Origin of the sequence: Haloferax gibbonsii ATCC 33959 (assembly GCF_000336775.1) — an archaeon.
GTDB classification, from domain to species: domain Archaea; phylum Halobacteriota; class Halobacteria; order Halobacteriales; family Haloferacaceae; genus Haloferax; species Haloferax gibbonsii.
On sequence record NZ_AOLJ01000014.1, the window covers coordinates 1 to 107854 of the forward strand.

The 107854-nt window shown below is 67.9% G+C and carries 120 protein-coding genes and 3 tRNA genes (1 of these 123 cut by a window edge); 67 read left to right on the forward strand and 56 right to left on the reverse strand.

Annotated elements, in window-relative coordinates; translation table 11 throughout:
• Window positions 1–58 precede the first annotated feature (58 nt).
• The 14 genes from C454_RS08360 to C454_RS08425 all read left to right on the forward strand — a co-directional run bounded on the left by C454_RS08360 (window position 59) and on the right by C454_RS08425 (window position 7608).
• A tRNA-Ser gene (locus tag C454_RS08360) sits at window positions 59–143 on the forward strand.
• Between the two features lie 23 nt (window positions 144–166).
• On the forward strand, window positions 167–670 hold the full coding sequence (locus C454_RS08365) for a 30S ribosomal protein S13 (protein WP_004969358.1): 504 nt from the start codon (window positions 167–169) through the stop codon (window positions 668–670).
• The gene (locus tag C454_RS08370) at window positions 667–1194 is read left to right on the forward strand and encodes a 30S ribosomal protein S4 (protein WP_004974516.1); all 528 of its coding nucleotides are present in this window, start codon (window positions 667–669) and stop codon (window positions 1192–1194) included. The genes C454_RS08365 and C454_RS08370 overlap by 4 nt, the downstream gene beginning before the upstream one ends.
• Window positions 1191–1583, forward strand: a complete 393-nt coding sequence (locus tag C454_RS08375) for a 30S ribosomal protein S11 (protein ID WP_004043027.1) — start codon at window positions 1191–1193, stop codon at window positions 1581–1583. The genes C454_RS08370 and C454_RS08375 overlap by 4 nt, the downstream gene beginning before the upstream one ends.
• 6 nt (window positions 1584–1589) lie before the next feature.
• Window positions 1590–2369: a DNA-directed RNA polymerase subunit D gene (locus tag C454_RS08380; RefSeq protein ID WP_004974519.1), complete on the forward strand. Its 780-nt coding sequence runs from the start codon at window positions 1590–1592 to the stop codon at window positions 2367–2369.
• A 253-nt stretch (window positions 2370–2622) separates the two neighbouring features.
• Window positions 2623–2707, forward strand: a tRNA-Leu gene (locus tag C454_RS08385).
• A gap of 26 nt (window positions 2708–2733) precedes the next feature.
• A complete protein-coding gene (locus C454_RS08390; RefSeq protein WP_004043025.1) occupies window positions 2734–3084 on the forward strand; it encodes a 50S ribosomal protein L18e in 351 nt (116 codons plus the stop codon).
• Complete coding sequence (locus C454_RS08395) at window positions 3081–3518, forward strand: 50S ribosomal protein L13 (protein ID WP_004974520.1); 438 nt, start codon at window positions 3081–3083, stop codon at window positions 3516–3518. The genes C454_RS08390 and C454_RS08395 overlap by 4 nt, the downstream gene beginning before the upstream one ends.
• A complete protein-coding gene (locus C454_RS08400) occupies window positions 3512–3910 on the forward strand; it encodes a 30S ribosomal protein S9 (protein ID WP_004043023.1) in 399 nt (132 codons plus the stop codon). Before C454_RS08395 ends, C454_RS08400 begins: the two co-directional genes overlap by 7 nt.
• A gap of 12 nt (window positions 3911–3922) precedes the next feature.
• Window positions 3923–4117 carry a DNA-directed RNA polymerase subunit N gene (locus C454_RS08405; RefSeq protein WP_004061330.1) on the forward strand — a complete coding sequence of 65 codons (195 nt, stop codon included), beginning with the start codon at window positions 3923–3925 and terminating at the stop codon, window positions 4115–4117.
• Window positions 4114–4290 carry a DNA-directed RNA polymerase subunit K gene (locus tag C454_RS08410; protein WP_004043021.1) on the forward strand — a complete coding sequence of 59 codons (177 nt, stop codon included), beginning with the start codon at window positions 4114–4116 and terminating at the stop codon, window positions 4288–4290. The genes C454_RS08405 and C454_RS08410 overlap by 4 nt, the downstream gene beginning before the upstream one ends.
• 4 nt (window positions 4291–4294) lie before the next feature.
• Complete coding sequence (gene eno, locus C454_RS08415; RefSeq protein ID WP_004974537.1) at window positions 4295–5494, forward strand: phosphopyruvate hydratase; 1200 nt, start codon at window positions 4295–4297, stop codon at window positions 5492–5494.
• The gene (gene rpsB, locus C454_RS08420; protein WP_004974538.1) at window positions 5491–6273 is read left to right on the forward strand and encodes a 30S ribosomal protein S2; all 783 of its coding nucleotides are present in this window, start codon (window positions 5491–5493) and stop codon (window positions 6271–6273) included. The genes eno and rpsB overlap by 4 nt, the downstream gene beginning before the upstream one ends.
• 174 nt (window positions 6274–6447) lie before the next feature.
• A complete protein-coding gene (locus C454_RS08425; RefSeq protein ID WP_049905051.1) occupies window positions 6448–7608 on the forward strand; it encodes an MBL fold metallo-hydrolase in 1161 nt (386 codons plus the stop codon).
• Window positions 7609–7665: 57 nt separating this feature from the next.
• On the opposite strand, the gene C454_RS08430 is transcribed toward C454_RS08425, so the two are convergent.
• Window positions 7666–8484: a VOC family protein gene (locus C454_RS08430; protein ID WP_004974542.1), complete on the reverse strand. Its 819-nt coding sequence runs from the start codon at window positions 8482–8484 to the stop codon at window positions 7666–7668.
• Between the two features lie 110 nt (window positions 8485–8594).
• On the opposite strand from C454_RS08430, the gene C454_RS08435 reads away from it, so the two are divergent.
• Window positions 8595–9557 (forward strand): zinc-dependent metalloprotease, encoded by a 963-nt coding sequence (locus C454_RS08435; protein ID WP_004974543.1) that lies wholly within the window; start codon window positions 8595–8597, stop codon window positions 9555–9557.
• Window positions 9558–9821: 264 nt separating this feature from the next.
• Here C454_RS08435 and C454_RS08440 read toward each other — a convergent pair whose 3' ends face one another.
• On the reverse strand, window positions 9822–10049 hold the full coding sequence (locus C454_RS08440; protein WP_004974550.1) for a hypothetical protein: 228 nt from the start codon (window positions 10047–10049) through the stop codon (window positions 9822–9824).
• A 100-nt stretch (window positions 10050–10149) separates the two neighbouring features.
• The gene (locus C454_RS08445) at window positions 10150–10725 is read right to left on the reverse strand and encodes a hypothetical protein (protein ID WP_004974552.1); all 576 of its coding nucleotides are present in this window, start codon (window positions 10723–10725) and stop codon (window positions 10150–10152) included.
• A 121-nt stretch (window positions 10726–10846) separates the two neighbouring features.
• Between C454_RS08445 and C454_RS08450 the strand changes: the two genes are divergently transcribed.
• Complete coding sequence (locus tag C454_RS08450; protein WP_004974555.1) at window positions 10847–13501, forward strand: AAA domain-containing protein; 2655 nt, start codon at window positions 10847–10849, stop codon at window positions 13499–13501.
• Between the two features lie 63 nt (window positions 13502–13564).
• On the opposite strand, the gene C454_RS08455 is transcribed toward C454_RS08450, so the two are convergent.
• Complete coding sequence (locus C454_RS08455) at window positions 13565–16411, reverse strand: ATP-dependent helicase (RefSeq protein ID WP_004974556.1); 2847 nt, start codon at window positions 16409–16411, stop codon at window positions 13565–13567.
• Window positions 16412–16505: 94 nt separating this feature from the next.
• Here C454_RS08455 and C454_RS08460 point away from each other — a divergent pair, with 94 nt between their 5' ends.
• Window positions 16506–17252, forward strand: a complete 747-nt coding sequence (locus C454_RS08460; protein WP_004974559.1) for an MBL fold metallo-hydrolase — start codon at window positions 16506–16508, stop codon at window positions 17250–17252.
• Between the two features lie 12 nt (window positions 17253–17264).
• On the opposite strand, the gene C454_RS08465 is transcribed toward C454_RS08460, so the two are convergent.
• From C454_RS08465 to C454_RS08475, 3 genes are all read right to left on the reverse strand, one after another.
• Window positions 17265–18011, reverse strand: a complete 747-nt coding sequence (locus C454_RS08465; RefSeq protein ID WP_004974562.1) for an isopentenyl phosphate kinase — start codon at window positions 18009–18011, stop codon at window positions 17265–17267.
• Window positions 18008–19096: a mevalonate kinase gene (gene mvk, locus C454_RS08470; protein ID WP_004974564.1), complete on the reverse strand. Its 1089-nt coding sequence runs from the start codon at window positions 19094–19096 to the stop codon at window positions 18008–18010. Before mvk ends, C454_RS08465 begins: the two co-directional genes overlap by 4 nt.
• A gap of 108 nt (window positions 19097–19204) precedes the next feature.
• Complete coding sequence (locus C454_RS08475) at window positions 19205–19540, reverse strand: hypothetical protein (RefSeq protein WP_004974567.1); 336 nt, start codon at window positions 19538–19540, stop codon at window positions 19205–19207.
• A 150-nt stretch (window positions 19541–19690) separates the two neighbouring features.
• On the opposite strand from C454_RS08475, the gene C454_RS08480 reads away from it, so the two are divergent.
• The 8 genes from C454_RS08480 (at window position 19691) to C454_RS08515 (ending at window position 25676) form a co-directional block, all read left to right on the forward strand.
• Window positions 19691–20755 carry a zinc-binding metallopeptidase family protein gene (locus C454_RS08480; RefSeq protein WP_004974569.1) on the forward strand — a complete coding sequence of 355 codons (1065 nt, stop codon included), beginning with the start codon at window positions 19691–19693 and terminating at the stop codon, window positions 20753–20755.
• A gap of 94 nt (window positions 20756–20849) precedes the next feature.
• Window positions 20850–21329, forward strand: a complete 480-nt coding sequence (locus C454_RS08485) for a 50S ribosomal protein L11 (RefSeq protein ID WP_004974570.1) — start codon at window positions 20850–20852, stop codon at window positions 21327–21329.
• Window positions 21330–21634: 305 nt separating this feature from the next.
• Window positions 21635–22273, forward strand: a complete 639-nt coding sequence (locus C454_RS08490) for a 50S ribosomal protein L1 (protein ID WP_004969375.1) — start codon at window positions 21635–21637, stop codon at window positions 22271–22273.
• Complete coding sequence (locus C454_RS08495; protein WP_004974571.1) at window positions 22270–23319, forward strand: 50S ribosomal protein L10; 1050 nt, start codon at window positions 22270–22272, stop codon at window positions 23317–23319. The genes C454_RS08490 and C454_RS08495 overlap by 4 nt, the downstream gene beginning before the upstream one ends.
• 21 nt (window positions 23320–23340) lie before the next feature.
• A complete protein-coding gene (gene rpl12p, locus C454_RS08500) occupies window positions 23341–23679 on the forward strand; it encodes a 50S ribosomal protein P1 (RefSeq protein ID WP_004974573.1) in 339 nt (112 codons plus the stop codon).
• Between the two features lie 181 nt (window positions 23680–23860).
• Entirely contained in the window at window positions 23861–25144 is a 1284-nt protein-coding gene (locus C454_RS08505) for a tripartite tricarboxylate transporter permease (protein WP_004974575.1), read from the forward strand.
• A gap of 83 nt (window positions 25145–25227) precedes the next feature.
• Window positions 25228–25407 (forward strand): HVO_2753 family zinc finger protein, encoded by a 180-nt coding sequence (locus C454_RS08510; RefSeq protein ID WP_004042997.1) that lies wholly within the window; start codon window positions 25228–25230, stop codon window positions 25405–25407.
• A gap of 2 nt (window positions 25408–25409) precedes the next feature.
• A complete protein-coding gene (locus C454_RS08515) occupies window positions 25410–25676 on the forward strand; it encodes an elongation factor 1-beta (protein WP_004969379.1) in 267 nt (88 codons plus the stop codon).
• 57 nt (window positions 25677–25733) lie between these two features.
• Here C454_RS08515 and C454_RS08520 read toward each other — a convergent pair whose 3' ends face one another.
• Together C454_RS08520 and C454_RS08525 are read right to left on the reverse strand one after the other, a co-directional pair.
• Entirely contained in the window at window positions 25734–25991 is a 258-nt protein-coding gene (locus tag C454_RS08520; RefSeq protein WP_004974577.1) for a hypothetical protein, read from the reverse strand.
• Between the two features lie 116 nt (window positions 25992–26107).
• Window positions 26108–27268 carry a cystathionine gamma-synthase gene (locus tag C454_RS08525; protein ID WP_004974578.1) on the reverse strand — a complete coding sequence of 387 codons (1161 nt, stop codon included), beginning with the start codon at window positions 27266–27268 and terminating at the stop codon, window positions 26108–26110.
• A gap of 123 nt (window positions 27269–27391) precedes the next feature.
• On the opposite strand from C454_RS08525, the gene C454_RS08530 reads away from it, so the two are divergent.
• The 9 genes from C454_RS08530 (at window position 27392) to C454_RS08570 (ending at window position 34227) form a co-directional block, all read left to right on the forward strand.
• Window positions 27392–27682, forward strand: a complete 291-nt coding sequence (locus C454_RS08530) for a 50S ribosomal protein L21e (protein ID WP_004974579.1) — start codon at window positions 27392–27394, stop codon at window positions 27680–27682.
• Between the two features lie 3 nt (window positions 27683–27685).
• Entirely contained in the window at window positions 27686–28042 is a 357-nt protein-coding gene (locus C454_RS08535) for an RNA polymerase Rpb4 family protein (RefSeq protein ID WP_004042989.1), read from the forward strand.
• A gap of 53 nt (window positions 28043–28095) precedes the next feature.
• Window positions 28096–28689, forward strand: coding sequence for a DUF655 domain-containing protein (locus C454_RS08540; RefSeq protein ID WP_004974581.1), 594 nt, complete (start codon window positions 28096–28098; stop codon window positions 28687–28689).
• A gap of 42 nt (window positions 28690–28731) precedes the next feature.
• Window positions 28732–29595 carry a 16S ribosomal RNA methyltransferase A gene (locus tag C454_RS08545; RefSeq protein ID WP_004974583.1) on the forward strand — a complete coding sequence of 288 codons (864 nt, stop codon included), beginning with the start codon at window positions 28732–28734 and terminating at the stop codon, window positions 29593–29595.
• A gap of 9 nt (window positions 29596–29604) precedes the next feature.
• Complete coding sequence (locus C454_RS08550) at window positions 29605–30837, forward strand: mechanosensitive ion channel family protein (RefSeq protein WP_004974585.1); 1233 nt, start codon at window positions 29605–29607, stop codon at window positions 30835–30837.
• The gene (locus tag C454_RS08555; RefSeq protein WP_004974586.1) at window positions 30834–31430 is read left to right on the forward strand and encodes a HemK2/MTQ2 family protein methyltransferase; all 597 of its coding nucleotides are present in this window, start codon (window positions 30834–30836) and stop codon (window positions 31428–31430) included. Before C454_RS08550 ends, C454_RS08555 begins: the two co-directional genes overlap by 4 nt.
• A 59-nt stretch (window positions 31431–31489) precedes the next feature.
• On the forward strand, window positions 31490–32497 hold the full coding sequence (locus C454_RS08560) for a vitamin-B12 independent methionine synthase (protein ID WP_004974587.1): 1008 nt from the start codon (window positions 31490–31492) through the stop codon (window positions 32495–32497).
• Window positions 32494–33567, forward strand: a complete 1074-nt coding sequence (locus tag C454_RS08565; protein WP_004974588.1) for a methionine synthase — start codon at window positions 32494–32496, stop codon at window positions 33565–33567. Before C454_RS08560 ends, C454_RS08565 begins: the two co-directional genes overlap by 4 nt.
• A 159-nt stretch (window positions 33568–33726) precedes the next feature.
• Complete coding sequence (locus tag C454_RS08570) at window positions 33727–34227, forward strand: ester cyclase (protein WP_004974589.1); 501 nt, start codon at window positions 33727–33729, stop codon at window positions 34225–34227.
• Window positions 34228–34250: 23 nt separating this feature from the next.
• On the opposite strand, the gene C454_RS08575 is transcribed toward C454_RS08570, so the two are convergent.
• The 5 genes from C454_RS08575 to rpl7ae all read right to left on the reverse strand — a co-directional run bounded on the left by C454_RS08575 (window position 34251) and on the right by rpl7ae (window position 36304).
• The gene (locus C454_RS08575) at window positions 34251–34823 is read right to left on the reverse strand and encodes a hypothetical protein (protein WP_004974590.1); all 573 of its coding nucleotides are present in this window, start codon (window positions 34821–34823) and stop codon (window positions 34251–34253) included.
• Window positions 34824–35043: 220 nt separating this feature from the next.
• Entirely contained in the window at window positions 35044–35508 is a 465-nt protein-coding gene (ndk, locus tag C454_RS08580; protein ID WP_004974592.1) for a nucleoside-diphosphate kinase, read from the reverse strand.
• A complete protein-coding gene (locus C454_RS08585) occupies window positions 35508–35708 on the reverse strand; it encodes a 50S ribosomal protein L24e (RefSeq protein WP_004974594.1) in 201 nt (66 codons plus the stop codon). The genes ndk and C454_RS08585 overlap by 1 nt, the downstream gene beginning before the upstream one ends.
• Before the next feature lie 2 nt (window positions 35709–35710).
• On the reverse strand, window positions 35711–35935 hold the full coding sequence (locus tag C454_RS08590) for a 30S ribosomal protein S28e (RefSeq protein WP_004042966.1): 225 nt from the start codon (window positions 35933–35935) through the stop codon (window positions 35711–35713).
• Between the two features lie 6 nt (window positions 35936–35941).
• The gene (gene rpl7ae, locus C454_RS08595; protein ID WP_004042964.1) at window positions 35942–36304 is read right to left on the reverse strand and encodes a 50S ribosomal protein L7Ae; all 363 of its coding nucleotides are present in this window, start codon (window positions 36302–36304) and stop codon (window positions 35942–35944) included.
• A 374-nt stretch (window positions 36305–36678) separates the two neighbouring features.
• Between rpl7ae and tmcA the strand changes: the two genes are divergently transcribed.
• Together tmcA and C454_RS20720 are read left to right on the forward strand one after the other, a co-directional pair.
• Window positions 36679–38967, forward strand: a complete 2289-nt coding sequence (tmcA, locus tag C454_RS08600) for a tRNA(Met) cytidine acetyltransferase TmcA (protein ID WP_004974595.1) — start codon at window positions 36679–36681, stop codon at window positions 38965–38967.
• Between the two features lie 99 nt (window positions 38968–39066).
• Window positions 39067–39231: a hypothetical protein gene (locus C454_RS20720; protein WP_004974596.1), complete on the forward strand. Its 165-nt coding sequence runs from the start codon at window positions 39067–39069 to the stop codon at window positions 39229–39231.
• Between the two features lie 100 nt (window positions 39232–39331).
• Here the strand turns inward: C454_RS20720 and C454_RS08605 are convergent, their stop codons facing one another.
• The 6 genes from C454_RS08605 to C454_RS08630 form a co-directional block, all read right to left on the reverse strand.
• Window positions 39332–40066: a GNAT family N-acetyltransferase gene (locus C454_RS08605; RefSeq protein ID WP_004974597.1), complete on the reverse strand. Its 735-nt coding sequence runs from the start codon at window positions 40064–40066 to the stop codon at window positions 39332–39334.
• 97 nt (window positions 40067–40163) lie between these two features.
• Window positions 40164–40604 carry a hypothetical protein gene (locus C454_RS08610; protein WP_004974598.1) on the reverse strand — a complete coding sequence of 147 codons (441 nt, stop codon included), beginning with the start codon at window positions 40602–40604 and terminating at the stop codon, window positions 40164–40166.
• Between the two features lie 13 nt (window positions 40605–40617).
• Complete coding sequence (locus C454_RS08615) at window positions 40618–42282, reverse strand: FAD-dependent monooxygenase (RefSeq protein ID WP_004974604.1); 1665 nt, start codon at window positions 42280–42282, stop codon at window positions 40618–40620.
• Window positions 42279–44006, reverse strand: a complete 1728-nt coding sequence (locus C454_RS08620; RefSeq protein WP_004974606.1) for an electron transfer flavoprotein subunit alpha/FixB family protein — start codon at window positions 44004–44006, stop codon at window positions 42279–42281. Before C454_RS08620 ends, C454_RS08615 begins: the two co-directional genes overlap by 4 nt.
• 2 nt (window positions 44007–44008) lie before the next feature.
• Window positions 44009–44890: an electron transfer flavoprotein subunit beta/FixA family protein gene (locus C454_RS08625; protein ID WP_049905054.1), complete on the reverse strand. Its 882-nt coding sequence runs from the start codon at window positions 44888–44890 to the stop codon at window positions 44009–44011.
• A gap of 130 nt (window positions 44891–45020) precedes the next feature.
• Window positions 45021–45350, reverse strand: coding sequence for a 4Fe-4S dicluster domain-containing protein (locus C454_RS08630; RefSeq protein WP_004974610.1), 330 nt, complete (start codon window positions 45348–45350; stop codon window positions 45021–45023).
• A 169-nt stretch (window positions 45351–45519) separates the two neighbouring features.
• Here C454_RS08630 and C454_RS08635 point away from each other — a divergent pair, with 169 nt between their 5' ends.
• Window positions 45520–45999: a DUF456 domain-containing protein gene (locus tag C454_RS08635; RefSeq protein WP_004974612.1), complete on the forward strand. Its 480-nt coding sequence runs from the start codon at window positions 45520–45522 to the stop codon at window positions 45997–45999.
• Window positions 46000–46027: 28 nt separating this feature from the next.
• Here the strand turns inward: C454_RS08635 and C454_RS08640 are convergent, their stop codons facing one another.
• The 4 genes from C454_RS08640 to C454_RS08655 form a co-directional block, all read right to left on the reverse strand.
• A complete protein-coding gene (locus tag C454_RS08640) occupies window positions 46028–46687 on the reverse strand; it encodes a cyclase family protein (protein WP_004974614.1) in 660 nt (219 codons plus the stop codon).
• Window positions 46688–46753: 66 nt separating this feature from the next.
• Window positions 46754–48466: a glutamate--tRNA ligase gene (locus C454_RS08645; protein ID WP_004974615.1), complete on the reverse strand. Its 1713-nt coding sequence runs from the start codon at window positions 48464–48466 to the stop codon at window positions 46754–46756.
• 183 nt (window positions 48467–48649) lie between these two features.
• Complete coding sequence (idsA3, locus tag C454_RS08650) at window positions 48650–49696, reverse strand: geranylfarnesyl diphosphate synthase (RefSeq protein WP_004974617.1); 1047 nt, start codon at window positions 49694–49696, stop codon at window positions 48650–48652.
• Window positions 49696–51048, reverse strand: a complete 1353-nt coding sequence (locus C454_RS08655) for a ribonuclease J (protein ID WP_004974618.1) — start codon at window positions 51046–51048, stop codon at window positions 49696–49698. Before C454_RS08655 ends, idsA3 begins: the two co-directional genes overlap by 1 nt.
• Before the next feature lie 380 nt (window positions 51049–51428).
• Between C454_RS08655 and C454_RS08660 the strand changes: the two genes are divergently transcribed.
• From C454_RS08660 to purF, 3 genes are all read left to right on the forward strand, one after another.
• On the forward strand, window positions 51429–51659 hold the full coding sequence (locus tag C454_RS08660; protein ID WP_004042938.1) for an LSM domain-containing protein: 231 nt from the start codon (window positions 51429–51431) through the stop codon (window positions 51657–51659).
• Window positions 51656–51832, forward strand: coding sequence for a 50S ribosomal protein L37e (locus C454_RS19795; protein ID WP_004042936.1), 177 nt, complete (start codon window positions 51656–51658; stop codon window positions 51830–51832). Before C454_RS08660 ends, C454_RS19795 begins: the two co-directional genes overlap by 4 nt.
• Window positions 51833–52236: 404 nt before the next feature.
• Window positions 52237–53718, forward strand: a complete 1482-nt coding sequence (purF, locus tag C454_RS08665; RefSeq protein WP_004974620.1) for an amidophosphoribosyltransferase — start codon at window positions 52237–52239, stop codon at window positions 53716–53718.
• 366 nt (window positions 53719–54084) lie between these two features.
• Here purF and C454_RS08670 read toward each other — a convergent pair whose 3' ends face one another.
• On the reverse strand, window positions 54085–54645 hold the full coding sequence (locus C454_RS08670; protein WP_004974622.1) for a DUF420 domain-containing protein: 561 nt from the start codon (window positions 54643–54645) through the stop codon (window positions 54085–54087).
• A 143-nt stretch (window positions 54646–54788) separates the two neighbouring features.
• On the opposite strand from C454_RS08670, the gene C454_RS08675 reads away from it, so the two are divergent.
• The 4 genes from C454_RS08675 (at window position 54789) to C454_RS08690 (ending at window position 58358) form a co-directional block, all read left to right on the forward strand.
• A tRNA-Leu gene (locus tag C454_RS08675) sits at window positions 54789–54873 on the forward strand.
• 497 nt (window positions 54874–55370) lie between these two features.
• Window positions 55371–55892 (forward strand): helix-turn-helix domain-containing protein, encoded by a 522-nt coding sequence (locus tag C454_RS08680; RefSeq protein ID WP_004974624.1) that lies wholly within the window; start codon window positions 55371–55373, stop codon window positions 55890–55892.
• Window positions 55893–55927: 35 nt separating this feature from the next.
• Window positions 55928–57118, forward strand: a complete 1191-nt coding sequence (locus tag C454_RS08685) for an alanyl-tRNA editing protein (protein ID WP_004974626.1) — start codon at window positions 55928–55930, stop codon at window positions 57116–57118.
• A 94-nt stretch (window positions 57119–57212) separates the two neighbouring features.
• Complete coding sequence (locus C454_RS08690) at window positions 57213–58358, forward strand: acyl-CoA dehydrogenase family protein (RefSeq protein ID WP_004974628.1); 1146 nt, start codon at window positions 57213–57215, stop codon at window positions 58356–58358.
• A gap of 39 nt (window positions 58359–58397) precedes the next feature.
• On the opposite strand, the gene C454_RS08695 is transcribed toward C454_RS08690, so the two are convergent.
• On the reverse strand, window positions 58398–58811 hold the full coding sequence (locus C454_RS08695; RefSeq protein WP_004974630.1) for a hypothetical protein: 414 nt from the start codon (window positions 58809–58811) through the stop codon (window positions 58398–58400).
• Window positions 58812–58886: 75 nt separating this feature from the next.
• Between C454_RS08695 and C454_RS08700 the strand changes: the two genes are divergently transcribed.
• The 3 genes from C454_RS08700 (at window position 58887) to C454_RS08710 (ending at window position 60489) form a co-directional block, all read left to right on the forward strand.
• Complete coding sequence (locus C454_RS08700) at window positions 58887–59441, forward strand: HAD family hydrolase (RefSeq protein WP_004974632.1); 555 nt, start codon at window positions 58887–58889, stop codon at window positions 59439–59441.
• Window positions 59442–59635: 194 nt separating this feature from the next.
• Window positions 59636–60049: a hypothetical protein gene (locus C454_RS08705; RefSeq protein WP_004974634.1), complete on the forward strand. Its 414-nt coding sequence runs from the start codon at window positions 59636–59638 to the stop codon at window positions 60047–60049.
• Between the two features lie 92 nt (window positions 60050–60141).
• The gene (locus C454_RS08710) at window positions 60142–60489 is read left to right on the forward strand and encodes a hypothetical protein (RefSeq protein ID WP_004974636.1); all 348 of its coding nucleotides are present in this window, start codon (window positions 60142–60144) and stop codon (window positions 60487–60489) included.
• Window positions 60490–60511: 22 nt separating this feature from the next.
• On the opposite strand, the gene C454_RS08715 is transcribed toward C454_RS08710, so the two are convergent.
• The 3 genes from C454_RS08715 to C454_RS08725 form a co-directional block, all read right to left on the reverse strand.
• Window positions 60512–61972, reverse strand: coding sequence for an RtcB family protein (locus C454_RS08715; protein WP_004974639.1), 1461 nt, complete (start codon window positions 61970–61972; stop codon window positions 60512–60514).
• A 37-nt stretch (window positions 61973–62009) separates the two neighbouring features.
• Entirely contained in the window at window positions 62010–63122 is a 1113-nt protein-coding gene (locus tag C454_RS08720) for a DoxX family protein (RefSeq protein ID WP_004974641.1), read from the reverse strand.
• A gap of 91 nt (window positions 63123–63213) precedes the next feature.
• Window positions 63214–63624 carry an archease gene (locus C454_RS08725; RefSeq protein ID WP_004974644.1) on the reverse strand — a complete coding sequence of 137 codons (411 nt, stop codon included), beginning with the start codon at window positions 63622–63624 and terminating at the stop codon, window positions 63214–63216.
• A gap of 176 nt (window positions 63625–63800) precedes the next feature.
• Here C454_RS08725 and C454_RS08730 point away from each other — a divergent pair, with 176 nt between their 5' ends.
• The 3 genes from C454_RS08730 (at window position 63801) to C454_RS08740 (ending at window position 66647) form a co-directional block, all read left to right on the forward strand.
• The gene (locus tag C454_RS08730; protein ID WP_004974645.1) at window positions 63801–64277 is read left to right on the forward strand and encodes a GNAT family N-acetyltransferase; all 477 of its coding nucleotides are present in this window, start codon (window positions 63801–63803) and stop codon (window positions 64275–64277) included.
• 109 nt (window positions 64278–64386) lie between these two features.
• The gene (locus C454_RS08735; protein ID WP_004974649.1) at window positions 64387–65355 is read left to right on the forward strand and encodes a sugar phosphate isomerase/epimerase family protein; all 969 of its coding nucleotides are present in this window, start codon (window positions 64387–64389) and stop codon (window positions 65353–65355) included.
• 173 nt (window positions 65356–65528) lie between these two features.
• Window positions 65529–66647 carry a Gfo/Idh/MocA family protein gene (locus C454_RS08740; protein WP_004974652.1) on the forward strand — a complete coding sequence of 373 codons (1119 nt, stop codon included), beginning with the start codon at window positions 65529–65531 and terminating at the stop codon, window positions 66645–66647.
• 51 nt (window positions 66648–66698) lie between these two features.
• Here the strand turns inward: C454_RS08740 and C454_RS08745 are convergent, their stop codons facing one another.
• The 3 genes from C454_RS08745 to C454_RS08755 all read right to left on the reverse strand — a co-directional run bounded on the left by C454_RS08745 (window position 66699) and on the right by C454_RS08755 (window position 68515).
• Window positions 66699–67547 carry a translation initiation factor eIF-2B gene (locus tag C454_RS08745; protein WP_004974654.1) on the reverse strand — a complete coding sequence of 283 codons (849 nt, stop codon included), beginning with the start codon at window positions 67545–67547 and terminating at the stop codon, window positions 66699–66701.
• A 91-nt stretch (window positions 67548–67638) separates the two neighbouring features.
• Window positions 67639–67875, reverse strand: a complete 237-nt coding sequence (locus C454_RS08750; RefSeq protein WP_004974655.1) for a DUF5822 domain-containing protein — start codon at window positions 67873–67875, stop codon at window positions 67639–67641.
• 133 nt (window positions 67876–68008) lie between these two features.
• A complete protein-coding gene (locus tag C454_RS08755; protein WP_004974656.1) occupies window positions 68009–68515 on the reverse strand; it encodes a type IV pilin in 507 nt (168 codons plus the stop codon).
• Window positions 68516–68657: 142 nt separating this feature from the next.
• Between C454_RS08755 and panB the strand changes: the two genes are divergently transcribed.
• The gene (gene panB / locus C454_RS08760; protein WP_004974657.1) at window positions 68658–69467 is read left to right on the forward strand and encodes a 3-methyl-2-oxobutanoate hydroxymethyltransferase; all 810 of its coding nucleotides are present in this window, start codon (window positions 68658–68660) and stop codon (window positions 69465–69467) included.
• A 33-nt stretch (window positions 69468–69500) separates the two neighbouring features.
• Here the strand turns inward: panB and C454_RS08765 are convergent, their stop codons facing one another.
• Complete coding sequence (locus C454_RS08765) at window positions 69501–70283, reverse strand: alpha/beta fold hydrolase (protein ID WP_004974658.1); 783 nt, start codon at window positions 70281–70283, stop codon at window positions 69501–69503.
• 251 nt (window positions 70284–70534) lie between these two features.
• Between C454_RS08765 and C454_RS08770 the strand changes: the two genes are divergently transcribed.
• Both C454_RS08770 and C454_RS08775 read left to right on the forward strand, forming a co-directional pair.
• Window positions 70535–70786, forward strand: coding sequence for an Hsp20/alpha crystallin family protein (locus tag C454_RS08770; protein WP_049905056.1), 252 nt, complete (start codon window positions 70535–70537; stop codon window positions 70784–70786).
• Window positions 70787–73051 carry a CDC48 family AAA ATPase gene (locus tag C454_RS08775; RefSeq protein WP_004974660.1) on the forward strand — a complete coding sequence of 755 codons (2265 nt, stop codon included), beginning with the start codon at window positions 70787–70789 and terminating at the stop codon, window positions 73049–73051.
• Window positions 73052–73368: 317 nt separating this feature from the next.
• Here the strand turns inward: C454_RS08775 and bcp are convergent, their stop codons facing one another.
• Genes bcp through priS form a run of 3 tightly spaced genes read right to left on the reverse strand, consistent with a single transcriptional unit; the run spans window position 73369 to window position 76001 of the window.
• Window positions 73369–73836, reverse strand: coding sequence for a thioredoxin-dependent thiol peroxidase (gene bcp, locus C454_RS08780; RefSeq protein WP_004974661.1), 468 nt, complete (start codon window positions 73834–73836; stop codon window positions 73369–73371).
• Between the two features lie 36 nt (window positions 73837–73872).
• Window positions 73873–74847: a DNA replication complex subunit Gins51 gene (locus C454_RS08785; protein WP_004974666.1), complete on the reverse strand. Its 975-nt coding sequence runs from the start codon at window positions 74845–74847 to the stop codon at window positions 73873–73875.
• The gene (gene priS / locus C454_RS08790) at window positions 74844–76001 is read right to left on the reverse strand and encodes a DNA primase small subunit PriS (RefSeq protein WP_004974668.1); all 1158 of its coding nucleotides are present in this window, start codon (window positions 75999–76001) and stop codon (window positions 74844–74846) included. The genes C454_RS08785 and priS overlap by 4 nt, the downstream gene beginning before the upstream one ends.
• Window positions 76002–76126: 125 nt before the next feature.
• On the opposite strand from priS, the gene C454_RS08795 reads away from it, so the two are divergent.
• The 8 genes from C454_RS08795 to C454_RS08830 all read left to right on the forward strand — a co-directional run bounded on the left by C454_RS08795 (window position 76127) and on the right by C454_RS08830 (window position 84702).
• A complete protein-coding gene (locus tag C454_RS08795; RefSeq protein WP_193363456.1) occupies window positions 76127–77104 on the forward strand; it encodes an aldo/keto reductase in 978 nt (325 codons plus the stop codon).
• A gap of 155 nt (window positions 77105–77259) precedes the next feature.
• On the forward strand, window positions 77260–78810 hold the full coding sequence (locus C454_RS08800; protein WP_081605194.1) for a substrate-binding domain-containing protein: 1551 nt from the start codon (window positions 77260–77262) through the stop codon (window positions 78808–78810).
• Window positions 78811–78936: 126 nt separating this feature from the next.
• The gene (locus C454_RS08805; RefSeq protein WP_004974676.1) at window positions 78937–79974 is read left to right on the forward strand and encodes a carbohydrate ABC transporter permease; all 1038 of its coding nucleotides are present in this window, start codon (window positions 78937–78939) and stop codon (window positions 79972–79974) included.
• Between the two features lies 1 nt (window position 79975).
• The gene (locus C454_RS08810; RefSeq protein WP_004974678.1) at window positions 79976–80935 is read left to right on the forward strand and encodes a carbohydrate ABC transporter permease; all 960 of its coding nucleotides are present in this window, start codon (window positions 79976–79978) and stop codon (window positions 80933–80935) included.
• A 2-nt stretch (window positions 80936–80937) separates the two neighbouring features.
• Entirely contained in the window at window positions 80938–82305 is a 1368-nt protein-coding gene (locus tag C454_RS08815) for an ABC transporter ATP-binding protein (RefSeq protein ID WP_004974679.1), read from the forward strand.
• Between the two features lie 99 nt (window positions 82306–82404).
• Window positions 82405–82608 (forward strand): hypothetical protein, encoded by a 204-nt coding sequence (locus C454_RS08820; protein ID WP_004042869.1) that lies wholly within the window; start codon window positions 82405–82407, stop codon window positions 82606–82608.
• Between the two features lie 156 nt (window positions 82609–82764).
• Entirely contained in the window at window positions 82765–83859 is a 1095-nt protein-coding gene (locus C454_RS08825) for a Gfo/Idh/MocA family protein (RefSeq protein ID WP_004974682.1), read from the forward strand.
• A gap of 42 nt (window positions 83860–83901) precedes the next feature.
• Complete coding sequence (locus C454_RS08830) at window positions 83902–84702, forward strand: hypothetical protein (protein WP_004974688.1); 801 nt, start codon at window positions 83902–83904, stop codon at window positions 84700–84702.
• 60 nt (window positions 84703–84762) lie between these two features.
• Here the strand turns inward: C454_RS08830 and trmB are convergent, their stop codons facing one another.
• Together trmB and C454_RS08840 are read right to left on the reverse strand one after the other, a co-directional pair.
• Window positions 84763–85824, reverse strand: a complete 1062-nt coding sequence (gene trmB, locus C454_RS08835) for an HTH-type sugar sensing transcriptional regulator TrmB (RefSeq protein ID WP_004974690.1) — start codon at window positions 85822–85824, stop codon at window positions 84763–84765.
• A gap of 129 nt (window positions 85825–85953) precedes the next feature.
• Entirely contained in the window at window positions 85954–86694 is a 741-nt protein-coding gene (locus C454_RS08840) for a proteasome assembly chaperone family protein (RefSeq protein WP_004974692.1), read from the reverse strand.
• 93 nt (window positions 86695–86787) lie between these two features.
• Between C454_RS08840 and C454_RS08845 the strand changes: the two genes are divergently transcribed.
• Window positions 86788–87942, forward strand: coding sequence for a mechanosensitive ion channel family protein (locus tag C454_RS08845; RefSeq protein ID WP_004974694.1), 1155 nt, complete (start codon window positions 86788–86790; stop codon window positions 87940–87942).
• An 83-nt stretch (window positions 87943–88025) separates the two neighbouring features.
• On the opposite strand, the gene C454_RS08850 is transcribed toward C454_RS08845, so the two are convergent.
• From C454_RS08850 to C454_RS08910, 13 genes are all read right to left on the reverse strand, one after another.
• Window positions 88026–88433: a universal stress protein gene (locus C454_RS08850; protein ID WP_004974696.1), complete on the reverse strand. Its 408-nt coding sequence runs from the start codon at window positions 88431–88433 to the stop codon at window positions 88026–88028.
• Between the two features lie 93 nt (window positions 88434–88526).
• Complete coding sequence (locus C454_RS08855; RefSeq protein WP_049905057.1) at window positions 88527–89906, reverse strand: bifunctional metallophosphatase/5'-nucleotidase; 1380 nt, start codon at window positions 89904–89906, stop codon at window positions 88527–88529.
• A 120-nt stretch (window positions 89907–90026) separates the two neighbouring features.
• Window positions 90027–90239, reverse strand: coding sequence for a dodecin (locus C454_RS08860; RefSeq protein WP_004969446.1), 213 nt, complete (start codon window positions 90237–90239; stop codon window positions 90027–90029).
• A 109-nt stretch (window positions 90240–90348) separates the two neighbouring features.
• A complete protein-coding gene (locus C454_RS08865) occupies window positions 90349–91158 on the reverse strand; it encodes a helix-turn-helix transcriptional regulator (protein WP_004974701.1) in 810 nt (269 codons plus the stop codon).
• 99 nt (window positions 91159–91257) lie between these two features.
• Entirely contained in the window at window positions 91258–91917 is a 660-nt protein-coding gene (locus C454_RS08870; protein WP_004974704.1) for a hypothetical protein, read from the reverse strand.
• The gene (locus C454_RS08875; RefSeq protein ID WP_004974705.1) at window positions 91914–92627 is read right to left on the reverse strand and encodes a hypothetical protein; all 714 of its coding nucleotides are present in this window, start codon (window positions 92625–92627) and stop codon (window positions 91914–91916) included. Before C454_RS08875 ends, C454_RS08870 begins: the two co-directional genes overlap by 4 nt.
• Window positions 92628–92683: 56 nt before the next feature.
• Window positions 92684–93028: a DUF7116 family protein gene (locus tag C454_RS08880; protein WP_004974708.1), complete on the reverse strand. Its 345-nt coding sequence runs from the start codon at window positions 93026–93028 to the stop codon at window positions 92684–92686.
• Between the two features lie 87 nt (window positions 93029–93115).
• Entirely contained in the window at window positions 93116–93364 is a 249-nt protein-coding gene (locus C454_RS08885) for a DUF5816 domain-containing protein (protein ID WP_004974710.1), read from the reverse strand.
• A 39-nt stretch (window positions 93365–93403) separates the two neighbouring features.
• Window positions 93404–93769 carry a HesB/IscA family protein gene (locus C454_RS08890; protein ID WP_004062279.1) on the reverse strand — a complete coding sequence of 122 codons (366 nt, stop codon included), beginning with the start codon at window positions 93767–93769 and terminating at the stop codon, window positions 93404–93406.
• A gap of 120 nt (window positions 93770–93889) precedes the next feature.
• Entirely contained in the window at window positions 93890–95170 is a 1281-nt protein-coding gene (gene hisD, locus C454_RS08895) for a histidinol dehydrogenase (protein WP_193363458.1), read from the reverse strand.
• A gap of 88 nt (window positions 95171–95258) precedes the next feature.
• Complete coding sequence (locus C454_RS08900; protein ID WP_004974713.1) at window positions 95259–95864, reverse strand: hypothetical protein; 606 nt, start codon at window positions 95862–95864, stop codon at window positions 95259–95261.
• A 72-nt stretch (window positions 95865–95936) separates the two neighbouring features.
• The gene (locus C454_RS08905) at window positions 95937–96209 is read right to left on the reverse strand and encodes a hypothetical protein (RefSeq protein WP_004974715.1); all 273 of its coding nucleotides are present in this window, start codon (window positions 96207–96209) and stop codon (window positions 95937–95939) included.
• A gap of 127 nt (window positions 96210–96336) precedes the next feature.
• On the reverse strand, window positions 96337–97473 hold the full coding sequence (locus C454_RS08910) for a pyridoxal-phosphate-dependent aminotransferase family protein (RefSeq protein WP_004974718.1): 1137 nt from the start codon (window positions 97471–97473) through the stop codon (window positions 96337–96339).
• Window positions 97474–97647: 174 nt separating this feature from the next.
• Between C454_RS08910 and C454_RS08915 the strand changes: the two genes are divergently transcribed.
• Window positions 97648–98304, forward strand: a complete 657-nt coding sequence (locus C454_RS08915; protein ID WP_049905058.1) for a hypothetical protein — start codon at window positions 97648–97650, stop codon at window positions 98302–98304.
• 5 nt (window positions 98305–98309) lie between these two features.
• On the opposite strand, the gene C454_RS08920 is transcribed toward C454_RS08915, so the two are convergent.
• The 3 genes from C454_RS08920 to C454_RS08930 form a co-directional block, all read right to left on the reverse strand.
• Window positions 98310–101462, reverse strand: coding sequence for an FAD-binding and (Fe-S)-binding domain-containing protein (locus C454_RS08920; protein WP_004974723.1), 3153 nt, complete (start codon window positions 101460–101462; stop codon window positions 98310–98312).
• 132 nt (window positions 101463–101594) lie between these two features.
• Window positions 101595–102407 (reverse strand): hypothetical protein, encoded by an 813-nt coding sequence (locus C454_RS08925; protein ID WP_004974724.1) that lies wholly within the window; start codon window positions 102405–102407, stop codon window positions 101595–101597.
• Window positions 102408–102437: 30 nt separating this feature from the next.
• Window positions 102438–103013 (reverse strand): flavodoxin domain-containing protein, encoded by a 576-nt coding sequence (locus C454_RS08930; RefSeq protein WP_004974726.1) that lies wholly within the window; start codon window positions 103011–103013, stop codon window positions 102438–102440.
• A gap of 180 nt (window positions 103014–103193) precedes the next feature.
• Here C454_RS08930 and thiE point away from each other — a divergent pair, with 180 nt between their 5' ends.
• From thiE to C454_RS08950, 4 genes are all read left to right on the forward strand, one after another.
• Entirely contained in the window at window positions 103194–103826 is a 633-nt protein-coding gene (gene thiE, locus C454_RS08935) for a thiamine phosphate synthase (protein WP_193363457.1), read from the forward strand.
• Window positions 103823–104719 (forward strand): hydroxyethylthiazole kinase, encoded by an 897-nt coding sequence (gene thiM, locus C454_RS08940; protein ID WP_004974729.1) that lies wholly within the window; start codon window positions 103823–103825, stop codon window positions 104717–104719. The genes thiE and thiM overlap by 4 nt, the downstream gene beginning before the upstream one ends.
• Complete coding sequence (gene thiD / locus C454_RS08945) at window positions 104720–105577, forward strand: bifunctional hydroxymethylpyrimidine kinase/phosphomethylpyrimidine kinase (protein WP_004974732.1); 858 nt, start codon at window positions 104720–104722, stop codon at window positions 105575–105577.
• 75 nt (window positions 105578–105652) lie between these two features.
• Window positions 105653–106450, forward strand: coding sequence for an HpcH/HpaI aldolase family protein (locus tag C454_RS08950; RefSeq protein WP_004974733.1), 798 nt, complete (start codon window positions 105653–105655; stop codon window positions 106448–106450).
• A 9-nt stretch (window positions 106451–106459) separates the two neighbouring features.
• Here C454_RS08950 and C454_RS08955 read toward each other — a convergent pair whose 3' ends face one another.
• Entirely contained in the window at window positions 106460–107206 is a 747-nt protein-coding gene (locus C454_RS08955; RefSeq protein WP_004974735.1) for a class I SAM-dependent methyltransferase, read from the reverse strand.
• Window positions 107207–107237: 31 nt separating this feature from the next.
• Window positions 107238–107854 carry the 3' portion of an aldo/keto reductase gene (locus tag C454_RS08960; protein WP_004974736.1) on the reverse strand. Its footprint extends 268 nt past the window's final position, so 617 of the gene's 885 nt are visible here — the last part of the coding sequence; its start codon lies beyond the right edge, outside the window; it ends in the stop codon at window positions 107238–107240.

The following is a 107854-nucleotide window of genomic DNA, read 5'->3' on the forward strand; positions in this document are numbered from 1 at the left end:
TCGATGTAGGGGAATGTCGTCCCCGAGTCCGGAAGGGCGAAACTAACACGAACGAAGTGTTGCGGTAGCCAAGCCTGGCCCAAGGCGCTGGGTTGCTAACTCAGTGGCGTCAAGCCCCCGGGGTTCGAATCCCCGCCGCAACGCTCACAACACGACTTCCAAAGTCATGAGTGCAGAAGAACCACAGGACGGCTCTCCGGAGGAGGAAGAGGACCTCCGTTACTTCATCCGAATTGGTCAGACCGACCTTGACGGAACGAAGACGGTAGAGCGCAGTCTGACGGACATGAAGGGTATCGGCAAGCGCACAGCGCGCATCATCGCCGACGCCGCGGAAGTGAACCGAACGGCGCTGTTCGGTAAGCTCCCCGAAGACGAGATCGACTCCGTTGTCGATGTCGTCGAGAACTTCGAGGACCACGCCCCCGAGTGGATGGCAAACCGACGGAAGGACTTCTTCTCCGGTGAGACCGACCACATCACGGGTTCGGACCTCGAAGAAAAGCGGCGGCATGATATCAACCGCATGAAGATGATCAGCTCCTACAAGGGCGTTCGACACCAGCGCGGCCAGAAGGTTCGCGGCCAGCGGACGAAGTCCACTGGACGTACCGAAGGCACCATCGGTGTCAACGTCGAGGAGATCAAGGAGGCGCAGGCTGAAGAATGACGACGGGTAACAACACCAAGTTCTACGAGACCCCGAACCACCCGTTCCAGGGCGAGCGTATCGCGCAGGAATCGGACCTCCTCTCTCGGTACGGTCTCAAGAACAAGGAAGAACTCTGGCGCGCGCAGTCCGAACTGCGCAACCTCCGCCGCGAGGCGCGACGCCTCCTCGGCGAGGCCCAGGGTGACGTCGAAGAGGCCGAGTCGCTCGGTGCCGAGTTCATGGCGCGCATGCGCCGCTACGGCATCCTCTCTGCGGAGGACGACATCTCCCAGACGCTGCGTCTCGACGTGACCGACATCCTCGAACGTCGGTTCCAGACGGTCGCCTACCGCAAGGGGCTCGCACAGACGCCCCAGCAGGCCCGTCAGTTCATCGTCCACGGTCACGTGGCCGTCGGCGGTGCTCGGACGACCGTCCCCTCCCGCAAGGTCGAGGTCGACGAAGAGGACACCGTGGCGTTCGACGAGACGTCGAAGCTCGCGGACGAACTGCACCCTGAGCGCGCGGAGGCCCAAGAATGAGCGAATCCGAAACCGGTGACAAGTGGGGCATCGCCCACGTTCACGCATCGTTCAACAACACGCTCATCACGGTGACTGACATCACGGGCGCCGAGACGATCGTCAAGTCGTCCGGCGGTTCCGTCGTCAAGCAGAACCGTGACGAGGCATCTCCGTACGCGGCCATGCAGATGGCAGAGAGCGTCGCCGACCAGATTAAGGCGGCCGGTATCGCCGGTCTGCACGTCCGCGTCCGCGGTCCCGGTGGCAACGGTAACAAGAGCCCCGGACCCGGCGCACAGGCAACGATTCGCGCCCTCGCTCGCGCCGGTCTCGAGATCGGTCGCATCGAGGACGTGACGCCGATTCCGCACGACGGAACTCGCGCGCCGAAAAACAGCCGACTCTAACACACCATGGTAAACGACTTCCAGGTCGAGTTCATCGAACGCGAAGACCGACGCGCCCGTTTCGTCGCGCGCGGTCTGACCCCGGCGCTAGCCAACGGCATTCGCCGGGCGATGGTCGCCGACGTGCCGACGTTCTCCATCGAAACCGTTCGGTTCGTGGAGAACACCTCGGTCATGTTCGACGAGATGATCGGGCTTCGTCTCGGTCTGGTTCCGTTGACCACGCCTCTCGACGACTTCGAGCCCGGTGACACCGTCACCGTCGCGCTCGAAGTCGACGGGCCGGCAACCGCCTACTCCGGGGACATCGAATCCGCGGACGACATGGTCGTCCCGGCGGACGAGAACATCCCCATCATCGAGCTGAAGGAGGGCCAGCGCCTCGAGTTCGAGGCCGACGCCGTCCTCGGCTACGGAAAGGACCACGCCAAGAACCAAGGCGGGGTCGCCGTCGGCTACCGACACCTCCAGCGCGTGGAGGTCGTCGGCGACGCCGGCGAGTTCGATGAACAGGAACCGAACATCCTCCGCGGCGTCATCGAAGAGGCCGCGGCGGAGCACGCCGAGGGGGACGCCGAAGACGGCGACCTCGTCGCGACGGAGACGTTCGGGAACGACCTGACGGAGCGGTACCCCGGTAAAGAGGTCGAAGTACACGACGTGCCCGGAGCGTTCGTCTTCAGTGTGGAGACGGACGGTTCGTTCGACGTCGACGAGCTCGTGACCCGCGCAGTCGCCTCCTTGGGTGACCGCGCGGCCGAGCTCGAAGAGAAGGTCGCACTGTAAGAATGAACACTGCCCCGTCTCAACACCGACGTTCGCCCGCCCCGCGAGGGGTCACGACCACCGATAGCGTGGCGTGTGACTCCCTCACGGCGGCGGGTCGGACCGAAGGNAATGAACACTGCCCCGTCTCAACACCGACGTTCGCCCGCCCCGCGAGGGGTCACGACCACCGATAGCGTGGCGTGTGACTCCCTCACGGCGGCGGGTCGGACCGAAGGTGTTTTTACGGGGCATGAAGTACAGCGGAATGCTTGCAGGGATAGCCAAGTCTGGCCAACGGCGCAGCGTTCAGGGCGCTGTCTCATAGGAGTCCGCAGGTTCAAATCCTGCTCCCTGCACTCCGCTTTCTCTCTGGAGGTAGACAATGAGTAAGACGAACCCGAGACTCAACAGTCTCATCGCCGAGCTGAAGGCGGTCTCGCGTGAGTCCGGTGCCAACGTCTGGCAGGATGTCGCGGACCGTCTCGAAAAGCCACGGCGCACCCACGCGGAAGTCAACCTTGGTCGTATCGAACGATACGCTCAGGAAGACGAGACCGTCGTCGTGCCCGGCAAGGTGCTGGGTAGCGGTGTGCTGCAGAAGAACGTCACAGTCGCGGCCGTGGACTTCTCGTCCACCGCTCGAAAGAAGATCGAGCAGGTCGGCGACACCGTGACGCTAGAACAACTCGCTGAACAGAACCCCGACGGGTCCAACGTACGGGTGATCCGATGAGCCTCGCAGAATTCGACGCAGACGTCGTTGTCGACGCTCGAAACTGCATCGTCGGCCGCGTCGCCTCGGAGGTCGCACAGCGCGCCCTCGCAGGGGAGACGGTCGCCGTCGTCAACGCTGAAGACGCCGTCATCACGGGCTCGGAACAGGACGTGATGGCCAAGTACAGAAAGCGCGTCGAAGTCGGTTCGGACCAGGGTCCGTACTACCCGAAGCGTCCCGACCGCATCTTCAAGCGTGCCATCCGCGGCATGCTTCCGTACAAGAAGCCCCGCGGCCGCGAGGCGCTCTCGAACGTCCGCGTCTACGTCGGCAATCCGTACGACGAAGACGGCGAGATGCTCGAAGACACCTCGCTGGACCGACTTTCGAACATCAAGTTCATCTCGCTCGGAGAGGTCTCCGAGAAGCTGGGTGCTAACGTCACATGGTAACGAACACGTCCGGTAAGAAGAAGACCGCAATCGCCCGCGCCACCGTGCGCGAGGGCGAAGGTCGAGTCCGAATCAACTCCCAGCCGGTCGAGCTGGTCGAGCCGGAGATGGCCCGCCTCAAGATGCTGGAACCGTTCCGCATCGCAGGCGAGGACCTCCGCTCGCAGGTCGACATCGACGTGCGCGTCAACGGCGGCGGCGTGGCCGGTCAGGCCGACGCAGTCCGCACCGCGCTCGCTCGTGGCCTGGTGCAGTACCTGAACGACGCGGAGCTTCGCGACGCGTACATGGAGTTCGACCGCTCGCTTCTGGTCAACGACGTCCGCCAGTCCGAACCCAAGAAGTGGGGCGGACCGGGCGCGCGCGCTCGTTACCAGAAGTCCTACCGCTGAGGTGATCTAACCATGATGATTCCCGTCCGGTGTTTCACCTGCGGCACAGTGATCGGCGAACACTGGGACGAGTTCAAAGCCCGTGCTCGCGAGGGAGACGAGGACCCCGCTGACGTCCTCGACGACCTCGGGGTCACCCGTGCTTGCTGCCGGCGGATGATGGTGTCGCACAAGGACCTCGTGGACGTCGTATCTCCCTACCAATGATGCAACGGTACAACCGATACGAGAAGGCACGCATCCTCGGCGCGCGAGCGCTGCAGGTCTCCTACGGTGCACCCGTACTCGTCGATTCGGAACAGACCGAACCGATATTAATCGCCGCTGAGGAGTACGACGCAGGTGTACTTCCGTTCACCGTCAAACGAGAGGGTAAGTGACAACATGACTCGAATCACATCCGTAGCTCTGCGCCGCGTGCTCGACTCCCGTGGAAACCCGACGGTCGAAGCCGACGTGCTCACCGAATCCGGTGGGTTCGGTCGCGCTGCGGCCCCGAGCGGGGCGTCCACCGGCGAGTACGAGGCAATCGAACTGCCGCCGACTGAAGCCATCGCCGCCGCGCGGCGACACGCCGTTCCCCGACTCGTGGACGAGGTCCACGCGGGCAACCAGCGTGAGGTCGACGCGACGCTCCGCGCCGCAGACGGCTCCGAGAACTTCTCGGAAATCGGCGCGAACAGTGCGGTCGCCATCTCGATGGCGGCCGCGAAGGCCGGTGCCGACGTGCTCGGTGCACCCCTGTACCAGCACCTCGGCGGCGCGTTCCGCGGCGACAACTTCCCGACGCCGCTCGGGAACGTCATCGGTGGCGGTGAACACGCCAAGGAAGCGACGAACATCCAGGAGTTCCTCGCCGCGCCCGTCGGCGCGCCGAGCGTCTCCGAAGCCGTCTTCGCCAACGCGAAGGTCCACGCCCGCGCGTCCGAGATTCTCGACGAGCGCGGCGTGCCCGCCGCGAAGGGCGACGAGGGTGCGTGGGCACCGCCGGTTTCGGACGCCGACGCGTTCGAAATCATGTCCGAAGCGGTCTCCGACGTCGAGGACGAACTCGGCTTCGAGATTCGCTTCGGCCTCGACATCGCGGCCTCGGAGATGTTCGAAGACGGCGTCTACCACTACGGTGACGAGACGAAGACGACCGACGAGCAGATCGACTACGTCGCCGAAATGGTCGACGAGTACGACCTCGTCTACGTCGAAGACCCCCTCGACGAGAACGACTACGAGGGCTTCGCGGAACTCACAGAGCGCGTGGGCGACCGCACGCTCATCTGCGGTGACGACCTGTTCGTCACCAACGTCGACCGTCTGCAGGACGGCATCGACGTGGGCGCCGCGAACTCCATCCTCATCAAGCCGAACCAGATCGGGACGCTGACCGACGCGTTCGACGCCGTCGAACTGGCCTCCCGAAACGGGATGGACGCCGTCATCTCTCACCGCTCCGGTGAGACGGAAGACGCGACCATCGCACACCTCGCCGTCGCAACCGACGCGCCGTTCATCAAGACTGGCACGGTGCAGGGCGAGCGAACCGCCAAACTGAACGAACTCATCCGCATCGCGGACGACGCAGTATGAGCGACAACGAAAACGACGCGGTGGAGGTCGCCGACGAGGAACCCGAGACGGAGACCGAAGCGGTCGCCGAGACGGAACCCGCCGAGGCCGCCACCGAAGACGAGACAGCAGAGACCGCCGAGGCGGCCGACGAAGCCGCCGAGGCCGAAGAAGCAGAGCCGGAACCGGCCTTCGACGAGGACGTTATGCCCGACGAAGACGCCGACCTGCTCATCCCGGTCGAGGACTACCTGGCCGCCGGTGTCCACATCGGTACCCAGCAGAAGACCAAGGACATGGTCCGGTTTATCCACCGTGTCCGCGACGACGGGCTCTACGTGCTCGACGTCAGCCAGACTGACTCGCGAATCCGCACCGCCGCGGACTTCCTCGCGAACTACAGTCCGGAGCAGATTCTGGTCACGTCCTCGCGCCAGTACGGTCGCTTCCCGGCCGAGAAGTTCGCCGACGCCGTCGGCGCTCGCGCCCGCACGGGTCGCTTCATCCCGGGAACCCTGACGAACCCCGACTACGCCGGCTACATCGAACCCGACGTGGTCGTCGTCACCGACCCGATCGGTGACGCGCAGGCCGTCAAGGAAGCCATCACGGTCGGCATCCCGGTCATCGCGATGTGCGACTCCAACAACCAGACGTCGAACGTCGACCTCGTCGTCCCGACGAACAACAAGGGTCGACGCGCGCTGTCGGTCGTCTACTGGCTCCTCGCCAACGAGACGCTCGACCGCCGCGGCTCCGACACGGTCTACGCCCTCGAAGACTTCGAGGCCGAACTGTAGTTCGGGACGACATTTCGATTCGACTTTTCTGACACCCGCCCGGTGAGCGGCGGCGCTGTCGTTCGGTTCGACGCAGTCACGACGCCGCCGACGCGCGTCGATTCGACGCCACGCGAGATCACAGACTCGCGTCCGCCGCAAACGGTTTTGTGCGTCGTTCCCATAGCTAACCACATGAGTAAACTCCTCCACCAGCTCACCGTGGGCGAACTCGCTGACCGGGTAGACGCGGGAGAATCGTTCACCGTGGTCGACACGCGACCGCCCGAGAGCTTCGAGTCGTGGCACATCGAGGGCTCGGTTAACGTTCCCTTCCACCCCGTCGACGGACTCGGCGGCGACTGGGATTGGGAGCGCGTCGACGACCTCGCCGAGGAAGGGCCGGTCGTCGCCATCTGCGGGAAGGGGCTGTCCTCTACGTCGTTCGGGTTCGAACTCGCGTCGCGGGGCTACGACGACGTGGAGGTCGTCAAAGGCGGCATGGAAGACTGGAGCAAGCTGTACGAGGTGGTCGAACTCGACACCGGCGACGACGACCTGTTCGTCGCGCAGGTCCAGCGGCGCGCGAAGGGCTGTCTCGGCTACGTCGTCGGCTCGCGGTCGGCCCGCGAGGCGGTCGTCGTGGACGCGACGCGGCAGGTCCACGAGTTCGAACTCGTCGCCGCCGACGCCGGCATGACGGTCTCGGGTGTGCTCGACACGCACGTCCACGCCGACCACGTCTCGGGCGGCCGGGCCCTCGCCGACCGACTCGGCGTGCCGTACTACCTCGGTTCGGAGGCGGCGGACCGCGACGTTGCATACGAGTTCACCGCGCTCGACGACGGCGAGACGCTGAGCGTCGGCGACTACGGTATCGAGGCGATTCACGCGCCGGGCCACACCTCGGACATGACGAACTACCTCGTCGACGGTCGGTTCCTCCTCACCGGCGACACGCTGTTCGTCGAGTCGGTCGGCCGGACGGAACTCCAGTTCGGCGACGCCGACGCGGCGACGGGCGCGGAACTCCTCTACGAGACGCTCCACGACACGCTGTTGTCGCTTCCCGACGAGACGCGCGTCCTCCCCGGGCACGTCTCGGTCGGGGCGGACGGGCGCTACGGCGTCGCCGCGCCGGGCGAACTCGTGAGCGCGACGCTCGGCGACCTGCGCGGGGAACTCGACTTGCTGTCGATGGACGAGCAGGCGTTCGTCGACCGGGTGGCCGGAGATACGCCGGAAAAGCCCGCGAACTACGAGCGCGTCATCGCCATCAACACCGGGCGGGCCTCGGTCGGCGACGAGGAGGAGGCGACCGAACTCGAACTCGGACCGAACAACTGCGCCGCCTGAGCCGACCGTCGGACCTCGACTCGCGATTCAGGGCGATTCGGGCCGATTCGGGCCGATTCAGGGGAGTTCCACCACGCCCAGTCGCCCCTCGAACAGGTCGTGGTCGAACCACGCCATGTGGCGGTCGCTGTAGCGAATCTCGGGGCCGAGCGACAGCGAGTTCCGCGCCCGGTCGAGGTCGGTGACGCCGACGAGAAACGCGCACGGTCCCTCGCCGACCGCGTCGATGCGCGCTTCGAGCGCGCCGCCGCCGGGTTCGCACAGGGCGAGCGGCGTGCCGGGGAGGACGGCGAACTCGGAGAACGGCCCGTTGATGTCGACCGGCGAAGGGTAGCGGTGCCGTCGGGCGAACAGCGCCGCGGTCGCTTCGCGGTTGCGGGTGGCGACGACGACGGTGTGGAGTCCGCGGACGGCGGCGTTTCGCGCGGCTTTCGGGACGCGGTAGCTCCGCGGGGTGCGGTCCCGGATGAAGAAGGGGAGCCGCTGGTCCGCGCCCTCGAAGCTCATGTCCCACTCGACGAGGCGGCCGTCCGGCCGAGCGCGGGAGGCCTCGTGCGGACCGTCGACGGGAAGGCCGGCGTCGATGGCGGCCTTGGCGGTGGCGGCGGCGTCGTCGGTCTCCAGACACCACGATGCGGGGCCGGCGTCGGCCGCGAGGTGGTCCGGCCAGAAGCCGGCGTCCGCCGCGTCGGTTCCGAGCGTCGGCGCGATGAGTTCGAGGTACGACCCGTCGGGGAACGGGACGACGGCCATGTGAGTCGTTCCGGTCCCGTGTTCGCCGCCGTAGGTCGGGGTGAGACCGACCTCGTTCGCGGCCGCCCGGAGTTCGTACAGCTCGGTACCACCGAACGCGACGTGGTCGATGGTTCGGTCCATACGCCCCCCACGTTCGACTCGGTATAGTGTTTAGGGGCGTCGTGTCTGCGAATTAGAGGGTTCGTTTCGCCCGACCGAAGCGTTTTGCGTCCGGCCCGCCACGATACAGTATGAACCTCTTTCGGAGCGTCAGAGCGGTCGCGGACGCTTCGGCGACCGGCTCCGGCACCATCGACTGGGACGCCGTCGCCGAGGCCGCGAAAGCCGCGACCGACCCCGGCTCGCTCGACCTCTCGGAGGCGGAGCGAGCGGGGTACGCCGCGGACGTTCGCGACGCGCGCGACCGCCTTTCGACCGTCGCCGAGGTGGAGTTCGACGTGCCCGAAGTCGTCGAAGTCCAGAACCGACACCACTGGATAGACGCGAACGTGGCGACGTTCCGCCGGGTGATGGTCCCGTTCGAGGAACACGGCCCCGCGCTCCTTCCCGGTGTCACCCGCGCCGTCAACACCGGCTCGTTCGCCTTCGTCCTCTCGTTCCTCGGGAACAACGTCCTCGGGCAGTACGACCCGCTGCTCCTCGCCGAGGGCGACGACGACCACGGCCTGTACTTCGTCCACCCGAACATCCGCCGGGTCGCCGACAGCCTCGACGTGGACTACCCGCGGTTCCGCCGCTGGATCGCCTTCCACGAGGTGTCCCACGCCGCGGAGTTCGGCGCGGCCCCGTGGCTCTCGACGCACCTCGAATCGCGGATGCAACGCGGCGTCGACGCGCTCGTCGAAGGCGACATCGACCGCGACGCGTTCCGCGAACTCGACACGGCGATGACCGCCGTCGAGGGCTACGCGGAACTGCTGATGGACCGGGCGTTCGACGACGACTACGAGGACCTCCGCCGGAAGCTCGACGAGCGACGACAGGGCGGCGGTCCCGTCGCGAAGCTCGCGCGGCGGCTCCTCGGACTCGGCCTCAAGCGCCGGCAGTACGAACGCGGCGCTCGCTTTTTCGAGCACGTCGCCGACGAACGCGGCGTCGCGGCCGCTTCGCGAGTGTGGGACCATCCGGAGAACTTACCGACCGACGCGGAATTGGACGCGCCCGAGCGATGGATCGCACGGGTATCGCCCTGAGGAGACTGCAACTCCATCACATGCGTACCCGACACCCGAACCGTGTCCGGGTCGCGCACGCACCTTGGGTAGGACGCCGCGTTGCACCGAAGGCCCAATTCCGGTGTCCCACAGCGTCTTCCGGTGAATAACCAGGTCATTGCCCCTGCCCTGGTTACCGGCGAGAAACTGTCCTCAGAGGACAGATATATACCCTGCGATTCAGTGCCACACGTTTAATCTGAAATATGTGTTTGTGTTCGAATTTCACAACAGACGATACGTCTAGCGTCGGTTCACCGCGGTGAACTCCTTGGCCCAGCGGCCCAGATACCACGTGAGGACCCCGCCGACGGCCACCCCGGCGAGGAGCGCGATTGCGCTCTGAACGAGCGTCGCTCCGGCTTGGACGGCGACGAGCCCGGCCGACACGCCGACCAACAGGACGAATCCGATTTTGATTCGGTTGTTGGCGAGCCGCGTCTCCTCGTCGCTCATGCTGGAACCGACCATCGTTCCTCCGAAATCGCGCCGTGGGGCGGTTTTCGCGACCGCCCGCGGAATCTATCGTCCATAGCAGTCCATTGGGTTGGGAGGGTTTGAAACCGGTGTCTCACTGGAACCCGCGGTCGACGCCGTCGGACTCGATGAGGTCGTCGAGGTCCGTGGACAGCAGTTCGTCGGCGTCGGCGAACTCGTCCGCGAGGTCGTCGAGGCGGTCGGGCCGGGCGTCGAACTCGTAGTCCATCGGGCCGAACGCCGGGCTTTCGAGCGCCTCCATCACGTCGGTGAAGAAGTCGTCGGCGGTGGTCGGCGCGTCGGCGTGGACTTTCACGGTCTCTTCGAGTCGCCGCGCCATCGATTCGGCCTGCGACTCGTCTTCGGGCGGTTGCTGGACGGCGAACCGGCCGGCGTCGTTCTCGCCGTCGTCGCCGCGCCGGCGCGGGAACAGCGGGTCGAGGTCGTCGTCGATGCGACGGGCGACGCGAGCGCCGACGCCGCGGACCTCGTAGGGGTTCTTCGCGTACGTCTTCAGTTGGTAGACACCGGCGTTCGGGTGGGCGAGAAAGAGGTCCTCACCGAGGCTCCGTCGCCGGGTGCCCGCGACGGCCCGCCACGCGTCGGGGTCGCGGCCGCGGCCGTCTTCGACGNCCTCCGAGAGGATGTCCTGCCAATCTCTGACGCGCATGGTTGGGCGTACCACGCGGGAGAGAAAGAGCGTGACGGTCGGGGAGAGTCGCGCACGCGAACCGCGCGGGACTCACACCCCACCGACGGCTATTTGGCCGCGCCTCACCGACGGTTCGGACGTGAACCTTCGCGGTCCGCTCGTCGAGGTCGGCGAGCCGCGTGACGTCGAAACGAAGTACGGCGAGCGGTCGCTGGCGGAGGTGACGCTCCGCCCCGAGCGCGGGACCGGAGACCCCGTGACCGTCACCCTCTGGGGGAAGTGGACCCACGCCGCCGAACACGCCGAACCGGGGATGGACCTGCTCGTCACCGACGCCGAGGAGTCCGAGTACCGCGGCGAGACGACCTATTCGACCGGCTCGGAGTCGTTCGTCGTCGTCGAACCCGACTTCCTCGTCGACGTGACCGACATCCGCTCGTGGGTGCAGTGCTCGCGGATGTACTACCTGAACAAGCTCTCGGGTATCCCGCTGAACTACCCGGTGGTGAAAGGGACCATCGTCCACGACGTGTTCGGCGACCTCCTCCGCGGCCGCGACCTCGACTCGTCCATCGACGAGCGCATCGACGAGCGCGGCCTCGAACTCGGCCTGCTCGGCCGCGAGGTCGACGAGGTCGCGGACGAGGTCCGCCGCAACGCCGCCGCCATCGAGGGCTGGCTCTCGCAGGGCGTCCTCACGGACGAAGACGAGTGGCGCTCCGAGTACACGCTCATCTCGCCGACGTTCGGCATCAAGGGCCGCGCCGACGCCCTCCGCCGAGGGTCGCCCGTCGAACTCAAGACCGGCAAGAACCTCAACCGCGACCCGCGGTTCCAGGACAAGATTCAGGCCGCCTCCTACGCGCTCATCCTCGAAGAGCGGGGCGTCCCGGTCGACACGGGGACGCTCCTCTACACGAAGAACACGACGCTCGACCGGACCGAGGAGTCCGGCGACCTCTCGCCGGCGAAGGACTTCTCCATCGGCCGCGGCCTCCTCGAGTTCGTCGTCCGCACCCGCAACGAAATCGCGGCGATGGAACACGACGCGTCGGTGCCGACCGGCTACGAGGTGAACTCGAAGTGCGAGTACTGCTTCGAGAAGGACACCTGCATGGTCGTCTCCGGCAGACTCGACCAGGAGTCGAAAGCCGGCGCAATCGGGAATCCGGTCCCCGAGGAGGAACGCGACTACTTCGACCGCTTCTACCGCGCCGTCGAGGAGGAGCGACGAGCGGTCCACAAGGAGTACCGCAAACTCTGGGACCAGAGCGCCGAGGAGCGCGCCGACGACGACCGGGCGCTCATCGGCCTCGAACCCATCGGTCAGACCGAGCGCCCCGACGGCACGTGGGAACTCCGGGCGAAGCAGACCGACGACGCGGTGTCGAAACTCCGCGCCGGCGACGTGGCGCTCGCCAGCGACGGCCACCCCGTCGAGGGGCACGCCGAACTCGCGCGCATCGTCGAACTCGGCGACGAAATCGTCGTCACGACCGACGAACCCGTCCCGCTCCGCCGCCTCGACGTGTACCCCTCCGAACTCACCGTCGACCGCCTGCTCACCGCGCTCCACGACGCGGTGCTCAAGGGCTCGCCCGACCGCAAGGACGTGCTGTTCGACCGCCGTGACCCCGACTTTTCGGACCGCTCTGCGGGCCGCACGTTCATCGACAACAACGACGCGCAGGACGACGCGGTCCGCCTCGCCGTCGACGCCGACGACCTCGCGCTCATCCACGGGCCGCCGGGGACGGGCAAGACCTACACCATCGCCCGGACCATCCGCGCGCTCGTCGAGGACGGCAACCGCGTCCTGCTTTCGGCCTTCACGAACCGCGCGGTCGACAACGCGCTGGAGGCCCTGCGCGACCAAGGATTCGAAGATATCGTCCGCGTCGGCACCGAATCCGGCGTCCGCGAGGACATGCAGGACGTTCGGCTCTCCCGGAGCGGCGACCCGAACGCGCTCGCCGCCGCTCTCCACGACGCGCCCGTCGTCGCCGCGACCACCGCCTCCTGCGGGTCGCGCGTGATGCGCGAGCAGTCGTTCGACGCGGCGCTCGTCGACGAGGCGTCGCAGATAACCGAACCGGGCACGCTCGCCGCCGTCAACCTCGCAGACCGGTTCGTCCTCGTCGGCGACCACAAACAGCTTCCGCCGGTCGTCCGCGCCGAAAACGACCTCCAGAAATCGCTGTTCCAGCGACTCATCGAGACGTACCCGGACGCCTCGGTCATGCTCGACCGCCAGTACCGCATGTCCCAGCGGATTCAGGCCTTCGCCTCCAAGGAGTTCTACGACGGCGCGCTCCGCCCGGCCACGGGCGCGGTCGCGTCTCAGCACCTCCGCGACCTCGCCGTCGACACCGCGGACCTCCCCGCGGAACTCGCGGACCAAGTCGCCTTCGTCGACCCCGACGGCCGGCGCGTCGGCAACACGAATCCCATCGAAGCCGACCGCGTGGCGGAGGTCGTCGCCGCCTACGAGGCCGCCGGCGTCGACGCCGACGACATCGGCGTCATCGCGCCGTTCCGGGCGCAGGTCGCAGAAATCTCCCGCAGAACCGACGCGACCGTCGACACGGTCGACCGGTTCCAGGGCTCCTCGAAGGAGGTCATCGTCGTCTCCTTCGTCGCCACCGGCGACTTGGACGGCCCGCTGTTCGAGGACCACCGCCGCATCAACGTCGCCCTGACGCGGGCGAAGAAGGCGCTGTGTCTCGTCGGCGACGCCGACGCGCTCGAATCCGACCCGTTCTACGACCGGATGCTCGCGTGGGCGCGCCGGTAGGTCGTCTCGGCGGCGCACCGACCGTCGGCCCGCCGCCCCGCCGACTCGCCGACCCGTCGCCCGTCAGTCCACGTCGATGCCGAGGTCCGCCTCGTCGTCGCCGATTTCGGCCTTGACGCGCTCGTGGAACTCCCGGAGCGCCGCGCTCTCGTCTTCGGCGAGGACCACGTCGCTCGCGGTCAGCGTGGCGAGGCCGAACGCCCGCGGCGTCGGCGACGAGACCTGGTGGCCGACCACGTCCACGTCGCCCGTTTGAATCGCCGCAACCGCGTCCTCGATGGCGGCGAGGTTGAGTTTGTCTTCGAGGATCTCACGGTAGGTCTCTTCTATCACGGCGAACTCGTCGAGGTCCTGTGCGAACGACAGCAGCATCTCCGAGGAGACCTGCTGTTGGGCGGCGGACTTCTCGTAGCCCTTGTAGCGCTTGAGAATCATGAGCGAGCGCGTCGCGTTGATGCGGAAGTAGCGCTTCAGGAGGTCGGTCCCGTCGAGGGCGGCCCGCAGGTCGGCTTCGACTTCCTCGGGTGTCAGGTCGCGGAGGACGCCCGCGAGGTCGACTTTGCGGTTGAGCGGCATCGAGAGCGAAAAGCCGTTGTCGGCGACGGCGACCTGCACGTTCGCGTTCGTCCGGCGGGCCGCGTGGTACGCGAGGAGCCGCGAGAGGCCGTCGTTGAACCGCCGGCCGTAGGTGCAGTGGACGTAGAAGTGCCGGCGGTAGGTGTCGCGGTCGAGTTCGGTCTCCACGACGAGTCTGTCCGGGGCCGCCACGCTCTCGGGGCCGGCGTACCTGACCTGCTCGTCGAACATCCGCGTGACGGCGCGGACGCTGTTCTCGTCGAGCGGGAACTCCCGGAGCCACGACCTGACGGCGGGCGCGCCGCCGGCGTCGAGTCGGTCCACGAGGTCGGCCTGGAACGCCGCGAGTTCGCGGCCGAGGTCGTACGAAAGCGGCAGGCGCTCGGAGAACCACGAGGGGACCGTCGGGCGCTGTGCGGTGCGGTCGACGTACACCTTCGACCCGCGGCGGTAGCGGTACGCGAAGTGGTCGCCGCCGAGGACGAACACGTCGCCTTTCTCCAGCGTGTCGAGGTAACCCTCGTCGAGCGTGCCGACCCACTGGTCGGCCCCGCGGACCAACACGTCGCAGGTAAACGAGTCCGGAATCGTGCCGATGTTGGTCATGTAGATGACGCGGGCCATCCGACCGCGCTTGCCGATGAGGTGCTCGCCGACGGGGTACTCCTCGTAGTGGTGTTCGCCGTCCGGCGGGTCGTTGGTGTCGCGCCAGATTTTCGCGTAGACGTTCTTGTCTTCGAGACCGTCGTAGTCGGCGGTGAGATAGCGGAACAGGCGCTCGAAGTCGTCGTCCGAGAAGTTCCGATACGGGTAGGCCCGCCGGAGCGTCTCCCGCAGTTCCGACTCGGGGCGAATCGCGTTGATGGCCATCCCGTACACCTGCTGGGCGGCCACGTCGAAGGCGTTCTCGGGGATGAACACCCGGTCGACGAAGCCAGACTCGGCCTTCGAGAGCATCACCGCGCACTCGACGAGTTCGTCCCTGTCGAGGGCGATGACGCGCCCTTCGACCGTCTGGCCGAGCTGGTGGCCCGCGCGGCCGACCCGCTGGAGGAGCGCGGCGACGGATTTGGGTGAGCCGACCTGCACCACGAGGTCGATGTGGGGCATGTCGATGCCGAGTTCGAGGCTCGTAGAAGTTGTGACGACGCGTAACTCGCCGGCTTTCAGCTTCGACTCTATCTCCTGTCTGCGCTCTTTCGAGAGGCTCCCGTGGTGACAGCCGGAGTTCGACTCGTCGATGTCGTCGAACCCCTCGCGGAGGTTGTGGAGGACGCGCTCCGCGCCCGACCGCGTGTTGGTGAACACGAGCGTGTTCGTGTGCGAGGCGACGAGGTCGTGCAGGCGGTCGTAAAACCGGCTCTGGACCTCGCTTCGGGGCGTCCGAATCAGGTCGTCGGTCGGACACTCCAGCTGCACGTCGAAGTCGCGGACGAACCGCGTGTCGACGAGTTCGTAGTCGCGGGGCTCGCCGTCCTCGCGGCCGACGAGGAACTCCGCGACCGTGTCGAGCGGTTCGACGGTGGCCGAACAGCCGATGCGCGTCGGCGACGACTCGGCGAGGTCCTCCAGCCGCTCTAACGACACCGACAGATGGGTGCCGCGTTTGTTCTCCGCGAGGCTGTGAATCTCGTCGACGACGACGTACTCGACGGTTCGGAGCTTCTCTTTGAACTTCGGCGAGTTGAGCAGAATCGCCAGCGTCTCGGGCGTCGTGTTGAGGATGTGCGGCGTCTCCGAGAGCATCTTCTGGCGGTCCGCCGAGGAGGTGTCGCCGTGGCGGATGGCGTGTCTGATGTCGACCGTCTCGCCGCGGTCGGCGGCGATGTCGGCGATGCCCTCTAACGGCTCGGTCAGGTTCCGGTGGATGTCGTTGGCGAGCGACTTCAGCGGCGAGACGTAGAGGCAGTACACCGAGTTGTCGAGGCCGTCGGGCGACTCGCGCTCCCGGCGGAACAGCTCGTTGATGATGGCCGTGAAGGAGGCGAGGGTCTTGCCCGACCCCGTCGGCGCGCAGATGAGGGCGTTGTCGCCGTCGTGGATGCGCGGGATGGCCCCGCGCTGGGGCGGGGNGGCGAGGGTCTTGCCCGACCCCGTCGGCGCGCAGATGAGGGCGTTGTCGCCGTCGTGGATGCGCGGGATGGCCCCGCGCTGGGGCGGGGTGAAAAAGCCGCCGTTGCCGGGGACGAACTCCCCGAACCGGTCGACCCACCACTCCTGGACGGCGGGATCCAACAGGTCGAGGACGTCCTCGTCGGCGACCGTCACCGACTCGGGGTCGAACTCGTAGTCGCCGCCTCTCGACGCGAGAAGCGAGCGGCCGCGCCGGGTCATTACCTCGGGGTTAGCCTGCGCGGGTATGAGGGTTGTGCCCGCGGCCGAGCCAGCGGGCGCAAGGACTAACGCCGCCGCCGTGGTATCTCGGCGCATGCGCGTCACGTTCCTCGGAACCGGTAGTGCGATGCCCGTCACCGGCCGCGCCCAGACCGGGCTCCTCCTCGAATCGGACAGCAACGCCCTCCTCGTGGACTGCGGGTCGGGCGTCCTCGCCCGACTCGCGGAGACGGAGGTCGGCTACGAGGGCGTCTCGTCTGTCCTCCTCACGCACCACCACCTCGACCACGTGTCGGACCTGATGGCGCTCGTGAAAGCCCGGTGGCTCGCCGGACAGGACCGACTCGAAATCGTCGGCCCCGAGGGAACCGAGGACCTCGTCGAGGGGCTGTTCGACGTTCACGACTACCTAAAGGGACGCCTCGACGTGCAGGTTCGGGAGGTCGGGCCGACCGAGTTCGGCGTCGCCGGCTTCGACGTGATGGGGTTCGAGGTCCGCCACTCGATGCCGACGCTCGCCTACCGCTTCAGCAACGAGCGGGGCGAGGCCGACTTCGTCTTCTCGGGGGACACAGAGGCGTTCTCCGCCCTCGGCGACTTCGCCGACGGCGCGAGCGTCCTCGCGCACGACTGCTCGTTCCCGGACGACGTGGACGTGTCGAACCATCCGACGCCGTCGCAGGTGGGCGAGGCGCTCGCCGGCTGGGACATCGATTCGGTCTACCTGACGCACCTCTACCCGCACGCCGACCGCGTCACCGACGACCTCCGAGCGAGCGTGAGCGAACGGTTCGACGGCGAGGTTCGGGTCGCAAAAGACGGCTTGGTCGTCGAACTCTGAGTTCGAGTCCGACTATTCTCCGCGGATGACGGTCCCGGGCGACTCGCCGGCGACGAACGCCGACAGCCCCTCGGGGCCGAAGACGTGCGCCGGCGCGCCGAGCGCGAGCAGTTTTCTGACCTTCGCGGCCATGCCGCCGGTCACGTCGGTCGACTCCGACCCGCCGAGCGCGTCGGCCGCGTCCGCGAACGCCGTAATCTCGGGAATCACGTCGCCGCCGGCGTCGAGGACGCCGGGGACGGTCGAACAGAGCCCGACGCGGTCCGCGCCGAGTCCGGACGCGAGCGACACCACGAGGTCGTCGCCGCTGACGATGGTCGCGCCCTTGCCCGCGTGCGCGATGACATCTCCGTGGAGGACCGGGACGAAGCCCTCGTCGAGCATCGTCTCGGTCGCCGTGAGGGGAAGCGACAGCGAGCCGTCGGCCTCGCGCGCGCCGGCCGAGAGCGGATGGACCGGCAGGGCCGAGACGCCGCGGCCCGCGAGGGCGTCGAGGACGGCGTCGTTGAGTCGTTTCATCGCGTCGTGGATGGCGCGCACGCCGCGGGCGTCGTGGCTTCCGGACTCCGAGGAGACGCCGTGTTCGGCGGCGTGGTGGTGGCCGAAGCTCCCGCCGCCGTGGACGACGACGACGCGGCCCGACTCGGCGAGGGTCGCGACCGCGTCCGCCGCGGCCGCCAGTCCCTCCTCGTCCACCGTCTCCGGTTCGTCCTTGTCGGTGACGACGCTCCCGCCGAGTTTGAGGACGACGAGGCTCACGCCGAGTTCCCTCCGTCTCCTTCGCGCTCGGGGTCCGTTTCTGCCTCTGCTTCCGCGTCCGCTTCGGGCGGGACCTCGACTCTGACGCCCTCGGTGGCGAGTTCGGCGCGGAAGGCGTCCTCGCAACCGGGGGTGAACCGGAGCGCGGTCTGGGTCTCGGGCGTCGGGTCGAGAGAGACGATACAGCCGCCGCCGCCCGCGCCGGTCAGTTTCGCGCCGTACGCGCCGGCCTCGCGGGCGGCCCACACCATCGAGTCGAGCGAGCGCGAGGAGACGCCGAGGGCTTCGAGCAGGCCGTGGTTGAAGTTCATGAAGCGGCCGAGTTCCGAGAGGAGCTCCTCGGGCGGTTCGTCGGCGTCGGGGTCCGACTCGGCCAGCAGTTCCTCGCCCCGGCGGACGATGTCGCCGACGGTCGAGACCGTGTCGGCGGCGAAGTCGTACTCCTCGCGGAGCGCGCGGACGCCGGAGACGAGCGCGCCGGTGTCGCCCGCACCGCCGTCGAAGCCGATGACGAACGGGAGGGGCGGCGCGTCGATGGTCCGGCAGTCGTCGCCCTCGACGCGGACGGCCCCGCCCATCGCGGAACAGAAGGTGTCGGCGCGGGAGGCCTGTCCGTCCTGGACCTCGTGTTCGGCGCGGTAGGCGCGTTCTGCGATTTCGCGGGGCGCGAGTTCGACGCCGAGTTCGCGGGTCGCGGCGTCGATGCCGGCGACGACGACCGCCGCGGAGGAGCCGAGGCCGGCCCCGAGCGGGATGTCGCTTTCGACGGTGATGTCGAAGCCGGCGTCGGGCGCGTCGGCGGCCTCGCGGGCCTGGTCGACCGCGGCGTCGATGTAACCCATCGCGGCCTCCACGAGCGGTGCCGGAACGTCCACGTCGGGCCGGTCGCCGGTCGAGCCGCGGTACTCGACGGTGAAGCCGTTGAGACTCAGGTCCTCGGCGCGGACGCGGACGTGGTCGTCGTCGCGAGCGGCGACGGTGACGGTCGCCCGGCGCTCGACCGCGCAGGGGACCGCCGGTTCGCCGTAGACGACTGCGTGCTCCCCGAACAGGTACACCTTGCCGGGAGCGCTCGAAACGGTCATACCCCGGAGTTGCTACGGGATTCGCTTAAGGGTATCCGACCGCGGCCGAACCCGGCGGTGATCGTCGGTGGGAACGGTCGCGGAAAAACGGCGTTCGGAGCCGCCGGCTCAGGCGTCGATTTCGACTTCGTCGCGCTCCTCGTCGTCGAGGTCGGCCAGTTCGTCGAGGTCGTCGCCGCCGCCGCGGATGTAGCGGACCGCCGCGGCGATGCCGACGAGGAGGACGAACCCGACGAGCAGCGCCATACCGGGGCCGCCGCTCGACTCGGATTCGTCGGTCTCGTCGGCGTCGAGCTCCGCGTCGTAGTCGTCGTACGATTCGTCCTCGGTTTCGAGTGCCGCCGCCTCGTCGCCGCCGCGCTTGGAGAGGAGCGGCGCGCTGTTGGTCGGGCTGAACTCGAAACCGTCGTGCAGGTGGACCTCGAAGAGGGTGAAGTCGGCCATACCCATCAGTACGCTCACAAGATGGATATGCCTTGTGGCGACGGGACGACGCGGGTCGCCGTGAGACACGACGACCTCGCCCCGCGGTGACGCCCGGTGGGGTGTGCTGGATTCGCTGTGTTCTTGTTCCGCCGCCCGCGAACCTCCCGTATGGACGACGACCGACGCGCCTTCCTCGAAGACCTGCTCACCACACCCAGTCCGTCCGGCTACGAGGTCGCCGGCCAGCGCGTGTGGGTGGACTACGTCTCGCAGTTCGCCGACGACGTGACGGTCGACGACTACGGCAACGCCGTCGCGGTCCACGAAGGAACCGGCGAGGGCCCCGAAATCGCCTTCACCGGCCACGCGGACCAAATCGGCTACATCGTCCGCGACATCGACGACGACGGATTCGTCCGTATCGGTCCCATCGGCGGCGCGGACCGCACCGTCTCGAAGGGCCAGCACGTGACGGTCCACGGCGACGGCGGCGACGTGGCCGGCGTCATCGGCCAGACCGCCATCCACCTCCGCGACGTGGGAAGCGAGGAGTACGACGACCTCGAAGAGCAGTTCGTCGACATCGGCGCGACGAGCAAGGGCGACGCGAAGGACCACGTCGAGGTCGGCGACCCAGTGACGGTCGAAGCGCGGGTCCGTGACCTCGCGGGCGACCGCGTCGCGGCCAACGGGATGGACAACCGCGTCGGCACCTGGTCGGCCGCGGAGGGCCTCCGCGCCGCCGTCGAGGCCGACGTGGACGCGACGGTGTACGCCGTCAGCACGGTTCAGGAGGAAGTCGGCGTGCAGGGCGCGAAGATGGTCGGCTACGACCTCGACCCCGACGCGATGGTCGCCGTCGACGTGACCCACGCGACGGACAACCCCGACGTGCCCGGCAAGCGCAAGGGCCCGGTCGAACTCGGCGAGGGGCCGGTCGTCTCCCGCGGGAGCGCGAACCACCCCAACGTCGTCTCGCTCGCCCGCGACGCGGCCGGGGACGCCGACATCGGCGTCCAACTGCAGGCCGCCGGCATCCGCACGGGAACCGACGCGGACGCCTTCTACACGAGTCGCTCCGGTATCCCCTCGCTCAACATCGGCATCCCGAACCGCTACATGCACACGCCCGTCGAAGTGGTCTCCACGAGCGACCTCGACGACGTGGCCGAACTGCTCGGGTCGATGGCCGCGCTCGCGGGCGACGTGGACTCGTTCGGCGTCGAACTGTAGGCGGGCGGACGGCGCCCCCGCGCTGTGCGTAGTTGTCGCACACGCCTCCGGGCGAAAGAAAACCGTTAAAAGTCGCCACACGGTGTTTCCACGTATGGCTGGAACTATCGAAGTACTCGTTCCCGGCGGGAAGGCGAACCCCGGTCCGCCGCTCGGCCCGGAACTCGGCCCGACCCCCGTCGACGTGCAGGACGTCGTCAACGACATCAACGAACAGACGGCTGCCTTCGACGGCATGGAAGTCCCCGTCACCGTCGAGTACGACGACGACGGCTCGTTCAGCATCGAGGTCGGCGTCCCGCCGACGGCCGCCCTCATCAAGGACGAGGTCGGATTCGACACCGGCAGCGGCGAACCCCAGAAGAACTTCGTCGCCGACATGTCCATCGCACAGCTGAAGAAGGTCGCAGAGCAGAAGTCCTCTGACCTGCTCTCGTACGACCTCAAGAACGCCTCGAAGGAAGTCGCCGGGACGTGCGCGTCCCTCGGCGTCACCATCGAGGGCGAAGACGCCCGCACGTTCAAGCAGCGTATCGACGGCGGCGACTTCGACAACCACTTCGACGACGAGTAATCGTCTCGGAACCGTCTCGGCGGTTCGAACCGCCCTTTCCGTCGGGCCGAGTCGACTCGGCCCGCTTTCTTCTCTCCACGGACCCGACTCGACCCGGAGCGACTCGACCGTCGACGACCGCACATCGCTCGCGTGCTCGCCAGTTCGCATGTGTGGCTGTGGCACGCGAAACCCCCGAATTCGGGGGTTTCGGCTCCCGTGGTTCGACGGACTTAAGTTGAGCCTACTCGTCCTGCCGGACGAGGCAGGCAGTAGCCTGTTTCACTGACCCGTAGGAGCAATCCTGCGTACTACGGAGGTGAATAATGGCAGACACAATAGTTGACGCAGTCTCTCGCGCACTCGACGAGGCACCCGGGCGGAACTTCCGCGAAACGGTTGACCTCGCCGTGAACTTGCGAGACTTAGATCTTAACGACCCGTCGAAGCGTGTCGACGAGAGCATCGTGCTCCCGTCTGGCACCGGCCAGGACACCCAGATTGTGGTGTTCGCGACCGGTGAAACCGCGCTCCGCGCAGAGGATGTCGCCGACGAAGTTCTCGGGCCCGACGAGCTCGAAGACTTCGGCGACGACACCGATGCGGCGAAAGACCTTGCCGACGAGACCGACTTCTTCGTTGCCGAGGCTGGACTGATGCAGGACATCGGTCGCTACCTCGGTACCGTGCTCGGTCCCCGTGGTAAGATGCCGACCCCGCTTCAGCCCGACGACGACGTCGTCGAGACGGTGAACCGGATGAAGAACACGGTGCAGCTCCGCTCGCGCGACCGTCGCACGTTCCACACGCGCGTCGGCGCAGACGACATGACGCCCGACGAAATCGCGGAGAACATCGACGTCATCGTCCGTCGTCTCGAGGCGACGCTCGAAAAGGGCCCGCTCAACATCGACTCCGTCTACGTGAAGACGACGATGGGGCCGTCCGTGGAGGTGCCCGCATGAGCGAGTCCGAGGTTCGGCAGACCGAGGTTATCCCGCAGTGGAAGCGTGAAGAGGTCGACGAGCTCGTCGACTTCATCGAATCCTACGAATCCGTCGGCGTCGTCGGCGTCGCGGGCATCCCGAGCCGCCAGCTCCAGGCCATGCGCCGCGAGCTTCACGGCTCGGCCGCGGTGCGCATGAGCCGTAACACGCTCGCGAACCGCGCGCTCGACGAAGTCGACGACGGCTTCGAGGAACTCAAGGAGTACATCGCCGGGCAGGTCGCCCTCATCGGCACGAACGACAACCCGTTCGCCCTGTACAAGGAGCTCGAGGCGTCGAAGACGCCCGCGCCCATCAACGCCGGTGAAGTCGCCCCGAACGACATCGTCATCCCCGAGGGTGACACCGGTGTCGACCCGGGTCCGTTCGTCGGCGAACTCCAGCAGGTCGGGGCGTCCGCCCGCATCATGGACGGCTCGATCAAGGTGACGGAAGACTCCAACGTCCTTTCCGCGGGCGAGGAAGTCTCCGAGGAACTCGCGAACGTCCTGGCGGAACTCGGCATCGAACCCAAGGAGGTCGGTCTCGACCTCCGCGGCGTCTTCTCCGAAGGCGTCCTGTTCGAGCCCGACGAACTCGCCATCGACGTGGACGAGTACCGCGCCGACATCCAGTCGGCCGTCTCCGCCGCGACGAACCTCTCTGTCAACGCGGTCTACCCGACCGCTCAGACCGCGCCGACGCTCATCGCCAAGGCGACGAGCGAGGCCAAGGCCGTCGGCCTGTTCGCCAACATCGAGAGCCCGGACTTCATGCCCGAGCTCATCTCGAAGGCGGACGCCCAGCTTCGGGCGCTCGCGGCGAACATCGACGACGAAGAGGCGCTTCCCGAGGAACTCCGCGGCGTGTCCGCGGCTGACACGGGTGCCGCCGAGGAAGAAGAATCGACTGACGAAGAAGCAGCGGACGCCGACGAGGCAGACGCCGACGCCGACGAAGACGCCGCCGAAGACGACGGCGACGACGACGAAGACGCTGGCGACGCCCTCGGCTCCCTGTTCTAACAACACACAAGGTACACAACAATGGAATACGTCTACGCTGCGCTCATCCTGAACGAGTCGGACGAAGAGGTCAACGAAGAGAACATCACCGCGGTCCTCGAGGCCGCCGGTGTCGATGTCGAGGAGTCCCGCGTCAAGGCGCTCGTCGCCGCGCTCGAGGACGTCGACATCGAAGAGGCCATCGAGACGGCCGCCGCTGCCCCCGCGCCCGCCGCGGGCGGTTCCGCCGGTGGCGAGGTCGAGGCCGCTGACGACGACGACGAGGAAGACGCCGAAGAAGAGGCCGCTGACGAAGGCGGCGACGACGACGACGACGACGAAGAAGCCGACGGCGAGGGCCTCGGCGCGCTCTTCGGCTAACTCCTGCGAGACTCAGCCGCATCCGCGGCGACGCTCGCTTCGAAACTCCGATTTCTTTCGACGCAACTCACCAGCGGCAGTTCCGGTCGCGTGTTCGCCGATTCGGACGCGGGCCGCGCCACCGTCAGCGCCGGTGCCGAGCGCGTAGCTTCATATCGAAAGCCGCGGCCACTCCGGCGCGATGTTCCTCACCGGCGGGGCAGTCGTCTCCCTGTTCGCTCGAGCGGCGGCGCTCGCGTCGCCCGTCGCGGCCGACCCGACGACCGCCGCCCTCCTCGGCGTGGTCGTCGGCGTCTTCCTCGGGACCTGTTCGGGCCTCATTCCCGGCCTCCACGCGAACGCGTTCGCTCTGCTCCTCGCCGGCGTCGCGTCCGAGTTCCCCGGCCCGCCGGTCGCCGTCGCGGCCGCCGTCCTCGCCGCGTCGACCGTCCACACCTTCCTCGACGTGGTGCCGGCGCTGACGCTCGGCGTGCCCGACGCCGCGCTCGCGCCGGGGGCGTTGCCGGCGCACAAACTCGTTCTCGGCGGGCGGGGACGCGAAGCGCTCAGGCTGTCGGCGCTCGGTAGCGGCGCGGCGCTCTGTCTGGCGGTGCCGGTCGCGGTGCCGCTCACCGAGGTACTGGTCGAGGGCTATCCCGTCGTCCGGGACCACCTGTGGGTGGTGCTCGCCGCCGTCGCCGCCGCGCTCGTCTGGACCGAACCGAGTCGGCGGGCCAAACTGGCGGCCTGCGTGACCATCGTCGCCTCGACGGGGCTGGGTCTCGCGGTTCTCGACCGGCCGTTCGGGGGACCGCTTCCGGTCGGTGGCGTGTTGGCCCCGCTCTTGGCCGGGCTGTTCGGTGTTCCGGTCCTCTTGGCGGCGCGACGCGGGGCCGGCGTCCCACCGCAGGGTGACGCCGCGCTCGCGACCTCGCCGCGTTCGGTCGCGCGGAGCGTCGCGGCGGGTGCCGGCGGCGGGGCGTTCGTCGGCTACCTCCCGGGCGTTTCCGCCGGAGTCGCCGGCACGCTCGCGCTCGCGGCGCTCCCCAGAACCGACCCAGACGAGTCGACCCGGGCCTACGTCACGGCGACGAGCGCCGCCACGACGGCGACGACGGTGTTCGCGCTGTTCGCCCTCGCCGGGTTGGGGACGCCCAGAACGGGCGCGCTCGTCGCACTCACGGAGGCGAAGCTCCCGACCGGCCTCGGCCTCGCGGTGCCGGTGACGGTCGTCTCGGGTCTCTGCGGGGCGGTGTTGGTGCCTGTCGTCGGCGACCGGGCGCTCGCGTTCGTCGGGAGACTCGACCAGCGCCGACTCGTCACCGCCGTCTGCGCCCTCCTCGTCGTTCTCTCGTGGGCGTTCGCTGGCGTCGGCGGCGTCGTCGTCCTCGCCGTCGCCGGGGCTGTCGGCCATCTCCCCGTTCGGTTCGGCTGTCGGCGCGTCCACCTGATGTGCGTCCTCATGGGGCCGCTGGTACTCGGGTGAGTCGTGTCCACGCGGGACACGGATTTCCCCCAGCAGAACCCGGAAAGACAACGGTTAAAAGTCGCGCGCCGGTTTATGAGCGTATGAGCGAGTCCGAACAGCGACACGCGCACCAGTGTGTGTCCTGTGGCATCAACATCGCCGGCATGAGCGCGGCGACGTTCAAGTGCCCCGACTGTGGCCAGGAGATTTCGCGTTGTTCCAAGTGCCGCAAGCAGAGCAACCTCTACGAGTGCCCCGACTGCGGATTCATGGGTCCATAATCATGGGAAAAGTAGCTGCTAAAATCAAGGTCATGCCGAACAGCCCCGAGCTCGACCTCGACAACCTCGAGGACGCGCTCGAAGACTCCCTGCCCGAGGGTGCGAAGATCAAGGGCTTCGAACGCGACGACGTCGCGTTCGGACTCGTCGCCCTCCTGCCGACGGTCATCGTCCCCGACGACGCCGGTGGCACCGAGGCCGTCGAAGAGGCGTTCATCGAAGTCGAAGGCGTCGAGAGCGTCTCCGTCGAGAACGTCGGCCGTATCTGAACTGACGACCGACCTTTTTCGAAGTCTCGTCCCCGGAGCGACCGCGTTCGACCGCCGTCAGCGGCGCTCCATGAAGTAGACGCCGAGGACGACGCCGAACGTGAGCCCGAGCATTACGCCGATGGCCAGGGAGTCGCCGATGACGCCCGCGACGCCGCCGAGAAGGAAGCCGATGGCCAGCCCGATACCGAACTGCTCGGCGCTGTGGCTCGACCCCTCGTGGTCGTCGGAATCGACCATCACGCGGTCGGTCGGTTCGGCGTAGCTCTGTCGCTGTACGGACTCCGCGCTCAGGGTGACTGACTCCTGGGACATACCTCATTATTCTTCGTGCTATTCAATAACCCTTGCCCGCGTTCTCAACTTTCGGAAACGACCGGTGTGCGAGCGCGCGAGGGCGCGTGAGGACGAGTCGACGCGGACTCCGACGCTCAGAACGCCGCGTCGAACGCTCGCTGAAGGTCGGCCTTCATGTCGTCGATGTGCTCGATGCCGACGGAGACGCGGATGAGGCCGTCGGTGAGGCCCGCTTCGAGTCGCTCCTCGCGGGGGATGGCCGCGTGAGTCATCGCCGCGGGCTGTTCGATGAGGCTCTCGACGCCGCCGAGGCTCTCGGCGAGCGTGAACACCTCGGTCTCCTCGACGACGGTCGAGGCCTGTTCGAGCGAGCCGTCGAGTTCGAACGAGAGCATTCCGCCGAAGTCGTCCATCTGCTCGGCCGCGAGGTCGTGTTGCGGGTGGGAGTCGAGGCCGGGGTAGAACACCTCGGAGACCGCCTCGTGGTCGTCGAGCCACGCGGCGAGTTCGCGGGCGTTGTCGCAGTGGCGGTCCATCCGGACCGGGAGCGTCTTGGTCCCGCGGAGGACGAGGAAGCAGTCGAACGGCGAGGGCGTCGCGCCGACGGAGTTCTGGTAGAACGCTATCTCCTCGTCGAGGTCCGCGTCGTCGGTGACGAGCGCGCCGCCGACGACGTCGGAGTGGCCGCCGAGGTACTTCGTCAGCGAGTGCGAGACGATGTCCGCGCCGTGGTCGAGCGGGCGCTGGAGATACGGCGTGGCGAAGGTGTTGTCGACGGCGCACAGCGCGTCGACCTCGTGGGCGATGTCGGCGAGCGCCTCGATGTCGTTGACGCGCATGAGGGGGTTCGTCGGCGTCTCGACCCACACGAGCTCGGTCTCGTCGCGGACGGCGTCGCGGACGGCGTCGTGGTCGGTGGTGTCGACGAAGTCGAACTCGAGGTCGTACTTCTCGTAGACCTGCGTGAAGATGCGGTGAGTGCCGCCGTAGACGTCGTTGCCGGCGACGACGTGGTCGCCCGCTTCGAGGAGGTTGAGCACGGTGTTTATCGCGCCCATCCCCGAGGAGAAGGCGCGGCCGTGCGAGCCGTGTTCGAGCGCCGCGAGGTTCGATTCGAGGTCGGTTCGCGTCGGGTTCCCCGTGCGGGAGTACTCGTAGCCGCGGTGGTCACCCGGCCCGTCTTGGGCGTACGTCGAGTTCGCGTAGATGGGCGTCATGAGCGCCCCCGTCTCCTCGTCGGGCTCCTGTCCCGCGTGGATGGCGCGCGTCTCGATGCGTCGCTCGTCTTCGGACATACGAGAAGCGCCGCGCCGACTCGGGTTAAGTCCGTCCCTCCCGCGCGACCACGCGGGGGACACACACGCGCGGTTCGTAACGTGCAATTTATAATGGCGACGCAAGTATTCGTTCTCACGACTATGCCGAGCTCCAACGGTCCGATGAAGGGGACGCGAGGAAAGCTCTCGAACAAGCCGCGCGAGCGCGGCACTTCGCCGCCGCAGCGCGCTATCGCGGAATTCGAGGAGGGCCAGAAGGTCCACCTCAACATCGACCCCAGCGTTCGCGAGGGTCGTTTCCACCCGCGCTTCAACGGTCTCACCGGCGAGGTCCTCGGGAAGCAGGGCCGCGCGTTCAAGGTGCAGATCAACGACGGCGGCAAAGAGAAGACGGTCATCGTCCGACCCGCTCACCTGCGCGCCCAGCAGTAAGCGATGACCATCTTCAAAGAAAAGCTCGACGAGGAGTATCTGACGACCTCCGAGGTCAAGGAACTGCTCGCCGAGGTTGAGGCGGAACGCGCCGCCGACGAAGAGCGCGAGATGCGCTACGAACTGGCCCGTGCGATAGAACACGTCAACCGGTTCGCCCACCTCGACCCCGAGGAATCTCGCGAACTCGTCGAGGAGCTCGCCGAGCTCGAGAAGGTCGACGGTCCGACCGCCATCAAAATCGCGGACCTCCTCCCGCAGTCGCGCGACGAACTTCGCGCGGTGTTCGCCCAGCAGCGCTACGCGCTCTCGGGCGACGAACTCGACGAAATCCTCAACGTCGTCGCGAAGTACGTCTGACCGCGTGACAGCGCGGCCAACTATTTAAATATCGGCTCGCCGTAACTACTGGCATGACACGTACGGAGAGCGGTGACGCCGACGCCACGACCGAGTACGTCGTCGTACTCGACGTACTCCGCCACGGGCGTCAGGGAGACGACCGACGGCGCTTCGACGCGGCACCCATCGCGTACGCGCTCGGAGAGTCCGACTTCCGTCTCCTCGAGTTGACCCTCGTCGAAGACGCCGACGTGAGCATCGGCGACCGGCTCGTCGTCTCGCCGGTCGCCGACCGCGAGCTGATTCAGTCCGTCGAAGAACTCTCGTACGGCGACCTCTCGAACACGGCGACGGCCGAAGTCGACTACGTCGTCGAGGACATCGTCGAGGCCGACGAACGGCGGTTCGTCGACTTCTACAACGACGCACAGCCCATCACCCTGCGGCTCCACCAGCTCAACTTGCTTCCCGGCATCGGGAAGAAGCTCCGCGACAAGATTCTCGAATCGCGCAAGCGGCAGGGACCGTTCGAGTCGTTCGAAGACCTCGAAGAGCGGGTCTCCGGGCTTCACCGCCCGAAGGAGGTCATCGTCGAGCGCATCCTCGACGAACTCCGCGACAACGACGTGAAGTACAAGACGTTCGTCGGACGCGACGGGCGGTAGCGGAACGGGACTTTTACCCGCTCCCGCACGATACCTCTCCCAATGACGAGCGACGGCAGCGAACAGGTCCGCGGGGCCCGCGCGCGCGACCCGGACGCCCTCATCCGGCGGGCGGGCGCTCGCGGGAACCCGGACCACGACCAGCACTTCCTCGTCGACGACCGCGTCGTCGACCGCATCCCGACGTACCTCCCCGAGGACGCGGACCGCTCGCACGTCCTCGAAATCGGCGGCGGGCCGGGCGTCCTCACGGACCGACTGCTCGGCGTCGCCGACCGCGTCACCGTCGTCGAACAGGACCGGACGTTCGCCGAGCACCTGCGCCGCGAGTTCGCCGACGAGGTCGAAGCGGGACGGCTCACCGTCGTCGAGGGCGACGCGCTCGAGGTCGACCTGCCCGAGTTCACCGCGTGCGTCTCGAACCTCCCGTACGGCATCTCCTCGGAGATCTCGTTCCGGCTGCTCCCCCGCGGGAAGCCGCTGGTGTTGATGTTCCAAAAGGAGTTCGGCGAGCGGATGGCCGCCGAGGCGGGCACCTCGGAGTACGGCCGCCTCTCGGTGAGCACCCAGCACTACGGCGACGTCGAGGTCTGCGAGCACGTCCCCCGCGAGGCGTTCGACCCCAAGCCGGCGGTCCAGAGCGTCGTCGTCCGCATCACGCCGCGCGACCCGGAGTACGAGGTCGAAGACGAGGCGTTCTTCCTCGACTTCGTGAAGGCGCTGTTTACCCAGCGACGGAAGACCATCAGAAACGGCATCCGAAACACGGCGCACATCTCCGGGCTGTCGGACCCCGAAGCGGTCGTCGAGGCGGCCGACGAGGACGTGCTCCGAAAGCGCGCCGGCAACATGGCTCCCGCGGAGTTCGCCGAACTCGCGGAACTCGCCGCGTCGGTCGGCCGGTAACCTAACTCCATGATACGCCCCGCGCTCGCCGTGACCCTCTCTCGTCTCGCCTCCGCCGGCACGCCCCTCCAGAGCGACACGGTTCTCGACATCGCGTCGCTGTTCCCGACGTTCGAGCTTCGCGTCGCCGCGAGCCTCCTCGTGACCGTTGCCGTCGTCGCCGTCTGGCGACTCGGCGCGCGACTCCACGACAAGGAGGTCGACGCCGTCTCGATGCCGGTGTGGCACCTCTCGGTGACGGTGCTCCGACTCGTCGTCGTCGCCGGCGGCGGTGCGTTCGTCTTCGCGGTCTGGTCGCTGTCGGGCGACATCGGCACGATTTCGGCGCAGTACGACCTCAACAGGCAGACGTTCGTCCGCATCGCGCTGTCGGCGGCGTTCGTCGTCGGCGCGTACGTCCTGACGAGCGTCCTCGGTCGGTTCATCGGCGAGATTGCGAGCACGCGACCGGAGATTTCCGACCACCAGCGCGAAATCATCTACCGCATCGCGCAGGTGACGACCTACCTCGCGACGCTCGCGGTCATCCTCGGTATCTGGCGGGCCGACCTCGGCGGCTTCCTCGTCGGCGCTGGCTTCCTCGGCATCGTGGTCGGGATGGCGGCGAGACAGACCCTCGGCGCGCTCATCGCGGGCTTCGTCATCATGTTCTCCCGGCCGTTCGAAATCGGCGACTGGGTCGAAGTCGGCGACCACGAGGGTATCGTCACCGAAATCACGGTCGTGAACACGCGCATCCAGACGTTCGACGGCGAGTTCGTGATGATTCCGAACGACGTGGTGAGCTCGGAGAGCCTCGTCAACCGGAGCCGAAAGGGTCGACTCCGCCTCGACGTCGAGGTCGGCGTCGACTACGAGACCGACATCGACCACGCCGCGGACGTGGCGCAGGCGGCGGTCGAAGACCTCGACGAGGTGCTCTCGGTGCCGAAGCCGCAGGTCGTCGCCAAGCGGTTCGACGACTCCGCGGTCGTCCTCGGGGTTCGCCCGTGGATAGACCGCCCGAGCGCCCGCCGGTGGTGGCGCGCCCGCACGGCGACCATCTCGGCCGTCCGCGAGACGTTCGCCGAGGAGGACATCACCATCCCGTTCCCGCAGCGCGCGCTGTCCGAGCGCGACCCCTCGGGGCCGATTCCGCTCACCGATACGAGGCCCGAGGCGAGCCCCGAAGCCGACGGCGGCGTCGAGGGCGGTGAGGCCGATGGCGACGCCTCGACTGGTTCCACGGAGGCCGACGAATGACCGACCTCGCCGAGCGCCGCGGGATGAACACCTCCGTCTACCAGCCCGCGGAGGACTCCGGACTGCTCGCGCAGGCCGCGGTCGGGCGCGTCTCGGGACGCGTCCTCGAAGTCGGCACCGGCTCGGGCTGGGTCGCAGAGCAACTCGCGACGAAGACCGACGCCGACGTGGTCGCGAGCGACCTCAATCCACACGCCTGCCGGCAGGCGGCCGAGCGGGCCGCAGCCATCCGCGCCGAGGGCGGCCGCGGCTTCGAGGTCGTTCGCGGGAGCCTCGTCGAGCCGTTCCGCGACGACGCCTTCGACGCGGTGGCGTTCAATCCGCCGTACCTCCCCGAGGACCTCGAAGCCGCGCGCGACGACTGGATGGAAGTCGCGCTCACCGGCGGCGAGGACGGCCGCGAAATCATCGACCCGTTCCTCGACACGGTCGGCCGCGTCCTCAAGCCCGGCGGGACCGTCTTCCTCCTCGTGAGTAGCTTCACGGGCTACGACGAGGTGCTCGCCCGCGCCGAGGCGAACGGCTTCGGCCACGAGGTCGTCGTCCAGGAGTCGTACCCCTACGAGACCCTCACGGTGCTCGCGTTGGAATAACCAATGCGCATATGTTGATACAGGAAATATTATAGGCCGTCATTTCTTAGCCAGGAGTGATGACTGAACTCGTCTCGACGACACCGGGACTGTATCCCCTCCCGGATTGGGCGAAACAGGAGCTTTCCGACCTCAAGGGTCACCAGAAACACGACCTCATCTCCGGTAACGAGGGCGCGGACATCGTGAGCGCGTACGACCGCGCCCGCGAGGAAGTCGTCTCCGAACAGACTGACGCCGGTCTCGACCGCGTCGTCGAGGCGCAACTCCGCTGGGACGACATGCTCGCGCACCCGCTGACGGTCCACGAGAACGTCGAGACCGGCGGTATCGTCCGCTACTACGACAACAACAACTTCTACCGCGACCCGCAGGTCCGCGGCGAACTCACCTTCTCCGGCGACGTCGCGGCCGAACTCGACGCTACCGCCGACCTCCTCGGCGACGAGTCGCTGCAGGCGGTCCTCCCCGGCCCGTACTCGCTTTCGGACCTCGCGACCGACGAGCACTACGGCGACGAGGCCGACTTCCTCGGCGCAGTCAGCGAGTTCCTCGCCGGCGAGGTCGACGCCTTCCCCGACCACGAGACGCTGTTCCTCCTCGAACCCTCGCTCGTGTTCTCGCCGCCGGGCGAGGACGTCGACGAGCGCGTCGCCGAGGCCATCTCCGCCGTCTCCGACGCGACCGACGCCGACGTGGTCGTCCACACCTACTGGGGCGCGCTCGACGAGAAGGTCTACGCGCACCTCATGGACGCCGACGTCGAGGCCATCGGCTTCGACTTCGTCGCCGGTGACCGCGACCAGACGCTCTACAACATCAACGAGTACGGCACGAAAGACGACATCGCCCTGGGCCTCGTCGACGGCCAGAACACGCTGGTCGAAGACCCCGACACGGTCCGCGAGCGCGTCGAGTGGACCCTCGACAACGTCCAGAGCCAGACGTTCGACACCGCCTACGTGACCTCCAACACCGAACTGTTCTACCTGCCGGAGAACCGCGCGACGGAGAAACTCGCCGCCCTCGCGGCCGCCACCGAGGACGAACTGGAGGTGGAAGCATGAGCCGCGACGCCGAGAACCGCGAGCAGTTCCGCCCCGAAGGCCACGAAAACGAGCACTTCCTGCTCACCACCGTCGTCGGCTCCTACCCGAAGCCCAAGTGGCTCAACCGCGCCAACGACCTCGCGGAGGACCCCGACTCCAAGTTCACCCAGGAGCACCTCCACGAGGCCCACGACGACGCCTGTCGCGTCATCACCCGCGAGCACGAGCGCTCCGGCCTCGACACCGTCGTCGACGGCGAGATGCGCCGCGAGGAGATGGTCGAGTACTTCGCCCACCGCATCCCCGGCTACGAGTTCAACGGCCCGGTGAAGGTGTGGGGCCACAACTACTTCGACAAGCCCTCGGTCGTCGGCGAGGTCGAGTACGACGAGCCGTGGCTGGTCGACGAGTTCGAGTTCACGAGCGACGTGGCCTCCAAGCCCGTCAAGGTCCCCATCACGGGCCCGTACACGCTGGCTAGCTGGTCGTTCAACGAGCACTACGACTCCGAGGCCGACCTCGCGTACGCGCTGGCCGACCTCGTCAACGAGGAAATCGAGAAGCTCGTCGAGGCGGGCGCGACCTACATCCAGATCGACGAGCCCGCGCTGGCGACGACGCCGGACGACCACGCCATCGTCGGCGAGTGTCTCGAACGCATCGTCGCGGGCATCTCCGACGAGGTCCGCATCGGCCTCCACGTCTGTTACGGCGATTACTCCCGCATCTACCCCGAACTCAACGACTACCCAATCGACGAGTTCGACGTGGAACTCTGCAACGGCGGCTACGAGCAGATTGACGTGTTCACCGACCCCGAGTTCGAGCCGGACCTCGCGCTCGGCGTCCTCGACGTGCACACCACCGAAGTCGAGACCGTCGAGGAGATAAAGGAGAACATCAAGCAGGGTCTGAAGGTCGTCCCGCCGGAGAAGCTCACCGTCTCGCCCGACTGCGGCGTGAAGCTCCTCCCCCGCGAAGTCGCCTACCAGAAGACGGAGAACATGGTCAAAGCCGCCCGCGAGGTCGAAGCCGAACTCGACGCCGGCGAAATCGACCTCGACGCGCCCGTCCCGCAGGCCGACTGAGCGGCTGAGTGTCCGAGCGCCCGAACAACTCCCCGTTCGTCTTTCTTGTCCGTATCGAACCCAGAGTCGCAGACTCCCATCGCGTTCTCGCCGCCGTGAGTGTCTCCCCGTCCTGCACGTGAAATAAATGTTAACATAGCACATAGCGTATCGCTCGGTATGGGCACCGAATCAGTCGCACCGGAACGGACGAACGTCGAACTGTGCCGCCGATACGTCGAGGAGTTCGTCAACGAGGGGGACGCGGCGGCGGCCGATGAGTTGGTCCGCGAGGACGTCGTCACTCACCAGTTGGGCGTCGACGTCGACAGAGTGGGGAGAGACGCGCTGGTCGACCAGATACTCGGCTTCCGGGGGGCGGTTCCGGACTGGACCCTCGCTGTCGAAGACGCGGTCGGCGAGGGCGACCGGGTGATGATGCGGCTCACGGCGCGGGGGACGCCGCAGGAGCCGTGGGGGAACCTCGTCCCGACCGGGAAGTCGTTCGAGCAACCGGCGTTCTTCGTCTTCCGACTCGAAGACGGCCGCATCGTCGAGCAGTGGAACCTGGTGAACCTGATGGGAATCGCGCGCCAACTCGGGTTGCTTCCGCCGGGGCCGCGGGTCGTCGCCAAACTGGCGGCCCGGCGCATTCGGTCGCGCCTCGGCGGCGGCCGGTGACGCGGTCGAGCCGACAGACCGAGTTAGACGCGCTCGGGCTCGAACGAGCGTTCTCGGGTCGCGTCGTCTCCGACGTCGGCACCACCGAGCCCGCGATTGCCCTCACTCCCGATTCGCCACCCGCCGTCGGCACCGCGGACTAACGGAAGCTCCGTCCCGACGGCGTCTGAAATCTCTTCGGGTGGCACGTCGCACGCCGCGGCGATGCGTTCGAACCGCGAGCCGCCGGTCAGCGCCTCGGGAACCGGAACCCAGACCGTCGCGGTCCGGTCGTCGGGCGTCGCGAGCGCGAGGTCGAGTCGCACGCCGTCCCGGCGAGAGAAGCGGGCGAAACCGCTCGCTCCGCGCCGCCGCTCGGGGACCACGTTCGTGACGACGCCCGAATCGACGTGGTCGAGCGCGCGCAGGCCGGCCACGCGGAGTTCGACGTCGCGGATGTCGGTCGGCCCGAGGACGACCGGACGCACGAGCGTCGAGAGCGTCGCCGCCAGTCGCGCGGTCGTCCACGCCGCCACCGCGGTCGCGCCGAGCATCGCCACCGCGCCGACGACGAACAGCGCCGCGAGCGCGAGGAGTACGAGTTCAACTTCGACCATGTGACACGTTTCGCCGGGCGACGAGAAAACCGTTGTTCGCCGCGCGGTGGACGGTCAGGTCGCGGTGACGGTCGTCGCCGGCAGTCCTGGTGTGACTGATGATAGTCCTTCGCACACTCCATTGTCGACGGGAGCGTCCCCGTCGGCTGGAGCGCGGACGAGAGGGGAGACGTGGCCGCCGCTCCTCTCGGCAGAAAACGTGAGAACCGCGAGACGAGACTTACTCGTAGAGCCAGGTCTCGTCGATGCGCTCGTAGTCGACGAGTTCGTCCTCGTCGAAGAAGAGCGCGATTTCGCGCTCGTTCGCGCCCTCGTCCTCGTGGTCGGAGCCGTGGATGACGTTCCGGCCGAGGTCGAGACCGTAGTCGCCGCGGATGGTGCCGGGAGCGGACTCTGCGGGGTCCGTCTCGCCCATCATGCCGCGGACCTGTCGCGTCGCGTCCTGTCCTTCCCAGACCATCGCGAAGACGGGACCGGACGTGATGAAGTCGACGAGACCCTCGAAGAAGGGCTTGCCCTCGTGCTCACCGTAGTGGTCGTGAGCGAGCTCCTCGTCGATCTGCATGAACTTGCCGCCGACCATCTTCAGACCGCGGTCCTCGAAGCGGGAGACGATGTCTCCGATGAGGCCGCGCTGGACGCCGTCGGGCTTGACCATCACGAAGGTGCGCTCTGCGTCGGACATCAGTTGTCCTCCGACTTGCCGCTCGCGCGGCGGCCGGCCTCCGTCCACTCGAGGTCGCGGGCCTCGCGGCCGAGGAAGTAGTTCTTCTCGGCCTTCGAGTCCTTGAAGTGGAGGATGGTACCGTCGGTCTTGACGTACATCGTGCCCGTGCCGGGCTCGATTTCCTCACCGCTGTAGTCGCACGTGCGCTTTTCGACCATTGTTACTGCCCTCCGATGGAGTCGGCGTCACGCTGAGTCTCGCGGAGCTGGAGGATGTCGCCCTCGCGGACGGGACCCAGCACGTTTCGCGTGATGATACGGCCCTGGTTGGAGCCTTCGCGGATGCGGCACTTGACCTGCATGGCCTCGCCGTGCATCCCAGTCTTTCCAACGACTTCGATGACTTCGGCAGGCGTCGAGTCGCTGGCTTGTTCGTCCGCGCTCATAGTCGGTTATCGAAGGTCCTCGACCTTAGTCGCGATGTCCTCGACATCGTCGGACGCGTCGCCGGCGTCGACGATGGCGGCCGCGGCACTGCCGACTTCGAGGCCGGCGGCGTGGCCGATGTCGTCCTGCGTCTCGACGAAGATGAACGGAATGCCCTTCTCGTCGGCGAGTTCGGGCAGGTGCATGACGATCTCCTCGGGGGAGACGTCTTCCGCGATGAGGACGAGCTGGGCGTTGCCCCGCTCGATGGACTTGGTCGTTTCGTTGGTTCCTTTCTTCACGATACCAGTATCTCGGGCGACCTCGAGCGCCTCGACGGCGCTGTCAGCGAGGTCGGCCGGTACGTCGAAGTCTACGTAGACAGCCATTGTTGTTCACCTATATCCTGCTCGCGGGCTCGACTCCCTCGCCGGTATCACACCGGTCGGTCGGTCGCGACCGGTCAACGATTTCCCTACGGCGAGGAGGTTCATCAACCCCGGACAGGCTGTAACCACTCTTTGCTTCGGCCCCCATAAAAGCGCTTTCAAAATCGTACCGCCGTGCGACGCGTCCGCACGACCCGCGAAACACCCGATTTCTCGCCGACCGAAGCGCCACGGATTCGCGTGTCGATTGCTCACACGAAACGCTCGTGGCGGGGCGTGACACGCCACCGAAACCGCCGGCTGAACCGACTGGGAGACGAGCGCGCTCGCACCCGACCGAAGGATGTGAATAGTCGCGCCGGCGTATCGCCCCCATGACCGAACTCGGCGACGACCCCGACGTCGAGGCGCTCGCCGCCGCCCGTCGCGAGGAGGCGCTGGCGACGAACCAGCGACGCCTCCTCGTCCTCGCCGGCGACCGGGACGCCGGCATCGACGCCGCCTTCGACGCGGTCCGCGGGGCCGACGTGCCCGACGACGAGGTGACGTTCGTCACCGCGCGGGAAGGATTTCGCTTCCACCGCGTCGAACCGAAGCGCGCCTCGTCGCTCCTCGGGACGACCCGGACGCTCGTCGTCCTCGACGCCCACGAGGACTTCTCGGCGAACGCGCTCGGCCGCGTCGCCGGCGCGGTCGACGGCGGCGGCCTGCTCGTCCTGCTCACGCCACCCCTCGACGAGTGGCCGACCCGCTGCGACGCCTTCGACGAGCGATTGGCGGTCCCGCCGTTCTCCGTCGCGGACGTGACCGGCCGCTTCCGCGGCCGACTCGTCTCGACGCTCCGGGACCACCCCGGCGTCGCCCTCGTCGACCTCGATTCGGGGACCGTCGAGCGCGACGGCGCGTACCGACAGGGAATCAGTTTCGACGCCGCCCCGCCGCGGATACCGAGAGAGAAGAACCGAAGGTTCCCGCGGCGCGCCTACGAGGACTGCCTCACCGCCGACCAGTCCGCCGCGCTCGCCGCGCTCGAAGCGCTGGCCGAACCGGACACCGCCGTCGTCGTGGAGGCCGACCGCGGCCGCGGGAAGTCGAGCGCGGCGGGCCTCGCCGCCGGGAGTCTCGCCGCGGAGGGCGCGGACGTGGTCGTGACCGCGCCCGGAAAGCGAAACGCCGCCGAGGTGTTCGCCCGCGCGGAGCGACTCCTCTCCGAACTCGGCGCGCTCCGAGGCGGCGGCGCGGACGATTTCGACCTCGCGGCCGAGAGCGGCGGTCGCGTCCGCTACGTCCCACCGACGGAAGCCGGCGCGGCGGCGGCCGACGCCGACGCGCTCGTCGTGGACGAGGCGGCCGCCCTGCCCGTCAGGCTCCTCGAATCGTTCCTCGCCGCGCCCGCGGTCGCCTTCTGTACGACCGTCCGGGGCTACGAGGGCGCGGGCCGCGGCTTCGCCGTCCGCTTCCGCGACCGCCTCGACGACGCGGACCGCGAGGTGACCGACGCGCGCCTCGACGACCCGATTCGCTACGCCGCCGGCGACCCCGTCGAGTCGTGGACGTTCCGCGCCCTCCTCCTCGACGCCCGGCCGCCGGTCGACCAACTCGTCGCTGACGCGACGCCCGATACCGTCTCCTACCGGGCGTTTTCGCCCGACGACCTGCTGGCCGACGAACACCTGCTCCGCGAGGCGTTCGGCCTGCTCGTCCTCGCGCACTACCGGACCGAACCGGACGACCTCGCGCGACTTCTCGACGCACCGAACCTGACGCTCCGGGCGCTCACCCACGGGGGGCGAGTCGTCTCGGTCGCGCTCCTCGCCCGCGAGGGCGGCCTCGACGCCGACACCCGCCGGCACATGTACGACGGCGGCCGCATCCGCGGGAACATGCTCCCCGACGTGTTCACGAGCCAACTCCGGGACGAAGCGGCGGGCGTCCCCGTCGGCTACCGCGTGATGCGCATCGCCACCCACCACGCGGTCCGGTCGTCCGGCCTCGGCTCGCGGCTCCTCTCGGAGGTACGCGACGAGTTCGCGGGCGACGCGGACTACCTCGGCGTCGGCTTCGGCGCGACGCCCGAACTCCTCTCGTTCTGGCGCGACAACGGCTACGGCACGGTCCACCTCTCGACCACCAGAAACGACACCAGCGGCGAGTACTCGGCGCTCATGATGCGCCCCCTGTCGCCCGCCGGCCGCGACCTCCGGGACCGGCACGCCGAGTGGTTCCTCGGCCGCGTCGGCGACGTGCTCGGCGACGCCCTCTCGGACCTCGACGCCGACGTGGCGCGGGCCGCGCTCGCCGCCGTCGACGCCGGTGCCGACCCAAGCGCCGACGCCGCGTTCTCGCCCGGCCTCTCCGAGTACGAGTGGCGCGTCGTCGTGGGCGCGTCCTACGGACCGGGGCTCTACACGACCGCGCCCGGCGCGTTCCGGCGACTCGGCCTCGCGCATCTCACGAACCCGGACCGGGCCTCGTTGACGCCTCGGGAGGAGCGACTGCTGGTCCGCAAGGTCTTCCAGATGCGACCGTGGGACGTCGTCGCGGACGAACTCGACTTCCACTCGACCGCGGGGGCCATGCGCGCGCTCGGCGACGCCTACGAACCGCTCGTGGACGAGTACGGCACCGACGCGGCCCGCGAGGAACGCGAGCGATTCCGGTGAGCGCGCGGTGAGCGCGAGCCGTGCCGCGGGCGAGGGGGCGGCGAGCCGACCGTCTCGCTCGCCGACACACCGATAGTCGTCGGAACCGACGCTCATCGTATGGCCGAGTGTAGCGAACCCGACTGCGAGAACGTCGCGGCGGTCAGGCTCTACGTTCCGTGGGACGCCGACAGAGACGTCTGTACGGCCCACGCGAGGGCGCTCGTCCAGCAGGACGGCGTCGTCGCCGAACCCCTCGACGGGGCCGAAGACGACTGGTCGTAGCGCCGCCGGTCGCGAGCGGGGGCGGCGGCACCCCGACGCGTCGCTGGCCGGAGAAGACAGCGCGCAGAAATTCAGGGTCGGAGACGGGGCCGGTCAGCGCTCACCGGAGCGTGACGGCCATCATCACTTCGTCGACGTAGTCGCCGTCTATCTTGTAGTGGGCGTCGCGGACGGCTTCGGTCTCCCAGCCGTGGCCTTCGAGGAACGCGATTGCCTCCTCGTTAGTCGCCGGAACGCTGTTGTAGAGCTTCTCGAAGCCGCGCTCCCGAGCCCAGTCGACGCCGCGGTCGAGGAGCTTGCTCCCGATGCCGTGGCCGCGGAACTCCGGTCGAGTGCCGACCGTCAGGACGGCGGTGTGGCTCAGCTTCTCCGCCTCGGGCAGGTCGAGGTGGACCCAGCCGGCGAGTTCGTCGCCGACGGTGGCGACGAACACCATCCGGGAGTTGACGTCGTTGTGCCGGAGGACGACCTCCTCGTGGTCCAGCAGGTCGGCGACCGTCTCGGCCTCGATGTACCGGCCCTCGTCGGCGACCTCGTGGATGGCGTCGACGAGGCTCTCCAAGTCGACGTTCTGGGCCATCCGAATCGTCACGTCGAGGTCGCCGAGTTCGACCGTCTCCTCCTCGCCGGGCGCGTAGGCCACCTCTACGTAGTTGCCGACCTTTCGGATGTAGCCGTCCCGTCGCAGAACGGTCAGGTGCGCCCCCAGCGCCGCTGGCTCGAAGTTGAGCGCCCGCCGCACCTCGTCCTCGCGGACGGTCCCGTGGCGCTCGATGTACTCGTAGATGTCCTTGCGGTCTTTGTGTCCGAAGTTGAGACTGTCAGTTACTTCCATGGTACACAATCACACTCATGATTTATAATTGTTGTTCGTGCCGGACCCGACGACAGTCGGTGGAGCCGACGGGTGAATCGGGGTCCGTGCGCCGCCCTCAGCGCCTCTCGGGGACGCAGGTCAGCAGTTGGGCGGTGTCGAGCACGTCGTGGGTCCGCAGCAGGACCTCGGCTGCCTCGCGGACCGTGAAGTCCGCGTCGAGGTCGACCCCGTAGCACCGGGCGTACATGTCGAGCCAGTCGTTCATCGCCCGGTGGAGGAGTTCGAACTCCTCGCCGGTGAAGGAGATCTGCCGGTCGCCCGTCCGCGCGCTGACGTAGAGCGAGACCGCCGGGCCGACGCCGTCGCGGGCGCATTCGAGCGCGCGCTGGTCCGCGGCGGACGGCGGCGGCGGGTCGAACGACTCCCGCGCCTCTCGCGCCTCGGCGGCGAGGGCTCTGGCGCGCTCCCCGAACCGAACGTCTTCGGGATGTCGCTCCTCGGCACCGCGACCGTCGGCGACGGCGCGGGACTCCGAGTGGGTCGCCTCGCGGCTCATGGTCTCACCTCCGTCACCCCCACTTGAACTCGACGCCCTTGTCGCCGCGCGGGTGGGTCCACTCCGTGTCGGCGACGACGGCGCAGGTGCCGCACTCGACGCAGGGCTGGGTGTCGAGGCTGACGACGCGCTCTTCCGAGCCGTTGGTCCGGACGACTTCCTCGCGGTAACAGCCGCCGCCGAAGTCGACCGCCGAGACGGGACAGGCCGCAACCGCGGCCCCGCTGGCCTCGTAGGACTCGTCGCGGAGCGCGATGTGCGGGTTGCCGATGTCGGTGTCGTAGGTCAACCCGCCGATGCGGGCTTCGAGGTCCAGCGGCGTCACCGAGCTCTGGTCGCGGACCCGCGTCCCCAACTCCTCGGCGATGACCGTCGGGAGCGTGACGTAGGGCGTCCGCGTGTCCGGCATCAGCGCCGACAGCGTCGGGACGTTGTAGAGCCGTTCGAGCCGCCCCGAGAGCGCGCGGATGCCGGCGCGCCCGACCGGCGAGGTGAGCACGGTGTCGACCACGTCGGTCACGCCGTCGTCTTCGGCCACGCCGCGGAGCAGTTCGTAGCCGCGGGGCCGGAGCTTCTTCATCACGCCCTCGCTCCGGAGCTTGCGGGCGTAGCGAGTCCCCGCTTTCTCGGGCTCGTTGCGCGATTTGGCCTGCGCGTACGCCTCCGCCGCGAGTGCGCCCGCCGTGACGGCGTGGTTCATGCCCTTGATTATCGGTCCCTGCGCCTGCATCTGACCGGCCGCGTCGCCGACGAGGAGCAGGCGGCCGAAGTGCGGTTCGCGCAGGGCGACCTTCTTCGAGTCGGGCACGAGCTTCGCGCTGTACTCCAGTTCGGTGTAGTCGTCGCCGAGCCACTGCGCGAGCAGCGGGTGGGTCAGGAGGGCGTCGAGGAGCTGGTGTGGTTCGGCCTCCTCCGCGACGAGGCTGTCGAGGTGGAACACCGTCCCGAGCGACAGCGTGTCGCGGTTCGTGTAGAGGAAGCCGCCGCCCCGGACGCCCTCGAAGAGGTCGCCAGAGAACAGGTGCGCCGCGCCCTCGTCTTCCGCCACGTCGAACCGGTCGGCGATGGCGTCCTCCGGCATGTCGACGACGGCCTTGACGCCCTGGAACCACTCGTCGGGCTCGTCCCAGTCCATCAGGCCCGCGTCGCGGGCGAGTTCGGAGTTCACCCCGTCGGCCGCGACGATGATGTCGGCGGTTATCGGGTCGAGTTCGTCCAGCGTGACGCCGACGATGCGGCCCTCCTCGCGGAGCAGGCCGTTGACGTGGACGCCCGTCAGGAGGCCGCCGCCGGTCTCGCGGGTCCGTTCGTGGACGCGGTCTTCGAGCCACGAGTCCATCTTTCGCCGGAGGACGGAGTCGGACCACTCGGTGTCGTGTTCGTGGAGGTCCGTGAGGTCGAACGACTCGACCTTGTCGCCGGCGATGTTGTGGATGCGGTACTTCGTGATGGGCCGCTCGGCGGCCGCCTCCCGGAACCCCGGAAAGAGGTCGTCGATGGTGTACGGCGCGGACTCCTCGGCGTAGATGAGCCCGCCCGAGACGTTCTTCGACCCGGCCTCGACGCCGCGTTCGAGGACGAGCGTCTCGATGCCGTAGTTGGCGAACGTCGCGGCCGCCGCCGCGCCGCCGGGTCCGGCCCCGACGACGAGCGCTTCGTAGTGTTCGTAGTCGCTCATCGTGACTCACCTCGGTCGTCTTCGGCCGCGCCATCGTCCGGCGTTCCGGTCGGCGCGGCACCCCCGTCGCTCGCCACCGCCGCCTCGAACCGACCCTCCTTGAGCGCCGTCGTCAGCCGCGGCAGCACCTCGAACAGGTCGCCCTCGATGAAGTAGTCCGAGAAGTCGCGGATGCGGGCGTCGGGGTCCGTGTTGACGGCGACGATGGTGTCGGACTCGTCCATGCCGACCTTGTGTTGGACCGCGCCGGAGATGCCCGCCGCGACGTAGAGCTTCGGCGCGACGACCTGTCCGGTCTCGCCTATCTGTCTGTCCTCGTGGGTGTACTGCTCGACGTGGCCGTCGAAGTTGAACGACCCCGTGACGATGCCGCGGGTGACGCCAACCTCGGCGTCCTCGAACTGGCCGGCGAGGTCCAAGGCGAATTCGATGCCCTTCGTCGGGTCGTCGCCGATGCCGCGGCCGACCGCGACGATGACGTCGTGGCCGGTCAGGTCGATACCCTCGTCGAGCTGGTCGAAGTCGGTGACGGTGACGCGGAACCAGTCGTCGTCGAGCGGGGCGTCGTGTTCGACCACGAGGCCCTCGCGCTCGGCGTCGGGTTCGGGCAGGTCGAAGCTCCCCGGGATGACCGACGCGCCCTGCGGGTGGAACTCCCGCGTCGGGTTGTCGATACAGAGGATGGTCGAGTACTCGAAGCCGGAGAAGTCCGGGCGCTTCATGTGCAGGACGCGCTGGAACTCCTTTTTCTCGCCGGCGACGCCGGTCTTGACGGGGTTCGAGATGACCTCCTCCGTGATGTAGAGCCCCGAGCAGTCGCTGGCGAGACCGGAGTCGAGTTCGGCCTGCACGAGCGCCGAGAGGTCCCGGCCGTTGTTCGTCGCCGGGAACAGCACGTACCGCGGCTTGTCGTAGTCGCGCCACGGCTCGTCGCGGCCGCCTCGGACCTCGAAGTTCTCGTGGGTCGCCCCCGCGCGGGCCATGTCGCAGAATATCTCGGTGTACGGCTTGTGCTGGAAGCGTTCGAGCCGGGCGTCCTCGCGGACGACGACCACGTCCGCGCCGTAGGCGATGACGTCCTCGACGTGCTTCGACACGTCGGAGCCGATGAGGACCGCGACGACCCGCTCGTCGGTCGTGTAGTCGTCGTTGTAGGTGTCCATCAGGTCGCGGGCCTTGCCGAGCATCTCCTTGGACACGTCCACGAGTTCGCCCGCCTGTGTCTCGCAGTAGACCCACATGTCGCGGTAGGTCCCCCCGTGGAGCGACCGGACGTGCCGCTTGTCCCGGGTCGGGTGGTCGAGGTCCGGGTGGCGCTCCTCGGGCGGCCGGTCGTCCACCTCGATTTCCGTGTCCTCCTCGTCGCTTCCCTTCACGGAGTCGATGCGGCTTCTGATGAGCCGCTTTACCGAGTCGCGGTCCTCGCCGGCCTCCTCGCGTTCGAGGAGGGATTCGAGGTCCGAGACCTCCTCGACGCTCTGGAGGGCGTTTCCGACCTCCGCGGTGCTCATCGACGCGAGGTCCATCTCGTCGGCGTCGGCCGGTTCGTCGTCGTCCTCGGAGAACTTCTCGATGCGGCTCTCGATGAGGGCGATGGCCGGCGCGCGGTTCTGTCCGCGGTGTTCCGCCTGTAGAATCTCCTCTAACTCGCCGAGGTCGTCGATGTCCTTGATGGCCGGGCCGAGCTCCGAAATCTCGTAGTCGCCGGGGTCGAAGTCGGTCACGCTCAGTCACCCCCCGCGGCCGCGGCGTCGCCGGCGTCGTCGCCGACCGCCGACTGCATCGCCCCCAGCACGTCCTGCATGGCACCCGTATCCTCCGGGTCGACCATCGTCGCCTCCCGCTCCGCCGGGGCCTTCGGGATCGGGTCGACCGACGAGACGATGGTCGGCGAGCCGTCGAGGCCGATGTAGTCCGGGTCGACGTTGATGTCGGCGTGGTCCCGCACCGTCAGGTGCTCCTCGTAGTTCTCGGCGCGCGCTCGGGTCTCCTCGCGCAGGTCCTTCAGCGTCAGGCGCTCGCCCGCCGTCCGATACGACGGCTCGAACTCGGGGTCCGCGACGACGAACGCCGGAAGCTCCGTCTCGACGGTCTCTATCTCCTCGATGTCGCCTTCGACCAGTCGCTTGGCGCGCAGCGTCCCCTCCGCTTCGTCGATGTCGAGGGAGATGACGTGCGTGACGAGCGGCATGTCGAGACACCAGTTCGTCTGCGGACCGGTGTGGCCCGTCTCCCCGTCCGCGGTCTTGAACCCGGCGAACACCACGTCCGGCTCGCCGAGCGTTTCGATGCCCGCGCTGAGCGTGATGGCCGTCGCCCACGTGTCGGCGGCCGCCATCTCGCGGTCCGAGACGAGGTGGAGGTCGTCGGCGTACACCGTCTCCATCGCCTCGCGTAACACCTCCTTGTACCCCGGCGGCCCCATGCTCATCACGCTCACTCGCCCGCCGTGTCGAACCCGCGTCTGCAGCGCCGCCTCCAGCGCGAAGCGGTCGTTCGGATTCATCACTGTGGGCGTCTTCCCCCGTTCGAGGTGCCCGTCCTCGTCGAACGATACCTGGCCCTCCCGGAAGTCGGGCACGCCTTTGGTAAGTACCACCATGTGCATTGAGAACACTCTCCAGTTAATGCTAGCTCATATTCATAATAATCTTTTGTACTAGGTGGGCGGAATGTCCGCGCCGCTCATCGGCGTCTTCCTCGGCGGTCACGCCCGCAAAAAATCGGGGTTTCTTCCCTCAGATGCGTCCCGCTCGCCCGGGGTCGACGTCGATGGCGTCGACCGGGCAGACGTCGACACAGAGCATGCAGTCGATGCACTGGTCTTCGTGGGTCGGTTCGGCCTTGATGTCGGACTCCGGGTGCCCCGGTGTGTCGACCCAGGTGAACACGTCCACGGGGCAGTCCTCCAGACACGCTCCGTCGGCGAGGCAGATGTCGAAATCCACCGCGACGTGCGTGCCGTGGATGCCGTGTTTCTCCGGCGGGTCGACCGGTCCCCAGACGGCCACGCCGTTTTCCTCTCCGACCTTCTCCCTGTTTGTCTCGAACTGCGGGTCGATAGCCATGACTCTTAGTGACATATTTCGGTAGAGGCAATAAACTATCCCCCGAACGGGGGGAAACCGGGCGACGCGGCGCGCGAGTGAGAACCCGGTCACACCCGCCGTCCTCCCGCCGCGGCCTCGACGCGCCCACTCGGTGGGGTGAATAGCCCCCGGCCCGAACCACCCCGGTATGGACGTGTTCCTCTGGGTCGCGCTCGCCCTCCTGGTCCTCGGCGTCGTCGGGAGCGTACTTCCGCTGCTCCCCGGCGCGCTCCTCTCCGTGCTCGGCGTGGTCGTCTACTGGGTATCGACCGGCTTTTCGGACCCCGGACCCATCGCGTTCGTCGGTCTCACCCTCGTCGGCCTCGTCGCGCTCGTCACCGACTACGCCGGCGGGATGGTCGCCGCGCGGTTCGGCGGCGCGTCGACCCGAACGTCGATTGTCGCCGGAGTCGCCGGCTTCCTGCTCATGTTCCTCATCGGCCCGCTCGGCATCTTCGTCGGCGTCGCGGGCACGGTCTTCGCCCTCGAATACCTCGAACACCAAGACGCGGAAGAGAGCGGTCGGCGAGCCCTCGTCGCCACGGTCGGCGTCCTCGCCACCGCGGCGGTGCAGGCGCTGTTGACGTTCTCGATGCTCGTCGGCTTCGTCCTCGTCGTGGTGCTCTAACGCCGGCCGACTCCGCTTCGCTCCCGAGTTACCGCTCGTCTCGACGCCGAATCAGCCCCGTCTCCGCGTCGGCGACGACCCGAGCGGGCGCGCCGTCGGCGTCCACGCGCAGCGGCATGACGTACAGGTCGAACGTCCGGTCGGTCGGGAGCGCGTCCAACCCGCGGAGGTTCTCGACGACGAGCAGTCCCGCCCCGAGAATCGCGTGGTGCGCCGGGACGCCGTCGCCGCCGGTCGGGTCCGGGCTGAGCGCGTCGACGCCGACCGAGAGCCCCCGTTCTGCACAGGCCCGTGCCGTCTCGGGCGCGAGCGCCGGGTGGTCGGGCATGTGCTCCGTCCCCCACTCGTCCTCCCAGCCGGTTCGGAACACGAGGAAATCCACGCGGGGTTCGAGGTGTTCGGGAATCGCGTCCGGCCCGATTCGACCGCGGGGGCCCGCGTCTCGGCAGTCGGCGACCCGAGCGGTGAACCGGAGTTCCTCGACCGGGAAGTCGTCGAGCGTCGCGCCGTCCGGTTCGGTGTGTGCGGGCGCATCGACGTGCGTTCCGGCGTGCGTCCCGAGTTCGAGCCGCGAGACGCGGTAGCCGTCGGCCTCGAAGTCGGCGTGCGACTCGACGGCGACGGGCGGGTCGCCGGGGTACGTCGGCATCCCGGTCTCGACGCGTCGGGTGAGGTCGAGGAGGGTCATACCGTCCCTTAGGCGGGGGTGGGTAAAACGAGTGTTCGTGTCGAGAGCGACTGTCCGTCGCTCAGTTCACTTGTGCGCGAAGTAGACGACGGTCTCGTCGTCGCCGCGGTCGTCCACGCGGACGAAGCCGACGCGCTCGAACTGGACGAGTTCGTCCTCGGGCACGTCGCCGAAGTCGGGTTCAGCGACGCCCGTCACGTCGCCGTCCATGGTGCGCATGCGGACCGGGACGCCGTCGGTCGGTGCCCAGTGAATCACGGCCACGTCGCCCTCGCGGACCACGTCGAGGTCGTCGCCGGTGGCGACGAGCGAGTCGCCCTCGCGGCGGACCGCGCCGAAGCCCTTCAGCCAGACGCGCTCGCCCTCGGCGGGCACGTCGCCCGATTCGAGGAGGACGCTGTCGCCGACCGGGATGTCGCGGGTGCCGCGCTCCTCGAAACTCGGGTGGAGCGGCGGGTGGGCGCTGTCGGGGCCGCCCTCGACGGCGAACTCCTCCCCGTCCCGAACGAGGAAGTAGCGGTCCGTCTCGTCGTCGACGAGGTCGCGGTTGTTCGCGTAGACCGTGGACATCGAGAGGTCGACGTTCGACGTGGAGGTGCCGAGGCCGACCATCGCGTCCACGATGGCCTGTCCGCGGATGCCGCGGCGGCGGAGGCTCTTGATGGTCGGCACGCGCGGGTCGTCCCAGCCTTCGACCTCGCCCGCGTCGATGAGCTCCTTGATGCTCGACGTGGACATCTTCACGTCGTAGGCGTCGACCTGCACGTGGCCCCAGTGGACGACCTCGGGGTAGTCCCAGCCGAAGTAGTCGTAGACGAACTGCTGGCGCTTCGCGGAGTCCTGCAGGTCGATGCCGCGGATGATGTGGGTGACGCCCGTGAGGTGGTCGTCGACGCCGGACTGGAAGTCGAGCATCGGCCACGCGCGGTAGTCGGCCGCCTCCTCGCGGGGGTGCGGCGTGTCTATCATGCGGAAGGCGACCCAGTCGCGCAGCGCGGGGTTCTTGTGTTCGATGTCGGTCTTGACGCGGAGGACCATCTCGCCCGAACTGTACTCGCCTTCGACCATGTCCTCGAACTCCTCGCGGGTCGTCTCGGGGTCCTTGTCGCGGTGCGGACACGGCTTCCCGTCGTTCTTCAGGTTCGAGAACGCCTCGCCCGAACACGAGCAGGTGTACGCGCCGCCCATCTCGATGAGTTCGCGGGCGTAGTCGTAGTACGTCTCCACCCGGTCGGAGGCGCGAATCACGTCGTCGGGCTCGAACCCGAGGTAGTCGATGTCGTCGAGGATGGCGTCGTACGCCGTCAGGTCCGGCCGCTTCGTCTCCGGGTCGGTGTCGTCGAACCGGACGATGAAGGAGCCGTCGTACATCTCCTTGTACGTCCCGATGACCGCGGGCATGCGGGCGTGGCCGAGGTGCCACGGGCCGTTGGGGTTCGGTGCGGCGCGCATGCGGACCTCGTCGTACTCCTCGACGTTGGGGAGGTCGGGGAGAAGCGACTCGTCCGCTTCCTCCTCGGCTTCCATCTCGGCGAGTTCCTCGGGCGCGAGGTCTTCGAGTCGGTCGCGCTTTTCACCCGCCGACAGTTGGTTGACCTCGGCGACGACGGGACCGATGAGTCCCGGAATCTCGCCGCCGTGCTGTCGGAAGTCGGGGTTTTCGCCCATCAGCGGGCCCATAATCGCGCCCACGTCGGCGTCGCTGTCGTGTTTGACCGCGTTGAGAAGCGCGTGCTTTTCGGCCTCTCGCTCGATGCGCTCTCGAAGCTCGTCGTCCATTACCGTTGGCTTCCGCGGCGCGCCTAAAAACAGGCCCGGATTGCGGGGAAGGGTCCTCGCGCGGGCAGGGGTACGTGGGATGTTAGCACTTCAGAGCAAATATGCGTTACGGCGGCGGGGCTCGGGAGGCGGACGGACCGAAGAGAAATCCTCGTGGCCGCGGTTCGCGGGCGCGTCGCGCTCTCAGTAGCCGCGGGTGATGAGGTAGTCCGCGATGTCGCAGAGCAGCTCGCGGGCCTCGTTGTCCGGGAGGACGTCGAGCCGCGACTTGGCCTGTTCGGTGAGGTCTTCGGCCATCTCGCGGGCGTAGTCGATGCTGCCCGCCTCGTTCAGTTCGGCGACGGCGGCCTCGACGGCGTCCTCGGTGAGCTCCTCGGCCGTCTCGGCGTCGACGAGGTCGTCCACGTCGATGCCCTGCTGGCGCGCGTGGAGCGAGATGATGGTCTCTTTGTTCTCCACGAGGTCCGAGCCGCGCTGTTTGCCGAGCTGCTCCGACGGCACCGTCAGGTCGAGCACGTCGTCCTGAATCTGGAACGCGCTGCCGGACTCGATGCCGTACTGGTAGAGCGCCTCGACGACGTCGTCGTCCGCGCCCATGACGACCGCCGGAACGGCGGCCGCGGTCCCGTAGAGGACCGCCGTCTTCAGTTCGACCATCTGGAGGTACTCGTCGGGGAGCACCTCGGTGCGGCGCTCGAACTCGATGTCGAGCGCCTGCCCCTCGCAGATCTGCGTGCAGGTGGTCGCGAGTCGGCGGACGGCTTCGAGACCGTCGGCGGGGTCAGCGCCGGTCTTCGTCAGGAGTTCGAACGCCTTGGCGTACAGCGTGTCGCCGGCGAGGATGGCGGTCGAGTTGTCGTACTCCTTGTGGACCGCCGGAACGCCGCGACGGAGGTCGTCGTCGTCCATGATGTCGTCGTGGATGAGCGTGAACGACTGGATGACCTCGATGCTCACGGCCGCGACCATCACGTCGATGGGGTCGCCCGCGAGCGTCGGGAACGCCCGGTAGTCCTCCGACATCGGTTCGACGTCCGCGAGGGACTCCGCGGTCAGGAGTGAGACGGTCGGCCGGAGGCGCTTGCCGCCGGCTTTCAGGAGGTACCGGGAGGCCTCGTAGAGCCGTTCGGGCTCGGCCATCGGCACGTCCTCGTCGAGCGCGTCGTTGACGAGTTCGCGCCGCTCGCGAATCGCCTCGAGCACCCGCTTTTCCGTCGCGTCGGGAGTCATCACTCCACCAGCTGAATCATGTTTCCGTTCCGCGTGACGTGGACGTCGCGACCGAGGGCGTAGCCCTGACTCTCGGCGAGGTCCACGTACGGAGCGAAGCCTTTCAGGTTCTGGTGAGCCGGGATGACGTGCTGGGGCTGGAGCGCCTGCAGCATCTCGTAGTGCCCCTCCTCGCGGAGGTGGCCCGAGACGTGAATCTCGTCGTAGATGCGCGCGCCCTGCATGCGCAGGAGGCGCTCGGACTGGTAGCGCTGGCCCTCGTTCGTCGGCTCCGGGATGACCCGCGCCGAGAAGATGACCTTGTCGCCGTCGTCGATCTCGTACGGCGTCTCGCCGCGGCCCATGCGGGTGAGCATCGCGCGCGGCTCGCCCTGGTGGCCCGTGACGATGGGCAGGTAGTTCTCCTTGCCCTCCTTCATGATTCGCTTGAAGGTGCGGTCGACGGACTTGCGGTGGCCGTACATCCCGAGGTCGTCGGGGAGGTCGACGAAGCCGAGGCGCTCGGCGGTGCCGGAGTACTTCTCCATCGAGCGACCGAGGAGGACCGGCTGGCGGCCGATGTCCTTGGCGAACTCGACGAGCGAGGAGACCCGGGAGATGTGCGACGAGAACGTCGTCGCCACGATGCCGCCGTCGTAGTCCTCGACGGAGGTCATCACGTCTTTGAGGTGGCGGCGCGCGACGGACTCGGAGGGCGTGCGGCCCTTCCGGCCGGCGTTCGTACAGTCTTCGATGTACGCGAGCACGCCGTTGCCCTCGCGACCGATTTCGCGGAAGCGCTTCATGTCGATGGGGTCTTCGAGGACCGGCGAGTGGTCCATGCGCTTGTCGAGACCGTAGACGACGGCGCCCTCGGGCGTGTGGACGACCGGGTTGATGGCGTCGATGATGGAGTGGGTGACGTGGACGAATTCGAGTTCCACGTTGCCGGAGTCGCCGATGGACATCGTCTCGCCGGCTTCCATCTTGACGAGGTCGTTGTTGACGTTGAACTTGTTCTCGCCTTCGATCTGCTGTTTCACCAGTTCGATGGTGAAGGGCGTGGCGACGACGGGGGCGTCGTAGCGGTGGGCGAGCTTGGAGATGGCACCGATGTGGTCGAGGTGACCGTGCGTGGGGACGATGGCCTGCACGTCTCCTTCGAGGTCGCTCATGACCCGGTCGTCCGGGATAGCGCCCATGTCGATGAGGTCGAGGCTGTGCATCTTTTCGGTCTCGACGTTGTCGTGGATGAGGACCTGCGACAGGTTGAGACCCATGTCGAAGACGACGACGTCGTCTCCGGCACGGACGGCCGTCATCTGACGGCCGACTTCTTCGTATCCGCCTATGGTTGCGATTTCGATTTCCATGGTTTGTGTCTCGATATTCCGAGCATCGAAAGCCACGATGTGGCGAAGGTGCTCACGGAAAGACGGGTGTCTGGGGGCCACCGGCCCCGGCGTCTTGCAGCTCGTCGGTCGAATGACCCCGCGTACGAGACGGCCCGAACCGGTCGAACTGGGCGCGCCCGCACTTACCCGCGGGTTTCTGGTACTGAGTTCTACTCACGGGGGTACTAAAAACTACGTGGGTTCACCGCGCCCGCACGCCCGGGCTCGTGAGAGAACGTCTCACGTGACCCGGGTTTTCCTCCGTTCGACGACGGTTTCGACCCGGACGGTCGGATTCGACGGCCATCTCGCACTGTCGGTCCGGCACATTTAAGATAACTACGAGACGGGTTTGATGCATGAGCGGCCGACCCCTCGACGTCCTCGAAGCGTCACTCGACGAGCCGGTGACGGTTCTCCTCAAGGACGGAAACGCGTACTTCGGCGTCCTCGCTGGTTACGACCAGCACATGAACGTCGTACTCGAAGAAGCGCTGGACGAAGACACCGTGCCCGGGGATATCGAACTCGAGCAAGTCCAAGACACAACCATTATACGCGGCGATAACGTCGTCACCATCAAAGCATGACGGGTGCAGGAACCCCTAGCCAAGGAAAGAAGAACAAGACGACGCACGTCAAGTGCCGTCGCTGCGGCGAGAAGTCCTACCACGTGAAGAAGAAGGTCTGCTCGTCTTGCGGCTTCGGTAAGTCGAAGAAGCGTCGGAGCTACGCCTGGCAGTCGAAGTCCGGCGACAACTAACGACTCTCGACGGTCTCTGACCGTCTCTGTCTTCTCTCTCGCCGTCTGCGGCGAGAACGAACCCGCGTTCCTGACTCCCGGTTTGTCCCCGCGCCCGTGACACTCGCTAGCACCGAGTACGGCGTCGCTCTCCGCCCGTCACGCCCGAGTTCCTTCCTCGTGTGCTCCGGTTCCCCGAACTGTCACTTCATCTCGTCACCGCCCTCGACTGGTTCGGTTTACCTCCGTTCTCAGCCCTCGCCGTCCGTGCGCCGCATCGTCCGACTCCTCGTCGAATCCCCGCCCCACCGAGCGGTCACCACCGCGCACGAGATATGCACTTCTATGCATATTTGCCGGTTACTGAACCCGTCGTTACTGCATAAGGACGGGTTTTTTACCCCCTCGACTCTCTATCGTCTTCCATGGTATCTGGGCGGGACGACTCCCACCACCACATCGGCGGACCGACGGAGAAGTGCGGTGTCGTCGGCGTCGCACTCGGCGGTCGAGACGCCGCACGACCCCTGTACTACTCGCTGTACGCCCTCCAGCACCGGGGCCAAGAGTCCGCAGGCATCGTCACCCACGACGGGTTCCAACAGCACAGTCACGTCCAGATGGGGCTCGTCGGCGACGCGTTCGGCGCCGACGACCTCGACGGCCTGAAAGGTGAGGCGGGCATCGGCCACGTCCGCTACCCCACCGCCGGCGACGTGTCGAAGTCGTGCGCCCAGCCGTTCGCCGTCTCGTTCAAGTCGGGGTCGCTCGGGCTCGCGCACAACGGCAACCTCGTCAACGCCGACGAACTCCGCGACGAACTGGAGAACTTCGGTCACGCCTTCACCTCCACGGGCGACACCGAGGTCATCGCCCACGACCTCGCGCGCAATCTCCTCGAAGAGGACCTCGTCCGCGCCGTCAAGCGGACTATGGAGCGCATCCACGGCTCGTACGCGCTCACCATCATGCACGACGAGACGGTCCTCGGCGTGCGTGACCCCGAAGGGAACCGTCCGCTCTGTATCGGCAAACTCGACGACGGCTACGTGCTCGCCTCCGAGTCGGCCGCCATCGACACGCTCGACGGCGAACTCGTCCGCGACGTGAAACCGGGCGAACTCGTCGTCCTCGACCCCGACGGAAGCGGCTTCGACTCGTATCAACTGGTCGAACGCGACAACACGGCCCACTGCTTTTTCGAACACATCTACTTCGCCCGCCCGGACTCCGTGATGAACGACACGCTCGTCTACGAGGTCCGCCGCGGGCTCGGCCGGAAGCTCTGGGACGAAAACGGCGTCGACACCGACGTGGTCATGCCCGTTCCCGACTCGGGCCGCGCGTTCGCCTCCGGCTACGCGGAGGCCGCCCAAGAGGACGACGCGACCGTCGAGTTCGCCGAGGGACTGATGAAGAACCGCTACGTCGGCCGGACGTTCATCATGCCGACTCAAGACGAGCGCGAGCGCGCCGTCCGCCTCAAGCTCAACCCCATCAAGAGCACCGTCGAGGGCAAGTCCGTGACGCTCATCGACGACAGCATCGTCCGCGGGACGACCTCGAATCAGCTCGTCCAACTGCTGTACGACGCCGGCGCGACCGAGGTCCACATGCGCATCGGCGCGCCGCCCATCGTCGCGCCCTGTTACATGGGCATCAACATGGCCACCCGCGAGGAACTCATCGCCTCGGACAAGTCGGTCGAGGAGGTCCGCGACACCATCGACGCCGACAGTCTCGGCTACCTCTCTATCGACGCCGTCGCCGAAGTGCTCGAAAAGTCCCGCGCCGACCTCTGTCTCGGCTGTGTCACCGGCGAGTACCCGTACGACATCGACGGCGAGGAGACCGACCGCGACGTGAGCCGACCAGTCGTCGGTGCCGAAGCGCCGCTGAGCGACTGAGTTCCGGTTCCGGACCCCGCCGGTTCCGCTCCCGTTCGTCCCCCCACGCCCAACCTATCGCTCCGTCTGACAGTCACCGGGAGCCTCGATAGCATAATCAACGCGGTCTTTCTTGTCTCTCGCACCCGTTGTTCGAACCGTACTCCGACTCGCCGAGGACCGGGTTGCGAGCGGAGTACGGAGTGCGAATCGACGGGGTGGTGGAGCGCCGCGGGAGGGCCCGCACATCCCGTCTCTGTGACCTGCCGGTCGCACCACGTACTACCGCCCGTCCGAATCGGCGGCCCTCGGGCCGCGCGCCCCGCCGCGGGCGTCGGACGGGTACTCCCTTTGAACGCCCGAGCGACGGCGCTCTCCGAACGCGCCTCAGTAGATGACGTAGAGGAGGACGTAGACGACGTTTCCGAGGACGAACGAGACGAGCCACAGCGAGGCCGCGACGCGGCCGAACCGGGCGTGTTCCGTCCCGAAGACCTCGGTTATCGGTCGCGTCAGCGCCAACAGCAGCGCGTAGTAGACGACGGGGACACAGACGACAGCCAAGAGGATGTGAACCGCCAGCGTCGGGAGGTAGACGAACTGGTAGACTGCGTCGGGGCCGGGGAACTCCGCGGTTCCCTGGACGACGACCTTGTAGAGATAGAGGACGAGAAACGTCGCAAAGAGGAGGAACGAGGCGAGCATCATGCGCCGGTGGCGCTCGATTTCGCCGCGGCGGACGAACCGGACGCCGGCGAGGATGGTGACGATGGCGACGGTGCTGATGACCGCGTTCACGTGCGGAATCGCGTTCAGCACGGCCTCGGGAGCAGTCGGAATCGCGGCGCGGGGAATCGCGCCGAGCGCCGCGCCGAAGACGAGCGCGAGCGACAGCACCGAGAGAATCGCAGTCAGTCCGCGGACGTGGTCGCGTGCTCGGAACTCCATAGGCGTATCCCGGTGCCGCGAGGCCAAAATCGTTCTGTCGCCCGCCCGCGGCACGGCGCCTGCAAACGCCCGACATTGCCGAGGCGAAAGGAAAGTCATTTAAATTACCGCGGGGTAAACGAGAGTGCAGCAAGACACAGCGAGCGTGGGTAGCCAAGCCAGGCCAACGGCGCAGCGTTGAGGGCGCTGTCCTGTAGAGGTCCGCCGGTTCAAATCCGGTCCCACGCATCGCAAGATGCAGGTGACGTCCCTACACGGACATCACCCACGCACAATCCTTCCACGAAACTACACCCCGGAGAGGTTCGCCTCTCTCGGGTTCTCCGAACTATTCTTCGACAGCAAGGGCGCTGTCCTGTAGAGGTCCGCCGGTGAGAATCCGGCTCGCCGGATTCGAACGTCGAGACGAGCGGAGTGAGTCTCGGAAGTTCAAATCCGGTCCCACGCATCGCATGTGCGGACTCACAGTCCGCAATGAGGCGGCGTAGCCGCCGAATGATGCAGGTGACGTCCCTACACGGACATCACCCACGCACAATCCTTCCACGAAACTACACCCCAGAGAGGTACTCCTCTCTGGGTTTCTCTGCACTGCTCCTCGTTGAGGGACACCTCTCCGAACGTCTCGTTATTCACCGGTCAGCGCCCGTGCCGCCCCCCGACTTCGACTACCGACCGCCGTCCCGTGCCGCGAGTTTAAAAGGGTCGAACGAGTAACACGCGGCATGGCCAAGTACTCGACGAACCGGGGCGGTGGCGGCGGCGACGGCGACAGTTGCGAACTCTGCGGTCGCAGCACCGCGAAGCTCCGGCGCGCGAACGTGGCCGGCGCGGACCTGTTGGTCTGTCCGGACTGCGCGCCGCACGGCGAGAACCGCCACGCGGACCGAAAAAACGAGTCGACCGACGCCTCGCGCGACGGCTCCGAGCGGAATCGCAAGAAGCGCGCCGCCCAGCGCACCGCCAAGATGTACGACAGCGCGAAGGGCGACTCCAAACACTGGGAGGAAAAGGGGACGAACTACGAGAAAGACCGGCTCCCCTATCTCGTCTCCGGCTACGGCGGCGTCGTCGAGTCCGCCCGGCAGGACGCCGGCCTCCAGCTCGCCGACCTCGCCGACGAACTCGAACTCGACGAGAAGCAACTGCTCGCCATCGAGCAGGGCCGGGCCACGCGGGCGAACGTCGGCGGCTCGGCCATCCGCGCGCTCGAAGAGCGCCTCGACGTGACCCTCGTCGACGAGTAGCACGATTTTTCTCGGTCGGGCGTCTCGACGCGCATATGTCCGACTCACTCGCACCCGAGTCCCCGACGGTCCGGGCGTTCGACGCGACGGTGGCGCGCGTCGATGGCCGGTCGGTCGTCCTCGACGAGACGTACTTCTACCCCGAAGGCGGCGGTCAGCCCGCCGACCGCGGTGTTCTCGGCGGCGTCGACGTCGAACACGTCCGAAGCGAAGCCGACGGAACGGTCGTCCACGACCTCGCGGCCGACCCCGACTTCGGCGTCGGCGACGAGGTGACCGGCGTCGTCGACGACGACTTCCGGACGTACTGCATGCGGGCGCACACCGCGAGTCACGTGCTCTACGGCGCGGGTCGCCGCATCTTCGACGACCTCGGCTACGGCGGCTTCGACATCTCCGCGGAGAAGGTGCGCGTCGACTTCGAGACCTCGACCGAAGTCGACGACGGCGCGCTCGTCGAACTGGAGCGTCTCGTCAATCGGGCGGTGTGGGACAGCCGCGAGGTGTCGTGGGAGGAGATTCCCGTCTCGGAGGCCCGCGAGCGCGGGGAAATCGCGTTCAACGTCAAGACCGAGGAGGGCGTCTTCTCCGAGTCCGACACCGTTCGGGTCGTCTCCATCGACGGCTGGGACTGGGCGGCCTGCGGCGGGACGCACGTCTCGAACACCGTCGAAATCGGGCCGGTCGAGGTGCTCGGCCGGTCGAACCCCGGCGAGGGACTCACCCGCGTCGAGTTCGCGGTCGGCGCCTCGGCCATCGACCGCCGCGCCGCAGTTCGAACGTCCGCCTACGAGGCCGCCCGAGCGCTCGGAACGAACCTCGACGGTCTCGGGGAGTCGGCCGCCACCGCCGCGGCCGCGCGCGAAGAACTGGAATCCGAACTCGCAGACCTGAAGTCCGAGGTGCTGCGCGCTCGCCTCGACGACTTCGAGACGGTCGAACGCGACGGACTGACGTGGCGGGTCGGTGCGGTCTCCGGCTTCGACGCGAACGAGGTCGGCGACGCGGCCAAGGAGGCCCGCGACGGTGCGGACGTGCTCGTCGCCGTCGGCGAGTCCGACGCCCCGTTCGTCGTCGTCGCCAGCGCCGGCGACGCGGCCGCCGGCGACGTCGTCGCCGAGGTGACAGACGAGTTCGGCGGCGGCGGCGGCGGGGGACCGACCTTCGCGCAGGGCGGCGGTCTCGGCGCGCCGGCCGACGAGGTGCTGGCATACCTGTGCGACTGAGTTGACTCTGGCCACCGATACTGTGTCGTGCTGACGCCCGACGGACGACCGGCGGTTCAATCATCTTTTTCAATGATGGTCCGTACTCACCACCATGGAAACCGTAGGGTCTGCCACGGGTCTGACCGACGAGCAGCGGGCCATCCGAGACGTCGTCCACGAGTTCGCCGTCGAGGAGATTCGCCCGACCGCGCGCGAGGCCGACGAGACGGAGACGTTCCCGGAAGACGTGTGGGACGGCCTCGCCGAACTCGACCTGACCGGCCTGACCGTCCCCGAGGAGTACGGCGGGTTCGGTGCCGACCGCGCCACCTACGCCGTCGTCAACGAGGAGGTCGCCTACGGCCAACTCGCCGTCGCGACCGCGCTCTCCGTGCACTGTCTCGCGACCGAGTGTATCGCGGAGTTCGCCACCGACGAACAGAAAGAGACGTGGCTCCCCGAGATGGCTCGCGGCCGACCGGTCGGCATGTTCGGTCTCTCCGAACCGGACGCCGGGTCGAACCCCGCGGAGATGTCGACAGTCGCCCGACGAGACGGCGACGAGTACGTCATCAACGGCAAAAAGCAGTGGATAACGAACGGCCAGCGCGGCGGCGTCTGCATCCTCTTCGCCAAGACTGACCCCGACGACCCCTCGTCAGTCACGCAGTTCCTCGTCCCGAAGGAGGCCGGCTACGAGGTCGGCAAGAAAGAGGAGAAACTCGGTCTCCGCGCCTCCGACACGACGGCGCTCCTCTTCGACGACGTTCGCATCCCCGCTGAAAACCGACTCACTGAGGAGGGCAAGGGCCTCTCCGCCGCCTTCCGCATCCTGACCGGCGGCCGAATCGGCATCGCCTCGCAGGCCGTGGGACTCGCGCAGGCCGCGCTCGACGACGCCATCGACTACGCCAACGAGCGCGAGCAGTTCGACAAACCCATCTCGAAGATTCAGGCGATTCGCCACAAAATCGCCGACATGGGCACGCAGGTCCACGCCTCGCGGATGCTCGTCCGCGAGGCCGCCCGCGTCGCCGACGCCGGCGACGACCCGCGGACCGCGGCGTCCATCGCGAAGTACTTCGCCAGCGAGGCCGCGGTCGACGTGACGAACGAGGCCGTGCAGGTCCACGGCGGCTACGGCTACACCACCGATTTCGACGTGGAACGCTACTACCGCGACTCGAAGATCACGACCATCTACGAGGGGACCAGCGAGATTCAAAAGGAGATTATCGCGCGGTCGCTCCTCGACTGAGCGGTCGGGTCAGCCCGCTTTTTCACTCGGCCGCGTCGCTCACGGACTACGGGCGAGCGTCGGCAGCCCTCGCTCGCGGACCACGTCAGCGGCGGCGAGTCCCGCGAGAAGCATACACCCGACGAGCGTCACCCACGCGCCGACAGCCGAGACGAACGTCTCGTCCCACAGTTGGATGAACCGCAGGACTGCGACGGTCCCGACGACGCCGACGACCAGTTCCGCGCGGCGGGACCGCCGTCCGGCGAGCGCGGCGAGAGAGAGCAGGACGACTGTCGGGAAGAGGACGATGCCGTGGACGAGCTCCAGACCGTTTCCCATGCCGCCGTAGTAAACGGAGATAACCGGTCCTTCGTGGGCCGGGTCGACCTGTATCCACGGGAGGAAGACGCCGACCGCGACGACGAGCGACGGGAGGACCGGAGCGAGGCGTTCGCGGAGCGGGGATGCCATACCGGAGGCGACGCCGGTTTTCCGTATAGGCCTTCTCCCGAAGCGCCTTTTCCCCGCGGTTCCCTACTGCGGGCAATGACGCTCCCCGACCTCTCGGCGTTCGACGCCGTCGTGTACGACCTCGACGGTACGCTCGTCAACCTCCGCGTCGACTGGGACGACGCCGCCAGCGACGCCGCGGCCGTCCTGCGCGACGCCGGCGTCGACGCCGACTCGCTGGACCTCTGGAAGATGCTCGACGCGGCCGACGCGGCCGGCGTCCGCGACGAACTGGAGCGAGAGCTCGCGGCGCACGAGCGAGAGGGCGCGTGGGTCTCCGACCGCCTCCCGCTCGCGGACCACCTCGCCGCCGACGGCGTTCCCTCCGGCGTCTGCTCGCTCAACGCCGAGGACGCCTGCCGGGTCGCGCTCGACGTGCACGACCTCGCGGACCACGTCGACGCCGTCGTCGGCCGCGACACCGTGGCGACCCGCAAGCCGGACCCGGAGCCGCTGCTCGCGACGCTCGAACGGATGGCGGTCGACCCCGACTCGGCCGTGTTCGTCGGCGATTCCGCCCGCGACGAGGTGACCGCCGACCGCGCGGGCGTCGCCTTCAGATACGTCGACGGCGGCCCGTCGGGCGTCTGAGACGAGGCTCTGAGGAAGCAGAAATCGAGAGACGCAGGGCGAACAGGCGGCACGTCCGCTCCGCCGGACGGCGTGCCGCGCTCCCGCGTCTCGCCCGGCGGCGATGCTCAACGCACGGGGGCGCTGGCCGCGGAATCGGTCATAAACCTCCGCTCCGGCGCGGCCGTTAAGCCCGCCGAGTCCTACGGTCACGCATGGGATTTCCGGTCTCGTACTACTGTCCGCACTGCGGCGCGGTCGTCGAACTCGAACGCGACGGCTACCTGGCCGACAAGTCGGTGACGCCGTACCCGCTCGAAGGCTGGTCGTACGCCGACCCGACCGACGACTTCGAAGACGCCGAGGGCGTCCGGTTCGCCTGCGGCGAGAGCGACGCCCCCGGCCTGTCGTGGACCGGTGACGTGGTCGACGCCGACGACGTGGAGAACCCCACGCTGGCGTCGCCGTGCGGCCGCGAGTTCTACCTCTCGTTCGTCAGATACGAAGACGGCCGCGAGGTCGAGGCGGTCCCCGAGAGCGACTACGTCGTCATCGGCGGGGGAGGCCCGTCCGGTCCGTCGGGCCCGCGAGGTCCGGACGCGGGGCCGCGCGGTCCCGACGGGTTCTGAGTCTTCGGGAGCCTCCGCGCCCGCGACGGGCGTCCGCGTCGTGCGAACGCGCGTCACTCCGTATTCAATAGCTCGCGCGTCGACTATCTATCATGGTTCCCATTCAGTCCACGTTCGGTCTCGGTGACGCGCTGTTCTTCGTCCCGTTCGTCGTCATCGCCGTCGTCATCTTCGCGTTCGCCGGCGCGGTGGTCTACCTCGAACACAGAAAGGAGATGGCGCTCATCGAGAGCGGCCACTACGACGAGGTCGGCCGCGACTCGCGGGCGTGGATTCTCGGCGGCGGCCTGCTCGTCCTCGCGCTCGGCCTCGGAAGCGTCGTCTCGGCGCTCCTCTCCGGCGGCGCGGTCGGCGACGGCGTGACCGCGGTGTTCGTCGGTCTCGCGGCGCTCGCGTACTACTTCTACAAGCGCCGCGCGGTCGGAACGACCGCCGCCTGAGCCGCGAAAAGCGGTCGGGAACTCAGCCCTTGATGTTGCAGACGGGGAACGTCCGCGCGACCTTGTCGCCGATGCCCAGTTCGTCCGAGACGCGGACGACCTCGTCCACGTCCTTGTAGACGCCGGGCGCTTCTTCGGCGACCGTCGCGCCCGACTGGGCCTTCACGTATATCTTCTCCTGCTCGCGGAGTTCGTCCTGCACCGTCTCGCCCCAGTACTCCTGTTTCGCCTTGGTTCGGCTCATGAGTCGGCCCGCGCCGTGGGCCGTCGAGCCGAAGGTGAGGTCGAGCGACTGGTCGCCGCCGCGGAGGACGTAGCTCCCCGCGCCCATGCTGCCGGGGATGATGACCGGCTGGCCCACGTCGGCGTAGGCGGGCGGGAGTTCGGGTCGCCCCGCGGGGAACGCCCGCGTCGCCCCCTTCCGGTGGACGTAGAGTTCGCGCTCCTCGCCGTCAACTTCGTGAACCTCTTTCTTGGCGATGTTGTGCGCGACGTCGTACAACAGGCGCATCTCCATGTCGCGCCAGTCGCGGTCGAACACGTCGGCGAACACCTCGCGCGTGCGGTGCATGATGAGCTGTCGGTTCACCCACGCGAAGTTGATGGCGGCGCACATCGCGCCGTAGTACTCTTCTGCGAGCGCGGAGCCGGCGGGCGCGGCCGCGAGCTCCTTGTCCGGCAGCTCGTCGAGCAGGTCCTTGTGTTCCTTCTCGATGCGTCGGAGGTAGTCGGTGCAGGTCTGGTGGCCGAGGCCGCGGGAGCCGCAGTGGATGAGCACGACGATTTGGTCGGCTTCGAGGCCGAACGACTCGGCCACGTCCTCGCGGTAGACGTCCGTGACGCGCTGGACTTCGAGGAAGTGGTTCCCGGAGCCGAGACTGCCGATTTGGTTGCGGCCGCGGTCTTTCGCCTTCTGCGAGACGAACTCGGGTCGGGCGTCGTCGCGGAAGCCTTCGTCCTCGCAGTGGGCGAGGTCGTCGTCCGTGGCGTAGCCGGCGTCGACCGCCCAGCGCATCCCGCGGGCGAGGATGTCCTCGATGGTCTCGGCGTCGCCCTTGACGACGCCGCCGCCGCCGAGGCCCGAGGGAACCGCCTCGAACAGGGCGTCGACGAGTTCCTCCTCGTGTCCCTGGAGGTCCTCGTAGGTGAGGTTCGTCGTCATCATGCGGACGCCGCAGTTGATGTCGTAGCCGACCGCGCCGGGCGAGAGACAGCCGTCCGTGGCGTCGGTCGCGCCGACGCCGCCGACCGGGAACCCGTAGCCCTGGTGGCCGTCGGGCATGCAGATTGCGTGCTTGGTGATTCCCGGCAGGTGCGTCGCGTTCCGTAGCTGTTCGAGCGTCTTGTCGTCGCCGATGTGGTCGAGCAGCGCCTCGGAGGCCAACACCCGCGCGGGGGCGTTCATCTCGCCCTCCCGCGGAATCTCCCAGACGTGCTCGCGAACCCGTCGCAGTTCGATGTCGCCGAACTCGCGCGTTTCCATACCGGGACAATCGACGCGGCGACTCAATAGGATTCCGTCACGCGCCCGCGGACCGCCCGGACGCGTCGCCGCCGCTTTCGGCGTCGCCCGCGCCGCGGTCGGAGAGCGCGCGGTCGACGGACAGCGGCCCGCCGCCGGTCACGAGCAGCGCCGACACGAGACCGAAAAGCGAGATGTGCGCCAGCACGGGGTCGTCCGGCAGGCCGAACAGCGTCGTCGTGAACAGCAGGAAGGCGACGGCGGAGGCCGCTCGGGTGAACGCGCCGGCGACGAGCAGGACGCCGACGAGCGCCTCGGTCAGCCCCGCGCCGACGACCCACAGTTCCGGTGCGACCGGGACGACCGCGGTGAGGTCGTACTTGGCGACGACCGCGAGCGCGTCGCCGGGTTCCATGAGCTTCTGGGCGACGCCGAGGTAGACGAACGTGAGGCCGAGACCGACCCGGAGAACCGCGGGCACGTAGGCTTCGAGGTGGCGAGTCCGCTCGACGAACGGGAGGGCGACCCGTCGGTAGAACGGGTCGACCCGAGAGTAGAACGTCCGGTCGTCGGCCGCCATCGAGGCGACGGCGTGGTCGGCGCTGGGGCGACCGCCGCCGACGAGCGCGATGGCGAGGAAGCCGGGAACGTACTCGAACGCCAGCACGAGCGCCGGTTCGACCGCGAGTCCGACGAGGTAGCCCGCGAGGCCGACCGCGGCGACGAGGCGCGTCCCGAACCCGAACAGCAGGAGGAACCCGACCGTGATGCCGAACAGTCTGACGAAGACGGGCGACGAGGACTGGACGGCGGGCGAGAAGAAGTAGCCCGAAAAGCCCGCCCCGACGAGCGGGAGCCCAACCGCGAGGCGGAGGAGCCACGGGAGAAGCGACTCGTAGGACGCCATCGTTCGGCGGAACGCCCGAACGTCGTTCGGGAGCGGTCGGAACCGCAGGTAGGCCGCACCGGCGACCGCGACGCCGACGCCGCCCGCGCCGAGGACGGCGAGGTTGAACGGGTCGGTCAGCGCCGCCAACAGAAACGCCGCCACTTCGACGGGGTCGCTCCCCGGCGTCACGTACTTGACGTGCGCGCTCGCGTTCCCCGCCCCCGCCGCGAGGAGCGCGACGAGGCCGGCGAGTCGGGTCGCCCCGCGGACGTGCTGTGTCATGTCTCGGGTTACGACCGACCGACCATAACGGCGCGGGATGAATACAGCCGAAACCGGGCGAGAGAAGGTATGAAACGATTGAATCGGAACGTCACACGTCGAAGACGACGTACGCCTCCCAGCCGGCGTCGGTCTCCGCCAGTCGCATCTCGGAGTAGGTGACGGCCTTCACGTCGCGGGCGTCCACGTCGGCGAAGGGGACGCCGCGCGCGGACGCCTCGACGGCCCACTCGTCGCCCTCCCGCCGGACGGTCGCCTCGTGGGCCGCCGGGAGGACGCCACGCACGTCGCGCTCGTAGATGAGTTGGTCGAGGTAGTCGAACAACAGCGCCTCGCGGCCCTCAGCGCGGACGGCGACCGAAAAGCGGTCGCCCGTCTCGGCGGGGTCGTCGCACATCGCGGCGGTGAGCCCGTCGGCGACGGCGGCGAAGACGGCACCGAGGCTCTCGCCGTCGGCCTCGACGGCCACGTCGGCGGTGTGGTCGCGGAGCGTGAATCCCATACCGGAGGGAGGGACGCCGCCGACCCTCGTCCTTTCGGTCGGCGACGGGTGCGCGTCCCGACTCCCGCGTTGGTGCGCCGCTCGTGTCGGTGAGCTATCCTGTTTGCCGACGGCGGCTTCGGTCGGACCTGCAAACGGACGGTGGAGTTATATTCTCGCTCCGGCTACGACGGGACGTGAGCGTCAACGTGGAGATGCGGGTCGACGCCCCCGGCCAGCGCGAGTACGCCGAGGAGGCGTGGGACCTGAAAGAGCGGATTCGGGTCGATGAGGGGCTCCTGAAACAGCGCCGGGGCTTCTTCATGGACGCCTACCGCCGGTCGAACACGTATCTCCTCTACGAGAACGACGCGCTCGTCGCGTTCGCCTCCACGCGGCGCGACGGCTACATCCTCTTTCTCGCGGTCTCGCCCGACGCCCGCGGCGAGGGCTACGGCAAGCGACTCGTCGCCGAGGTCGCGAGGGAGCATCCGGTCGTGACCTGTCACGCCCGGACGACGAACACGAACGCCCTCGACTTCTACGAGCGGATGGGCTTCGAGGTCCGCCGCCGCATCGACAACTACTACGAGGACGGCGGGGCCGCCTTCTACCTCCGACTCGGGGAGGAAGCCGGCCTCAGAGAGAAGCTCTCGGAGTTCCTCCGCCGGTAATCCACTGACGGAACCGCATTCGACGCAGATTCGGAGAGCCGCCGCGCCGCCGTCGACCCGGTTGCGTGTATCCTTAATTTTTATTCACTTCCTAGTATATGTGGTTGATATGTACATCGGAGTGCTCACCGTCCCGCTCGGAGACGAACCCCTCGACGACGCGCTCGACTACCTGTCCGGTATCGGCGTCGACGGCGTCGAACTCGCCGTCGGCGGCTGGCCCGGCGAGGACCACGTCGACCGAAGCGCCGTCCTCGCGGACGACGACGCGCAGGCCGACCTCCTCGATTCGGTCGAGAGTCGAGACCTGCAAATCAGCGCGCTCGCGACGCACAACAACCCGCTTCACCCCGTCGAGGAGACGGCCGCCGAGGCCGACACCGAACTCCGCGAGGCCATCGAACTCGCGGACGCCCTCGACGTGAACACCGTCACCTGTTTCTCGGGACTCCCCGCCGGCGGCCCGAACGACGAGGTCCCGAACTGGATTACCGCGCCGTGGCCGACCGAGCACGCCGACGCCCACGACTACCAGTGGGAGGTCGCCGTCGACTACTGGTCGGACCTCGCCGCGTTCGCCGACGACCACGGCGTCGACATCGCCATCGAGATGCACCCGAACATGCTCGTCTACGAGCCCACGGGCATGCTGAAGCTCCGCGAGGCGACGAACGAGCGCATCGGCGCGAACTTCGACCCCTCGCACCTCTACTGGCAGGACATCTCCATCACCGACGCGATTCGGTTCCTCGGCGAGGAGGACGCCATCCACCACTTCCACGCGAAGGACACGAAGGTCTACGAGTCCGAGTCGCGCATCAAGGGCGTCCTCGACACGACCTCCTACGCGGACACCGCCGACCGCTCGTGGCTCTTCCGCTCTATCGGCTACGGCCACGACGAGGGCCACTGGAAGGACGTGGTCTCGACGCTCCGGATGGTCGGCTACGAGGGCGCGCTCTCCATCGAACACGAGGACGCGCTCACGTCGTCCAAGGAGGGGCTCGAAAAGGCCGTCGACGTGCTCTCGCGGGCCGTCTTCGAGACGCAACCCGGCGAAGCCTACTGGGCGGAGTAATCCATGTCTGAACCGCTCTCAGTCGGCGTCCTCGGCTACCGCTTCAGGCCCACCTTTTTGCGGTTCGGGGCCGCTTCGCGACCCGCTCTCCCCAAAAATCTGGACCAAAAAGTGCCGCGAGACTCGGCCTCCGGCCTCGCCCGCGGTACCGCATCGGGCACGGAGGTGGCGCAATGACTGAACCGCTCTCAGTCGGCGTCCTCGGCTACCGCTTCATGGGGAAGGCGCACTCCAACGCGCTCGCCCGCCTGCCGATGTTCTTCCCCGACGCGCCCGACGTGGAGCGCTCCGTCATCGTCGGCCGCAACGAGGAGGCGCTCGCCGACGCCGCCGACCGGTTCGGCTTCGAATCGACTGCGACCGACTGGCGCGACGTGGTCGACGACGTGGACGTGTTCTACAACCTCGGCCCGAACCACCTCCACGCCGAACCCTCCGTCGCCGCGCTCGAAGCCGGTGCCAGCGTCTTCTGCGAGAAGCCGCTCGCGCCGACGCTCGACGAGGCCGAGGCGATGCGCGACGCCGCCCGCGCGGCCGACGGCGTCGCCGGCTGCGCGTTCAACTACCGCTTCGTCCCCGCCATCCAGTACGCGAAAGGACTCATCGAGAACGGCGAACTCGGCGAGATTCGGCACGTCCGCGGGCGCTATCTCCAGGACTGGCTCGTCGACCCCGAAGCGCCGTGGTCGTGGCGAAACGACGCGGAACTCGCCGGCTCCGGCGCGCTCGGCGACCTCGGCGCGCACACGGTCGACCTCGCGCGCTTCCTCGTCCGCGACGCCGCGGGCGACATCGAACGCATCTCCGGGCACCTCCAGACGTTCGTCGACGAGCGGCCCGTGCCCGGCGCGGACGAGTACAAGCCCGTGACCGTCGACGACGCCTACACCGCGCAGGCGGAGTTCGGAAACGGCGCGGTCGGGAACTTCGAGGCCTCGCGGTTCGCCGACGGGCACAAGAACGACCACACCATCGAGGTTCACGGCTCCGAGGGGAGCCTGCAGTTCTCGCTCGAACGCCTCAACGAACTGGAGGTGAAGACCGGCGACGCCCGCGGCTACGAGACGGTGCTCGTCACCGACGAGGACGACCCCTACCTCGACCACTGGTGGCCCCCGGGCCACGTCCTCGGCTGGGAACACACCTTCGTCCACGAGAACTACGAGTTCCTGTCGGCGGTCGCCGAGGGCGGCGAGTTCTCCCCCTCGTTCGAGGACGCCTACGAGGTCCAGACAGTGCTCGACGCCATCGAGCGCTCCGACGAGACCGGCGAGTGGGTCAGCCTCGGCTGACGGCGTCGAACTGAGCGAAAAGGAACGAACCGCGGGCGAGTCGCCGCCCGCTCAGAACTCGATGACGCCCTCGTCGGTGATGACCTCGTCGATGAGGTCGACCGGCGTGGCGTCGTAGGCGGGGTTCTCCAGTTCGATGCCCTCGACGGGTTCGAGCATGACCTCGCTGGGCGAGCGAATCTCGTTTTCGAAGCGGAAGCCGCCGTCGACGACCTTCGCGCTGGAGCCGACGACCGTGACCGGCACGCCGACCTCGTTGGCGGCGGCGACGAGCGGGAACGTCCCGATGCGGTTGTAGAGCGTCTCCTCGACGATGCAGTCCATGCCGATGATGACGCGGTCGCACTTGGGGAGGAACATCCCCGACGCGCCGTCGACCATCAGGTGCGGTTCGACGTCGTCGATGGCGGCGAGTTCGCGCGCGAACTTCCGGCCGAGGAAGCGCGGGCGGGCCTCGGTCACGTAGGCGGTGAGTTCCGCGCCGTCGGCGACGGCGAGTTCGACGGCCTCCATGACCGTCGAGGAGTAGTCGTGAGTGAGGAACGTCTGGCCGTCCTCGATGGTCGCGGCCGCCTGTTGGGCCGCGCGGCGCTTGCCCGTCTCGACGGTCTCGACCACGCGGTCGATGGTCGCCAAGGTGAGTTCCCGCGCCTCGTCGAGGTCGTCGACCTCGCCTTGGATGCTGTGCAGCACGTCCTGTAAGGCGTTGTACAAAGACGCGTGCGACGGGTTCGCCCGCTTGAGCGCGCCGACGTTGCGCTCGAGGTCGCGTTCGAACTCCTCGACGGTCGCGTAGTCGCGCTCCGTCAGCTCCGCGAGCGCCCGCGTGGCCTTGACGGCGACGACCGAGGAGCTGTGCGTCTGCATCTCGCGAATCTCCTCGATGGTCTCGTCTATCATACGAGAACGTCGCCGTATCGTGTGAAAGAGTTTCCGGGAGCGAGCGCCGCCGCGGGCGCGGACGCGGACCTCGGGCGGGGCTCGGTTCGGCTCAGTTCTCCGCGTCGATGTCGGTGTCCAACTCCGCTTCGGGGGGCGTCCCGCCGTCGCCCGCGTTGGTCCGCTTGGCGTAGACGAACAGGGCGACGGCGGTCACGAACCAGATGACCGCGCCGACGCGAATCGCGAACTCGGCGCGCGCGCCCCACGTCTGGAGCCCCGCGTTCACGGAGAGGACCGCGACGATGGGCGACCCGACGAGAATCGTCGTGACGAAGGTCATCTGCATGACCCACCCGTAATCGACGCCGTCCGGATTCGAGCGCTCGACTGGTTGCACGGGTAGCAGTATCACGGCGACGGCTAATGCGTGCCGGTTCGCGTTCGCGACCCGCGTCCCGACGGTCCGGTGTGCCCCGGCCTCAGCAGGCGGCGCTTTTCGAGGTCGGTTCGGTCGGAACCTCGTAGTCGACGAGGATGCTCGACGACCCGTCCTCGTGTTCGATGACGACCCGGTAGCGCTGGCCCGCCTCGCAGACGGGGTTCAGCGCGCCGTCGGAACCGGCACCGTCGATGTGGGCGTACTCGCCCGCGGGGCCGACCGTCTCGCCGCCGGTCCACACGTCTTCCCACGCGATGCGGTTGTTGGCGTCGTCGACGACGAACACCCGACTGCCGTCTTCGAGACTGCCGAACTCGTGGGTGATGTTGATGTACGCGCCGTTCGCCCCGTTATCCGGGCCGTCGGGGTGGTAGTCCACGTCGAACGACACCTGCGGTTGTGGCTCGGAGAGCACGTCCTCGAACCCCATCACCATCACGCCGACCGTGGCGGCGAGGAGGACGACGATGACGACGAGGAGCGAGACGCCGACGACCGGCGAGAGGCCGCGGGCGGAGCGGTCGTTGGAGGGCGACGAGGCGGGCATGCGTCGTTCGTACAGGCGCGTTCCGCCGAGTAAAGTGTTCCCTCGGCCGCAGGTTCGGGTGAGCGGGCGCAACGAGCGAACCTCGCGCGGCGCGCTGGGGGTGGCTGATAAGGCTGATAACCCGGACGCGCGAACGGCACGCATGGTCACGGTACGGTCCATTCGAGCGAAGGCTGGTAGCGAGCCCATCACGATGCTCACGGCGTACGACGCGCCGACCGCGAGCGTCGTCGACGAGGCGGGAATCGACATCATCCTCGTCGGCGACAGCATGGGCAACACGGCGCTCGGTTACGACTCGACGCTGCCGGTGACCGTCGAGGACGTGGCGAGCCGGACCGCCGCGGTGGCGCGCGCGGCCGACGACGCCCTCGTCGTCGCCGACATGCCATTCCTCTCGTTCGGCGTGGACGAGGCGTCGAGCGTCGAACACTGCGGTCGGATGCTCAAGGAGGCCGACGCCGACGCGGTCAAACTGGAGTGCGGCCCCCACACCGTCGAGCTGACAGAACACCTCGTCCGGCTCGGTATCCCCGTGATGGCCCACCTCGGTTTGACCCCCCAGCGCGTCAAGGAAGTCGGCTACGGCAGGCAGGGGACGGACCGCGACGACGCACAGGTGATTCTCGACCTCGCGAAGGCCCACGCCGACGCGGGCGCGTTCTCGCTCGTCCTCGAACACGTCCCGGCGAACCTCGCGAAACAGGTCACGGCGGCCATCGACATCCCGACTATCGGCATCGGGGCGGGCCCCGACTGCGACGGGCAGGTGCTCGTCGTCGACGACGTGGTCGGGATGAGCGACCGCACGCCGCCGTTTGCGGCCCAGTTCGGCGACGTGAAATCGGAGATGGAGAAGGCGGTCGGCGCGTACAGGGACGCCGTCGAGGCCGGCGAGTTCCCGGCCGACGAACACAGCCACGTCGAAGACGACCTCGACGAACTGTACTGAGGAGGTTCGCGTCCGCGTCCGCGCGGCTTCAACTCACGCGACGCGGCTGTCGAGGAACGCTTTCACGGTCTCGTTGAACGCCGCCGGCTGTTCGAGCATCGCCAGGTGCGCGGCGTCTTCGATTGTCCCGAGTTCGCAGTCGGGCATCGTCTCGGCGAGGTACTCGTGGTACGACGGCGGCGTCAGTCGGTCGTACTCGCCGACGAGCGCGAGCGTCGGAACCGAAATCCCCTCGATTTCGTCGCGCACGTCGAAGGTGTGACACGACCGGAAGTCGCGGCGGGTGACGGCCTGTCCCGCGTCGTACATCGCTTCTTTGGAGCCCTCGACGAGTCGCTCGTCGTCGGTGTGGAACAGTTTGTCCTCGCCGTGGAGAAAGGAGACGGCGCGGTCGAAGTCGTCGTCGAGCCAGTTCAGCAGGTCCGAGAGCACGGCGAGTTTCGCGCCCGTGCCGGCGAGGACCAGCGCGTCGAGGTCGAGGTCGCGTTCGAGCGCGAGCGTCAGGACGACCGCGCCGCCGAGCGAGTTGCCGACGAGGACGCTCGCGTCGGTCTCCTCGGCCACGGCGACCACGTCGTCGACGTAGGCCGAGAGCGTCTCGTAGCCGACGTCGGCGTTCACGTCGTCGCTGTCGCCGTGGCCGCTCAGGTCCAGCGCGGCGACCGGGTAGTCGCTCGCGAGGCGGAACTGACCGCGCCAGACGCCGTGTGCGCCGCCGCTCCCGTGGACACAGAGGACTGTCGGTCCCTCTCCGCCCGCGTCGCGGTATCGATAGGCTGTCTCCCGTCCGTGGTGGTCCGCCGAGGCCGTCTCCATACCTCGAAACTGGTCGCCGCGAACCAATAAACCCCCACGCCGGCACCGAGTTTCGGGGGCGGTCGTCCCCTCTCGACCGTGTGGGCGACTGCCGTGGCCACTAGTTTGACGTTACTCCGCCGCGAATAGCACGGTGAGGCGTGACGACTGTGAACCGCAATTCAACCGAAATGCGGCATATCGGTGTCGTCACCCGATTCGTCGGAGAAAGATTTATATATTCAAAACGCTAACCTTGGGTTAGACTTACCATGAGCATGCAACAGTTCGCCGGCGGGAACGAGCGGTTCATTCGCCGGTACGAATACGAAGACTGCTGGGTCATCGCGGCCGACGTGGGCCTCTCAGAAGACGAGGTCGACGTGGACATCGTCGGGTCGACGGCCATCGTCGTGGCCGACACCGGCGACCGCGTGACCGAGACGGAGTTCGAACTCCCCGCCGGCGGCGACGCCGACGTGGCGGTTCGAAACGGCGTGCTCACCATCACCCTCACCAAGTAAATGAAACTCATCGTCAAACCCCTCAAACAGAAGGACGCCGGTCGCGGACTCGCCGCTATCGACCGAGCCGCGGCCGCGGAACTCGACCTCGAAGGCGGAGATTTCATCCGCATCGACGGTCCGAACGACGGGACCGCCATCGCCCGCGTCTGGCCCGGTTACCCCGAAGACCAGGGAACCGGTATCATCCGCATCGACGGTCGTCTCCGCCAGCAGGCCGGCGTCGGCATCGACGAGCGCGTGGACGTGGAGAAAGCCGACGTGAAGCCCGCAAAGCGCGTCACTATCGCGCTCCCGCAGAACCTCCGCATCGGCGGTAACATCGGGACCTACATCCGCGACAAGCTCTCCGGCCAGCCGGTCGCGCAGGGCCAGAGCGTCCAGCTTCCGCTCGGCTTCGGCTTCATGAGCGCGTCGAACCAGTCGGTCCCCATCAAAATCGCGTCGACCGACCCCGACGGCACCGTCGTCGTCACCGACAACACCGAGTTCCAGGTGAGCCAGAAGCCCGCCGAGCAGATTAAGGACTCCGCGCCGGGCGACGACGGCGGCCCCTCCGTCACCTACGAGGACATCGGCGGCCTCGACAAGGAACTCGAACAGGTCCGGGAGATGATCGAACTCCCGATGCGCCACCCCGAGCTGTTCAAGCGCCTCGGCATCGAGCCGCCGAAGGGCGTTCTCCTGCACGGCCCGCCGGGGACGGGGAAGACCCTCATCGCGAAGGCCGTCGCCAACGAAATCGACGCCTCGTTCCACACCATCTCCGGCCCGGAGATCATGTCGAAGTACTACGGGGAGTCCGAAGAGCAGCTCCGCGAAATCTTCGAGGAGGCCACGGAGAACTCGCCCGCCATCGTCTTCATCGACGAGATAGACTCCATCGCGCCCAAGCGCAGCGAGGCCGGCGGTGACGTGGAACGCCGCGTCGTCGCCCAACTGCTGTCGCTCATGGACGGCCTCGACGAGCGCGGCGAGGTCGTCGTCATCGGCGCGACCAACCGCGTGGACGCCATCGACAACGCGCTCCGCCGCGGCGGGCGCTTCGACCGCGAAATCGAAATCGGCGTGCCGGACCGCGACGGTCGCAAGGAGATCATGCAGGTCCACACGCGGAACATGCCGCTGACCGACGACGTGGACCTCGACGCCTACGCCGACAGCACGCACGGCTTCGTCGGGGCGGACCTCGAATCGCTGGCCAAGGAGTCGGCGATGCACGCCCTGCGGCGCATCCGGCCGCAACTCGACCTCGACGCCGAGGAGATAGACGCCGAGGTGCTCGAAGGCCTCAAAGTCACGGAAGACGACTTCAGACAGGCGCTCAAGAGCATCGAGCCCTCGGCGCTCCGCGAGGTGTTCGTCGAGGTTCCCGACGTCACGTGGGAGGACGTGGGCGGACTCGAATCCACCAAGGAACGCCTCCGCGAGACCATCCAGTGGCCCCTCGAATACCCCGAGGTGTTCCAGCAGATGGACATGGACGCCGCCAAGGGCGTTCTGATGTACGGCCCGCCGGGCACCGGGAAGACCCTGCTGGCGAAGGCCGTCGCCAACGAGGCGGAGTCGAACTTCATCTCCATCAAGGGCCCCGAACTCCTGAACAAGTTCGTCGGCGAGTCCGAAAAGGGCGTCCGCGAGGTGTTCAAGAAGGCCCGCGAGAACGCTCCGACGGTGGTGTTCTTCGACGAAATCGACTCCATCGCGACCGAGCGCGGCCGCGACTCGTCGAGTTCGGGCGTCACCGAGCGCGTCGTCTCCCAACTGCTCACCGAACTCGACGGCCTCGAAGCGCTCGAAGACGTGGTCGTCATCGCGACGACCAACCGGCCGGACCTCATCGACTCGGCGCTCCTGCGCCCCGGCCGCCTCGACCGCCACGTCCACGTGCCCGTGCCCGACGAGGACGCCCGCCGCGCCATCCTCGACGTGCACACCCGCGAAAAGCCGCTGGCCGACGACGTCGACCTCGATAAAATCGCGTCGAAGACCGACGGCTACGTCGGTGCCGACCTCGAAGCGCTCGCCCGCGAGGCGTCGATGAACGCCTCCCGCGAGTTCATCCGGAGCGTCGAGAAGGAGGACATCGGCGAGAGCGTCGGTAACGTCCGCGTGACGATGGAACACTTCGAGAACGCCCTCGACGAAATCGGCGCGAGCGTCACCGACGACGTGCGCCGCCGCTACGAGGAGATCGAAGAGCGCTTCCAGAAGAGCGAGGTCGAACGCGACCGCGAGACCGAAGTCGGCCGCACCTTCCAGTAAGCGCCTCGTAACGCCCCTTCAGACGTATTTTTCGAACGCGTCCCAGCCACCGAGCGACGGCGACTGTTCGCCTACCATCCGCCCGACTCAGAGGCGCGACCGTCACGTTCATATCACTCCCGTCTGCTACGTAGTGGTACGCGGTTCTCGGGATACGCAATAATCAACGAGTTCTACGTTTATTTCACCGGAAATGCGGTGTGTCTCCCGTCGTTTGTAAAGAATGTACTCGGTCAGTAGTTGTCGGTTCGGCGCGAGACGGAGACCGGGCGGTCCGGCGGGGCGGGGCAGTCGCCCGGTCGAGGTGGTCTCCCCGTTCAGCCGTCCAGTTCGTCGAGGTCGGCGAGGATTTCGTCGGCGTGGCCGTCGGGCGAGACGCCCTCGTAGACCCGCTCGACGGTCCCGTCGGGGCCGACGAGGTACGAGTTGCGGAAGACGCCGTCGAACGTCTTGCCGAACATGTTCTTTTCGCCGTACGAGCCGTACGCCGAGGAGACGCTGCCGTCTTCGTCCGACAGGAGCGTGAAGGGGAGGTCGTACTTCTCGGCGAACGAGTCGAGGTCCGAGACGGGGTCGTCGCTGATGCCGAGAACCGTCGCGTCGCGCTCCTCGAACTCGTCCCACGAGTCGCGGAAGCCGCAGGCCTCGGTGGTACAGCCCGGCGTGTCGGCGCGCGGGTAGAAGTAGACCACGACGTGCTCGCCGCGGAAGTCGGAAAGCGAGACGAGGTCGCCGCGCTGGTCGGGCAGTTCGAAGTCGGGGGCGTCGTCGCCAATGTCGAGCATAGCCACCAGTTCCGGCGGCGGGAAGAAGGGTCTTTCTCAGTCGAGTTTCTCGGCCGCGCCGCGCTCGACCAGCGGGTCGGCGTTGGCCGACGGGAGCGTCACCACGTCCTCGGTGGCGAGGTCGTACTCGCGCTCGTCGACGCCGAGGATGGTCCCCACGTCGGCGGTGATGCGGACCGTCTCGCGCTCGTCGGCGAGGCCGGAAAGCGGGTCGTCGGCGGAGGGTTCCACCGTGTCGGCTTCGCCCGCTGACGGGGCCGCGGTCTCCGGGTTTGGTTCGTCCGGCGGAACCGCGGGACCGGAGTCCGCGGGGGCGGAATCGGTCGACGCCGCGGCGGCCTCGGTGGCCGGTCGGTCGGTCCCCGACTCCGCGTTCGATACGTCGTCGCCGGTCCCGCCGCCCATCGCGTCCGCGAGCACGTCGCCCGCGGCCGAGTCGCCGGTGGGGGTCTCGGAGCCGTCGGTGGCCGTCTCGGAGCCGTCGGCGTCGGTGCCGATGCCGGTCGGCGCGGTCTCTGGGTCGGGTTCGTCCGGCGGAATCGCGGGTCCGGAATCGCCGGGCGCGCCCGGTTCCGCGGTCGTCACGTCGGTCGCCGAAACGGCGTCCTTCGGGGAGTCGGCGGCCGACACGTCTTCGAGCGCGGAGAGCACCGTGCCGCGGTTCTCCTCGATGCGGTCGACGAGGTCGTCGAACAGCCGCTTTTCCTCGTGGGTCAGCCCGTCCGTCTCGGAGGACATCCCCGCGGCCGCGAAGCTCGCGGCCTTGACGACCTTGCCGACGCGGCGCTCGTAGATGGAGGTGACGACCTCCTCCGCGGTCTCGATTTCGTCCGTGAGCCGCCGAATCTCCGGCGAGTAGTGGGTGCCGAGCTGTTCGGCCTTCTCCTCGCGTTTCGCCTTCTGCTCGGCGATGAACTCCGCGACGTCCTCGTAGAACGACTCGCGGAGGTGCTGTAGGCTGTCTTTCTGTCGCTCCGTCCGAAGCACGCTCCTGAGGTCGTCTACGTTCATTCTGTCACCTTCTCGGCTCGACCGCGGGTCATGAGAAACACGCCGAGGCTCTCGTCTACCGACTGCACGCCCGAGTCGAGTGTAAAGCTATCGCCGTCGAACTCGACCTCGCCGGGGTCGGTCACTTTGACGGCGATGTCGCGGCCGCGGAAGCGGTCCGGGACCGCGTCGGAGAGGGGGTCGAAATCGTCGATTTCGTCGCGGTCGAGCGGTTCGACGACGAGTCCCGACCCGCCGTGGAGGCTCTTCGGGAGGCGAATCAGCCGTTTCGTGTCGGTCGTCACGGGTTCGTCTATCGGCGAGGTCTCGTCCTCGACGGTCTCGTGGGCGAGCGCCTCGACCAGGGTCCGGACGCCCGGGCCGCCGGCCTCGACGTTGCCCTCGCGGACGGCGTCGGGGTTGTTCCGGAACGCGCCGAGAATCGTCTTCGCGCGCCCGTCGCCGATGCCGTCGAGTTCCTTCAACCGCGAGAGCGCGGCGTCTTCTTCCATCTCCAACAGCGCGTCCACGAACGCGAGGAGTCGCCGGTGGGTCCGCCGGCCCCACCCGCCCTCGGTTCGGAGGACGCGCTGGGTCGTCGTCCCGTGCTGTCGCGTCTCGACGAGCGCGTCGAAGTCGAGGTCGATGGCGCGGATGTAATCGACCACCTCGCGGCGGGCCTCGCTGTCGAGGCCGCGGACCGACTCGTCGCGCACGTGGACGTGGTAGCCGCGGCCGCCGGAGAACACGGCCTGCATCTCCTCGAACGCGAAGTCGTCTTCGAGGAGGTTCAGCAGGTCCAACAGGGCCTCCTTCCCGGCGTCGAGCATGTCGGCGTACCCCGTCGTCTCGGGGTCGACGCCGGGGAGGTGGTCCGCGTCGATGTCGAAGACGAGGTCGGCCTCGCGCCAGTCCTTGTCGTCCATCGAGGCCGCGCCGGGGTCCGAAAACCGGGCCGACGAGAAGTAGACGTGCCGGGGCGCGCTCCGGGCGAGGTAGTCCGAGAGGTCGCCGAGGTCGAGAAGCGACTGGTGGCGGTGCATCCGCGTGCCGCCGGCCGACCACGGGATGACGCCCCACTCACGTTCGCCCGGGGCGGGCGGGAGCGGAACGTCGGTGCTCCGGTAGTAGTCACCGAAGCGACCTTCGAGGTACTCGCGAGTGCGCCCGTCCATACACCTCGGGTTCCGGAGGCGCGGGTAAAGCCATTACGTCTCCCCACGGCCGTGGTCGTTTCTCTCACGTCCGTGATGTGCGTATGCTTATCATTGTCGTTCGTGTATGAGGCGGTGTGACCGACATGGAGTACACTTACCTCGGCGACACCGGCCTCGAAGTCTCGCGGCTCTGTCTGGGCTGTATGAACTTCGGTTCCAGCGCGGAGTGGATGATGAACGACAGGCAGGCGAGTCTCGACCTCCTCGAGGGCGCGCTCGACGCCGGCATCAACTTCCTCGACACGGCGAACGCCTACTCCCGCGGGGAGTCGGAGGAGATCGTCGGCGAGGCCATCGCCGAGCGCGACCGCGAGGAACTCGCCATCGCGACGAAGGTCTACTTCCCGATGGGCGACGGGCCGAACAAGTCCGGGCTCTCGCGCAAGCACATCATCGACCAGGCGCACGCGAGCCTCGACCGCCTCGGCACCGACTACATCGACCTCTATCAGATTCACCGCTGGGACGACGGGGTCCCCATCGAGGAGACGCTCTCGGCGCTCGACTACCTCGTCGAGGAGGGGCTCGTCCGCTACGTCGGCGCGAGCACGATGTCTTCGTACCAGTTCACGAGGGCGCTGTACACCGCCGACGTGGAGAACTTCGAACGCTTCGCCTGCATGCAACCGGAGTACAACGCGGTCGACCGCCACGAGGAGGCGAACCTGCTTCCGGTCTGCGAGGGCGAGGGCATCGGCGTCATCCCGTGGTCGCCGCTCGCGGGCGGCTTCCTCACGGGCAAGTACGAGCGCGACGCCGAGGTCCCGGCGGACACGCGCGCGGAGTCGGACGAGTACACGTCGAACCGCTTCACCGACGAGAACTGGGCCGTCATCGACGCGATTCGCTCGCTCGCCGAGGAGAAAGGGGCGACGCCCGCGCAGGTGTCGCTCGCGTGGCTCCTCCACAAACCCGTCGTGGACGCGCCCATCATCGGGCCGCGCCGACTCGACCACCTCGAAGAGAACGTCGGCGCGCTCGACGTGGACCTGAGCGAAAGCGATATCGAGCGAATCGAGGCCCCGAAGACGCCGCGGTGGCCCGCGCCGGGTAAAGACTAAGCGTCAACGGCGCTATATTTTATAAACAATCGTTACAAATACTCTATTGATTGAATTTCGGACTGCCGAGACTATTGACAAGTAATTTACTACAACACCGGTAGTGGCCAGCACCAAAACTATAAATAATCACTAATTGTAGAATACAGACTGTAATGGTTGATGCTGACTCACGCAAGGGCAAGCGTACTGGCGTCTCTCGACGCAATTTTGTGAAGGCGGCCGGCGCATCGGGCGTCGCCGTCGGACTGGCCGGGTGCATTAGCACCGGCGGCGGAGACGGGAACGGCGGCGGAAACGGTGGCACCGACACCGACACCGACACGCCGATTAACACCGAAGAGACCACCGACGACATCACGCTTCAGTGGGCCGCCGACACCCGCGTCGCGGAGTCGGAAGAGGAAGTCGTGCAGGCGCTCCGGGACGCCGGCCTCCCGGAGAACATCGATATCGACATCCTCGCCGGGTCGCAGGTGACGGACAACCGGCAGGCGCAGTACCAGCAGTGGCTCTCCGGCGGTCGCTCGGAGCCGACGCTGCTCATGATGGACAGCGGGTGGACGATTCCGTTCATCGCGCGGAACCAACTGCAGAACCTCTCGCAGTCGCTCCCGGAGGAGCTGACAAGCACCATCGAAGAGGAGTACTTCGAGGCCAGCGTCTCGACGGCGAAGGGGTCGAACGGCGACCTCTACGGCCAGCCGCTGTTCCCCGACTTCCCGACGGTCCAGTACCGAAAGGACCTGCTCCGAAACGCGGGTTACACCGACGACGACTTCTCGACGTGGGCAACCGAGTCGATGTCGTGGGAAGACTTCTCGCGCGTCACGAAGGAGGCGCTCGACGCCAACCCCGACATCGAGAACGGGTTTACCTTCCAGGCGAACGTCTACGAGGGGCTGTCGTGCTGTGACTTCAACGAGTTCATGACCTCGTACGGCGGCGCGTACTTCGGCGGCCGCGAGAACCTGTTCGGCCCCATCGGCGACCGACCCATCACGGTCGAAGAAGAGCCGGTTATCAACGCGATTCGGATGGTCCGGACGCTCATCCACGGCGAGGACGACGAGTACGCCCTCGACGGCATCACGGGCGGCATCTCGCCCGAGGCGGTCCTCCAGTGGACCGAGGACCCGTCCCGACAGCCGTTCACGACGGGCAACGCGGTCATGCACCGCAACTGGCCGTACTCCATCGTCATCAACGGCGCGGAGCCGTCGGAGGAGAACGACCAGACCGGCTTCGGCGAGGACCTCGGCGTCATGCCGATTCCGTACGGCGTCACCGCCGACGAGGCCCAGTACGAGGGCACGGGCGGCCCCGTCGCCGCCCTCGGCGGCTGGCACATGACGATGAACCCGAACTCCTCGGACGAACAGAAGCAGGCCGCGGTGCAGGTGCTTCGGACGATGCAAACCGAGCAGTTCCAGCTCGATATGTTCCGCATCATCGGCTGGATTCCGCCGCGCCCGTCGCTGCTCGAATCCGACCAGGCCGCCGAGGTGCCCATCATCGGGCGCTACCTCGACGCCCTGAAGGTCGCCGGCGAGAACGCGATTCCGCGCCCGGTCACCGTCGTCTGGCCGCAGCAGTCCGGTCGCATCTCACAGGAGGTCAACGCCGCGTTCGCCCAGGAGAAATCCCCCGAACAGGCGATGTCCGACCTCGCATCACAGCTCGAACAGATCGAGCAGAACGCGTAGAGCAACGTCTTTACCGAGACGTAACCAACATACACGTTATCATTTGACATGGCTACAGAACAACAATCAGGGGAGGCACTTTCCGACACCCGGCGGAGCGGCCCGTACGCGTCGGCCGTCAACTGGATGGAGTCGCTCTCCGAGACGCAGTTCGCGTACCTGCTTCTGACGCCCGCGCTCGTTCTCTTGGGGGTAATCGCCGTCTACCCGCTGGTCTCGACGTTCAGCATGTCGCTGTTCGCCGACCAGTTGACGGGGAGCGCGCGACTCGGCGAGTTCGTCGGATTGCAGAACTACGTCGACCTGTTCACCGGCGCGCGCAACTACGCGCTCCCGTCGCAGTTCCTCCCGACGTTCAGCTCAGAGTTCCCGTTCGTCACGAACATCTACTCCAGCGCGCTCGCGGTGACGCTCATCTTCACCGTCTTCAGCGTGCTGTTCGAAACGCTCATCGGCTTCGGTCAGGCGCTCATCCTCGACCAGGACTTCCGCGGTCGGCGCTGGGTCCGCGTCGCCATCATCATCCCGTGGGCCGTTCCCATCGTCATCCAGGGGATGATCTGGTACCTGATGTTCCAGCCGAACATCGGATTCCTCGTCGGCACGTCAGAGAACCCGGCGCTGTTGAACCAGCTCGGTCTCATCGGCACGACGCCGCTTCGGAACACCGCGGACGCGCTGTTCCTCATCATCGTGGCCGACGTGTGGAAGACCTCGGCGTTCATGGCGCTTCTCATCCTCGCGGGGATGCAGAGCATCGACCGCTCGCTGTACGACGTGGCGAAGGTCGCCGGCGCGTCGCGCTGGCAGCAGTTCAAGCTCATCACCTTCCCGCTCATCCTGCCGACGGTGCTCGTCGCGATGCTGTTCCGCACCATCGACGCGATGCGCGTCTACGGTATCATCCAGACCATGNCCTTCCCGCTCATCCTGCCGACGGTGCTCGTCGCGATGCTGTTCCGCACCATCGACGCGATGCGCGTCTACGGTATCATCCAGACCATGGCCGGCTGTCAGACGGTCCCGTCGCTGTCGTGTCTCGTCGTCACGACGTTCAACACGCCGCTGTACGGGACCTCGGCGACCGTGGCGTTCGTCACCGCGGGCATCATCGCCGTCGTGGTCTCGGTGTACATCGTGAACTTCGCCAGCGAGGGTCTCTAAGATGTCCAGCGAAACTTCGGGAGCCGGCATCGGCTCCGACGACGCCGACATGGAACAGGGGCCGCTCGGCCGCTGGGTCGACTCGGCCATCAAGAACCCCGACAGGGTCTACCGCGCGATGTTCTACGTCGCGATGCTGTTCTTCCTGGTGACGACCCTGTTCCCGTTCTACTGGCTGCTCGTGCTCGCGCTCACGCCGAACAACCTCATCGCCAACATGGGACTCGTACCGAAGGGATTCAACCCCGAGGTGTTCATCGCGATGTTCGAACGGGTGCCGTTCCACCTCTACATGTTCAACAGCTTCGTGCTGGGCATCACGACCACCGTGCTCGTGTTGCTCATCGCCAGCCTCGCGGGGTACGTCTTCGGCCGCCTCCGGTTCCCCGGCAAGGGCGTGCTGATGCTCGGCATCCTCGCCATCAGCTACTTCCCGCCGGCGGCGTTCCTCATCCCGCTGTTCGAGCTGTTCACGGGGAACACCTCGCTCAGCATCGGGATGGTGACGATATCGACGCCGGACCTGTTCAACACGCCGGCACCGATGGTGTTCCCGTTCAGCGCGCTGTTCCTGCCGCTGTCGATATTCATCCTCACGACCTTCTACGGGCAGATTCCCGACGGGTTGGAGGACGCCGCGCGGGTGGAGGGAACGACCAGACTGGGCGCGCTGTTCCGCGTCATCGTGCCGCTTTCGGCACCCGGCGTGGCGACCGCGGGCGTCCTCACGTTCATCAGCGTCTACAACGAGTTCTTTTTCTCGTTCCTGATGAACAACGGTGAGGCCGACTCGTGGGCGCCCATCGTCGCGGGGATCCTGAAGTATCAGGGACAGTTCGACACCCCGTACAACCTGATGGCCGCCGCCTCCATCGTGGGAGTCTTACCCGTGGCCATCCTTGTCATCATCGCACAGGAACGCATCGTGAGTGGACTGACTGCAGGAGCGCTGAAGGAGTAACCATGGGAGACGTAACACTCGAACACGTAAGCAAGCACTACGACGACGTAACGGCGGTCGACGACATGAACCTCGACATCGAAGACGGAGAATTCATCTGTCTCGTCGGTCCGTCGGGGTGCGGGAAGTCGACGACCATGGAGATGATTGCGGGCCTCACCATCCCCTCCGAGGGGAAGGTGTTCATCGGTGACCGCGAGGTGACGAACCTCCCACCGAAGGACCGCGGGGTCGCGATGGTGTTCCAGAACATCGCGCTGTTCCCCCACATGGACGTCTACGACAACATCTCCTTCGGGCTCCGCCTCCGCAACTACGANGTCGCGATGGTGTTCCAGAACATCGCGCTGTTCCCCCACATGGACGTCTACGACAACATCTCCTTCGGGCTCCGCCTCCGCAACTACGACAAAGAGGAAATCGAGCGCCGCGTCGAGCGCGCCGCCGAAATCGTCCAGCTGCAGGGCATGCTCGAACGCATGCCCGACGAGATGTCCGGCGGCCAGCGACAACGCGTCGCCATCGCCCGCGCCATCGTCCGNGTCCAGCTGCAGGGCATGCTCGAACGCATGCCCGACGAGATGTCCGGCGGCCAGCGACAACGCGTCGCCATCGCCCGCGCCATCGTCCGCAACCCCGGCGTCTTCCTGATGGACGAGCCGCTGGCGAACCTCGACGCGAAGCTCCGGGTCCACATGCGGACCGAGCTCCAGCGCCTCCACAAGGAACTGGACACGACCATCATCTACGTCACCCACGACCAGGCGGAGGCGATGACGATGTCCGACCGCATCGCGGTCATCGACTCCGGACAACTCCAGCAGATCGACCCGCCGCTCGTCTGTTACAACGAACCCTCGAACCTGTTCGTCGCCGGCTTCATCGGCTCGCCCTCGATGAACTTCCTCGACGGCGAGGTCACGGAAAACGGGTTCGTCTCGACCAACATCGACGTGGAGTTCGACCCCGCGAACCTCGGCATCGAGGTGGGGACCGACGTCACGATGGGTATCCGCCCCGAGGACGTGTACCTCGTCGGCGACGAGGCGCTCGTCTCGAACCCCAGCCACCGCATCGAGGCCGTGACCGACGTGCTCGAACCGATGGGCGACGAGATATTCGTCTACCTGAAGCTCTCGGAGTCGGCCGAGACGGACCTCGAAGACACGAGCGGCGTCGCCAACGACCAACTGCTGATGAGCGTCGCACCCGACACCGACATCGAGGAGGACGAGGACGTGACGGTCGTCCTCGACCGCTCGCGCGTTCACCTCTTCGACACGGAGACGGGCGAGGCCATCAGCCACGGCATCGAGACGCCCGTCCAGACGAGCGGCGCGCCCGGCACGGAAGCGGAAAGCGACGACTGACGCGCCCGTAACACGGCCCGCGTCGGTTCGTCCTCGACCCCGCACGCGACTCGCACAGCCCGCACAACGCTTATCGGAGCCACACCACATCACACATCCATGGTCAACGAACTCGGTCTGTTCTACCTCGGCGGGATGACGGTCCTGTTTTTCTTCTGGGCCTACGGCATCGTCTCGTTCCTCCTCGACCTGAAGAACAAGTTCATCCCGAAGGGCAAGCAGTACCTCCGCGGGCGACGCCGACTCAAGGAGGAAAAGCGTCGCGAGGAAGAGCGCAAAGAGCGCGAAGAACAGCTCTACTGACGCCCAGTCTCGACCCGTGCCAGTCGCCTCGTCCCGCCTCGTCGTTCGCCGTACCTCGCGTCCCGAACGCCGTCTGACCGGGCGCTCGCGGTCGATTCTGGCAATTCAGGCCAAAGAACGTGAAACTTAACACCACCTGTAGTTAATCATCGAATCATGAGTACGGAATCATCGGTCCGAGTCGGTATCGTCGGACTCGGAAACATCGGACACCACCACGCAGACCGCCTCGTCGCCCTCGGCGCAACCCTCGTCGGCGGCCTCGACATCCAGGCGGACGCCCGTCGTCGCTTCGCCGAGAAGTACGACGTGAACACCTACGAAGAGAAGTCGGAACTGTTCGGGGAGGTCGACGCGGTCATCATCACCACGCCGAACCGCTTCCACGAGGAGTACGCCGTCGCCGCGCTCGACGCGGGCCTCGACGTGCTGCTCGAAAAGCCGCTCGCGCACTCGCTCGAATCGGCCGAGCGAATCGCCGAGGCGGCCGAGGAGGCCGACGGCTTCTGCATGGTCGGCTTCAACAACCGCTTCGCCAACCCCGTCGAGGTCGTCCGCCACCACTACGAGGAAGGTCGCTTCGGCGACGTCACCCACGTCGAGGCCAACTACGTCCGCCGCCGCGGCATCCCCGGCCGCGGGTCGTGGTTCACCTCCAAGAAAGTCGCCGGCGGCGGTTCGCTCATCGACATCGGCGTCCACGCAATCGACCTCGCGCTCTACTTCCTCGACTTCCCCGAGGTCGTCGAGGTCTCCGGCGTCACCCGCTCGGAGTTCGGCGACCGCGACGACTACACCTTCGTCGAGATGTGGGGCGACGACGTCGGGCCGGAGGCCTTCGACGTGGACGACTCCGCGAGCGCCTTCATCCGCACCGAGGAGGGGACGACCATCTCCCTCGAAGTCGCGTGGGCGACGAACCGCCCGACCAACGACGAGTTCTTCCTCCGCGGCACGGAGGGCGGCGTGCGCTTCGACCGCGCGAGCCACGACCTCCAGTTCTACGAGGACGGCGTCGGCGGCGGCAACCACCTCTCGACGGCCGACGTAGAGACGCAGGACAACGACACCCACAAGACCGAACAGGAGGCGTTCCTCGCGGCCGTCGCCGAGGGCGAACACCCCGGCCGCAACACGGTCGAACAGGGCCTCGCCGTCCAGCGCGTCATCGACGCCATCTACCGCTCGTCGGAGACCGGGAAAGCGGTCCGCCTCGACGCGGTCGAGACCGAGACGCCCCCGGCGAACTGACCACCGCGAACGCGAACACTTCACAGCCCCACTTTTCACACCATGTCCGTCATCGACTCACTCAAGCGCCCGGAACACACCGGCGAGAACCGCTGTCTGCCGTGTACCGCCGTCAACGTCGCGCTGGTCGTCCTCGTCGGCCTCGCGGTCAGCGTGCTCTCGCCGCTGGTCGGCTTCGTCGTCCTCGTCGGCGGCGCGCTCGCCGTGTACCTGCGGGGCTACGTCGTCCCCGGCACGCCCTCGTTCGCGCCCCGGGTCGTCTCTGCGCTCGGCCTCGCCGGCGTCTTCGACCACGGCGACGCGGACTCGTCTCCCGACCGCCGGTCGGAGTCGCTCGACGCCAACGTCGACCCCGACGTGATGCTCTCGACGCTCCTGAACGCCGGGGTGCTCGTCGAGGAGGAAGACGGCCTCTTTCTCGCCGACGACGCCCGCGAGGAGTGGGAGTCGACGATGGCGACGCTCCGGAAGACCACTGACGAGGAACTCGCCGAGGCCGTCGCCAACGCGGTCCCGTTCGACGCGACGGTCGACGCCGAGTTCGGCGGTATCTCGCTGGACGGTCCCTCGATGTCCGTGTGGATTTCCCGGCCGCAGGCCATCGCGGACGTGGCGACGCTCTACACGGTCGTCGAGCGCGGCGTCGACCCGATGGTCGCGCTCGCGGCCACGGAGCCGATGCGGATGTTCACCGAGGTCTGTCCGGACTGCGGCGGCGCGGTCGAGGAGACGACGACGCGCAACTGCTGCGGCGGCACCGCGGGGCTGTACGACTCGCCGGAGCACGAGGTTCTCGGCTGTGCGGACTGCGGCGCGGTCGTCTACGAGTTCCCCGACGAGTAGCCGTTGCTGGCGGGGAATGGCCGAGCAGAAAAGACGCGAGCGGAACCTGACGACGCGGCTTCAGACGATTTCGTCGCGGTTCGGAACCTCGTCGCGGCCGAGCAGAATCTCCTGTCCTTCCACGTCTTCGAGCGCGGCGACCAGCCCGCCGACCTCGACGACGCCCTCTTCGGTCTCGATGTGGAGCGACGCGACCTCCTCCGTGTCCTCGAAGGCCGTCTCGATGACGCGCCCTTCGACCACGATGGGGTCGCCGGTCTCGATGTCGCGGCCGGAGACGGAGGCGTAGAAGTCGCCTTCTATCTCGCGGATGTCTTTGACGGCCCGGCGGATGGAGGCGTAGCGGCGCGGGAACGGCCGGCGCTTGCCGTTGGCGACGATGGTCTCGGCGGTGCTCCAGAGGACGGTCCCGAAGAAGCCGCTCACGAGGAAGCCGAGCGCGGAGCGGTTGAAGATGACGCCGTAGCGGTCGCGGTCGTCGCGGAGGGCGTCTTGGGTCGCGTAGATGGAGTACTCGCCGTCGGCGACCGCGAGGACGGGCGAGGTGATGCCGCGGCGGGCGCGCGCGATAGTCGCCACGTCGAGGTAGTTGAACTCGTCCGGGTCGGGCGCGCGGGAGGCGGGCGTCACGAGCAGGTCGATGCTGACGCCGCTGTCGATGGCCGCCGCGAGGTCGTCGCGGAAGCGACGGAGCAGGTCGGGCGTCAACGAGAGCACGAGTTCGTACTCCGCGGCCTCGATAATCTCCTCGATGTAGCGGAGGATGGTCGACCGCGACTTGACGAGCGAGACGGCCTCGGTGTCGCGTGCCGGGGCGGTGTAGCGCGCCTCAAGCTCCTCGATGAGCTCCTCCAGCGAGGTCTTGACGTTCGCGAAGGCGTCGTCGGGGTCGACCGCGACGATTTTCATCGGCCGCGACTCACGGAGCTCGACGAGGCCGCGGTCCGACAGGCTCCGGACCGTGTCGTACACCCGCGGCTGGGGGATGCTGGTTCGGTCGGCGATTTCGCTCGCCGTCAACTGTCCGTGTTCGAGGACGGCCAGATACGCGTCTATCTCGTACTCGCCGAGGTTGAAGCGCTCACCGACTCGCTCCATGGTGAGCCGCAGTTCGTCAGCCATGGTCGTGACGTGTACGGCATCACCTAAATCATTTACTGAAATCCGAGTAGCACAAAATTCCGAAAACAAGTGGCACAAACGGTAGCAGACCGGCTGTCGGTCGCTGTTTGACGGGGGGCGGGCCGCCGCTCACATGTACATCCGGTCGTCGGGGAGGTCCGCCTCGCTGTCGCGGAGTCGCTCGGCGAGTTCGGCGTAGTACTGCTGGACCTCGGCCGCGAACGACTCCAGCGGCGAGGAGTCGACGCCGAGGTCGTACACGTCGTCTGCGGCCTCGACGAGTCGAATCGCCGCCTCCACGTCGGGCGCTTGGGCGTGGACGGGCGTGACGTAGACGCCGACGCCGAGGGGCGACCCGATGCCGCGCTCGACGAGCGCCGCGTTGGTGCCGTCGAAGAACCCTCGGCCCATCGGGGGGATGCCGCTGTCGGCGAGTCGCGCCTCGCGGTAGTCGTCGGTGGCGATGTAGAACACGCGGTGTTCGTCGGGGCCGTGGGCCATCGGAATCCCCGAGAGGACGGCCAGCTCCTCGACTTGGTTGCGCTCTGTCCACTCGAGGATGGCGTTACCGAACTGGGTGCCGTGGACGGCCGGGACGAACAGCTCGCCGACGAGGACGGTCACGTCGAGGTCCTCGCGGGAGAATAGCCGGGTGTGATGCCGGGGGCGGCCGTTTTCGAAGGGAGTCACCGCCGGGAGACCCTCGACGGTGAGGTGGCCGGTCTGTTCGAGGTCGAGGTGGTCGACGATGAAGTCGACGGCCGTGAGGCCGGCGAGTCCGAACGACGAGAAGCCGCAGAGGAGCGCTCGGCTGGGCGGCGTCTCGTGGGTGATGCGGAAGTCGGGGCGGGCGCTCGTCGCGTTGACCATGCAGATACTGCGACGCCCCGACACTTAGCCGTTCACCGCGACCGAACCCTCGGAGTAACAACCCTTTTTTCACCGCTCTCCGTTGCGGTTTCCATGGACGGAGTCGAGGGGGTTGCCGACGTGTCGGGCGCGGTCGGCGGGACGCTGACGGCGGGGAGCCACGTCGCGGTCGCCCCGCTCCAGTCGACGGCAATCGAGCCGCCGGCGTTCGTGCCGGACTACCTCCTGTTTCCGGGGTGGCGCATCGCCGTCGCTCTCGTTATCGTCGCCCTGGCGGTCGGGCTCTCGAAGTACATCGTCCGCCTGCTCGGACGACCGGTCGCCCGGCAGTTCCGGCGGCAGAGCGTCGCCCAGACGGTCCTCCGAATCGTCCGGCTCGCTATCGTCCTCCTCGGCGTCGGTCTCGGGGCGAACGTCCTCGGCCTCGAACTCGGCGACATCGTCCTCTCGGTGACGGTGTTCTCGGCGGTGCTGGGTATCGTCCTCGCGCCCATCGTCGGGAGCATCATCAACGGGGTGTTCGTCCTCTCGGACCAGCCGTTCGAAATCGGCGACATGATAGAACTCGACGACGGCACGAAGGGCTTCATCGACGAGATAACCCTGAGCTACACGAAGATATTCACCCTCGACAACACGTTTCTGGTGATGTCGAACTCGAACATCCGCGACCGCGACGTCATCAACTACTCCGCGGAGGACGAGCGGACCCGCCTGTCGCTCGACGTGCTCGTCACCTACGAGTCCGACATCGACGCCGCCCGCGACCTCGTCGAGCGCGCCGCCCGCGACTGCGACTCGGTGGTCGAAGGCGGTCCGGACATCCGCATCGGGAGCGCCCGCTACCCGGCGAAGCCGACCGCCTACATCAACTCCTACGCCGACAACGGCGTCCTCCTGCGCCTCCGCTACTGGGCGCTGAAACCGTACAAAATCGGTCGCATCCAGTCGGAGGTCCAGACGCGGCTCTGGACGCTCGTCGAGGAGTCCGAGGCGACCGTGGAGTTCGCCTACCCGCACACCCACCTCGTCTTCGACGAGACCAGCGGGAGCCTCCACGTCACCAGCGACGAGGCCGCGAACCGGAGACACGCCACCGCGTCGCCGGCGCCGGGAGCGCCCGTCCAGCCGGTCTCTGACGGCGAGGGTGTCGACGCCCCGGAAACCCCAACTGACGCGACCGACGCCACGGAGCCGACGGACGTCGAGTCGACGGACGCCGAGTCGACGGACACCGCCGACGACTGACGAGGAACGGCGGACACAGTCGGGACTGGGGCCGCGTCGAAAGCGGAAGAACGAATCTGAACCCGAACCCGAGAGCCGCCGGCTCAGTCGTCCGCGCGGACGGTGATGACCGTGCAGTCGAGCTTTTCGCGGAGGAACACGTCGATGTCGGGGTCGTCGAGGAACCGCCGGAGCATCCGCCGCCAGCGGCTCGCCTGTTTCGACCCGATGACGACGATGTCGGCCTCCTCGGCGGCGACCTCTTCGAGAATCGTCTCCTCGACGAGGAAGCCTCGGCGGACCACGTAGCGCGCGCGGACGAGCGGGCCGAACTCGGCTTCGACCGCCCGCTTGAGTTCGGTCCGCGTGACGCCGCGGTTCGACTGGTAGAGGTCGACGTGGAGGACCGTCAGCTCGGCGTCGCGCTCGCGCGCGACGCGGACGGCCTCTTCGAGCGTCGCCCGGGAGTGTTTCGAGAGGGGGTACCGAACCGGGACCACGACCCGTGTCATACTCCGAAGCCACTCGCCGGGCGTGCGTGAACCTTTCCCTCTCGGTCGGCTTGGCCGGCGGACGCGCGCCCGTTTCCGACCCCTCGACCGCGCTCAGTCGTCGGCGCGGGTGGCCGACCGGCGCTCGATGCGCCCTTCGACCGCGGCGTCGAAGCCGACCTCGCGGGCGTACCGCGCCAGCGCGTCGTGCTGTATCTCGAACTCGCCGACGCGGTGGGCCTGCGTGATGGCCGGGAACTCCTGTGTGCTGTGGAGCAGGTAGTCGCTCGTGGCGACGGTGTAACGCGCCTCGGGGTCGACCGGCTCGCCGCCGACGAACGCCTCGACGACCTCGTCACGGTCGTCGTCCCAGACGATGCGCGCGCCGCTGACGTGGGCGTGCCACCAGTCCGGTTCGCCGAAGCCCATCTCGGTCCCGCGGGCGGCCCCGAACGCCGCCAGTAGCTCCGTGCCGGTCACCTCGGCGACGACGAGGTGCTCCTCGAAGGGGACGAGGCTCACGAGGTCGGCGTGGGTCACGTCGGGGCCGACGGGCGGGCCGGAGCGGATGCCGCCGCTGTTCTGCAGCCCCACGTCCGCGCCGGTCGCCCAGCGGTAGGCGTCGGCGATGGCGTTGCCGACGCGGCACTCGCCGGCCGCGACGGTCTCCTCGGCGCGGTCCATCGGGCGGTCGATTCGACAGAGCACCTCGTCGAGGCCGGCGGCGTCGACGCGGCCCGCCAGCGCCGCGACCAGCCCCTCGTCGGCCCGGTACTCGGCGGTCCGGTGGCGGACCGTCTCGATTCTGTCGGCGGCGACGCGGACCTCCCAGACGACGTGGCCGTTCGCCCCGGGGCGGACGATTGGCACGCCGTCGACCACGTCGTCGCGCTCGGCGTGGACGTGGCCCCCGAGGACGAGGTCCACGTCGCACCGGGCGACGAGTTCGTCGTCGCCGCTACCGAGGTGCGAGAGCGCGACGACGAGGTCCGCGCCGTCGTCTCTGAGCGCGGCGGCCGCGTCGGCGGCGGCCGCGTAGGGGTCGGAGAAGCCGACGTCGGCCGCCTCCGGGTTGATAGTGCCGGTCGCGGGGTCGGTGACGCCGAAGAAGCCGAGGGTCAGCCCGTCCACCTCGCGGGTCGTTCGCGGGACGGTTCCCTCGTCGGCGGCGAACCGGCCGCCGTCCTCGCCGTGGACGTTGCTCGTGACCCACGTCGGTCGGCTCGCGGCGACGAGTTCGCGGGTCCGGCTCGGCCCGTAGTCGAAGTCGTGGTTGCCGAACGTTTCGAGGTCGGCGTCCACGGCGTCGTAGAAGTCGAGCGCCTGTCCGCCGCGCTCGACGAGCGAGAGGACGCCCGGCGCGGTGTTGTCGCCGGTGCCGACCACGAGCGTGTCGTCGCCGTCGAGGGCGCTGACGCAACCCGCGAGGCGGCCGGCGCGCTCGGTGTCGTCGAAGACGTTCTCGATGTCGGAGTAGTGGAGGAGCCGAGGCATTCGCTTCTCGAATGTGGCGGTGCGGGCGGATAAGAAGCCGTCGGGACGGCCCGCGCCGTCGACGTGGGCCAACCCGAGTCGGACCGACGCGGGCCGGTCTCGACCGGGTGAGCGTCGTCTCTACTCGCCGTCTTTCCCTTCGAGTTCGAACGCGACTTCGACCTCGGCTTGGTACTCTCGGGTCTCGACGGACGCGAGTTCGACGCCGAGTTCCTTTACTTCGACCCAGTGGACGCCCGCGAGCGTCTCCTCGGCGCGGTTAATCGCGTCGTCGACGGCGGCGTCGAAACTCTCTGCACTCCGACCGACAAGGGTGATTTTCTTGAACACCATCTCGTCGGACCCTTCGTCTTACTATCACAAATAATCGTCCCCGATTCGGCGGCGACGGCGGGACGAGCCGAAGGGGCGGGCGGCGGTACGTGGCGGAAGGGTGCGCGGCTCACTCGTCGGGCCGATACGGACGCGCCGTCTCGGCTCGCGCCGCGACGCGCGTTCGCCCCCACGACACGGCCGCGGAGTCGTAACTCACGACCAGCGCCTCCGGCCCGCCCATGTGGTCGTAGACGACGAGCGTGACCGACGCCGTCGTCGGTCGGTCCACGACCACGACGCCGTACGGCGGGTCGCCTTCGACCGCGGACACGCGGACGCCGGCGTCGACCATGGCGTCGAGCCCGTCGGGGTACCGGTTCGAGAGCCAGTCGAGGGACTCCGCCGAGAGAACGAGCGTGGCGCTGTCACCGAGCCGCGCGAGTTGCTCGTGCGCTTCGGGCCAGATGCTGAACAGGAACGGGCCGTTGAACCCGGAGATACTCGTCGATTCGCCGAGGTCGAACTCGAGCGGGGAGCACTCTTCCATCGCCGCGAGGTCGCCGGTGCAGACGACCGCGTCGCGGAACAGCGAAGGTGGCGGGTTAACCGATTCCGGGAGGCGGTCGAGCACCGGTTTCGCGTCGAGCACGTTCGCCATCGACCGGAGCGCCTCGTCGTGCGTCTCCAAGGCGACGCGACCCGCGCTCGTGGCGACGAAGCCGCCGTTCGACCGCTCGACGAGTCCGAGTTGAACGAGGCGCTCGACGCCGCGGTCGACGGTGGACCGAGAGACCGAGAGCGCGCGGACGAGGTCGGCCTTCGAAAGCGACTCCGACGAGAGCGCCTGGAGAAGCCGACGGCGGCGGCCGACCGCCTCGAACGCGTCGGCCGCGTCCCCGCCCTCGTCTTCGTCCTCGTCACCAATCCAACTCGACATCGGTGTGAACATCTCAGGGCCTACACAAATGTATATCGGGACTCCGGATATTCGCCCGCAATCGGGGGGCTCGGGCGGACCGGCGGCCGCCTCAACGTGTCAACGAGATGTTGATTCGAGCCGTTTCTGCAACGCGCCGACGACGTCGGAGAGGTGTGCGGTCCCCCAGATGGCGACGATGACCCCACCGACGGCGTCGAACACGAGGTCGAGGAGCGTGTCGTCGAGGCCGTACTGCGTCAGCACCGACGCGGTGCCGGCGAGCGAGGCAACCCCCGAGATGGCGAACTCGATGACTTCCCAGAAGACCCCGAACGCGAGCACGAAAAGCAGGATGAAGACGAACATGAACCGCGGCGGCAGGTAGATGTCCGCCGTGTGCTCGTCGACCGCGCGGACGGTCGCGTAGCCGGCGGCCGCCACGACCGACGACGACAGCGCGTGCGTGAGGTGGTCCCACCACCAGACGCCCGCGTAGAAACTGGTCTCCGAACCGGGGAAACCGACCGTACCCAGCGCGTGGAGGAACGCCGCCGTCGATATCCAGAGCGTCAGTCCGGCGTCCATCGGGATGCGGTAGTCGCGTTCGAGTAGCGCCGGGAGGTAGGTCACGCCGAGGCCGACGAGCGCGTTGACGACGATGCCGAGGTTCCCGCGGTCGAGGCCGATGAAGACGAGACCGACGAGGACGACCTGCATCGCCCGCGAGAGCTGGCGCTGGCGTCGCGCGTCGATGTGGAGGTGCGAGCGAATCTTCACGACGACTCACCGCCCTCTCTCGTGGCGTCGTCGTCAGTTCCCGCTGGACTCACGTCCTCGGCGACGTCCGCCACCTCCTCGGGGAGCCGCTCGCGCGAGCCGGCCCGGCGGCGGAAGTAGTACTCGAACAGCAACCCGGCCCCGAGTCCGGCGACGGTGGCGGCGACGAAGTCCCACATCAGCCCCGCCTCGACGACGTGTTCGGGTCGGCCGTTCAACAGCAGGCGCGTCCCGAGATAGAGGTCCGAGAGCCACTGGACGACCGCCCAGACGCCGGCGGCGGCCATCGTGGCGATGACGACGAAGAAGACGGCGAACGAGTGGTTCATCCGGACCGGCGTGAACACGTCGAGTTCGACGGCGACGATGAGCGCGATGGCGGCCACCGCGAGGTACGTCGAGACGCGTCCGGTGAACGTCACGCCGCCGATGGTCTGGCCCCGAACGAGGACGCGAGCGACGAGCGGGAGCGACGCGAGCGCGACGACCTCCCACGGCAGCATCGCTCTCGGTTCGCGGAAGGCGACCGCCGGAACGACGGTGACCGCGGCGACGACGGCCGCGAACCCGCCCCAGACGAGGTCGCCGCCGGTGACGACGCTCCCGACGGCGACGGCGACGAGGAACCCCACGAACAGCCACGCGAGTACCGCGTTGAGCCGTCTACTCCGGACGAATTGCGCCAGCTCCGTCTGTGCGGCCTGCGACATGCTCGTCCGTTAGCGACGGGCTGAGAAAACGTTTGGGCGAAGACGCCCCGTTTCGATTACGTGTTCGTTCCGTGAACGACCTCGTAGTCGTTCCCACCACCGTTCGACACGCCGATGATTGCCCACTCGTATGGAAGGTCGATACCGCGAAGCCGCTCTCGAAGCGCGCTGATGTGGTCGTCCCACGTCACGAAGCAGCGGAACCGATACGGTGTCTCGGTTCCGCCGTCTGCGAGCACCGGACGGCATTCGGTCGCTTCTCGCGAACTCAGTGCGGTCACGTGGACCGTACGCCACTTGCGTTCGGCCAGCATATCGGTTCCGTCGCCCGAGACGGAGTAGCCGAGCCGGCCGAATATCGACCGAGCCTCCTGGACGGGAGGCATCGAAGCCTGGGCCATGCACGTCTACGTACACCCGCACCCCTGATAAAGATTGCCACGGTATGACATACCAATAGTTGACGAACGGTCGCGCCGGGCGCTCGACTACTCGTGAGCGGCGTCCCACTCCTCGGGCTTTCTGACGTTTCCGCAGTTGTTGCACTCGATGCGGGCCATCGTGTCCATCGCGGTGTCGAACGAGTCGCAGTTACCGCAGAGGTACCCCCATCGGCTCTCGGCGTCCTCGGTCGAGTACACCACGTAGAACGGTCCCTTCGAGCCGCGCTCGGCCTCGTCAGTGGCGACGAAGACAGTCTTGCCGCTCGATACGGTCTGGGTCTGGAGTTCGGCCATGCCACCGATTCGCGCGGGGGTGGCTTAAGAAATTGGTCCCTACGTCCGGAACGACTCGCCGCAGCCGCAACTGCTCTCGGCGTTCGGGTTGTTGACGTGGAAGCCCGCACCCTGCAGGCCGCCCTCGAAGTCGAGGGTGGAGCCGCCGATGTAGTTCATGCTCGCGGGGTCGACGAACACGCGGAGGCCGTGCTGTTCGACGACCGTGTCGTCGTCTTCCGGTTCGTTGTCGAAGCGCATCCCGTAGGACAGCCCGGCGCAACCGCCCTGCTGAACGAACAGCCGGAGGCCCGCCACGTCGGTGTCCATCGACTCTCCTTCGAGGAGGGAGACGGCTTCGTCCGCGGCCGCGGGCGTGACCGTGACCGCCACATCGCCGCCGCCACTCGCGGATTCCGTGCTCATACGCCCCACTATACTGTGGGAACGGTTAACTGTGGCGCAGGCGGAACCCGGTGCCGGCTCGGTAGGATGTGGCTACCGGCCGCAAGTCAGAGGAAAACGAGTCGAACGAGCCGCGTTCGCCTACTCTTCGAACCGCTCGCGGACGCTCTGAGCGTGGGCGTCGAGTCCTTCGGCCTCGGCGAGCGTCGTAATCGTCTCCGAGAGCTCCGACAGTCCCTCGCGGTCGAGGCGCTGGACCGTCGTCGAGCGGACGAAGTGGTCCACGGAGAGCCCGCCCTGTCGCTTCGCGCCGCCGCCCGTCGGGAGGACGTGGTTCGTCCCGGAGGCGTAGTCGCCGGCCGCGACGGGCGTGTACGGGCCGAGGAAGACGCTCCCCGCGGAGTCGATGCGGTCCAACAGCGCCTCGTCGTCGTCGGCCTGAATCGTCAGGTGCTCGGCGGCGTACTCCTCGGCGAACAGCACCGCCTCGGACATCGACCGCGCGAGGAGGACGCCCGACGCGTCGCCTTCGAGCGCCGCCTCGATGGTCTCGGTCCGCTCGCGCTCGCTCGCCTGTCGTTCGACCTCCGCGACGACTTCCTCGGCGAGGTCGGCGTCGTCCGTGACGGCGACGACCGACGCGTTCGGGTCGTGTTCGGCCTGCGCGACGAGGTCGGCGGCGACGAACCGCGCCTCGGCGGTCTCGTCGGCGACGACGAGCACCTCGGAGGGACCGGCGAGGAAGTCGATGTCCACGTCGCCGCGGACCTCGGCCTTCGCCGCCGTGACCCACTTGTTGCCCGGCCCGACGACCTTCTGGACGGCCTTCACCGTCTCCGTGCCGTAGGCGAGCGCGGCGATGCCCTGCGCGCCGCCGACCGAGTACACCGCGTCCGCGCCCGCGACGTGCATCGCGGCGAGCGTGACGGGGTTCATCTGGTCCGCGGGCGGCGTGGTGACCGCGACGTGTTCGACCCCCGCGACCTTCGCGGGGATGACGCCCATCAGGACGCTCGACGGGTAGGCGGCGGTGCCGCCGGGTGCGTAGACGCCGACTCGGTCCAGCGGGCGGTAGCGACGCCCGAGCTCGCGGCTGCCGGCGTCGCCGAACTCCTCGCGCCAGTCCTCGGGGACCTGTTTTTCGTGGAACTCGCGGACGTTCGCCGCGGCGGCCTCGATGGCCTCGCGCACGTCGTCGTCGATTTCGTCGTAGGCGCGCTCGGCGGCGTCGGTCACGTCGATGTTACCGACCTGAACGCCGTCGAACTCGCTTGAGAACTCACGGACCGCCGCGTCGCCCTCGCGGCGGACGCGCTCGACGATGTCGCGCACGTCGGAGCGAACCTCCTCGACCCCGGCGTCCCGCTCGAAGAAGGCGCGGCGGGCGTCGGTGCCGAGGTCGGCCAGTTCGCGAACCTCGATGTTCATACCCCGGCTTTGCGGCCGGCGCGAAAAGTCGTTGCGGAAGCGGTGGGCGGCGCTCGCGTCCCGCGCCGCGGCCTCGCGCGACCTACGCCACGTCGCGCTGTTCCGTGTACGTCAGCGTCCGGTCGTCGGTCTCGATGGTCGTCTGGACCGTAATCCAGCCGTCGGCCTGTCGGACCGCGAACGCCTCGGAGTACGAGAGTTTGACGCGCTTCGTCGTCGTGTAGGACTCGCCGGCCGCGAGGTCGCCGACCGCTTGGGACCCGCGCCAGACCTCGTCGTCCGGGTCGGTGCTGTTACCGACGAAGATGCGGCTGTAGACGGTGACGCCGGAACTGTCGGCGTCCTGCTGGTTGGTTATCGTGCTCGTCACGTCGCGGCACGTCTGGCCGCACTTCTCGATGTTGTCGACGACGACGCCGAACGGCGGCACCGATTCGCTCTCGGACGCGTCGCCGTCTCCGTCGCCGCTACTGCTGTCTCCGCTCTCGCTGTCACTACTTCCGCTGTCGCTGCTACCGCTGTCGCCGCTGTCGCCGTCGTCGGGCGGCGCGGTCGTCTGCGTGGGGAACGGTTCGTCTGAGTCGTCGGCGTCGTCGGAGAACGGTCCGATTCCGGTCACGAACGCGGCCGAGACGCCGGCCGTGAGGAGGACCAGAACTGTCGCGGCGACGAGGAGTGTTCGTCTCATAACTGAATTGAAACTTCGTCTTGGACGGCTGTCGTTCAGCTCAGTTGCCGGCTACCTTCGGGTCGCACTTAGTTACGCACCCGAAAAGTCGGTGGCGAGGTCGCTTAGCGAGTCCCCAAGCGACCCGTCGAGGGCCTCGTTCAGGAAGTCGCTAACGAGGTCGTGGATGTCCGAGACGAACTCCGGGACCGGGCCGGGGAGTTCGCCGGGCGGCCCCTGCTGGCCGGCCTCGGAGGCGGGGGACGATTCGCGTGCGTTGTCGCTCGGTGCGGCGGCGGCGACGCCCGCGGTCGCGACGAGAGCCGCGAGCGCGACGCCGACGAGGGTGAGTCTGCGTCGGTTCATGGTGAATCGCTTCGGTCGCCACTCGCGGAGCGACGCTCATGAATACGGGACACCGTGGCGGGCGTTTTGCGCCGGTTTCGCCGAGTTTCGCCGCGGTTCGCGTCGAATTGCCGCCGGTTCGGGGGCGCTACTGACCCAACTGCTCGCGCATGGCGGCGAACCCGGCTTCGGGGTCCACGTCCGCGCCCTGCGCCTCCAGCGCCTCGCCGAGGGCGGTCAGGAGGAACGAGACGTTCTCCGGCCGCGCCGAGTGGCCCATACAGCCGACGCGGAAGATGTCGCCCGCGAGCGCGCCGAGGCCGCCGGCGATTTCGAGGTCGTAGTGGTCGAGCACGTAGTCGATGGCCGCGCCCGCGTCGACGCCGTCGGGGACGAGCACCGCGTTGAGGCTCGGCAGCCAGTACTCGTCTTCGGGGTTGAGTCCGAGGCCCATCGCCTCGACGCCGGCTTTCAGCGCGCCCGCGACCCGGCGGTGGCGCGCCCACCGCTCCTCGATGCCCTCCTCGGCGACCAGTCGGAGCGCCTCGCGGATGGCGTAGACGTTGGTGATTGGCGCGGTGTGGTGGTACGAGCGGTCGTCGCCCCAGTAGCCCTCAAGCAGCGACAGGTCGAGGTACCACGAACGAGGCGGCTCCTCCCGCGAGAGCACCTTGTCCATCGCGCGGTCGTTGAGCGTCAGCGGGCTCGCGCCCGGCGGGCACGACAGGCACTTCTGCGGCCCGGAGTAGGCCACGTCGATGCCCCAGTCGTCGACTTCGAGTTCGACCCCGCCCAGCGAGGTGACGGTGTCGGCGACGACGAGCGCGTCGTGGTCGTGGGCGATGCTCGTCAGTTCGGGGACGCCCGGCTGTTTCACGCCCGTCGAGGTCTCGGCGTGGACGAACCCGAACACGTCCGGCTGGTGTTCGTCGAAGGCGTCCTGCACGTCAGCGGGGTCGAGCGGCTCGCCCCACGGCGCGTCCACGTGGACGACCTCGCCGCCGGCGCGCTCGGCCATCGACTCCATGCGCCCGCCGAAGTAGCCGTTCGTCGGGACGAGCATCGTGTCACCCGGTTCGACGAGGTTGCCGATGGCCGCCTCCATCGACGCCGACCCGGTCCCCGAGACCGGAATCGTCCACTTGTTGTCGGTGCGGAACGTGTAACGCATGAGCTCCTGCACCTCGTTCATGATGTCGATAAACGACGGGTCGAGGTGACCGACGAGCGGCGTGGACATCGCGCGGAGCACGCGCGGGTGGACGTCGCTCGGGCCGGGGCCCATCAGCGTGCGATTCGGCGGGGTGAGTTCGCCGACATCGGGTGCATCGGACATGGTCTGACTGCACGTGCCACGCAAACGGGCAAAAGGGATGTGATTGCGGAACGCTGTGAACTGGGCTCGGCGGGCGACCGAACCACCCAAAAGACAGTTATCAGTTGATGTCTTCCGTTCAACATGAACGCCTCTCGGCTCACTCGGCGGCGGCTCTTGGCGGCGACGGGGACTGCGGTCTCGGTGGTCACCGGCGGTTGTCTCGACGTTGGCGGGCGCACCGGAGAGACGGAGAGTGAGGTGGCGACGGCACCGGAGACGACGGCCGAACCACCCACGGTTTCGGGGACCGAGAGAGCCACCGCGAGGAACGCGCCACCGGAGTACGATTGTTCGGCGGCATCTCGACCCGAACCGGCGTCGCCGACCGGCGAGAACGCCGACGCGCTCCGACCGGTGGCCTACCCGACGCGCCCGGACTCGTTCGCGGATTCCGACCGGGGGACCGAATACATCGAGGCGTACGAGCGGGCGTACCGGCACAACGAGTTAGTCGCGGACCGGGGGTCGTCGCTCGTCGCCCACTCGTTGAGTCTCCGGGACGCCCGGCCGTACGGCGCGCCTGACGGGGCCGCGGTCGTTCGACTGACGTACACCTACACGGAGGTCGTCTCCCACTCCGACGGGTACGTCGCCGGTGACTCCCCCCAAATCATCGTGACGTACTACGCCGACGAGTCGGTCGTCATTCGCACCCCGCCCCTCCGGTCTTCAGACGCTCCCGACGGTCTCGTCCCCGACCCGTGGAACTCCGGCCGGCCGGTCGAGTGCTTCGAGTAGCCCGCTCAGCCCGACAGCGCCTGCGCAACCTTCTCTATCGGGTGCGGCGGTCGTCGCGCCGCGTCGTCCCTGTCTTCCAGTTGCGTCCGACACGACGCGCCGGGAGCGACCACTTCGTCGCCCCGGCTCTCGTCGACCTGTTCGAACAGGATGTCTCCCATGGCCTTCGAGAGGTCGTAGTGTTCGGCCTCGTAGCCGAAGCTCCCAGCCATGCCGCAACAGCTCGAATCGAGCGGGTCGACCTCGTAGCCGACCCGCCGGAGGACGCCCACCGCGTGGTGGTCCTTGTTCAGCGCCTTCTGGTTGCAGTGGCCGTGGTAGGTGAGGGAGCCGAGCGCGCCGCCGTCGGCGACCGCGGAGGTGACGGGTCCGGCCGCGTCGCCGTCGGGCGAGCGCCCGCGAATCGGGAGAGTCTCGTCCAGTCGGTGGGTGTCGAGGAACTCCATGACGCCGTAGGCGGCCGCGGCGACCGGCGCGACCGCGTCGTCCGGCAGGAGGTCGGCGTACTCGTCTTGGAACATCACCGCGTCCGAGGGCTCGACGAAGACGACCGACCAGCCGTCTTCGACCGATGGGCGGAGCGTCTCGACGTTGTGTCCCGCGCGCCGCCGCGCGAGGTCGAGGAAGCCGCCGGAGTAGGCGGCGCGACCGCTCGGCTCGACGCCCTCCGCGAGGCGGACGTGGACGCCGGCGGCCTCCAGCACCCGCACCGCCGCCTTGCCGATTTCGGGCGTGACGTAGTTCGTGTAGGTGTCGGGAAACAGGAGGACGCGGTGGTCGGCTTCGGACGCCGGCACGCGGGGTCGTCGCGCGTCCATCCACGATTCGAGCGTGTCGCGGGTGAACGAGGGGAGCGACCGGTCCGGGGCGATGCCCGCGAGTCGCTCCATCGCGGCCCGCGCACCCGGAATCTCGGCCGCCCAGTTCGAGACGGGCGCGAGGGCGCTCCCGACGCCGGCCAGCCGGTCGATATTGGCGAACAGGCGCTCGCGGAGCGACGCGCCTTCCTCGGCGTGGTGGGCGTGTTTCACCTCGGCTTTGAGCTTCGCCAAATCGACGCCGGTCGGGCAGTCGTTCTGACAGCCCTTACAGCCGACGCAGAGCCCGAGGACCTCCTCTTGGAACCGGTCTGAGTGAATCTCGTCCTCCGGGAGGTCGCCGCTGATGGCTGCGCGGAGCATGTTGGCCCGCCCGCGGGTCGTCTCGGCCTCGTCCTTCGAGGCGCGGTAGGTCGGACACATCGTCTCCGACCCGGTCTGCCGACAGGTGCCGCAGCCGTTGCAGAGTTCGACGAGGTGCGAAAAGCCGCTCTCGTCCGAGAAGTCCAGCGTCGTCGCGGGCTCGATGGACTGGTAGGCCGCGCCGTACCGGAGGTTCTCGCGCATGTCCGCGCCGACGCCGCGGTCGCCGTCCGGCCCCGGGTCGGAGGGACCGTCCCGGTAGACGACGTTCCCGGGGTTCATGCGCCAGTCGGGGTCGAACGCCGTTTTCAGCTCCTTGAACGCGCCCCAGAGTTCGGGGCCGTACATCTTGGGATTCCACTCGGTTCGGGCCATCCCGTCGCCGTGCTCGCCCGAGAACGCCCCGCGATGATCCAACACGAGGTCGGTCACGTCGTCGGTGATGGCGCGCATCGTCTCGATGCCCGCGCCGTCCTTCAGGTTCAGAATCGGGCGGATGTGGAGCGTCCCCGCGCCGGCGTGGGCGAAGTACGCGGCCGAGGTGCCGTGGTCTTCCAGCACCGCCTCGAACGACTGGACGTACTCCGCCAACTCCTCGGGGGGGACGCTCGCGTCCTCGATGAACGGGTAGGGCTTCGGGTCGCCCGGCAGCGACATGAGGAGCGGAATCGCCGCCTTGCGGAGCTTCCAGAGGTCCGCCTGCGCCGCGGGCGTGTACGCCTCGATGGCGTCGAACGCGCCGCCGTCGGCGTCGTCACCCGCCTCCGACTCGGCGTCGCCGTCTCGCAGGAAGTGCTCGTTCGCCTCGCGAATCACCGCCTCGAAGTCGTCGTGCAGTTCGGAGTCGAACTCCAGCATCAGGGTCGCGGCCGTCCCGTCGGGAATTTCCTCGACGTACTGGGCGTACTCGCTGGACTCGGCGGCCATCCGCAGCACCTCGTCGTCCATGAGTTCGACCGCGCTGGCGTCGAAGTCGAGCGCGTCGGGGACCGCCGCCATCGCCTCCACGAGGTCGTCGTAGGCGTAGAGGACGAGCGCCGTCTCCTCGGGGACCGTCACGAGAGACACGGTGGCCTCGACGACGACGCCGAGGGTGCCCTCCGCGCCGACGAACAGTTTGGAGAGGTTGATAACCGTCTCGCCGCCGTCGGTCTCGGAGACGACCTTGTGGAGGTTGTAGCCCGACACCGACCGCTTGAGGCTCGGATACCGCCGCTCGATTTCGTCTTCGTGTTCCTCGACGAGGCCGAGGACGGTCCGGTAGAGGTGGGCCTCGCGGTCGTCCTTCCCGACGATGCGATCCCACTCGTCGCTCCCGACGACCACGTCGCGGGTGTGGACGACCGACCCGTCGGCGAGGACGACCCGCAACTCCTCGGTGTAGGCGTCGGTGATGCCGTAGCGGACCGAGTGCGCGCCCGTGGAGTTGTTGCCGATGCCGCCGCCGACGGTCGCCCGGTTCGATGAGGCGGGGTCCGGCGCGAACTTCAGTCCGTGGTCGGCGAGGCGGTCGTCGAGGTCGTCCTGCACCACGCCGGGTTGGACCCGCGCCCGCCGCGCGTCGGGGTCCACGCAGACGATTTCGTCCATGTACTTCGAGCAGTCGATGACGACGCACCTGGGGCCGACGGTCTGTCCCGCCAGCGACGACCCCGCCCCGCGCGGGAGGACGGGAACGTCGTGCTCGGCCGCCGTCCGCACCGCGGCGCGCACGTCGTCCTCGTCGCGGGGGACGACCACGCCCGCCGGGCGCGCCCGGTAAATCGAGCCGTCGGTCGCGTACAGCACCTGCGCGTACTCGTCGAAGCGCACCTCGCCGGAGACGACTTCCCGGAGGTCGGCGGCGAGGTCGGCGTGCTCGGCTACGTCGACCACGTCGTAGTCGCGCGACTCCTGAAACCGCCGGAAGTCGCCTCGTTCCTCGCCGTCCGTCTCCGCCGCGATTCGGGTCGCCCGCGAAGGGCCGTCGCCAGACATTATCACGTATAATCGTGCAGGATAGCAAAAACCTGTGTGTGACTCGCCATGTTTGCCAGAAGCGGTAGTCGTTCGCGGCGGACCGGCTTCGTCGCGCGCGGGCCGAGTGTGCCGAGTTGGGTGAGAACCCGTCTACTGCGGCGGGTTCCGGGGGTAGTTCCCGACGCCGGTCCGCAGTTCGCCGTCGGCGACAACCCAGCCCTGGCGGTCCGCCGGGAGGTCGTAGGCGGCGACGTGGTCGACGTACTCGTTGTAGTTCCAGCCGCCGACCCACCACGAGTTCGCGCCGCGGAGTTCGACGCTCACCGAGACGTTCGTCGTCTCGGGGCCGTCGTACCGCACGAACAGCACCGACTCGTAGTCGTAACACCGGGTGTCGTCGCTGTTGCTCGGCCAGTCACACGGGACGAGCCGGGCGTTCTCTCGCGGTTCGAACAGGGGTTCCGTCCCCTCGGGCGCGAGCGTGTCGATGGACTGGTTCACCCGCACGTCGGCGAACAGGTCTATTGCGTCGTGTTCGACGCGGAGCGTGTCGGAGTCGTTCTGACTGTACTCGCTCGCCGGAATCGGCTCCCAGCGGACCAGTCGGTCGTTCTCGACGACCGCCCGGTAGTAGGTCGGGTCGGCGGGAATCTCGTCGGCCCGGAGGCGGAGCATCGGGCCGGACTCCGTTTCGACCACGTCGTAGGCCCAGCCCGTCGGAAGCAGGTACTCGCGGGACTCGACGGCGTCGCCGACCGCCGAGGAGCCGTCGCTGACGGGTAACGGCACGAGGACCGTCACGTTCGAAATCGGTTCGTCGGCCGAGACGCGGACGCTGTAGTCGTACTGGCTCCCGTAGGAGTCGAGAAACGAGAGCCGGCCGAACGCCCAGAGGCCGCCGGCCGCGACCGCGACCACGACGAGCGCGGCGACGACGACGATGCCGAGTGTGCGGACGTTCATCGAAACCACCGAGCGGGCTAGTCTGCCCGCTCAGACCGCCGCACCTCCCGCGGCGGTGCCCGCGGTCGACTCCACGAACTCGGCGAAGTCGGCGGCGAACGACTCGACTTCGTCCCAGTCGGTGTACTCGTAGTCGCGGGAGGCGTCCGTGTCGCCGGTCGCGTCCTTGGCGATGCGCTTCATCATCATCCGGGTGAGAAAGCCGTACTCCGAGTACCGAAGCGCCCCGCCGAACGCGGCCATCCGCTCCGGATGCCAGCCGCTCTCTTCGACGAACTCGTCGAGGTACGTCGCGACCTCGGCGCGGGCGTCCTCGTCGTCGAGCGCCGACGACAGCGACACCTGGAAGAAGCCGTTGGGCCGCGCCTCGATGTCGTCGCGGTGCTCGCGGACGAACTCGTAGACCGGCTTCGAGTGCGCGCCAAGATGAATCGACGACCCGACGAGCACCGCGTCGGCGTCGGCGAGCGCCTCGCCAACGTCCGAATCGGCGACCGAGGCGGTCCTCGCGTCGTGCCCGTGCGCCGCCAGCGCCTCGGCGATGCGCCCGGCTATCTTCTCGGTCTGTCCCTCTTTGCTCCCGTACGCGACGAGTATCGTCCCCATACAGCTCACCGCGTACCTGTTGGTTCGCTCACAGCATAACCCCACACACAGCCTCTCACCCCCCGAGAACCGACCGCGTCCCGATTCGACGCGAAGCCGGCCGAGTCGACTCCGACCCGCGAGGAGGAACTATTTTCCCCGTCGCCGCATCACCTCAGAATACAACTCATGAATATCTCGATGGGAACCTATCTGGTCACGCAGTCGGACCGCTCCGGCGGGCGGTCGACGCCGGACGTGGTGCAGGCCGCGGTCGACGGCGGCGTCGACGTCGTTCAACTCCGCGAGAAGCACGCGAGCGCCCGCGACCGCTACGAGGTCGGCCGCGAGGTTCGCGCCGTGACGGCCGACGCGGGCGTCACCCTCGTCGTCAACGACCGGGTCGACATCGCGGCCGCCATCGACGCCGACGGGGTCCACCTCGGCGACGACGACGTGCCCGTCTCGGTCGCGCGCGAACAGCTCGGCGACGACGCCATCGTCGGCCGGTCGGTCTCGACCGTCGCGGGCGCGAGAGCCGCCGAGGAGGCCGGCGCGGACTACCTCGGCGTCGGCGCGGTGTTCGCCACGGACACGAAGGACACGGACCCCGAGCAGTCCGAAATCGGGACCGAGCGGGTGTCGGCCATCGCGGACGCCGTCTCGATTCCGTTCGTCGGCATCGGCGGCGTCACGCCCGGCAACGCCGCCGACGTGGTCGCCGCCGGGGCCGACGGCGTCGCGGTCGTCTCGGCCATCACCGCCGCTGACGACCCCGCCGACGCGACCCGCCACCTCGCCGACTCGGTCGCCGCCGGGAGGGACCGCCGATGAGCGGACGAGACGACGCTGACGGCGCGGGTGGACAGGGCGGTTCGGACGGCGCGACCGGTCCGGGCGGCGTGCCTGACGTGGCGCTGGACGAGGTGCTGGCCGCCGTCGCGGGCGAACAGCCGCTCATCAACTCGGTCACGAACGACGTGACGGTCAACGACGTGGCGAACATCACGCTCTACTGGGGCGGCCTGCCGGTCATGTCCGACGACGAGCGCGAAGTCGGCGACATGGTCGGCATCGCCGACGGCTGTCTGCTCAACATGGGGACCGTGAGCGAGTCCGGCGAGGAGACGATGCTGACTGCCGGTCGCGCCGCGAACGAGGCCGGCGTCCCCCTCGTCGTCGACCCCGTCGGCGTCGGTGCGACCCCGACGCGCGACCGGGTCGCGGACCAACTCGTCACCGACCTCGACGTGGACGTGCTCAACGGCAACTACGGGGAAATCTCCGCGCTCGTCGGCGACGACGCCGAGGTCCGCGGGGTCGAGTCGGTCGGCGAATACGCCGAAATCGCCGCCGCGGCCGTCGAGTGCGCCCGGAAGACCGGCGCGGTCGTCGTCGCCTCCGGCGAGACCGACATCGTCGCCACCGAGGAGGCCGCCTTCGAGGTCGACGCCGGCCACTCGATGATGGGCGCTGTCGTCGGCACCGGCTGTATGCTCGGCGTGACGCTCGCCGTGTTCGGGGCCGCCATCGACGACCCGCTTTCGGCGGCGCTCGCCGGGACCGCGGCCTACGGGCTCGCGGGCGAACTCGCCGCAGAGGGCGCGTTCGGCGACTACCGCGGCCCGGCGAGCTACAAAATCGCCTTCCTCGACGCGGTCGCCGGACTCGCGGACGCCTCGACGCCAGACATCGCCGACCGAATCGACCGCATCGAGGTCCGATAGATGCCGGGGACCGCCCCCGACCCGCGGACGCCGCCGTACGTCCTCACCGTCGCCTCCAGCGACTCCGGCGGCGGCGCGGGCATCCAAGCGGACCTGAAGACGATGACTCGGCTCGGCGTCTACGGCGGGTCGGTCATCGTGGCCGCGACGGCCCAGAACACCCGCGGCGTCGAGGGCTCGCACGTCCTCCCGGCCGAGTCGATTCGCGCCCAGTACGAGGCCGTCGCCGACGACTTCGACGTCGCCGCCGTCAAACTCGGGATGCTGGCGACCGCCGAGGCCGTCGAGACGGTCGCCGACTGCCTCGCCGACTACGACGGCCCGGTCGTTCTCGACCCCGTGATGGTCGCCACCTCCGGCGACCGACTGCTGGACGAGGACGCCGTCGACGCCTACGACGCCCTGTTCGCGCGGGCGACGCTCGCGACCCCGAACGCCGACGAGGCCGAGGCGCTGACGGGCGTGTTCCCCGACTCGCCGGCAGCCGTCTCCGAGGCAGCCGACTGGTTCTTCGACCGGGGTGTCGACGCCGTGCTCCTGAAGGGCGGCCACGTCGCCACCGACGACGACACCGTGGTTGACACGCTCGTCACGCCGACGGAGACGACGACGTTCGTCAATCCGCGCATCGACGCGACGGCGACTCACGGGTCTGGCTGTACGCTTTCGAGCGCCGTCGCCGCCCGACTCGCCCGCGGCGACGACCTCGCCGACGCCGTCCGCAACGGCATCGAGTTCACGCGCGCGACCCTCGCCGAACCGGCCGACGTGGGCGAGGGCGCGGGGAGCGTGAACCACCTCGTCGGCGTCGGCGACGGCTGGACCCCCGACGCGGACGCGCCCGACGGCGACGACTGACCGCCGGGCGCGCCGGCACTCGTCCGAGGCGCTCGCGGCACGCGCCTTTTTGCAGACACGTGTCGTATCACGGACATGGCAGAGAAAGCAGCCGCGAACGCGCTCCGCGCCCGAATCGAGAGTGGCGGCGTCGCGCTCGGCGTCCTCGACAACACCTACAGCCCGACGCTCGTGGAGTTCTACGGCGAACTCGGCGTCGACTTCGTGTGGCTCGACCTCGAACACGGCGGACCGAGTTCGCTCGACTCGGGCGCGATGGAGAACCTCCTCCGCGCGGCGGAACGAACCGGCATCGAGCCGTTAGTCCGACTCCCGACGACGGACCCGGAGTTCGTCCGGAAAGCCCTCGACCTCGGCGTCAGGAACGTCTTCCTCCCGCGCGTGGAGTCGGCCGCGGAGGTCCGCGAGGCGGTTCGGTCAGCCCGATTCACCTACGGCGACGGCCCCGGCGACCGCGGCCTCGCGTCGCCGCGCGCCCGCCGGTGGGGGCTCGCCGACGACTACGTCGCGAGCGAGGACCGCGAGACCCTCGTCGGCGTGACCATCGAGACCGCCGAGTCGCTTTCGGACCTCGACGCGATTCTCGACGTGCCCGAACTGGGCTTCGTCTTCATCGGCCCGTTCGACCTCTCGGTGGCGCTCGGCCACCCCGGCGAGATAGACCACCCGGACGTGCAGGAGGCCGTCGAGCGAGTCCGCTCGGCCGCGGTCGAGGCCGGCGTCCCCGTCGGCGGGCTCGGCTTCGGCATGGACGACGTGAACGAGAAGGCGGAAAACGGCTATCAGCTCATCAACCTCGGCAGCACCACCGGCGCGCTCAAGGGCGTCGTCGACGGCTGGTTCGACGCCGCGACGTTCGACCGCGAAGCGTAGCGCCCGCGCCTACTCTGTCGCGTCCGACCCCGAGTCGGACAGCCGCATCGCCACGCTGTACATCTCGCCCGCGGACTCCGATTCGACCGCGGCGGCGACGCGGTCGGCTTCGGCGGCGAGCCACTTCCCCATCTCGCCGGGGACTTCAGCCGCCAGCGACGTCGCCACCGACGCGTGCGCCTCGACGTGGCTCGCGGACCACGGAACCGGGTCCAGCAGGGTCAGTTCGCGGTCGAAGCGCCAGCCGTGCCCCGAGAACAGCGCCCTGAGCGCGTCGGCCGGGTAGAACGTCAGCGCGGGCCGCCCGCGGGCCAACTGGCTCGCCGCGTTTTCGAGCGCGAACAGCTCCCGAACCGCGGCGTCGTCGGGGAGCGGTTCGTAGTCGTCGACGACGAGGTGACAGCCGGGCGCGGCGACCCGCGTTAGCTCGCTCGCGACGGCGGCGAGCGACTCGGGACCGACGAGGTTGAACAGCCCGTGGGCGGTGACGATATCGACCGCGTCGTCGGCGAGGGGGAGGCTCCGAACGTCGGCCTCCAGCACCGCGGTTCTCGCTCGGTCCGTCGGCGACGGGGCCACGCGGTCGCGGACGAGTTCCGCGTGCTCCGGGTCGTTCGTGACGGCGTAGACGCGCTCCGCGCCCGCGTCGAGGAGTCCGGCGGTGGTGTTGCCGGTCCCCGCGCCGGCCTCCAGACAGACCGCGCCGCGGACCGGACGGTCGTCGAGGGCGGCCGTGACGGTCGTGGGAACGTCCATCGCGGGAATCGAGGGTAGAGCCGTTCGCTCGCTAGTGGTGCAGTTGCTCCGGAACCGGGCTCTCGTCGTGCCGGAGGCGCTCGATGAGAGACCGCTGGGCCGTCTCGTCCATGCCGTTGTACCGCGTCGCGGCGTCGAGGACCATCGCCACGAGCTTCGGGTCGCCCGGCGTGACGACGCTCGTGAGGCCCTGGGCGGCCGCGAAGTCGAACCGCTCCGCGATTTCGCCCGGGGTGTCGACCGGCTCGTACCAGTTGGGGAACGGCCGGTCGGCCTCGGGTAGTTCGTCGGTGTCGGGCCACGGCCCGCGGGCGAACGCCTTGATTCCGAGGGTGCCGATTCCGGCCTCCTCGGCCGCCTCGAAGACGCCCGCGTAGTCGTGTTCGTCGTCGCCCTTGCCGACGACGACGGGGTTCAGCGGGAACATCAGCGTTTCGAGGTCGTCGATGCGGTCGATGGCGTCGCGGATGAGCCCCGGGTTCCCGTGACTCGTCAGGCCGATGTGGCCGATTTTCCCCTCGTCTTTCGCCTCGCGGAAGGCCGCGAGCGCGCCGTCGTCCGCCGTGATTTCGTCCAGTTCGGACTCGTATTCGAGGCCGTGGACCTGATAGAGGTCGATGTAGTCGACGCCGAGGCGGTCGAACGAGC

What these genes read in the sequence shown, in the direction of transcription:
- C454_RS08660 (WP_004042938.1), top strand. Translation starts at nt 51,429, where the DNA reads ATGAGCGGCCGACCCCTCGACGTCCTCGAAGCGTCACTCGACGAGCCG.
- C454_RS08930 (WP_004974726.1), bottom strand. Translation starts at nt 103,013, where the DNA reads ATGGGGACGATACTCGTCGCGTACGGGAGCAAAGAGGGACAGACCGAG.
- C454_RS08550 (WP_004974585.1), top strand. Translation starts at nt 29,605, where the DNA reads ATGATACGCCCCGCGCTCGCCGTGACCCTCTCTCGTCTCGCCTCCGCC.
- C454_RS08405 (WP_004061330.1), top strand. Translation starts at nt 3,923, where the DNA reads ATGATGATTCCCGTCCGGTGTTTCACCTGCGGCACAGTGATCGGCGAA.
- C454_RS08745 (WP_004974654.1), bottom strand. Translation starts at nt 67,547, where the DNA reads ATGATAGACGAGACCATCGAGGAGATTCGCGAGATGCAGACGCACAGC.
- rpl12p (WP_004974573.1), top strand. Translation starts at nt 23,341, where the DNA reads ATGGAATACGTCTACGCTGCGCTCATCCTGAACGAGTCGGACGAAGAG.
- C454_RS08655 (WP_004974618.1), bottom strand. Translation starts at nt 51,048, where the DNA reads ATGGAAATCGAAATCGCAACCATAGGCGGATACGAAGAAGTCGGCCGT.
- C454_RS20720 (WP_004974596.1), top strand. Translation starts at nt 39,067, where the DNA reads ATGGCCGAGTGTAGCGAACCCGACTGCGAGAACGTCGCGGCGGTCAGG.
- rpl7ae (WP_004042964.1), bottom strand. Translation starts at nt 36,304, where the DNA reads ATGGCTGTCTACGTAGACTTCGACGTACCGGCCGACCTCGCTGACAGC.
- C454_RS08740 (WP_004974652.1), top strand. Translation starts at nt 65,529, where the DNA reads ATGACTGAACCGCTCTCAGTCGGCGTCCTCGGCTACCGCTTCATGGGG.
- C454_RS08510 (WP_004042997.1), top strand. Translation starts at nt 25,228, where the DNA reads ATGAGCGAGTCCGAACAGCGACACGCGCACCAGTGTGTGTCCTGTGGC.
- C454_RS19795 (WP_004042936.1), top strand. Translation starts at nt 51,656, where the DNA reads ATGACGGGTGCAGGAACCCCTAGCCAAGGAAAGAAGAACAAGACGACG.
- C454_RS08925 (WP_004974724.1), bottom strand. Translation starts at nt 102,407, where the DNA reads ATGAACGTCCGCACACTCGGCATCGTCGTCGTCGCCGCGCTCGTCGTG.
- C454_RS08685 (WP_004974626.1), top strand. Translation starts at nt 55,928, where the DNA reads ATGTCCGACTCACTCGCACCCGAGTCCCCGACGGTCCGGGCGTTCGAC.
- C454_RS08680 (WP_004974624.1), top strand. Translation starts at nt 55,371, where the DNA reads ATGGCCAAGTACTCGACGAACCGGGGCGGTGGCGGCGGCGACGGCGAC.
- C454_RS08725 (WP_004974644.1), bottom strand. Translation starts at nt 63,624, where the DNA reads ATGGGATTCACGCTCCGCGACCACACCGCCGACGTGGCCGTCGAGGCC.
- thiD (WP_004974732.1), top strand. Translation starts at nt 104,720, where the DNA reads ATGCCGGGGACCGCCCCCGACCCGCGGACGCCGCCGTACGTCCTCACC.
- C454_RS08845 (WP_004974694.1), top strand. Translation starts at nt 86,788, where the DNA reads ATGGACGGAGTCGAGGGGGTTGCCGACGTGTCGGGCGCGGTCGGCGGG.
- C454_RS08370 (WP_004974516.1), top strand. Translation starts at nt 667, where the DNA reads ATGACGACGGGTAACAACACCAAGTTCTACGAGACCCCGAACCACCCG.
- C454_RS08535 (WP_004042989.1), top strand. Translation starts at nt 27,686, where the DNA reads ATGACCATCTTCAAAGAAAAGCTCGACGAGGAGTATCTGACGACCTCC.
- C454_RS08700 (WP_004974632.1), top strand. Translation starts at nt 58,887, where the DNA reads ATGACGCTCCCCGACCTCTCGGCGTTCGACGCCGTCGTGTACGACCTC.
- C454_RS08390 (WP_004043025.1), top strand. Translation starts at nt 2,734, where the DNA reads ATGAGTAAGACGAACCCGAGACTCAACAGTCTCATCGCCGAGCTGAAG.
- C454_RS08380 (WP_004974519.1), top strand. Translation starts at nt 1,590, where the DNA reads ATGGTAAACGACTTCCAGGTCGAGTTCATCGAACGCGAAGACCGACGC.
- C454_RS08460 (WP_004974559.1), top strand. Translation starts at nt 16,506, where the DNA reads ATGCGCGTCACGTTCCTCGGAACCGGTAGTGCGATGCCCGTCACCGGC.
- panB (WP_004974657.1), top strand. Translation starts at nt 68,658, where the DNA reads ATGGTCACGGTACGGTCCATTCGAGCGAAGGCTGGTAGCGAGCCCATC.
- C454_RS08505 (WP_004974575.1), top strand. Translation starts at nt 23,861, where the DNA reads ATGTTCCTCACCGGCGGGGCAGTCGTCTCCCTGTTCGCTCGAGCGGCG.
- C454_RS08710 (WP_004974636.1), top strand. Translation starts at nt 60,142, where the DNA reads ATGGTTCCCATTCAGTCCACGTTCGGTCTCGGTGACGCGCTGTTCTTC.
- C454_RS08950 (WP_004974733.1), top strand. Translation starts at nt 105,653, where the DNA reads ATGGCAGAGAAAGCAGCCGCGAACGCGCTCCGCGCCCGAATCGAGAGT.
- C454_RS08395 (WP_004974520.1), top strand. Translation starts at nt 3,081, where the DNA reads ATGAGCCTCGCAGAATTCGACGCAGACGTCGTTGTCGACGCTCGAAAC.
- C454_RS08910 (WP_004974718.1), bottom strand. Translation starts at nt 97,473, where the DNA reads ATGGGCCCCGGCCCGAGCGACGTCCACCCGCGCGTGCTCCGCGCGATG.
- C454_RS08755 (WP_004974656.1), bottom strand. Translation starts at nt 68,515, where the DNA reads ATGCCCGCCTCGTCGCCCTCCAACGACCGCTCCGCCCGCGGCCTCTCG.
- C454_RS08705 (WP_004974634.1), top strand. Translation starts at nt 59,636, where the DNA reads ATGGGATTTCCGGTCTCGTACTACTGTCCGCACTGCGGCGCGGTCGTC.
- C454_RS08695 (WP_004974630.1), bottom strand. Translation starts at nt 58,811, where the DNA reads ATGGCATCCCCGCTCCGCGAACGCCTCGCTCCGGTCCTCCCGTCGCTC.
- C454_RS08795 (WP_193363456.1), top strand. Translation starts at nt 76,127, where the DNA reads ATGGAGTACACTTACCTCGGCGACACCGGCCTCGAAGTCTCGCGGCTC.
- C454_RS08720 (WP_004974641.1), bottom strand. Translation starts at nt 63,122, where the DNA reads ATGACACAGCACGTCCGCGGGGCGACCCGACTCGCCGGCCTCGTCGCG.
- C454_RS08440 (WP_004974550.1), bottom strand. Translation starts at nt 10,049, where the DNA reads ATGGTCGGTTCCAGCATGAGCGACGAGGAGACGCGGCTCGCCAACAAC.
- C454_RS08485 (WP_004974570.1), top strand. Translation starts at nt 20,850, where the DNA reads ATGGCTGGAACTATCGAAGTACTCGTTCCCGGCGGGAAGGCGAACCCC.
- C454_RS08825 (WP_004974682.1), top strand. Translation starts at nt 82,765, where the DNA reads ATGAGTACGGAATCATCGGTCCGAGTCGGTATCGTCGGACTCGGAAAC.
- C454_RS08880 (WP_004974708.1), bottom strand. Translation starts at nt 93,028, where the DNA reads ATGGCCCAGGCTTCGATGCCTCCCGTCCAGGAGGCTCGGTCGATATTC.
- C454_RS08905 (WP_004974715.1), bottom strand. Translation starts at nt 96,209, where the DNA reads ATGAACCGACGCAGACTCACCCTCGTCGGCGTCGCGCTCGCGGCTCTC.
- C454_RS08545 (WP_004974583.1), top strand. Translation starts at nt 28,732, where the DNA reads ATGACGAGCGACGGCAGCGAACAGGTCCGCGGGGCCCGCGCGCGCGAC.
- C454_RS08570 (WP_004974589.1), top strand. Translation starts at nt 33,727, where the DNA reads ATGGGCACCGAATCAGTCGCACCGGAACGGACGAACGTCGAACTGTGC.
- tmcA (WP_004974595.1), top strand. Translation starts at nt 36,679, where the DNA reads ATGACCGAACTCGGCGACGACCCCGACGTCGAGGCGCTCGCCGCCGCC.
- C454_RS08830 (WP_004974688.1), top strand. Translation starts at nt 83,902, where the DNA reads ATGTCCGTCATCGACTCACTCAAGCGCCCGGAACACACCGGCGAGAAC.
- purF (WP_004974620.1), top strand. Translation starts at nt 52,237, where the DNA reads ATGGTATCTGGGCGGGACGACTCCCACCACCACATCGGCGGACCGACG.
- C454_RS08515 (WP_004969379.1), top strand. Translation starts at nt 25,410, where the DNA reads ATGGGAAAAGTAGCTGCTAAAATCAAGGTCATGCCGAACAGCCCCGAG.
- C454_RS08430 (WP_004974542.1), bottom strand. Translation starts at nt 8,484, where the DNA reads ATGGACCGAACCATCGACCACGTCGCGTTCGGTGGTACCGAGCTGTAC.
- C454_RS08490 (WP_004969375.1), top strand. Translation starts at nt 21,635, where the DNA reads ATGGCAGACACAATAGTTGACGCAGTCTCTCGCGCACTCGACGAGGCA.
- C454_RS08670 (WP_004974622.1), bottom strand. Translation starts at nt 54,645, where the DNA reads ATGGAGTTCCGAGCACGCGACCACGTCCGCGGACTGACTGCGATTCTC.
- idsA3 (WP_004974617.1), bottom strand. Translation starts at nt 49,696, where the DNA reads ATGACTCCCGACGCGACGGAAAAGCGGGTGCTCGAGGCGATTCGCGAG.
- C454_RS08585 (WP_004974594.1), bottom strand. Translation starts at nt 35,708, where the DNA reads ATGGTCGAAAAGCGCACGTGCGACTACAGCGGTGAGGAAATCGAGCCC.
- C454_RS08480 (WP_004974569.1), top strand. Translation starts at nt 19,691, where the DNA reads ATGGACGACGACCGACGCGCCTTCCTCGAAGACCTGCTCACCACACCC.
- C454_RS08885 (WP_004974710.1), bottom strand. Translation starts at nt 93,364, where the DNA reads ATGGCCGAACTCCAGACCCAGACCGTATCGAGCGGCAAGACTGTCTTC.
- C454_RS08690 (WP_004974628.1), top strand. Translation starts at nt 57,213, where the DNA reads ATGGAAACCGTAGGGTCTGCCACGGGTCTGACCGACGAGCAGCGGGCC.
- C454_RS08900 (WP_004974713.1), bottom strand. Translation starts at nt 95,864, where the DNA reads ATGAGACGAACACTCCTCGTCGCCGCGACAGTTCTGGTCCTCCTCACG.
- mvk (WP_004974564.1), bottom strand. Translation starts at nt 19,096, where the DNA reads ATGACCGTTTCGAGCGCTCCCGGCAAGGTGTACCTGTTCGGGGAGCAC.
- C454_RS08520 (WP_004974577.1), bottom strand. Translation starts at nt 25,991, where the DNA reads ATGTCCCAGGAGTCAGTCACCCTGAGCGCGGAGTCCGTACAGCGACAG.
- thiM (WP_004974729.1), top strand. Translation starts at nt 103,823, where the DNA reads ATGAGCGGACGAGACGACGCTGACGGCGCGGGTGGACAGGGCGGTTCG.
- trmB (WP_004974690.1), bottom strand. Translation starts at nt 85,824, where the DNA reads ATGGCTGACGAACTGCGGCTCACCATGGAGCGAGTCGGTGAGCGCTTC.
- C454_RS08770 (WP_049905056.1), top strand. Translation starts at nt 70,535, where the DNA reads ATGAGCATGCAACAGTTCGCCGGCGGGAACGAGCGGTTCATTCGCCGG.
- C454_RS08800 (WP_081605194.1), top strand. Translation starts at nt 77,260, where the DNA reads ATGGTTGATGCTGACTCACGCAAGGGCAAGCGTACTGGCGTCTCTCGA.
- C454_RS08605 (WP_004974597.1), bottom strand. Translation starts at nt 40,066, where the DNA reads ATGGAAGTAACTGACAGTCTCAACTTCGGACACAAAGACCGCAAGGAC.
- C454_RS08555 (WP_004974586.1), top strand. Translation starts at nt 30,834, where the DNA reads ATGACCGACCTCGCCGAGCGCCGCGGGATGAACACCTCCGTCTACCAG.
- C454_RS08560 (WP_004974587.1), top strand. Translation starts at nt 31,490, where the DNA reads ATGACTGAACTCGTCTCGACGACACCGGGACTGTATCCCCTCCCGGAT.
- C454_RS08920 (WP_004974723.1), bottom strand. Translation starts at nt 101,462, where the DNA reads ATGTCTGGCGACGGCCCTTCGCGGGCGACCCGAATCGCGGCGGAGACG.
- C454_RS08875 (WP_004974705.1), bottom strand. Translation starts at nt 92,627, where the DNA reads ATGTCGCAGGCCGCACAGACGGAGCTGGCGCAATTCGTCCGGAGTAGA.
- C454_RS08590 (WP_004042966.1), bottom strand. Translation starts at nt 35,935, where the DNA reads ATGAGCGCGGACGAACAAGCCAGCGACTCGACGCCTGCCGAAGTCATC.
- C454_RS08765 (WP_004974658.1), bottom strand. Translation starts at nt 70,283, where the DNA reads ATGGAGACGGCCTCGGCGGACCACCACGGACGGGAGACAGCCTATCGA.
- C454_RS08855 (WP_049905057.1), bottom strand. Translation starts at nt 89,906, where the DNA reads ATGCCTCGGCTCCTCCACTACTCCGACATCGAGAACGTCTTCGACGAC.
- C454_RS08525 (WP_004974578.1), bottom strand. Translation starts at nt 27,268, where the DNA reads ATGTCCGAAGACGAGCGACGCATCGAGACGCGCGCCATCCACGCGGGA.
- C454_RS08625 (WP_049905054.1), bottom strand. Translation starts at nt 44,890, where the DNA reads ATGCACATGGTGGTACTTACCAAAGGCGTGCCCGACTTCCGGGAGGGC.
- C454_RS08375 (WP_004043027.1), top strand. Translation starts at nt 1,191, where the DNA reads ATGAGCGAATCCGAAACCGGTGACAAGTGGGGCATCGCCCACGTTCAC.
- C454_RS08635 (WP_004974612.1), top strand. Translation starts at nt 45,520, where the DNA reads ATGGACGTGTTCCTCTGGGTCGCGCTCGCCCTCCTGGTCCTCGGCGTC.
- C454_RS08840 (WP_004974692.1), bottom strand. Translation starts at nt 86,694, where the DNA reads ATGGTCAACGCGACGAGCGCCCGCCCCGACTTCCGCATCACCCACGAG.
- C454_RS08860 (WP_004969446.1), bottom strand. Translation starts at nt 90,239, where the DNA reads ATGGTGTTCAAGAAAATCACCCTTGTCGGTCGGAGTGCAGAGAGTTTC.
- C454_RS08915 (WP_049905058.1), top strand. Translation starts at nt 97,648, where the DNA reads ATGAACGCCTCTCGGCTCACTCGGCGGCGGCTCTTGGCGGCGACGGGG.
- C454_RS08575 (WP_004974590.1), bottom strand. Translation starts at nt 34,823, where the DNA reads ATGGTCGAAGTTGAACTCGTACTCCTCGCGCTCGCGGCGCTGTTCGTC.
- C454_RS08610 (WP_004974598.1), bottom strand. Translation starts at nt 40,604, where the DNA reads ATGAGCCGCGAGGCGACCCACTCGGAGTCCCGCGCCGTCGCCGACGGT.
- C454_RS08400 (WP_004043023.1), top strand. Translation starts at nt 3,512, where the DNA reads ATGGTAACGAACACGTCCGGTAAGAAGAAGACCGCAATCGCCCGCGCC.
- bcp (WP_004974661.1), bottom strand. Translation starts at nt 73,836, where the DNA reads ATGCTCGACATTGGCGACGACGCCCCCGACTTCGAACTGCCCGACCAG.
- C454_RS08530 (WP_004974579.1), top strand. Translation starts at nt 27,392, where the DNA reads ATGCCGAGCTCCAACGGTCCGATGAAGGGGACGCGAGGAAAGCTCTCG.
- C454_RS08435 (WP_004974543.1), top strand. Translation starts at nt 8,595, where the DNA reads ATGAACCTCTTTCGGAGCGTCAGAGCGGTCGCGGACGCTTCGGCGACC.
- C454_RS08540 (WP_004974581.1), top strand. Translation starts at nt 28,096, where the DNA reads ATGACACGTACGGAGAGCGGTGACGCCGACGCCACGACCGAGTACGTC.
- C454_RS08615 (WP_004974604.1), bottom strand. Translation starts at nt 42,282, where the DNA reads ATGAGCGACTACGAACACTACGAAGCGCTCGTCGTCGGGGCCGGACCC.
- eno (WP_004974537.1), top strand. Translation starts at nt 4,295, where the DNA reads ATGACTCGAATCACATCCGTAGCTCTGCGCCGCGTGCTCGACTCCCGT.
- C454_RS08785 (WP_004974666.1), bottom strand. Translation starts at nt 74,847, where the DNA reads ATGAACGTAGACGACCTCAGGAGCGTGCTTCGGACGGAGCGACAGAAA.
- C454_RS08410 (WP_004043021.1), top strand. Translation starts at nt 4,114, where the DNA reads ATGATGCAACGGTACAACCGATACGAGAAGGCACGCATCCTCGGCGCG.
- C454_RS08645 (WP_004974615.1), bottom strand. Translation starts at nt 48,466, where the DNA reads ATGGACGACGAGCTTCGAGAGCGCATCGAGCGAGAGGCCGAAAAGCAC.
- thiE (WP_193363457.1), top strand. Translation starts at nt 103,194, where the DNA reads ATGGGAACCTATCTGGTCACGCAGTCGGACCGCTCCGGCGGGCGGTCG.
- C454_RS08425 (WP_049905051.1), top strand. Translation starts at nt 6,448, where the DNA reads ATGAGTAAACTCCTCCACCAGCTCACCGTGGGCGAACTCGCTGACCGG.
- C454_RS08630 (WP_004974610.1), bottom strand. Translation starts at nt 45,350, where the DNA reads ATGGCTATCGACCCGCAGTTCGAGACAAACAGGGAGAAGGTCGGAGAG.
- C454_RS08820 (WP_004042869.1), top strand. Translation starts at nt 82,405, where the DNA reads ATGGTCAACGAACTCGGTCTGTTCTACCTCGGCGGGATGACGGTCCTG.
- ndk (WP_004974592.1), bottom strand. Translation starts at nt 35,508, where the DNA reads ATGTCCGACGCAGAGCGCACCTTCGTGATGGTCAAGCCCGACGGCGTC.
- C454_RS08365 (WP_004969358.1), top strand. Translation starts at nt 167, where the DNA reads ATGAGTGCAGAAGAACCACAGGACGGCTCTCCGGAGGAGGAAGAGGAC.
- C454_RS08495 (WP_004974571.1), top strand. Translation starts at nt 22,270, where the DNA reads ATGAGCGAGTCCGAGGTTCGGCAGACCGAGGTTATCCCGCAGTGGAAG.
- C454_RS08890 (WP_004062279.1), bottom strand. Translation starts at nt 93,769, where the DNA reads ATGAGCACGGAATCCGCGAGTGGCGGCGGCGATGTGGCGGTCACGGTC.
- C454_RS08850 (WP_004974696.1), bottom strand. Translation starts at nt 88,433, where the DNA reads ATGACACGGGTCGTGGTCCCGGTTCGGTACCCCCTCTCGAAACACTCC.
- C454_RS08640 (WP_004974614.1), bottom strand. Translation starts at nt 46,687, where the DNA reads ATGACCCTCCTCGACCTCACCCGACGCGTCGAGACCGGGATGCCGACG.
- C454_RS08715 (WP_004974639.1), bottom strand. Translation starts at nt 61,972, where the DNA reads ATGGAAACGCGCGAGTTCGGCGACATCGAACTGCGACGGGTTCGCGAG.
- rpsB (WP_004974538.1), top strand. Translation starts at nt 5,491, where the DNA reads ATGAGCGACAACGAAAACGACGCGGTGGAGGTCGCCGACGAGGAACCC.
- C454_RS08955 (WP_004974735.1), bottom strand. Translation starts at nt 107,206, where the DNA reads ATGGACGTTCCCACGACCGTCACGGCCGCCCTCGACGACCGTCCGGTC.
- C454_RS08565 (WP_004974588.1), top strand. Translation starts at nt 32,494, where the DNA reads ATGAGCCGCGACGCCGAGAACCGCGAGCAGTTCCGCCCCGAAGGCCAC.
- C454_RS08750 (WP_004974655.1), bottom strand. Translation starts at nt 67,875, where the DNA reads ATGCAGATGACCTTCGTCACGACGATTCTCGTCGGGTCGCCCATCGTC.
- C454_RS08735 (WP_004974649.1), top strand. Translation starts at nt 64,387, where the DNA reads ATGTACATCGGAGTGCTCACCGTCCCGCTCGGAGACGAACCCCTCGAC.
- C454_RS08810 (WP_004974678.1), top strand. Translation starts at nt 79,976, where the DNA reads ATGTCCAGCGAAACTTCGGGAGCCGGCATCGGCTCCGACGACGCCGAC.
- priS (WP_004974668.1), bottom strand. Translation starts at nt 76,001, where the DNA reads ATGGACGGGCGCACTCGCGAGTACCTCGAAGGTCGCTTCGGTGACTAC.
- C454_RS08475 (WP_004974567.1), bottom strand. Translation starts at nt 19,540, where the DNA reads ATGGCCGACTTCACCCTCTTCGAGGTCCACCTGCACGACGGTTTCGAG.
- C454_RS08865 (WP_004974701.1), bottom strand. Translation starts at nt 91,158, where the DNA reads ATGTCGAGTTGGATTGGTGACGAGGACGAAGACGAGGGCGGGGACGCG.
- C454_RS08775 (WP_004974660.1), top strand. Translation starts at nt 70,787, where the DNA reads ATGAAACTCATCGTCAAACCCCTCAAACAGAAGGACGCCGGTCGCGGA.